The organism is Nocardia spumae, from assembly GCF_020733635.1.
Lineage (GTDB): Bacteria > Actinomycetota > Actinomycetes > Mycobacteriales > Mycobacteriaceae > Nocardia > Nocardia spumae.
In genome coordinates this window covers 2064263-2177708 of sequence record NZ_JAJFZL010000001.1, presented here as the reverse complement: position 1 = coordinate 2177708, position 113446 = coordinate 2064263, and the positions used below count along the sequence as shown (strand labels likewise).

The 113446-nt window shown below is 68.9% G+C and carries 108 protein-coding genes and 1 pseudogene (2 of these 109 cut by a window edge); 45 read left to right on the top strand and 64 right to left on the bottom strand.

Annotated elements, in window-relative coordinates; all coding sequences use genetic code 11:
* Positions 1-202 carry the 3' portion of an MFS transporter gene (locus LKD76_RS09315; protein ID WP_227980630.1) on the top strand. 1046 nt of this gene lie to the left of the window's left edge, so the window shows 202 of its 1248 coding nt (coding positions 1047-1248); its start codon lies off the left edge, out of view; its stop codon occupies positions 200-202.
* Here the strand turns inward: LKD76_RS09315 and LKD76_RS09310 are convergent.
* The 6 genes from LKD76_RS09310 to hemW all read right to left on the bottom strand — a co-directional run bounded on the left by LKD76_RS09310 (position 186) and on the right by hemW (position 5536).
* The gene (locus tag LKD76_RS09310; protein WP_227980629.1) at positions 186-926 is read right to left on the bottom strand and encodes a 16S rRNA (uracil(1498)-N(3))-methyltransferase; all 741 of its coding nucleotides are present in this window, start codon (positions 924-926) and stop codon (positions 186-188) included. The genes LKD76_RS09315 and LKD76_RS09310 overlap by 17 nt on opposite strands.
* Before the next feature lie 7 nt (positions 927-933).
* A complete protein-coding gene (gene dnaJ, locus LKD76_RS09305; RefSeq protein WP_227980628.1) occupies positions 934-2082 on the bottom strand; it encodes a molecular chaperone DnaJ in 1149 nt (382 codons plus the stop codon).
* A gap of 132 nt (positions 2083-2214) precedes the next feature.
* On the bottom strand, positions 2215-3246 hold the full coding sequence (hrcA, locus tag LKD76_RS09300) for a heat-inducible transcriptional repressor HrcA (RefSeq protein WP_227980627.1): 1032 nt from the start codon (positions 3244-3246) through the stop codon (positions 2215-2217).
* A gap of 206 nt (positions 3247-3452) precedes the next feature.
* Positions 3453-3896: a hypothetical protein gene (locus LKD76_RS09295; RefSeq protein ID WP_227980626.1), complete on the bottom strand. Its 444-nt coding sequence runs from the start codon at positions 3894-3896 to the stop codon at positions 3453-3455.
* A gap of 113 nt (positions 3897-4009) precedes the next feature.
* Positions 4010-4216, bottom strand: coding sequence for a hypothetical protein (locus LKD76_RS09290; protein ID WP_227980625.1), 207 nt, complete (start codon positions 4214-4216; stop codon positions 4010-4012).
* A 123-nt stretch (positions 4217-4339) separates the two neighbouring features.
* Positions 4340-5536, bottom strand: coding sequence for a radical SAM family heme chaperone HemW (gene hemW / locus LKD76_RS09285; RefSeq protein ID WP_227980624.1), 1197 nt, complete (start codon positions 5534-5536; stop codon positions 4340-4342).
* A gap of 274 nt (positions 5537-5810) precedes the next feature.
* On the opposite strand from hemW, the gene LKD76_RS32315 reads away from it, so the two are divergent.
* The 6 genes from LKD76_RS32315 to LKD76_RS09260 all read left to right on the top strand — a co-directional run bounded on the left by LKD76_RS32315 (position 5811) and on the right by LKD76_RS09260 (position 11680).
* Positions 5811-5903: an Ms4527A family Cys-rich leader peptide gene (locus tag LKD76_RS32315; RefSeq protein ID WP_368854180.1), complete on the top strand. Its 93-nt coding sequence runs from the start codon at positions 5811-5813 to the stop codon at positions 5901-5903.
* Between the two features lie 132 nt (positions 5904-6035).
* The gene (locus tag LKD76_RS09280) at positions 6036-7814 is read left to right on the top strand and encodes a nitrite/sulfite reductase (protein WP_227980623.1); all 1779 of its coding nucleotides are present in this window, start codon (positions 6036-6038) and stop codon (positions 7812-7814) included.
* A gap of 15 nt (positions 7815-7829) precedes the next feature.
* Entirely contained in the window at positions 7830-8555 is a 726-nt protein-coding gene (locus LKD76_RS09275) for a phosphoadenylyl-sulfate reductase (RefSeq protein ID WP_227980622.1), read from the top strand.
* Complete coding sequence (gene cysD, locus LKD76_RS09270) at positions 8552-9493, top strand: sulfate adenylyltransferase subunit CysD (protein WP_227980621.1); 942 nt, start codon at positions 8552-8554, stop codon at positions 9491-9493. Before LKD76_RS09275 ends, cysD begins: the two co-directional genes overlap by 4 nt.
* Positions 9493-10818 (top strand): sulfate adenylyltransferase subunit 1, encoded by a 1326-nt coding sequence (locus LKD76_RS09265; protein ID WP_227980620.1) that lies wholly within the window; start codon positions 9493-9495, stop codon positions 10816-10818. The genes cysD and LKD76_RS09265 overlap by 1 nt, the downstream gene beginning before the upstream one ends.
* A 1-nt stretch (position 10819) precedes the next feature.
* On the top strand, positions 10820-11680 hold the full coding sequence (locus tag LKD76_RS09260; protein WP_227980619.1) for a sirohydrochlorin chelatase: 861 nt from the start codon (positions 10820-10822) through the stop codon (positions 11678-11680).
* 18 nt (positions 11681-11698) lie between these two features.
* Here LKD76_RS09260 and LKD76_RS09255 read toward each other — a convergent pair whose 3' ends face one another.
* Positions 11699-12487, bottom strand: coding sequence for an HAD family hydrolase (locus tag LKD76_RS09255; RefSeq protein ID WP_227980618.1), 789 nt, complete (start codon positions 12485-12487; stop codon positions 11699-11701).
* Between the two features lie 184 nt (positions 12488-12671).
* Here LKD76_RS09255 and LKD76_RS09250 point away from each other — a divergent pair, with 184 nt between their 5' ends.
* Positions 12672-13433, top strand: coding sequence for an SDR family NAD(P)-dependent oxidoreductase (locus LKD76_RS09250; RefSeq protein WP_227980617.1), 762 nt, complete (start codon positions 12672-12674; stop codon positions 13431-13433).
* An 8-nt stretch (positions 13434-13441) separates the two neighbouring features.
* Here the strand turns inward: LKD76_RS09250 and LKD76_RS09245 are convergent, their stop codons facing one another.
* A complete protein-coding gene (locus LKD76_RS09245) occupies positions 13442-14374 on the bottom strand; it encodes a helix-turn-helix transcriptional regulator (RefSeq protein ID WP_227980616.1) in 933 nt (310 codons plus the stop codon).
* Between the two features lie 91 nt (positions 14375-14465).
* Here LKD76_RS09245 and LKD76_RS09240 point away from each other — a divergent pair, with 91 nt between their 5' ends.
* Positions 14466-14861: a VOC family protein gene (locus LKD76_RS09240; protein ID WP_227980615.1), complete on the top strand. Its 396-nt coding sequence runs from the start codon at positions 14466-14468 to the stop codon at positions 14859-14861.
* A 15-nt stretch (positions 14862-14876) separates the two neighbouring features.
* Here the strand turns inward: LKD76_RS09240 and LKD76_RS31805 are convergent, their stop codons facing one another.
* From LKD76_RS31805 to LKD76_RS09225, 3 genes are all read right to left on the bottom strand, one after another.
* Complete coding sequence (locus LKD76_RS31805) at positions 14877-17147, bottom strand: Hsp70 family protein (protein WP_255659828.1); 2271 nt, start codon at positions 17145-17147, stop codon at positions 14877-14879.
* A gap of 444 nt (positions 17148-17591) precedes the next feature.
* A complete protein-coding gene (locus LKD76_RS09230; RefSeq protein ID WP_227980614.1) occupies positions 17592-19172 on the bottom strand; it encodes an FAD-dependent oxidoreductase in 1581 nt (526 codons plus the stop codon).
* 14 nt (positions 19173-19186) lie between these two features.
* The gene (locus LKD76_RS09225) at positions 19187-20194 is read right to left on the bottom strand and encodes an AurF N-oxygenase family protein (protein ID WP_227985170.1); all 1008 of its coding nucleotides are present in this window, start codon (positions 20192-20194) and stop codon (positions 19187-19189) included.
* A gap of 283 nt (positions 20195-20477) precedes the next feature.
* Here LKD76_RS09225 and LKD76_RS09220 point away from each other — a divergent pair, with 283 nt between their 5' ends.
* Entirely contained in the window at positions 20478-21140 is a 663-nt protein-coding gene (locus LKD76_RS09220) for a GntR family transcriptional regulator (RefSeq protein WP_227980613.1), read from the top strand.
* The gene (locus LKD76_RS09215; RefSeq protein WP_227980612.1) at positions 21137-22399 is read left to right on the top strand and encodes an MFS transporter; all 1263 of its coding nucleotides are present in this window, start codon (positions 21137-21139) and stop codon (positions 22397-22399) included. Before LKD76_RS09220 ends, LKD76_RS09215 begins: the two co-directional genes overlap by 4 nt.
* A gap of 137 nt (positions 22400-22536) precedes the next feature.
* Here LKD76_RS09215 and LKD76_RS32135 read toward each other — a convergent pair whose 3' ends face one another.
* The 8 genes from LKD76_RS32135 to LKD76_RS09180 all read right to left on the bottom strand — a co-directional run bounded on the left by LKD76_RS32135 (position 22537) and on the right by LKD76_RS09180 (position 29218).
* Entirely contained in the window at positions 22537-23487 is a 951-nt protein-coding gene (locus tag LKD76_RS32135) for an Hsp70 family protein (RefSeq protein WP_227980611.1), read from the bottom strand.
* 787 nt (positions 23488-24274) lie between these two features.
* Positions 24275-25270: a sulfate/molybdate ABC transporter ATP-binding protein gene (locus LKD76_RS09205; protein WP_227980610.1), complete on the bottom strand. Its 996-nt coding sequence runs from the start codon at positions 25268-25270 to the stop codon at positions 24275-24277.
* Positions 25267-26076 (bottom strand): sulfate ABC transporter permease subunit CysW, encoded by an 810-nt coding sequence (gene cysW, locus LKD76_RS09200; protein WP_227980609.1) that lies wholly within the window; start codon positions 26074-26076, stop codon positions 25267-25269. Before cysW ends, LKD76_RS09205 begins: the two co-directional genes overlap by 4 nt.
* The gene (cysT, locus tag LKD76_RS09195) at positions 26073-26873 is read right to left on the bottom strand and encodes a sulfate ABC transporter permease subunit CysT (RefSeq protein ID WP_227985169.1); all 801 of its coding nucleotides are present in this window, start codon (positions 26871-26873) and stop codon (positions 26073-26075) included. Before cysT ends, cysW begins: the two co-directional genes overlap by 4 nt.
* A 138-nt stretch (positions 26874-27011) precedes the next feature.
* On the bottom strand, positions 27012-28067 hold the full coding sequence (locus LKD76_RS09190) for a sulfate ABC transporter substrate-binding protein (RefSeq protein ID WP_227980608.1): 1056 nt from the start codon (positions 28065-28067) through the stop codon (positions 27012-27014).
* Between the two features lie 193 nt (positions 28068-28260).
* The gene (locus LKD76_RS32310) at positions 28261-28353 is read right to left on the bottom strand and encodes an Ms4533A family Cys-rich leader peptide (RefSeq protein WP_339428967.1); all 93 of its coding nucleotides are present in this window, start codon (positions 28351-28353) and stop codon (positions 28261-28263) included.
* Between the two features lie 209 nt (positions 28354-28562).
* Positions 28563-28820, bottom strand: a complete 258-nt coding sequence (locus LKD76_RS09185; protein ID WP_227980607.1) for a hypothetical protein — start codon at positions 28818-28820, stop codon at positions 28563-28565.
* 113 nt (positions 28821-28933) lie between these two features.
* A complete protein-coding gene (locus tag LKD76_RS09180; RefSeq protein ID WP_227980606.1) occupies positions 28934-29218 on the bottom strand; it encodes a hypothetical protein in 285 nt (94 codons plus the stop codon).
* A gap of 86 nt (positions 29219-29304) precedes the next feature.
* Here LKD76_RS09180 and LKD76_RS09175 point away from each other — a divergent pair, with 86 nt between their 5' ends.
* Complete coding sequence (locus LKD76_RS09175) at positions 29305-31353, top strand: glycoside hydrolase family 15 protein (RefSeq protein WP_227980605.1); 2049 nt, start codon at positions 29305-29307, stop codon at positions 31351-31353.
* Positions 31354-31369: 16 nt separating this feature from the next.
* Here LKD76_RS09175 and LKD76_RS09170 read toward each other — a convergent pair whose 3' ends face one another.
* The 3 genes from LKD76_RS09170 to lepA all read right to left on the bottom strand — a co-directional run bounded on the left by LKD76_RS09170 (position 31370) and on the right by lepA (position 37801).
* The gene (locus LKD76_RS09170) at positions 31370-33154 is read right to left on the bottom strand and encodes a P-loop NTPase family protein (protein ID WP_227980604.1); all 1785 of its coding nucleotides are present in this window, start codon (positions 33152-33154) and stop codon (positions 31370-31372) included.
* Positions 33151-35703, bottom strand: a complete 2553-nt coding sequence (locus LKD76_RS09165; protein WP_227980603.1) for a hypothetical protein — start codon at positions 35701-35703, stop codon at positions 33151-33153. Before LKD76_RS09165 ends, LKD76_RS09170 begins: the two co-directional genes overlap by 4 nt.
* Positions 35704-35947: 244 nt before the next feature.
* Positions 35948-37801 (bottom strand): translation elongation factor 4, encoded by a 1854-nt coding sequence (lepA, locus tag LKD76_RS09160; RefSeq protein WP_227985168.1) that lies wholly within the window; start codon positions 37799-37801, stop codon positions 35948-35950.
* Positions 37802-38037: 236 nt separating this feature from the next.
* Here lepA and LKD76_RS09155 point away from each other — a divergent pair, with 236 nt between their 5' ends.
* Positions 38038-38604: a type II toxin-antitoxin system PemK/MazF family toxin gene (locus LKD76_RS09155; protein WP_227980602.1), complete on the top strand. Its 567-nt coding sequence runs from the start codon at positions 38038-38040 to the stop codon at positions 38602-38604.
* 31 nt (positions 38605-38635) lie between these two features.
* Here the strand turns inward: LKD76_RS09155 and LKD76_RS09150 are convergent, their stop codons facing one another.
* A complete protein-coding gene (locus LKD76_RS09150; protein WP_227980601.1) occupies positions 38636-39427 on the bottom strand; it encodes an aquaporin in 792 nt (263 codons plus the stop codon).
* Positions 39428-39764: 337 nt separating this feature from the next.
* Here LKD76_RS09150 and rpsT point away from each other — a divergent pair, with 337 nt between their 5' ends.
* On the top strand, positions 39765-40028 hold the full coding sequence (gene rpsT, locus LKD76_RS09145) for a 30S ribosomal protein S20 (RefSeq protein ID WP_227980600.1): 264 nt from the start codon (positions 39765-39767) through the stop codon (positions 40026-40028).
* Between the two features lie 161 nt (positions 40029-40189).
* The gene (locus tag LKD76_RS09140; RefSeq protein ID WP_227980599.1) at positions 40190-41209 is read left to right on the top strand and encodes a phosphatidylinositol-specific phospholipase C; all 1020 of its coding nucleotides are present in this window, start codon (positions 40190-40192) and stop codon (positions 41207-41209) included.
* 23 nt (positions 41210-41232) lie between these two features.
* Here LKD76_RS09140 and holA read toward each other — a convergent pair whose 3' ends face one another.
* From holA to LKD76_RS09080, 12 genes are all read right to left on the bottom strand, one after another.
* Entirely contained in the window at positions 41233-42204 is a 972-nt protein-coding gene (gene holA / locus LKD76_RS09135; protein WP_227980598.1) for a DNA polymerase III subunit delta, read from the bottom strand.
* Complete coding sequence (locus tag LKD76_RS09130; RefSeq protein ID WP_227980597.1) at positions 42201-43772, bottom strand: ComEC/Rec2 family competence protein; 1572 nt, start codon at positions 43770-43772, stop codon at positions 42201-42203. The genes holA and LKD76_RS09130 overlap by 4 nt, the downstream gene beginning before the upstream one ends.
* Before the next feature lie 89 nt (positions 43773-43861).
* The gene (locus LKD76_RS09125) at positions 43862-44905 is read right to left on the bottom strand and encodes a ComEA family DNA-binding protein (RefSeq protein WP_227980596.1); all 1044 of its coding nucleotides are present in this window, start codon (positions 44903-44905) and stop codon (positions 43862-43864) included.
* Between the two features lie 136 nt (positions 44906-45041).
* Positions 45042-45884: a DegV family protein gene (locus tag LKD76_RS09120; RefSeq protein ID WP_227980595.1), complete on the bottom strand. Its 843-nt coding sequence runs from the start codon at positions 45882-45884 to the stop codon at positions 45042-45044.
* Between the two features lie 17 nt (positions 45885-45901).
* The gene (gene octT / locus LKD76_RS09115; RefSeq protein WP_308188614.1) at positions 45902-46642 is read right to left on the bottom strand and encodes a diglucosylglycerate octanoyltransferase; all 741 of its coding nucleotides are present in this window, start codon (positions 46640-46642) and stop codon (positions 45902-45904) included.
* Between the two features lie 370 nt (positions 46643-47012).
* Positions 47013-47690, bottom strand: a complete 678-nt coding sequence (locus tag LKD76_RS09110) for a histidine phosphatase family protein (RefSeq protein ID WP_308188613.1) — start codon at positions 47688-47690, stop codon at positions 47013-47015.
* Positions 47691-47770: 80 nt separating this feature from the next.
* Positions 47771-48169, bottom strand: a complete 399-nt coding sequence (gene rsfS, locus LKD76_RS09105) for a ribosome silencing factor (RefSeq protein WP_227980593.1) — start codon at positions 48167-48169, stop codon at positions 47771-47773.
* Positions 48166-48807 (bottom strand): nicotinate-nucleotide adenylyltransferase, encoded by a 642-nt coding sequence (gene nadD / locus LKD76_RS09100; protein ID WP_227980592.1) that lies wholly within the window; start codon positions 48805-48807, stop codon positions 48166-48168. The genes rsfS and nadD overlap by 4 nt, the downstream gene beginning before the upstream one ends.
* A gap of 60 nt (positions 48808-48867) precedes the next feature.
* Entirely contained in the window at positions 48868-49620 is a 753-nt protein-coding gene (locus LKD76_RS09095; RefSeq protein ID WP_227980591.1) for a hypothetical protein, read from the bottom strand.
* 61 nt (positions 49621-49681) lie between these two features.
* Complete coding sequence (locus tag LKD76_RS09090) at positions 49682-51127, bottom strand: vWA domain-containing protein (protein ID WP_227985166.1); 1446 nt, start codon at positions 51125-51127, stop codon at positions 49682-49684.
* Between the two features lie 48 nt (positions 51128-51175).
* Positions 51176-52069, bottom strand: a complete 894-nt coding sequence (locus LKD76_RS09085) for an AAA family ATPase (RefSeq protein WP_227980590.1) — start codon at positions 52067-52069, stop codon at positions 51176-51178.
* A 177-nt stretch (positions 52070-52246) separates the two neighbouring features.
* A complete protein-coding gene (locus LKD76_RS09080) occupies positions 52247-53515 on the bottom strand; it encodes a glutamate-5-semialdehyde dehydrogenase (protein ID WP_227980589.1) in 1269 nt (422 codons plus the stop codon).
* A gap of 82 nt (positions 53516-53597) precedes the next feature.
* On the opposite strand from LKD76_RS09080, the gene LKD76_RS09075 reads away from it, so the two are divergent.
* The 3 genes from LKD76_RS09075 (at position 53598) to LKD76_RS09065 (ending at position 56673) form a co-directional block, all read left to right on the top strand.
* On the top strand, positions 53598-55169 hold the full coding sequence (locus LKD76_RS09075) for an MFS transporter (RefSeq protein WP_227980588.1): 1572 nt from the start codon (positions 53598-53600) through the stop codon (positions 55167-55169).
* Between the two features lie 111 nt (positions 55170-55280).
* Positions 55281-55760, top strand: coding sequence for an SRPBCC family protein (locus LKD76_RS09070; RefSeq protein ID WP_227980587.1), 480 nt, complete (start codon positions 55281-55283; stop codon positions 55758-55760).
* Between the two features lie 58 nt (positions 55761-55818).
* Entirely contained in the window at positions 55819-56673 is an 855-nt protein-coding gene (locus LKD76_RS09065) for a ribokinase (RefSeq protein ID WP_227980586.1), read from the top strand.
* 39 nt (positions 56674-56712) lie between these two features.
* Here the strand turns inward: LKD76_RS09065 and LKD76_RS09060 are convergent, their stop codons facing one another.
* Positions 56713-57297 carry a TetR/AcrR family transcriptional regulator gene (locus tag LKD76_RS09060; protein WP_227980585.1) on the bottom strand — a complete coding sequence of 195 codons (585 nt, stop codon included), beginning with the start codon at positions 57295-57297 and terminating at the stop codon, positions 56713-56715.
* Between the two features lie 134 nt (positions 57298-57431).
* Here LKD76_RS09060 and LKD76_RS09055 point away from each other — a divergent pair, with 134 nt between their 5' ends.
* On the top strand, positions 57432-59144 hold the full coding sequence (locus tag LKD76_RS09055; protein WP_227980584.1) for a nitroreductase family deazaflavin-dependent oxidoreductase: 1713 nt from the start codon (positions 57432-57434) through the stop codon (positions 59142-59144).
* Here LKD76_RS09055 and LKD76_RS09050 read toward each other — a convergent pair.
* From LKD76_RS09050 to LKD76_RS09030, 5 genes are all read right to left on the bottom strand, one after another.
* Positions 59141-60019, bottom strand: coding sequence for a VOC family protein (locus LKD76_RS09050; protein WP_227980583.1), 879 nt, complete (start codon positions 60017-60019; stop codon positions 59141-59143). The two genes, LKD76_RS09055 and LKD76_RS09050, sit on opposite strands and share 4 nt — an antisense overlap.
* Before the next feature lie 19 nt (positions 60020-60038).
* Positions 60039-61112 carry a ferredoxin--NADP reductase gene (locus LKD76_RS09045; RefSeq protein WP_227980582.1) on the bottom strand — a complete coding sequence of 358 codons (1074 nt, stop codon included), beginning with the start codon at positions 61110-61112 and terminating at the stop codon, positions 60039-60041.
* Positions 61109-61342 (bottom strand): hypothetical protein, encoded by a 234-nt coding sequence (locus LKD76_RS09040; protein WP_227980581.1) that lies wholly within the window; start codon positions 61340-61342, stop codon positions 61109-61111. Before LKD76_RS09040 ends, LKD76_RS09045 begins: the two co-directional genes overlap by 4 nt.
* 53 nt (positions 61343-61395) lie before the next feature.
* Positions 61396-62538: a 3-ketosteroid-9-alpha-monooxygenase, oxygenase component gene (locus tag LKD76_RS09035; RefSeq protein WP_227980580.1), complete on the bottom strand. Its 1143-nt coding sequence runs from the start codon at positions 62536-62538 to the stop codon at positions 61396-61398.
* Between the two features lie 215 nt (positions 62539-62753).
* On the bottom strand, positions 62754-63263 hold the full coding sequence (locus tag LKD76_RS09030) for a flavin reductase family protein (protein ID WP_372465775.1): 510 nt from the start codon (positions 63261-63263) through the stop codon (positions 62754-62756).
* A 227-nt stretch (positions 63264-63490) separates the two neighbouring features.
* Here LKD76_RS09030 and LKD76_RS09025 point away from each other — a divergent pair, with 227 nt between their 5' ends.
* Both LKD76_RS09025 and LKD76_RS09020 read left to right on the top strand, forming a co-directional pair.
* On the top strand, positions 63491-64372 hold the full coding sequence (locus LKD76_RS09025; protein ID WP_308188516.1) for an IclR family transcriptional regulator: 882 nt from the start codon (positions 63491-63493) through the stop codon (positions 64370-64372).
* Positions 64373-64410: 38 nt separating this feature from the next.
* Positions 64411-65037, top strand: coding sequence for a PadR family transcriptional regulator (locus LKD76_RS09020; protein WP_227980578.1), 627 nt, complete (start codon positions 64411-64413; stop codon positions 65035-65037).
* Positions 65038-65041: 4 nt separating this feature from the next.
* Here the strand turns inward: LKD76_RS09020 and LKD76_RS09015 are convergent, their stop codons facing one another.
* Positions 65042-65704 (bottom strand): class I SAM-dependent methyltransferase, encoded by a 663-nt coding sequence (locus tag LKD76_RS09015; protein ID WP_227980577.1) that lies wholly within the window; start codon positions 65702-65704, stop codon positions 65042-65044.
* A gap of 157 nt (positions 65705-65861) precedes the next feature.
* Here LKD76_RS09015 and LKD76_RS09010 point away from each other — a divergent pair, with 157 nt between their 5' ends.
* On the top strand, positions 65862-67106 hold the full coding sequence (locus LKD76_RS09010) for a bifunctional 3,4-dihydroxy-2-butanone-4-phosphate synthase/GTP cyclohydrolase II (RefSeq protein WP_227980576.1): 1245 nt from the start codon (positions 65862-65864) through the stop codon (positions 67104-67106).
* A gap of 26 nt (positions 67107-67132) precedes the next feature.
* On the opposite strand, the gene LKD76_RS09005 is transcribed toward LKD76_RS09010, so the two are convergent.
* Complete coding sequence (locus tag LKD76_RS09005; RefSeq protein ID WP_227980575.1) at positions 67133-67543, bottom strand: MmcQ/YjbR family DNA-binding protein; 411 nt, start codon at positions 67541-67543, stop codon at positions 67133-67135.
* Between the two features lie 9 nt (positions 67544-67552).
* A complete protein-coding gene (locus LKD76_RS09000; protein WP_227980574.1) occupies positions 67553-68464 on the bottom strand; it encodes a TIGR03564 family F420-dependent LLM class oxidoreductase in 912 nt (303 codons plus the stop codon).
* A 170-nt stretch (positions 68465-68634) separates the two neighbouring features.
* Here LKD76_RS09000 and LKD76_RS32045 point away from each other — a divergent pair, with 170 nt between their 5' ends.
* The gene (locus LKD76_RS32045; RefSeq protein ID WP_305082761.1) at positions 68635-70917 is read left to right on the top strand and encodes a LuxR C-terminal-related transcriptional regulator; all 2283 of its coding nucleotides are present in this window, start codon (positions 68635-68637) and stop codon (positions 70915-70917) included.
* A gap of 72 nt (positions 70918-70989) precedes the next feature.
* Here LKD76_RS32045 and LKD76_RS08985 read toward each other — a convergent pair whose 3' ends face one another.
* Together LKD76_RS08985 and hsaA are read right to left on the bottom strand one after the other, a co-directional pair.
* Positions 70990-71844 carry an alpha/beta fold hydrolase gene (locus LKD76_RS08985; protein WP_227980573.1) on the bottom strand — a complete coding sequence of 285 codons (855 nt, stop codon included), beginning with the start codon at positions 71842-71844 and terminating at the stop codon, positions 70990-70992.
* Positions 71844-73007, bottom strand: a complete 1164-nt coding sequence (gene hsaA, locus LKD76_RS08980) for a 3-hydroxy-9,10-secoandrosta-1,3,5(10)-triene-9,17-dione monooxygenase oxygenase subunit (RefSeq protein ID WP_227980572.1) — start codon at positions 73005-73007, stop codon at positions 71844-71846. The genes LKD76_RS08985 and hsaA overlap by 1 nt, the downstream gene beginning before the upstream one ends.
* Before the next feature lie 305 nt (positions 73008-73312).
* Between hsaA and LKD76_RS08975 the strand changes: the two genes are divergently transcribed.
* From LKD76_RS08975 to LKD76_RS08965, 3 genes are all read left to right on the top strand, one after another.
* Positions 73313-75727, top strand: coding sequence for a PEP-utilizing enzyme (locus LKD76_RS08975; RefSeq protein WP_227980571.1), 2415 nt, complete (start codon positions 73313-73315; stop codon positions 75725-75727).
* An 87-nt stretch (positions 75728-75814) separates the two neighbouring features.
* The gene (locus tag LKD76_RS08970) at positions 75815-76747 is read left to right on the top strand and encodes a tyrosine-protein phosphatase (RefSeq protein WP_227980570.1); all 933 of its coding nucleotides are present in this window, start codon (positions 75815-75817) and stop codon (positions 76745-76747) included.
* Positions 76748-76815: 68 nt separating this feature from the next.
* On the top strand, positions 76816-78291 hold the full coding sequence (locus LKD76_RS08965; RefSeq protein ID WP_227980569.1) for an FAD-dependent oxidoreductase: 1476 nt from the start codon (positions 76816-76818) through the stop codon (positions 78289-78291).
* 14 nt (positions 78292-78305) lie between these two features.
* Here LKD76_RS08965 and LKD76_RS08960 read toward each other — a convergent pair whose 3' ends face one another.
* Positions 78306-79319, bottom strand: a complete 1014-nt coding sequence (locus LKD76_RS08960) for a GlxA family transcriptional regulator (RefSeq protein ID WP_227980568.1) — start codon at positions 79317-79319, stop codon at positions 78306-78308.
* A gap of 71 nt (positions 79320-79390) precedes the next feature.
* Here LKD76_RS08960 and LKD76_RS08955 point away from each other — a divergent pair, with 71 nt between their 5' ends.
* The 3 genes from LKD76_RS08955 to LKD76_RS08945 all read left to right on the top strand — a co-directional run bounded on the left by LKD76_RS08955 (position 79391) and on the right by LKD76_RS08945 (position 82543).
* Entirely contained in the window at positions 79391-80785 is a 1395-nt protein-coding gene (locus LKD76_RS08955) for an MFS transporter (protein ID WP_227980567.1), read from the top strand.
* Positions 80786-80844: 59 nt separating this feature from the next.
* Positions 80845-81828 carry a GlxA family transcriptional regulator gene (locus LKD76_RS08950; RefSeq protein WP_227980566.1) on the top strand — a complete coding sequence of 328 codons (984 nt, stop codon included), beginning with the start codon at positions 80845-80847 and terminating at the stop codon, positions 81826-81828.
* A 109-nt stretch (positions 81829-81937) separates the two neighbouring features.
* Positions 81938-82543, top strand: a complete 606-nt coding sequence (locus LKD76_RS08945; RefSeq protein WP_227980565.1) for a cysteine hydrolase family protein — start codon at positions 81938-81940, stop codon at positions 82541-82543.
* 25 nt (positions 82544-82568) lie between these two features.
* Here the strand turns inward: LKD76_RS08945 and LKD76_RS08940 are convergent, their stop codons facing one another.
* A complete protein-coding gene (locus tag LKD76_RS08940) occupies positions 82569-83024 on the bottom strand; it encodes a thioredoxin family protein (RefSeq protein ID WP_308188515.1) in 456 nt (151 codons plus the stop codon).
* Positions 83025-83154: 130 nt separating this feature from the next.
* Here LKD76_RS08940 and LKD76_RS08935 point away from each other — a divergent pair, with 130 nt between their 5' ends.
* Complete coding sequence (locus tag LKD76_RS08935) at positions 83155-83340, top strand: hypothetical protein (protein WP_227980564.1); 186 nt, start codon at positions 83155-83157, stop codon at positions 83338-83340.
* A gap of 9 nt (positions 83341-83349) precedes the next feature.
* Here the strand turns inward: LKD76_RS08935 and LKD76_RS08930 are convergent, their stop codons facing one another.
* Complete coding sequence (locus LKD76_RS08930) at positions 83350-84132, bottom strand: tyrosine-protein phosphatase (RefSeq protein WP_227980563.1); 783 nt, start codon at positions 84130-84132, stop codon at positions 83350-83352.
* Entirely contained in the window at positions 84122-86251 is a 2130-nt protein-coding gene (locus tag LKD76_RS08925) for a pyruvate, phosphate dikinase (RefSeq protein ID WP_227980562.1), read from the bottom strand. The genes LKD76_RS08930 and LKD76_RS08925 overlap by 11 nt, the downstream gene beginning before the upstream one ends.
* Before the next feature lie 253 nt (positions 86252-86504).
* Between LKD76_RS08925 and LKD76_RS08920 the strand changes: the two genes are divergently transcribed.
* Positions 86505-88109: an AMP-binding protein gene (locus LKD76_RS08920; protein ID WP_227980561.1), complete on the top strand. Its 1605-nt coding sequence runs from the start codon at positions 86505-86507 to the stop codon at positions 88107-88109.
* A 51-nt stretch (positions 88110-88160) separates the two neighbouring features.
* Here LKD76_RS08920 and LKD76_RS08915 read toward each other — a convergent pair whose 3' ends face one another.
* Genes LKD76_RS08915 through kstD form a run of 3 tightly spaced genes read right to left on the bottom strand, consistent with a single transcriptional unit; the run spans position 88161 to position 91473 of the window.
* Entirely contained in the window at positions 88161-88982 is an 822-nt protein-coding gene (locus tag LKD76_RS08915; RefSeq protein ID WP_227980560.1) for an SDR family NAD(P)-dependent oxidoreductase, read from the bottom strand.
* A gap of 17 nt (positions 88983-88999) precedes the next feature.
* Complete coding sequence (locus tag LKD76_RS08910) at positions 89000-89731, bottom strand: glucose 1-dehydrogenase (protein WP_227980559.1); 732 nt, start codon at positions 89729-89731, stop codon at positions 89000-89002.
* Between the two features lie 2 nt (positions 89732-89733).
* The gene (gene kstD, locus LKD76_RS08905) at positions 89734-91473 is read right to left on the bottom strand and encodes a 3-oxosteroid 1-dehydrogenase (protein WP_227980558.1); all 1740 of its coding nucleotides are present in this window, start codon (positions 91471-91473) and stop codon (positions 89734-89736) included.
* A 161-nt stretch (positions 91474-91634) separates the two neighbouring features.
* Between kstD and LKD76_RS08900 the strand changes: the two genes are divergently transcribed.
* The 5 genes from LKD76_RS08900 (at position 91635) to LKD76_RS08880 (ending at position 96373) form a co-directional block, all read left to right on the top strand.
* On the top strand, positions 91635-92762 hold the full coding sequence (locus LKD76_RS08900; RefSeq protein WP_227980557.1) for an LLM class flavin-dependent oxidoreductase: 1128 nt from the start codon (positions 91635-91637) through the stop codon (positions 92760-92762).
* A 107-nt stretch (positions 92763-92869) separates the two neighbouring features.
* The gene (locus LKD76_RS08895; RefSeq protein ID WP_227980556.1) at positions 92870-93631 is read left to right on the top strand and encodes a glucose 1-dehydrogenase; all 762 of its coding nucleotides are present in this window, start codon (positions 92870-92872) and stop codon (positions 93629-93631) included.
* Between the two features lie 34 nt (positions 93632-93665).
* The gene (lipP1, locus tag LKD76_RS08890) at positions 93666-94619 is read left to right on the top strand and encodes a LipP1 family hormone-sensitive lipase (protein WP_227980555.1); all 954 of its coding nucleotides are present in this window, start codon (positions 93666-93668) and stop codon (positions 94617-94619) included.
* Positions 94616-94957 (top strand): VOC family protein, encoded by a 342-nt coding sequence (locus tag LKD76_RS08885; RefSeq protein WP_227980554.1) that lies wholly within the window; start codon positions 94616-94618, stop codon positions 94955-94957. Before lipP1 ends, LKD76_RS08885 begins: the two co-directional genes overlap by 4 nt.
* A gap of 195 nt (positions 94958-95152) precedes the next feature.
* Entirely contained in the window at positions 95153-96373 is a 1221-nt protein-coding gene (locus tag LKD76_RS08880) for an RtcB family protein (protein WP_227980553.1), read from the top strand.
* A gap of 63 nt (positions 96374-96436) precedes the next feature.
* On the opposite strand, the gene LKD76_RS08875 is transcribed toward LKD76_RS08880, so the two are convergent.
* Positions 96437-96916 (bottom strand): hypothetical protein, encoded by a 480-nt coding sequence (locus LKD76_RS08875; RefSeq protein ID WP_227980552.1) that lies wholly within the window; start codon positions 96914-96916, stop codon positions 96437-96439.
* A gap of 149 nt (positions 96917-97065) precedes the next feature.
* Here LKD76_RS08875 and LKD76_RS08870 point away from each other — a divergent pair, with 149 nt between their 5' ends.
* From LKD76_RS08870 to LKD76_RS08855, 4 genes and pseudogenes are all read left to right on the top strand, one after another.
* Positions 97066-97956, top strand: a complete 891-nt coding sequence (locus tag LKD76_RS08870; protein ID WP_227980551.1) for an alpha/beta fold hydrolase — start codon at positions 97066-97068, stop codon at positions 97954-97956.
* A gap of 133 nt (positions 97957-98089) precedes the next feature.
* Positions 98090-100190: pseudogene (locus tag LKD76_RS08865) on the top strand (DEAD/DEAH box helicase).
* Positions 100191-100357: 167 nt separating this feature from the next.
* On the top strand, positions 100358-101326 hold the full coding sequence (gene ligD, locus LKD76_RS08860) for a non-homologous end-joining DNA ligase (RefSeq protein ID WP_227980550.1): 969 nt from the start codon (positions 100358-100360) through the stop codon (positions 101324-101326).
* Between the two features lie 94 nt (positions 101327-101420).
* The gene (locus LKD76_RS08855) at positions 101421-102362 is read left to right on the top strand and encodes a D-isomer specific 2-hydroxyacid dehydrogenase family protein (RefSeq protein ID WP_227980549.1); all 942 of its coding nucleotides are present in this window, start codon (positions 101421-101423) and stop codon (positions 102360-102362) included.
* Positions 102363-102375: 13 nt separating this feature from the next.
* On the opposite strand, the gene LKD76_RS08850 is transcribed toward LKD76_RS08855, so the two are convergent.
* Positions 102376-102834: a nuclear transport factor 2 family protein gene (locus LKD76_RS08850; protein WP_227980548.1), complete on the bottom strand. Its 459-nt coding sequence runs from the start codon at positions 102832-102834 to the stop codon at positions 102376-102378.
* Positions 102835-102925: 91 nt separating this feature from the next.
* Between LKD76_RS08850 and LKD76_RS08845 the strand changes: the two genes are divergently transcribed.
* Positions 102926-103501, top strand: a complete 576-nt coding sequence (locus LKD76_RS08845) for a TetR/AcrR family transcriptional regulator (RefSeq protein ID WP_227980547.1) — start codon at positions 102926-102928, stop codon at positions 103499-103501.
* Positions 103502-103538: 37 nt separating this feature from the next.
* Here LKD76_RS08845 and LKD76_RS08840 read toward each other — a convergent pair whose 3' ends face one another.
* Positions 103539-104762, bottom strand: a complete 1224-nt coding sequence (locus LKD76_RS08840) for an alpha/beta hydrolase (protein ID WP_227980546.1) — start codon at positions 104760-104762, stop codon at positions 103539-103541.
* An 82-nt stretch (positions 104763-104844) separates the two neighbouring features.
* Here LKD76_RS08840 and LKD76_RS08835 point away from each other — a divergent pair, with 82 nt between their 5' ends.
* Positions 104845-105384 carry a helix-turn-helix domain-containing protein gene (locus tag LKD76_RS08835; RefSeq protein ID WP_227980545.1) on the top strand — a complete coding sequence of 180 codons (540 nt, stop codon included), beginning with the start codon at positions 104845-104847 and terminating at the stop codon, positions 105382-105384.
* Between the two features lie 122 nt (positions 105385-105506).
* Here the strand turns inward: LKD76_RS08835 and LKD76_RS08830 are convergent, their stop codons facing one another.
* The gene (locus LKD76_RS08830; RefSeq protein WP_227980544.1) at positions 105507-105875 is read right to left on the bottom strand and encodes a hypothetical protein; all 369 of its coding nucleotides are present in this window, start codon (positions 105873-105875) and stop codon (positions 105507-105509) included.
* A gap of 331 nt (positions 105876-106206) precedes the next feature.
* Between LKD76_RS08830 and LKD76_RS08825 the strand changes: the two genes are divergently transcribed.
* The 3 genes from LKD76_RS08825 (at position 106207) to LKD76_RS08815 (ending at position 108163) form a co-directional block, all read left to right on the top strand.
* Positions 106207-106731: a Scr1 family TA system antitoxin-like transcriptional regulator gene (locus tag LKD76_RS08825; RefSeq protein WP_227980543.1), complete on the top strand. Its 525-nt coding sequence runs from the start codon at positions 106207-106209 to the stop codon at positions 106729-106731.
* Positions 106728-106934 (top strand): DUF397 domain-containing protein, encoded by a 207-nt coding sequence (locus LKD76_RS08820; protein ID WP_227980542.1) that lies wholly within the window; start codon positions 106728-106730, stop codon positions 106932-106934. Before LKD76_RS08825 ends, LKD76_RS08820 begins: the two co-directional genes overlap by 4 nt.
* Positions 106935-107071: 137 nt before the next feature.
* Positions 107072-108163, top strand: a complete 1092-nt coding sequence (locus tag LKD76_RS08815) for a methyltransferase (RefSeq protein WP_227980541.1) — start codon at positions 107072-107074, stop codon at positions 108161-108163.
* Between the two features lie 77 nt (positions 108164-108240).
* On the opposite strand, the gene LKD76_RS08810 is transcribed toward LKD76_RS08815, so the two are convergent.
* The 7 genes from LKD76_RS08810 to LKD76_RS08780 form a co-directional block, all read right to left on the bottom strand.
* Positions 108241-108801: a DUF4254 domain-containing protein gene (locus LKD76_RS08810; protein ID WP_227980540.1), complete on the bottom strand. Its 561-nt coding sequence runs from the start codon at positions 108799-108801 to the stop codon at positions 108241-108243.
* 235 nt (positions 108802-109036) lie between these two features.
* Positions 109037-110053 carry a UbiA prenyltransferase family protein gene (locus tag LKD76_RS08805; protein ID WP_227980539.1) on the bottom strand — a complete coding sequence of 339 codons (1017 nt, stop codon included), beginning with the start codon at positions 110051-110053 and terminating at the stop codon, positions 109037-109039.
* Positions 110047-111006, bottom strand: coding sequence for a ScbA/BarX family gamma-butyrolactone biosynthesis protein (locus tag LKD76_RS08800; RefSeq protein WP_227980538.1), 960 nt, complete (start codon positions 111004-111006; stop codon positions 110047-110049). Before LKD76_RS08800 ends, LKD76_RS08805 begins: the two co-directional genes overlap by 7 nt.
* A complete protein-coding gene (locus tag LKD76_RS08795; RefSeq protein WP_227980537.1) occupies positions 111003-111905 on the bottom strand; it encodes a nucleoside-diphosphate kinase in 903 nt (300 codons plus the stop codon). The genes LKD76_RS08800 and LKD76_RS08795 overlap by 4 nt, the downstream gene beginning before the upstream one ends.
* Positions 111902-113002: an SDR family oxidoreductase gene (locus LKD76_RS08790; RefSeq protein ID WP_227980536.1), complete on the bottom strand. Its 1101-nt coding sequence runs from the start codon at positions 113000-113002 to the stop codon at positions 111902-111904. The genes LKD76_RS08795 and LKD76_RS08790 overlap by 4 nt, the downstream gene beginning before the upstream one ends.
* The gene (locus LKD76_RS08785; RefSeq protein ID WP_227980527.1) at positions 112999-113250 is read right to left on the bottom strand and encodes an acyl carrier protein; all 252 of its coding nucleotides are present in this window, start codon (positions 113248-113250) and stop codon (positions 112999-113001) included. Before LKD76_RS08785 ends, LKD76_RS08790 begins: the two co-directional genes overlap by 4 nt.
* Positions 113247-113446 carry the 3' end of an AMP-binding protein gene (locus tag LKD76_RS08780; RefSeq protein WP_227980526.1) on the bottom strand. 3166 nt of this gene lie beyond the right edge of the window, so the window shows 200 of its 3366 coding nt (coding positions 3167-3366); its start codon lies beyond the right edge, outside the window; the stop codon is at positions 113247-113249. Before LKD76_RS08780 ends, LKD76_RS08785 begins: the two co-directional genes overlap by 4 nt.

The window sequence follows — 113446 nt, the reverse complement described above, 5'->3', positions numbered from 1 at the left end:
GCTGTACCTGTTCGCGTACTACGTGGGCAGTTCGATCGTGGGCGCCCTCGCGGGGCTGGCCTACGGACAACACGGATGGGCCGGGCTGGCGGTATACGTGGGTGTGCTCATCATCGTCGCGGCCGGACTGGTCGCCAGCCTCGCGCGGCCCGCCACATCCGGCGCCGCACCGCGCGAGCGGCTCACTACCAGCGCGGAGTGAGTGCGCCCAGCGCGCCCAGCGCCACCGCCGCGGCGGTGGAGGTGCGCAGCACGGTCGGGCCGAGCAGCGCGATCCGCGCCCCGGCCGCCTCCAACGCCGTGAGTTCGCTGTCGTCCAATCCCCCCTCGGGACCGACGATCAGGACGATGCGCGCGGCCTCGTCGAACGGCAGGTCCACGAACCGGGACGCACCGGATTCGTGCAGGGCGACCGCGATCCCGTTGTCGGCCACGGTCTTTCGGACCGTATCCAGCACGTCCGCGGTGCGATGCAGCTCCGCCACCTCCGGGATGTACGGGCGGCGCGACTGGCGGGCCGCCGCACGAGCGGCCGCACGCCACTTGTCGGCGCCCTTGCGCGCCTTGGCTTCCCAATTCGAGACACAGCGCGCGGCCTGCCAGGGCACGATCCCATCGGCGCCGGCCTCGGTCGCCAGCTCCACCGCGAGTTCGGAGCGCTCCGATTTCGGCAATGCCTGCACCACCGTCACCGCGGGTGAGACCGGCGCCGCGAGTACCCGATCGAGCACCTTCAGCTCCAGGCGATCCCGGCCCGCGGCCACGACCTCGGATTCGGCGACCAGTCCCGCACCGTCGGACAGCGTGATCGGTTCCCCCACCCGGATGCGGCGCACGGTCGCGGCGTGCCGGCCCTCCGGACCGTCGAGCACCGCGATCTCGCCCACGGGCGGAATCTCGTCGAGATAGAAAACCGTTGCGGCCACGGTATTTTCAGCGACCGCTGAACGATGCCCGCAACCGGGCGAACAGCCCGCTGTTGTGTTCGGACTGCGCCGAGAGCACCTCGGTGTGCTCGCCACCCCGCATCGACTGGTACTTGCGCAGCAGGTCGACCTGCTTGCTGTCGAGTTTCGACGGAACCACGATGTCCAGATGCGCCACCAGATCACCGCGGGAACTGGACCGCAGCTTCGGCATACCGTGCGCCCGCAGCACCGATACCTCACCCGGCTGGGTGCCGGCGGGAATCGTCAACTCGGTCGGGCCGTCGAGAATGGTGTCGATGACCACCGTGGTGCCGAGTGCGGCGTCGACCATCGGCACCCGGATCGTGCAGTGCAGGTCGTCGCCGTCGCGGACGAAGGTGTCGTGCGGCTGTTCGACGATTTCGACGTACAGATCACCGGCCGGGCCGCCACCGGGCCCGATCTCGCCCTGTGCCGCCAGCCGCACCCGCATCCCGTTGGCCACACCGGCCGGAATCGGCGCGGCGATCTCCCGGCGCGCCCGCACCCGGCCGTCGCCACCGCACTTGCGGCACGGGTCGGGAATGGTCTCGCCGGTACCCCGGCAGGTCGGGCAGGGCCGCGAGGTCATCACCTGGCCGAGGAACGAACGCTGCACGGTCTGCACCTCACCGGCGCCGCCACAGGTCTCACAGCGCACCGGCTTGGAGTTGCCGTTGGTGCCCGAGCCCTGGCACAGATCACACAGGACCGCGGTGTCGACGGTGAGGTGTTTGGTGACACCGACCGCGCATTCGGCCAGCGACAGCCGCGTCCGCAACAGCGAGTCCGCGCCCGGCTGCACCCGCCCGCGCGGTTTGCGCGTGCTGGTGGCGTTCATCCCGCCGAAGAACGCCTCGAACACATCGCCCAGGCCGCCGAAGCCGGCGCCGGAGAAACCGCCGCCCGCGCCCGCCGACTCCATCGGGTCACCGCCCATGTCGACGATGCGCCGCTTCTCGGAGTCGGTGAGAACCTCGTAGGCGGTGGATACCTCGCGGAACCGCTCCTGCGCCTCCGGATCCGGGTTGACGTCGGGGTGCAGTTCCCGGGCCAGCTTGCGGTAGGCGCGCTTGATCTCCTGGTCGGACGCGTTACGCCCGACGCCGAGGATTCCGTAGTAGTCCCGTGCCACTTGAGTCTCTAGTCCTGTTCCGAATGGTTTCGTTCAGCATCCCTGCTCGCAGCCGATGCTGCCATGTTCACTGTGGCCGACCGGCTGGCTCTCGATTGCCGGCGGGCGAGGATCCCGGTCACCGGGCTGGGCTCATCGTTCCGCGAGCACCTCACCGATATAACGGGCGACCGCGGCGACCGAAGCGATCGTGCCGGGGTAGTCCATCCGGGTCGGGCCGACCACTCCCATACCGCCCAGCACCGTACCCGGCATACCGTACCCGGTGGATACCACCGAGGTTCCGCGCATCTGCTCGACCCTGGTCTCCTCCCCGATCTGCACCGTCACCATGCCGGGCTGCTGCGCGGCCGCCAACAGCTTCAGGACGATCACCTGCTCCTCGAGGGCCTCGAGGACGGCGCGCAGCGACCCGGGGAAACCGAAGTCGGCGGCATTGCGGGTGAGGTTGGCGGTACCGCCGAGCACCAGTCGTTCCTCGGGATGTTCGACGAGCGTTTCCACCAGCACGGTCGACACCCGCACCAGGACGTCGCGCAGCCGCGCCGGGGCCTGCTCGGGGAGTTCGGCCACGGAACTGGAGGCGGCGGCCAGTCGTTTGCCGTCCATCGCCTTGCCGAGCATGCCGCGCAGGGCGGCCAGATCCTCGTCGTCGATCACCGCGCCCAACTCGACGAGTCGCTGATCGACCCGGCCGGTGTCGGTGATCACGACCAGCAGCAGCCGGGCGGGATTGAGGGCCACGACCTCGAGGTGGCGGACGGTGGAGGCCGAGACGGTCGGATACTGCACCATCGCGACCTGCCGGGTCAGCTGCGCCAGCAGCCGCACTCCGCGCCGCAGGACATCGTCCAGATCGACGCCGCTTTCGAGGAATTCCATGATGGCGCGCCGCTCGGCATTCGACAGCGGCTTGACCTCGGAGATGTTGTCGACGAACTGCCGGTAGCCCTTATCGGTCGGGATGCGCCCGGAGCTGGTGTGCGGCTGGGTGATGTAGCCCTCGGCCTCGAGGACCGCCATATCGTTGCGTACGGTAGCGCTGGACACACCCAGGTTGTGCTTGTCGACGAGGGTTTTCGACCCGATCGGCTCCTTGGTCGCGATGTAATCCGCGACGATCGCACGCAGGACATCCAGTCGTCGCCTCTCGGTGCTCGACATCGGCCCCACCTCCTCGCTCGCCATCGGGTCCGCACAGCCGCATCCGGGCAGCGTCAACCACGCGGACTACCGGTTGATCCGGGTCCAGTTTAGTTCGTCGGAGTAGGAGTTCCCGCGTGTGAGGTCGCACAGTGTGCGCACGGGCGCCCTTACCCCTGGTAAGGCGGCCGCGGTGCGGCGATCCGGCTCATCCGGTGTGTTGTGGGTCAGCCGCCCGATCCGGTGCGCACCTTGGGCGCGTTCGGGTCGTAGGGCACCGCTTCGGAATAGCTGACCCCCACCGGTTCGGTCTCCAGCCACCTGGTGGGGAAGTCGTCCTCGTCGAAGGTGTTCTCATCCCGGAGAGGCGGACATTTCGCGCCCTCGACGTCCCGGGTCCGATGTGGCTCCACCACCACATTGAACGGAACTTCGAACAGCGACCGGCCACCGACGACCCGGCATTGCTGCCACGACTCGATCAGGTAGTAGCCATCCGTATCGTTGCGACAGCTCGTGCCGGAACACGACACGCCTGCCGGAAAGGGTCGTGCCTGTGCTTGCGGAGCGGGCCCCGCGAGGACCGCCACACCCACCACGCCGACCAGCCCGGCCGTCACGACGAGAGATTCGACCTTGCGCACGCGGTTCCCTTCGGCTGCCTTCGTCATCGAAGATCAGTATCGGGCCGCGACCCAGCACTTCCCCGGGATGGGCATGGCCGTGCGGGGAGCCCGCCCGGGACAGGGGGATCCGCCGTCCCCACGGTGACCGGCCTGCTCGGTCAGCTACCGGCGGCGGACTTCCCGTTCGCCGCGTCCAAACCCAGCATCGTCAGCAGGGAAACGCAGTCGGCGGCATCGGTCGAATGACTGGCGACCGTCCTCGCGGCCAGTGCGTTGCGGCGCTCGGTCTCGGCCTTCTCGGCAGCGCGAACTTCGGCGAATTCACCGTGATCGGCGACGGCGGTGATGGGATATGCCTGCGACATGGGTCTCCTCGGGTCGATCCGAACCCTACGCCATACCCCCGCCCGATGGGGCCGTGTCACGGATGCCGGCCGCCGGCGGCCGGCGCGGTGGAGATCGGCTACCGCGACGCCGGGGCTCCGGCCTCAGGACAGGAGTTCGCGCACCACGCCGTCGGCCAGCAGCCGGCCTCGGTCGGTGAGGACGAGGCGCTGATCGCGGACGAGCGCGAGCCCGTCGGCGACGATCCGCTCACATGCCCGCCGGCCCTCGTCGTCCAGTTCGGCGACCGGCAGTCCGGAGCGCAGGCGCACGCCCAGCATCACCCGCTCGGTGTACCGCTCCGCGGCGGTGAGTGCCTCCCAGCCCGCGGCCGGGAGTCCGCCGCGGGCGACGCGGTCGGCATAGCGTCCCGGATGTTTCACATTCCACCAGCGGACCCCGCCGATATGGCTGTGTGCGCCGGGTCCCGCACCGAGCCAGTCGCCGCCGTCCCAGTAACCGATATTGTGACGGCATCGCGCGGAATCCGTTGCGGCCCAGTTCGATACCTCGTACCAGCGAAGTCCCGCCCCGGACAGCCGCGCGTCGATACGCTCGTAGCGCGCGGCCAGTGTGTCCTCGTCGGGTGCGGGCAGTTCGCCACGCCGGACCTTGCGGGCCATGGCGGTGCCGTCCTCGACTATCAGCGAGTACGCCGAGACGTGGTCCACCCCGGCGGACAGGACGGCGTCGAGGCTGGCGTCCAGATCGGCGTCGGATTCACCGGGGGTGCCGTAGATCAGATCGAGGTTGATGTGGCCGAAGCCCGCGGCGCGGGCCTCGCGGGCAGCCGCGACCGCGCGGCCCGGGGTGTGCGTGCGGTCGAGGATGCGCAGGACGTGGGTGGCCGCCGACTGCATACCCAGCGAGACGCGGGTGTACCCGGCCGCACGAATGCGGTCGAAGAACTCGGGCGAGGTGGACTCCGGATTCGATTCGGTGGTCACCTCGGCGTCGGGCGCCAGCGTGAACTGCGCGCGGACCGCGTCGAGGACATCGGACAGACCCGCACCACCCAGCAGCGACGGGGTTCCGCCGCCGACGAAGACCGTCGACACCGGCGGTTGCGCACTGGGCAACGAGTCGAAAGTCGCCGCCGCCGCGGCCAATTCACCGCGCAATGCCTCGAGCCAGGACTGCGGCGAGGCCGAGCTGCCCAGTTCACCGGCGGTGTAGGTGTTGAAATCGCAGTATCCGCATCGCGTGGCGCAGAACGGCACGTGCACGTAGATCCCGAACGGACCGCCGCCGAAATCACGCAGCGTCGGCGTGTCGGTGGCTTCGGGAGCGGAGGCGGTCACCCCACCAGTGTGCCCGCCGCCCACCAGTGACGGCCGGCACACCACCCCCTCCGGGGCGCGATCACCGGCCCCGACGGCACCGGCGTTTCGATCGGCGGCGGCGACCTGTTTCCTGAACCAATGTCGAGGTGAAGCGGCTCACCACGGAAAGAATCCGGTCGGTCTATGACGCATCTCACAAAACAGGACGCTCGTCCAGGGAATTTCCCCCCTTTCTGCGGGAAATATCACCCACTGGTCGGAAAGACCCAGCTGACATGGCACAATATCTGGCATGACCGGACTTGGAGTACGACTCGTGGCGCGCCGCCATGTCGACTTCAAGCGTGTCTGCAGCGCCAGCTGTCTGCCGGATCGCCTCCGGTAGCTCGGCCTGCCACTCCCGGTTCTCGGCGTCCGTCGCGACGCCCATCGGCCCGATTCGCTGAATACCGAAGGCGCGAGCCAGCCCCCTCCCGCCTGCCGCAAGGCCTGATCCATCTTCTCCAGGAGCGACCCTATGACGTCGAGTACCGACGCCGGTCCCACCCCCGAGTCCGTTCGCGCCGAGCGTGAACGCCTGGCTCGTGAACGCCGCGCCCGGCCCCGCCCGGCGGCCACCGGCGCCCGGGAACGCACCGGTAAGCCGGTCCGCCGCAAGTCCGAGGGCCAGTGGGCACTCGGATACCGGGAGCCGTTGAACCCGAACGAGCAGAGCAAGAAGGACGACAACCCGCTCAACGTTCGCGCGCGCATCGAGAACATCTACGCCAAGGGCGGATTCGACTCGATCGACAAGAGCGATCTGCGCGGCCGCTTCCGCTGGTGGGGTCTCTACACCCAGCGCGAGCAGGGCTACGACGGCACCTGGACCGGTGACGAGAACATCGATCTGCTCGAGGCCAAGTACTTCATGATGCGCATCCGCTGCGACGGCGGCGCGCTGAATGTCGAGCAGGTGCGCACACTGGGACAGATCTCCACGGAGTTCGCGCGCGACACCGCCGACCTCTCGGACCGCGAAAACGTGCAGTACCACTGGATCGAGATCGAGAACGTCCCGGAGATCTGGCGGCGCATCGAGGCGGTCGGCCTGCAGACCACCGAGGCGTGCGGCGACTGCCCGCGCGTGGTGCTCGGTTCCCCGCTGGCCGGTGAGTCACCGAACGAGATCATCGACGGCACCTGGGCCGTCGAGGAGATCACCCGCCGCTACATCGGGAAGAAGGAGTACTCGAACCTTCCCCGCAAGTTCAAGACCGCGATCTCCGGCCAGCAGGATGTGGTGCACGAGATCAACGACGTGGCGTTCATCGGCGTCGAGCATCCCGAGCACGGGCCCGGTTTCGACCTGTGGGTCGGTGGCGGCCTGTCCACCAACCCGATGCTGGCCCAGCGGGTCGGCGCGTGGGTCCCGCTCGAGGAGGTGCCCGACGTCTGGGAGGCGGTCGTCTCGCTGTTCCGCGACTACGGCTACCGGCGGCTGCGCACCAAGGCCCGGTTGAAGTTCCTGATCAAGGACTGGGGTATCGAAAAGTTTCGGGAAGTCCTCGAAGAGAAGTACCTGCAGCGCAAGCTCATCGACGGCCCCGCTCCGGAAAAGCCCACCCGGCCCATCGACCACATCGGTGTGCAGAAGTTGCGCAACGGGCTCAACGCGGTCGGGTTCTCTCCCATCGCGGGGCGGGTCTCGGGAACGATTCTGACCAAGGTCGCCGACGCCGTGGAGCGTGTGGGCTCCGACCGGATCCGCTTCACCCCCTACCAGAAACTGATCGTGCTCGACGTCGCCGACGACAAGGTCGACGAGTTGATCGCCGAACTGGAACCGCTCGGCTTGCACGCCCGGCCTTCGGTGTGGCGTCGAAATCTGCTGGCCTGCAGTGGTATCGAATTCTGCAAGCTGTCGTTCGTGGAGACGCGCAAACGTTCGCAGGTACTGGCTCCCGAACTCGATCAGCGGCTGGCCGACATCAACGCGCAGCTCGATGTGCCGGTCACGATCAATATCAACGGGTGCCCCAATTCGTGCGGGCGCTCGCAGATCGCCGATATCGGGTTCAAGGGCCAGCTCGTCGACGACGGTCACGGGAATCAGGTCGAGGGCTTCCAGGTTCATCTGGGCGGCACCCTCGGCCTCGACGCCGCCTTCGGTCGCAAACTGCGCCAGCACAAGGTGACCAGCGACGAGCTCGGCGACTACATCGAGCGCGTCGTGCGCAACTTCGTGAAGAGCCGCGACGGGGGCGAGCGGTTCGCGCAGTGGGCTGTCCGCGCGGATGAAGCCGACCTTCGGTAACGGGAGATATCAGTTATGGCAACCACTGTGGACAAGCTGAGCGAATCCGAGCTGCGCAAAATCGCCGAAGACGGCGCGGCGCAGCTGGGTCCGGACGCCTCGGCCACCGAGCTGCTGCAATGGACCGAGGACACCTTCGGTACCAACTACATCGTCGCCTCGAATATGCAGGACGCGGTGCTGGTACAGCTGGCCGCGCAGGTCCGGGAGCAAGGGGATCCGCTGCCGGTCCTCTTCTTGGACACCGGCTACCACTTCGCCGAGACCATCGGCACGCGGGACGCGGTCGAGACGGTCTACGGCGTGAACATCGTGAACGTGCGGCCCGAACACACTGTCGCCGAACAGGATCAGCTGCTCGGCAAGGATCTGTTCGCCCGCGACGCGGGTGAATGCTGCCGCTTGCGCAAGGTGGTGCCGTTGAAGAATTCGCTGGCCCCCTACAACGCGTGGGTGACCGGCATCCGGCGCGTGGAGGCCCCCACCCGGGCCAACGCCCCCCTGATCTCCTTCGACGAGGGATTCGGGCTGGTGAAGATCAACCCGATCGCCGCCTGGTCCGACGACGAGATGGCCGCCTATATCGACCAGCACGGCATTCTCGTCAATCCCCTGGTGGAGGAGGGATATCCGTCCATCGGTTGCGCTCCGTGCACACGGAAGCCGGAACCGGGATCCGATCCGCGAAGCGGCCGCTGGGCCGGCCTCGCCAAGACCGAATGCGGGTTACACGCGTCATGACTTCCACGGTGACAGAAACAGAATTCAAGGCTCTCGCTTCGCTCGAAGGATTCGATACCCTCGCCGCCCTCGAGAGCGAAGCCATCCACATCTTCCGTGAGGTGGCAGGCGAGTTCGAGCGCCCGGTGGTCCTGTTCTCCGGTGGTAAGGACTCCACGGTTCTGCTGCATCTGGCCATCAAGGCCTTCTGGCCGGCGCCGCTGCCGTTCGGGCTGCTGCACGTGGACACCGGGCACAACCTGCCCGAGGTGCTGGCCTTCCGGGACAAGGTGGTCGAGAAGTACGGCCTGCGTTTGCATGTCGCCTCGGTTGAGGACTATCTCGCCGACGGCCGCCTGCAGGAGCGCCCGGACGGCATCCGCAATCCGCTGCAGACCGTTCCGCTGCTGGACGCCATCAACGAGAACCGTTTCGACGCGGTCTTCGGTGGTGGCCGTCGTGACGAGGAACGCTCCCGCGCCAAGGAGCGGATCTTCTCGCTGCGCGACGCGTTCGGACGCTGGGATCCCAAGCGGCAACGGCCGGAGCTGTGGAACCTCTACAACGGCCGCCACGCTCCCGGCGAGCATGTGCGCGTCTTCCCCATCTCCAACTGGACCGAGCTCGACATCTGGCGCTACATCGCCCGGGAGAACGTCGAACTGGCCACCATCTACTACGCCCACGAGCGCTCGGTCTACCAGCGCGACGGCATGTGGATGACCCCCGGTTCGTGGGGCGGTCCGCGCGAGGGCGAGGAACTGGTCGTCAAGTCGGTCCGCTACCGCACCGTCGGTGACGGATCCACCACCGGCGCAATTCTTTCCGATGCCGCGACCAACGACGACATCCTGGCCGAGGTCGCCGCGTCGCGACTGACCGAACGTGGTGCGACCCGTGGTGACGACCGCGTCTCCGAGGCCGCCATGGAAGACCGCAAGCGAGAGGGTTACTTCTGATGGGCGAGTGGAGCTCGCGGAACGAGCGGACGAGACAGCCCGATCTCCTCCGTCTCGCCACCGCCGGCAGTGTCGACGACGGCAAGTCCACACTGGTCGGACGTCTGCTCTACGACACGAAATCGGTACTGGCCGACCAGATCGACGCCGTCACCCGCGCGTCGGTCGACAAGGGTCTGGCCACACCGGATCTGTCGCTGCTGGTCGACGGTTTGCGCGCGGAGCGGGAGCAGGGCATCACCATCGATGTCGCCTACCGCTACTTCGCCACCCCCCAGCGGTCCTTCGTGCTCGCCGATACACCGGGGCATGTGCAGTACACCCGCAACACCGTCTCCGGCGCCTCGACCGCGCAGTTGGTGATCCTGCTCGTCGACGCGCGCAAGGGTGTCATCGAGCAGACCCGCCGCCATGCCGCGGTGATGGCCCTGCTGGGTGTGCCGAAGCTGGTGCTCGCGGTCAACAAGATCGATCTGGTGGACGACGCGGAAGCTGTCTTCACCCGGATCGTCACCGAATTCAATGAGCTGACCGCCAAACTCGGCTGGGCGGCCGAGGACATCGTCGAGATTCCGGTCTCGGCGCTGCACGGCGACAACATCGCCTCACGCTCGGACAACACGCCGTACTACGACGGGCCCTCGCTGATCGAGCACCTCGAATCGGTGCCGGTCGACGCCGACAGCACCGGCCGCCACCAGGTCGGACTGCGCTTCCCGGTGCAGTACGTGATCCGTCCGCGCACCGCCGAGTACCCGGACTACCGCGGATACGCGGGACAGGTCGCGGCCGGCGTGGTCGCCAAGGGTGACGAGGTCGTGGTGCTGCCGTCGGGCATTCGCACGACGGTCGAGCGCATCGATACCGCCGACGGTGAGCTGCCCGCCGCGCAGCCCGGCCGCAGTGTCACGCTGCTGCTCGCCGACGAGGTCGACATCTCGCGCGGCGACACCATCGTCGCGGCGGCCGACGCGCCGGAGCCGATCGACGCGTTCGACGCCACCGTGTGCTGGCTCGGCGACAAACCGCTGCGTCCCGGCGCGCGCCTGCTGCTCAAGCACGGCACCCGCACCACCCAGGCCATCGTCGGTGGATTGATCGAGCGGTTCGACGAGCAGAATCTGGCCGCCGACCCGAATCCGGAATCGCTGTCGCTCAACGATATCGGCCGTATCTCGGTCCGGGTCGCCGAGCCGATCGCGGCAGACGACTACCGGGTCAACCGCTACACCGGCAGCTTCCTGCTGATCGATCCCGCGGGCGGTAACACCCTGGCCGCCGGCCTGGTCGGTGACGTGCTGACCTCCGTCGAGGTCGGTAGCTGAGATGAGCTCGGCCGGTAGGGCTCTCGTGGGTGGTGAACGGCCGCTGCTGCCGTTCACCGGCCACGTCCCGCCCTCCGGCGCGACCGTCCCGGCGCGGGTGCGCCGCATCGCCGCGGACGCGACCCGCGGTCGCGGACCGGCGCTGATCGCCGTCGCGCACGGCAGTCGCGATCCCCGCTCGGCGGCGACCATGTCGGCGGTGGTCATCGATATCGCGCACCGTCGCCCGGATCTCGATGTGCGCCTGGCCTTCCTCGACCTCAACACCCCCTCGGTGGATCAGGTGATCGATGCCGTCGCCGCCGCGGGCCATACCGAAGCCGTGGTGGTTCCGCTGTTGCTGGGCAGCGCCTTTCACGCACGAGTCGATCTGCCGGGAATCCTCGCCGCGGCGCGCACCCGGCACCCGAGGCTCATCCTGACGCAGGCCGATGTCCTCGGCACGGACGACCGGCTGGTGGCGGCCCTGCGCGACCGGGTGCTGGGCACGGGCGCCGACATCGGTGACACCGGGCTGGGCGTCGCGGTCGCGGCCGTGGGGTCCTCGTCGGCGGCGGCCAACCGAGCTACCGCCGAGGTCGCCGCCCGACTGGCGGCCGGCACCTCCTGGCAGTCCACGATCTGCTTCGCCACCACGACACCGTCCCTTCCGCAGGCGGTGGCACAGCTGCGACGACGGGGCGCCGAACGGGTGACCGTCGCACCGTGGTTCCTGGCGCCGGGCCTGCTCACCGACCGGCTGGTCGCCGACGGCCCGCGGCTGACCCACGCCCCCACCATCGGCGGCCACCCGTTGCTGGGCGCGGTCGCACTGGAGCGCTATCGCGCCGCGAACGAGGTCACGGTCGAACTGTCCGCCTGACCGGTCGATCCCGCGGCGCTAGTTCCCGAACCAGCGTTCCAGGATCAGCGCGGCGCCGTCGTCGTCGACATCGGCCGTGGTCTCGTCGGCGATCTCGAGTACCGCGGGCACCGCATTACCCATGGCCACCGAATGTCCGGCCCAGGTGAGCATTTCGACATCGTTGTAGCCGTCACCGATGGCCAGGGTTTCCGCGACCGGGATATCGAGTGCGAGCCGAAGTTGTTCCAGGGCCCAGCCTTTGGATACCCCCGCTTTGGAGGCGACCAGCCACGGCTCGTCCTCACCGTGTACCCATCCGGCGCCGGGCAGGTCGAGTTGGCCCACGGCTTCGATCATTTCGTCGAGACTCCCGCCCGGCCACCATCCGTTGAGCCGGGTGGTCGGTTCCAGGCTCAGCGCCGCATCGTCGACGAAACGAAACTCCCCGAGCCGGAAACTGCCGGGATAGTAGCCGGTGGCCCAGGTGCCCACTCCGACCTTCTCCACCGACAGCACCATGTCGGGTAGCAGGGACCGCAGCCGCGCGACCGCCGGTTCCGGATCGAAGGTGTGCACCGCCAGTGGTTCCCAATTCGAAATATCCACGTGCACAGCACCGTTCGAGCACAGGGCCTGTCCTTCGCTCAGTCCCAGCTCCTCCATCACCAGCCGGGTCGCCAGCAGGGTGCGACCGGTCGTGATCACCACCTGCGCGCCCGCGTCGACCGCGGCGCGCACGGCCGCGCGCACCCGCGGGCTCATCGGCGCGCCGGCCTGCAGGATCGTCCCGTCAACATCCAGAGCAATCAGTCGAGGACTGTTCACCGAGTCATTGTCACCGATCATGCGTCCGCGCTTACATCGCGATCGGCGTTACCGGACGGTACGACCGGAGGAATGCATGACACGTCAATTAGACGTCCGGATTCCGCCAGCTTCACCCACTCCACCCGGCTTGACTGAGTACAGCGACGAAATCGCGTGACAGCCAACAGATATGGAGACAGCAATGGATACCCGGTTCGAGTCGAAGGTCGTCCTGATCACCGGCGCCACCAGCGGAGTCGGCGCCGCCGTCGCACGGCGGGTGGCGGCCGAGGGCGCCGCGGTGGTGCTGGGCGCGCGGGGCGAGGAGGCGGGCGATCGGATCGTCGCCGACATCCGCGCCGCCGGCGGTCGCGCCGTCTTCGTCCCGACCGATGTCACGGTGGCCGCGGATGTGGACCGGCTGACCGGCACCGCGGTCGAGGAATTCGGCAGACTCGACGCGGCGTTCAACAACGCCGGCGCCGTCAACGCCGCGGGAGCGGTGCAGGACATCGACGAAGCCGGCTGGCGAGCGGATCTGGAGCTGAACCTGACCGGGGTGTATTACGGTCTGCGCTACCAGATTCCGGCGCTGATCGCCTCCGGCGGTGGCGCGGTGCTCAACAACGCGTCCAATCTCGGCGTGGTGGGGATGGCCTCGGTCGCGCCGTACGTCGCCGCCAAGCACGGTGTCGTCGGCTTGACCCGCGCGGTCGCGCTGGAAACCGCCGACCAGGGGGTTCGAGTGAACGCACTGGTCTCGGGCGCGGTGGACACTCCCGCCTTCCGCTCTTCGATGGGCGCGACACCGGAGGGCGCGGCCGCCGTCGCCGCACTGCATCCACTCGGTCGCATCGCACAGGCCGACGAAATCGCCTCACTGTGCGCCTTCCTGCTGTCGCCGGAGGCGAGTTTCGTCACGGGCGCGGCAGTCGCGGTCGACGGCGGCTTCACCGCCCGGTAGCTCCCCCGTCAGCGATAGATCTCGGTCAGCTCGGCCGCCAGCGCCGCCAGCTCGCGTCGAATCGTCTCGGGGGCAACGACTTCGAGGCGATTGCCGAAACCGGCGAGCTGTTCGGCGACGGCGCGGGGCGTATGCGCTGTGACTCGGACCCGAATCCGCCCGCCGTCGACCGGCCCGTCCTCGGCACAGTGACGGCCGAGCCGATCGCGCAGGACCGGGACGATCTCCGCGTCGGCGTGCACGGTCGCCGACACCTCGGATCGGCGGTGTTCCAGCTGTTCGACTGTCTCCGCCCACACCCGCGCGAGGTCGAAGTCCTCCGGGACGACGACGGTACCCTCCTCGATGGTCACCTCGCTCATCCGGTCGATACGAAAGGTGCGCCGACCGCGATCGGTGCCGGCGATCAGGTACCAGACCGCGTCCTTGTCGACCACACCCCACGGCTCGACGACCCGGCCGCCGCCCGCCGCGCCGTAGCGGAATCGAACGGGACGCCGCCTGGTGACGGCCTGCCGCAACAGCCGGACCGGCGCCGGCTCGGATCGACGGCGCCGACCCCACCCCGCCGGATCGACCAGCGTCGCGGTCGATGCCGCCAGCGCTTCTACCCGGAAGGTTTCCGGCAACGCGCGCAACAGTTTACGAAGTGCCGAGCGGGTCGCCGGGGAACCCGAGGCAGCGGGACCGAGCAGCAGGAACAGCGCCTGCGCCTCGTCGGCGGTCATCCCGCTCAGATCGGTCCGCGCGCCGCCGACCAGCGCCCAGCCGCCACCCCGGCCGGGCTGGGGGTATACCGGGACACCGGCCGAGGACAGGGCCTCGAGGTCGCGCCGCGCGGTCGCCACGGACACCTCGAGTTCCGTGGCGATCTGCGCGGCGGTCACCCGGCCCCGGGTCTGCATCAGCAGCAGGGTGGCAATCAGACGATCGGCTCGCATGGAGAAATTCTCTCGCTGAAAGTACTCATTCGGTGAGCACTTTACCTCGCAGAATCGTTGTCGAAGCCCAACCCGGATCGAGGAGACAGCGATGCTGCGAGGAATGACCACCGTGTCCTATTACGCCGACGACCTGACCGCGGCGGCGCGCTGGTACAGCGAAATACTGGAGACCGAGCCATATTTCGAGGTGCCCGGCTATATCGAGTTCCGGATCGGCGACTATCAGCACGAACTCGGAATCATCGATCGCCGGTACGCCCCCGGCGGTCCGGCGTCGCCCGGCGGTGCGCTGCTGTACTGGCATGTCGACGACGTGCGGGAATCGCTCGCGCGACTGCTCGCACACGGCGCCACCGAGTATCAACCCGTCACCGAACGCGGCGAGGGTTTCGTGACCGCGTCGGCGGTCGATCCGTTCGGCAATATCGTCGGCGTCATGTCGAATCGGCACTACCTCGACGTGCTGGCGAACCGCCCGGCGTAGGTGACGCGACCCGACTCAATGGTGGCCGAAACCGCCGAAGCCGCCACCGAAACCGCCACCGTGGAACCCCCCACCGAGCCCCGGCGACGGCGCCGGTACACCGCCGTGGAATCCGCCGCCCGGAACGGTCCCGGTGCCGAGTCCACCCGGCCGGCCGGCGCCGCCGGGTGCGATACCACCCGGACGCGGAACCGCGGGTGCGCTGTTGCCGCCTCCGGGCCGGGTGCCGCCGAATCCGGGGCTCGGCTGCTGCACCCGGCCGCCGCCTGTCGCCGCGCCGGGATTGGCCCCGCCCGGTCCCGTGGCGGAATCGGGAGAGGTTGTGCCCGTGGATGAATGGGCGCCACCGGTATCGGCCGAGGGTGCGGTGCCGGTAGCGCCGCCCTGGTTCGTGGCACCACCGGAATCGGCGGGGTCGCCGGAATGCGCGCTGGTACCGGCGTGGGCTCCGCCGCTCTGGTTCGTGGACTCGCCGGACTGCGTGGCGCCGGCGCTCTCGGCGCCGGAGTCGTCGCCGGTCGATGCCGAGGTCCCTGACCCGGCCGAACTGGATGAGTCGTGACCGCCGGAGTCCGACGGGCCGCCCGGATCCGACCCGGCATTCGAGGCGCCCGAGTGCGCGTCGGCACCGCCGTCGGTGTCGCCGGGAGTTCCCGCCGAGTGCCCGGATCCGGCGTTGTCACCGGTGGAGGCGGTGCCGCCCGGCGCGGTGGTCTCCCCCCGTTGCGGGGCGGGCGATCCACCGGCGTCGGCCTCGGCGGTGGTCCCGCCGGGCACCGGGGCGTCGATCGGGGCGGGGTCCGGGGCCGGCGCGCTGCCGGGCACAGGACTCGGCGTGCCGGAATTCGGGGTGTCGCCGCTGTTCCCGCCGGGCGGATGCGACGACCCCTGATCCCCGGATCCGGGGTTGCTGGGCCAGATCGTGCCGGGCAGGGTGCGGGCCGCGGTTCCGGCCGCGAGCGCGGCGGCGGCACCCGATGTCGCGAAGGGCATCGGATTGGAGAACCGTGCCGGATCGGCATAGGTCGTGGCCCGGGGTGGCTCACACGGAGTCGCGGCGCCGTAGTCCCGCAGGACGTTGCCGGGATCGCCGGCCATCACCTTCGAAAGACTGTGCGCCGCACCGGCATATGCCCGTAGCGCCGACATCGACGGCCCCATCGGGTTGTCGGCGCGGGCGGCCAGTGCCGCGAATCCGGCGCCGAATCCGGGCACCTGCGGCGACTCGAGTCGTTCGCGTAACGAGTCCGCGGGCCCGGCGAGCGCGGGGCCGAATTCCATGATCGGACCGTCGGTTCCGAGCGGGCCGCCACCGATCATGGTCGCCGCCGACATGGCCAGCGCGGAGACCACCGCGGCGGAGGACACCACCGCCGCACCGCGGGCGTAGCGACCGACATTGCCGGTGCTCCGCGCGAATCGAGCCGAGGCGACCGCGGCGCCGGTGGCGACGGTGTGCGCCGGATCCGGTGAGACGATCACCGGCAATCCGAGTTCGGCCAGCACCTCCGCGACCTCGACCGGACGGGCGGCACCGCCGACCAGCAGCACCCGGTCGATATCGTCGATCCGCACCCGCGCGCGCCGCAGGCAATCACGCACGACACGAAGGGAATTGCGAATATGCCAGGCGCGCAGTCGCTTGGTGTCCTCGGCCGGAACCACCGTCGACACCGGCGCGGGCACATCGGGGGCCAGCGCTCGCGCATAGCGTGCCAGCAACGCGCCCAGCGGCCGGCCGCCGTAGGAGTTGGAGCGGATCGCCGAGCCGAGTACCCCGCGCTGGCTCCACTCGGTCTCGGTCCGGACCACCGCGACGTCCACACTGTTGGCGCCCAGATCGTAGACCAGCGTCGAGCCCGATTCGGAGACACCGTATTCGGCGTCGAGCCATTCGAGGGCGGCCACCGGCTCCGGCATCAGGACCACATCGAAGGCGCCGGACCGGTGCAGCGCGTACTGCAGCGCCGCGATCTGCCGCTCGGAATAGCAGGCCGGATAGGTGAGGACCGGTCCGGATTCCGGATCACTGGATCCGATCAGGCCGACGGCCACCGCGGCGACCAGGTCGGCCGACGACCACACCCGCCCGCCCAGCGATACCGGCTCCCGCGTCTGGGTGAGATCGGCGAAATCCGTTACCACCGGGGCGAATCGGGGAATCCCGCCGACCCGCGCCGCACCGGCGCGATCGAAGCTCAGCGAGGTACGACGCATCCGCACCGCCGGCCGGTCCCCGTCGGCGGCGGTAGCCGCCCATACGGAATTCACTGTGCCGATGCTCATGCCGAAGCCAACCCTCATTGCCATCCCGTCAACGCACCGAGACCACGGCCCCAGGCGGTTAACCCTTGCGGTCGCGGTCGTTTACCAAATAGCGCCCACAGGTTAGCTGGTCGGTCTCGATCACGGAAAGCGAATGGGTGGAAAAGCTTTCGTACGCACCGGTCAATCGATCAAAACAGCTGATAGACCAGCATTCAATTCAAGATCAGGGGATTGAATTCATCTACAACAGGGAAATAGCTGGCGAAACTGGCTACCTAACAGTAATTCTCGATGAAAACCGACCGTTGTTCTTTTCGATCGCGCCCTCGGCATTCCTGACACCGATTTACCGCACGACATTCCGAATGACTGGGCAGTTGCCCGACGATCGGCGGCCCAGGCGCCGCCAGACGACAGCCGCCCCGATCCACACGGAATCGGGGCGGCTGTCACACGGTCCGGTCAGACTCGGGCGAGCTTGCGCTTCCACCAGGACTGGGTGGTCGCACCACCGCGCACCGCATCGGGACGGCGGCGCTGCACCAGGCGATCGAAATCGGCGACGCCGTTCACCGGACGCGCCAGGCGACCGGCGTTGAAATCGTCGACCAGCTGTCGCACCGTCTGTTGCGCACAGGATTTGTTGGTCCCGATGAAACCGGTGGGACCACGCTTGATCCAGCCGGTCACATAGGTTCCGGGCACCACCGCCCCGGCCGCGGCCTCCAGTACCCGCCCATCGGCGTTGGGGATGACGCCCGCCCGCTCGTCGAACGGCACACCGGGCACGGCCACCCCGCGGTATCCGACCGAGGCGAGAACCAGAGCGGTGTCGAGGGTTTCGGTGTCCTCGGTGGCGACGGCCCTGGTGAGGCCGTTCTCATCGGCGACGAGTTCGTTACGCACGAGCTCGATTCCGGCCACCTTGTCCGCACCGGTCAGCGCGACCGGCGAGGACAGATAGCGGAAGACGATCCGCCGGCGCGCACCCACCGGACGGTCGGCCACCTCGCGCAGCAGCTTCAGTTTCTGCGCGACCTTCTGCGACATCTCCGGAGTCGGTTCCGGCACATCACCTTCGACGACGATATCGATATCGGAACCGAGCAGACCAACGAATTCCGGCACGGTGAACGCCGATTCGGCCGGGCCGCGCCGGCCGACGATCACGACTTCCTCGATCTTGCTGTGCCGCAGGGCGTCCAGCGCCACCGGCGAGATCTCGGTGCTGTCGAGCAGCTCGGGATCCATGGTGAGGATCCGGGCCACATCGAGGGCGACATTGCCGTTGCCGACGATCACCGCGCGCCGCTGCGACAGGTCGAAGGCGCGCTGCGCGAAATCGGGATGCCCGTTGTACCAGGCCACGAACTCCGTCGCGGACAGGCTGCCGGGCAGACCCTCGCCGGGGATGCCGAGCTTGCGGTCGGACGAGGCGCCGACCGCGTAGATCGCGGCGTGGAAGTGGTCGAGCAGTTCGGCGTGCGAAATATCCTCGCCCACGGCCAGATTCAGGTACGAACCGAATCCCGGCTGCGCGGAGATCACATCGAACAGCCGGCCGACCTGCCGGGTGCGGGTGTGATCGGGCGCCACACCGTGCCGGGCCAGCCCGTAGGGCACGGGCAACCGGTCGAAGACCGTCACCGTCACCCCGGGCTGGGTCAGCAGTTCGTCGGCGGCGTACATCGCCGACGGCCCCGAGCCCACGATCGCGACGCGCAGCGGCCCCCGGCCGGCCTCGACCTCGGCGGCGGGGACCGGCTTGGCCAGCAGGTCCCGCGGCCGGGCGTGCCGATAGAAATCGGCGTTGATCTCGATGAACGGCTTCTGCTCCTCGGTGAGTTTCTTCGAGGAGGTGATGGCGTCCACCGGGCAGGCGGTGGCGCAGGCGCCACAGTCCACGCATGCCGCCGGATCCACGTACAGCATCTCCGCGGTCAGGAAATCCGGTTCGTCGGGCGTCGGATGGATGCAGTTGACCGGGCACGCGTAGACGCAGGAGGCGTCGCTGCAGCACGACTGGGTGACTACATACGGCACTGTATGGCTACCCTTCAGGCGGCTTCGGTCTTGATGCGCAACGGCTCCGAGCGGTACCGGCTGGAGGGACCGTCGATGCGCAGCAGCTTCCAGACGTTCTTCGAGATCGGGTTCATCAGGCCCAGGTCCTTGGCGAGCGCGCGCACGTCGACGAAGTAGTCGGCGAAGGTCTTGCGCGCCTCCGTGGAGCCGTAGAACAGTTCCTTGCGCACCGAATCGGGGATGTCGAACTCCTCGAAGAAGGTCTTCGGCGGAGTCGCGATCGACCGGCCGAGGATCCACATCACCAATGGCATCGCCAGCGAGAGCACGAACTTGGCGCCCGCGTTCACCTCGGGCACATGCTTCTTGAGGTACTCGTGCGCGAAGGAGATGTGGCGAGCTTCCTCGGCCACGTGGATCGCCATCACGCCGCGCATGATCGGGTGCACGTCCTCACCGGAGCGCAGGATCTGCTTCTGAATGTGGTCGATCGGCTCCTCACCGGCCAGCACGGCCATGAAGAACAGATTCGGGAACCAGGAGGCGACCGGTGCGGCGGCGTACTTGAACTTGCGCACCAGCGGGCCCATACCCGGCACATCGATGCCGATCCGGTTGACCATCTCCTGGAACATCAGGGTGTGGTTGTGCTCCTCGATCATCTCGTGGGAGCAGTAGCGGAACTCGGGCGAGCCGTTAGGCAGGCCGAAGTTGTGCGTCACCATGCCGCTGATCAGGATGGACTCGAACTGCAGGCCGACCTTGGCGACATTGGCCTGGCGGTACTTGCCGATTCGGATCTGCTCGTCCTTCGGCAGCGCCTTGTACCAGGGGTGACGGCCGAGGGGGTCCGCCGATTCGGGCAGGATCCAGCGTTCCTCGCCGGCATCCGGGGCGAAGTCGGGATTGTCCCAGTCGATATCGGTGAAGGGATCGAAATGCTTGTTGACCGAGCCCTCGGACAGCAGAAGCAGCTTCTGGGCATATTCCATGGCCTCGGCGACCACAGGGTCTACTTCGGGCGTCGCGGCAACGGACATCGTCGTCACAGCCTCTCCATCTCGCATGGGTAACTGTTTCCCATAGTTACACCTATGAGGACGGAGGTCAACACACACCACCGGGCGCACGGGACACGATCGCGCAACCATCGCGGCGAACCATCGAAACCGCAGTTCACCGGGAACGAAAAAGGCATTACCGACACGTACTGTGCCGGGCGTCACAGCGGACGAACCGCCCACGCGCGGCACCCCCGCCGCAGCGCGAACGTGGCGGCACCCACATGGCAATTCATCCCATGTCCGGGCTAGGCTACAACTTGTGTCTAAGACGTATTCATCGGCCGAGCGCGCCTATCGCGAGATCAAGGAACGCATCCTGACCGGGACGCTGCCCGGCGGCGAGCTGATCAGCGAAGGAGAGATCGCCACCGATCTGGGCACGTCGCGCACCCCGGTCCGGGAGGCTTTCCTCCGGTTGGAGACCGAGGGCTGGATGCGGCTGTATCCCAAGCGCGGTGCGCTGGTGGTACCCATCCCCTCGCACGAAGCCGAACATGTGGCACATGCGCGATACGTCGTGGAGACGGCGGCGGTCCGCGCGGTCAGCGGCAGCGACCGTACCGGGTTGGTCGAAACCCTGCGCGCCTCCCTGACCCGCCAGCACGAACTGATCGCGCAGTTCACCGATTCCGACCCGCGAGTGCTGGCCCGGTTCGCCACCGAGGACACCGACTTCCATCGCGGCTATGTCGTCGCGGCCGGCAATCCGCTACTCACCGGCTTCTACGATTCGCTGCGCGAGCGGCAGCGGCGCATGAACAGCGTCGCGTTGCATCGCGCTCCGATGAATGTCGCCCGCATCGTCGACCAGCACGCACACCTCGCGGAACTGATCGCCGCCGGCGACACCGCGACCTTCGATACCGCGCTCGCCGACCATCTGTCCGGCGTGCACCAGCTGGAACTGAAAGGACTCCGATGAGCGCGCCCGCCGCCGTCGACATCCGACCCGGCACCGTCGGCGCCGATCCCCGGGTCTGGTGGGGCGTGGCCGCGGCGGTCTTCGCGATCGCCTGGGGCGGAAACGAATTCACACCGCTGCTGGTGATGTACAAGAACGACGGACTGCCGGTGACCACGGTCGATCTGCTGTTGTTCGAGTACGTGCTGGGTATCGTGCCCGCCCTGCTCATCGGCGGGCCGCTGTCGGACCGCTACGGCCGGCGCCGGCTGATGCGGCCCGCACCGCTGATCACCGCTGTCGGCTCGACCCTGCTGGCCTTCGGTTCCGGTGCGGTGCCGATGCTGTCGATCGGCCGGGTGCTGTGCGGCATCGGCTTGGGCCTGGCGATGGCGGTGGGCAGCAGCTGGATCAAGGAGTTGTCGCAGCCACCGTTCGGCCCCGAGTCGGCACTCGGAACCGGGGCCCGCCGCTCGGCGATGAGCCTGACCGGAGGCTTCGCCATCGGCGCCGGAGTCGCGGGGGTGCTGGCGCAGTGGGCTCCGTGGCCCGCGACCCTCGCCTACCTGATCAATGTCGCGCTGTGCCTGATGGCGGCGGCGTGGGTGGTGCGCGCGCCGGAAACCGTGGCGCCGCAACCGGTCCGGAAGCCGTTGCGTGCGGACCTGCGGATTCCGGCGGCCGGGCATCGGCGGTTCCGGAATGTCGCACTGCCGCTGGCACTGTGGTTGTTCACCTCCGCCGCCACGGCCTACGCGATCCTGCCGACACTGGCCGCCGATCAGATCGCCGGTACTCCGATCGCGTTCTCCGCCCTGGTCACGGTCATCACTCTCGGATGCGGATTCGTCATCCAGTCGGTGGCGCGGCGCATCGATCTGCCGGGCACCGCGCGGATCGCGGCGTTGTCGCTGACGCTCACCACGGCCGGGATGGCGGCGGCGGTGTACGCGGCGGCCACGCTGGCGCTGTGGGCGGTCATCGTGACCGCGGCGGTGCTCGGATTCGGATTCGGTATCGGGATGGTGGCCGGCCTGCAGGAGATCGAGCGGATCGCGCGGCCCGACGATCTCGCCGGGCTCACCGCCGTGTTCTATTCGGTCAGCTATCTCGGCTTCGGCTCACCCGCGCTGCTGTCGTTGCTACACAACGCGCTGCATCTCGGATATCCACTGATGTTCACCGCCGGTGCGATCATCGCGGTGGGATGTCTCGCGGTGGTGCTCGGCAACTATCGCGACCAGGACTTCGAATCCACCTCCGCGGGGGCGGCGGACTAGATGCGCCGGAGTGCCGTCCACACGGCACACCCCGACATGCGAGCGCTCCCGCCGGTGACATCACCGGCGGGAGCGCTCGCATCGGCACCCGCACACCCGGGCGGGCCGGGATCCGTGCCCGGGAGGTGCCGGCGAAATCAACGCTGGACGTGCACGAGCCCCGCGCCCATCGAATGCGCGCCACTCGCCTCGTCACCGACCACCGCGGTAGCCGCGAACAGCGCGCCGCCGGCCGCCACCGCGGCGGTGACCGCGACCCGGGACAGCCGGCGCCGCAACATCCGCGGCGGTGCCGACTGCTCCACCGAGTCGGCGCAGTGTTCGCTCTCCCGTGCCGCTTCGGCCGCGTTGCGAGCGAGAATGGCCGCCCCCTCGGCGATCGTGCGCTCCGGATCCGGCGCCACGATCACCGGCCGGGCGAGCGCCGAGGACAGCACCGAGGCCACCTCGGGCGGGCGCGCCGCCCCTCCGACGACCAGAACACAGTCGACATCGGCCATCGTGACATGGGCCCGGCCCAGGCATTCGTAGACCACATCGAGGGATTCGCGCACATGCGCGGTGCGCAGCGCGGTGATCACCGCATCGGACTCGGCCGAGGTTTCACCGCCGCGCCAATTGTCCTGGGTGGCCATCTTCGCGCCGAAGGCACGGCCGCCGAAGGAGCTGGAGCGCAAGGGTTCCCCGATCACCGGGCGGGACGGTGCGCCCGCGCCGATCCGGACCAGCGTGACCGTGAGTCCGGAACCACCCAGGTCGTAGACCAGCGCCAGTCCCGGCATCAGCGGACCGTGTGCCACCGACAACCACGCCGCGGCCGCGACCGGTTCGGCGACCAGCGCCGCGTGCGCCAAGCCCATCTCGTCCAGCGCCTCACGTAGATCCAGCACCCGGTCGCGGGAGTAGCTCACCGGATGTGTCACCGCCACAGCGGTTTCCGCAAAGGTGTCGTCGGTCGCGACCATGTGCGCGGAGACGTCCGCCACCACGGTACGCGCCACCGTCGCCACCAGATCCGCCGACGAGAGCGAGCGATGGCGCACTCGCGCGGTCCGGCCGCGCGCGGTCAGATCGGCGAAGTCGGTCACCGCGCGACCGTGTTTCGGGATCCGCCCGACCCGCGCGCTGCCGGTGCTGTCGAAAGTGAGTGTGGTGCGCCAGGTTCCCGGCGCGGTCTGGTGCTGAGACAGGGACTGCCTCGGTCTCGAGGCCCGTGCGCCCCGGCCGGCGGACGCCGCGCGACCACCGGATTCGCCGGACGCGTTGCGCTTGCGTCCGCGCGTGGTCCTACCGCTCTCAGGAGTATCGATGGCGCACACCGTGTTGACCGTGCCGATACTCACTCCGAGCCCAACCGTCATCACAATTCCCCTCGATCGACGAGCGTCCGTTTTCGCTGCCTGACCCGACCCGGGAATCAGGCAACCATTGTGCTGAGAACTTGCCAAGCACCGGACAACTGGTTGTCCGCCCAACCGCCGCACCATTCGCCGATCCCACGGATATCGCAGATTTACCGCTCACCTGCGGTAACAAATCAGGCAATACGCACGCGCAGCAGACATTTCGCGACACCGACCGACCGGTACCAATTTGCCAGCACCTGTCCAGATGTCCGGTCGCCGACACGGTCGACACTCCGGCATCCCTACCGCATCCGGCGAATCGCCCACTGCCCCACCGGGTCTGTCCCCACAGCGCCGATCGGCCGCGCGGCCGACGGCCGGGAACGGCGAGGGCAACGCCTGGACATCGAGGAACACAACGGCACGACGACCGCGCACCGGACTCGCCACCCGGCGGACGCGCGAAAACCGGCGCCGGGCCCGCCGATTCGGTGCCCGGCTCATCGAGGCCGGGCATCGGTACGGAATGTCAGGCGGCGGGCAACTCCGGGATGCGGGTCGCGCGCGCGAAGACCGTCTCCCCCTCGCCGAGCCGCAACGCTTCCGCGTCACCGCGGGTGACCTGTGCGGTGAACAGGTCACCGGTCGCGGCGTTGCGCAGTTCGAGCCGGACCTCGAAACCCAGGCGCACGATACGCTCGACGGTGGCACGAGTGACACCGGCCGACTCCGCGGTGCCCTCGTGTTCGGCGAGCGCCATACCGGGATTACGGCCGATCCGAATATCGTGCGGCCGCACCAGATGTCCGTTGAGCTTGGCCACCGCGCCGAGGAAGGACATGACGAATTCGTTGGCGGGGCGGTCGTAGACGTCCTCGGGAGTGCCGACCTGTTCGATGCGCCCGGCGTTCATCACGGCGATCCGGTCGGCGACGTCGAGCGCCTCCTCCTGATCGTGGGTCACGAGCACGGTGGTGACGTGCACCTCCTCGTGCAGTCGGCGCAACCAGGTCCGCAGATCCTGGCGCACCTTGGCGTCGAGGGCGCCGAAGGGTTCGTCGAGCAACAGCACCTGCGGGTCGACGGCGAGCGCGCGGGCCAGCGCCATGCGCTGACGCTGACCACCCGACAGCTGCGCCGGATACCGGTGCTGGAAACCGTCGAGGCCGACGATGCCGAGCAATTCGTCGACCCGCTTGCCGATTTCGCTCTTGGGACGCTTGCGGATCTTGAGTCCGAACGCCACGTTGTCGCGCACGGTCATATGTTTGAACGCCGCGTAGTGCTGGAATACGAACCCGATATCGCGCTTCTGCGGCGACACCCGGGTGACATCTCGCTCGGCGATCGTGACGATGCCCGAATCCAGCGACTCCAATCCGGCGATCGACCGCAGTAGCGTCGATTTCCCGGACCCCGACGGTCCGAGCAGGGCGGTCAGCTGCCCGTTGGGTATCTCCAGGCTGACGTTGTCGAGGGCGGCGAACGAACCGTAACGCTTGTTCGCGTCGGTGACGGTAATCATTTGGCAGTGCCCCGCTTGCGTTCGAGGAGTGTCATCAGGATGAGGGTTACCAGCGCCATTGCCATGAGCAAGGTGGCCGCGCAGTAGGCGCCGAAGGTGTTGTGGTCGTTGATGTAGCGACCGTGCACGAGCAACGTCAGCGTCTGCGAAACGCCCGGCAGGCCGGAGGAAACCATGATCACCGCGCCGAATTCGCCCAGGGCGCGGGCCACGGTCAGCACGACGCCGTAGGTCAGGCCCCAGCGGATGGCCGGCAGCGTGATGCGCCAGAACGTCTGCCACCGGTTGGCCCCCAGGGTGGCCGCGGCCTGTTCCTGATCGTCGCCGATCTCGTGCAGCACCGGCACCACCTCGCTCACCACGAACGGCAGGGTGACGAACAAGGTCGCGATGACCATACCGGGCAGGCCGAAGATCACCCGGAAGCCGAGAGTGTCCAGTCCGCCGAACCAGCCGCCGACACCCCACAGCATGATCAGCGATACGCCGACCACCACCGGTGAGACCGCGAAGGGCAGATCCACCACACCCTGGATCAGGGTGCGCCCGCGAAAGTTCCCGCGTACCAGGGCAATCGCCGTCGTGACGCCGAACACCACGTTGAGCGGGACCACGATGACCACGATCAGCAGCGACAGATTGAACGCCGAGATCGCGGCCGGCGTCGTGATCGCGTCGATGAAGGCGCCGATACCGTGCTCGAAGCTGCGCCACAGAATGATGACCAGCGGCGCCACCAGCAGGATGATCAGATACGCCAGCGCGATCACGCGCAACGAGATCCGGGACGGAGCGGACAGTTTCATCGGCTGGCCTGTTCCTTGCGGGCGGTGCGTTCGGCGAAGACGCGCAGGACGAGCAGGGTCGCGAAGGAGATCACCAGCAGCGCTACCGATACCGCCGCCGCGTTGACCGGGCGATCGACCTCGATCTGCTGCTGAATGTACTGCGACGCCACCTGGGTCTTGCGCGGGATGTTGCCGCCGATCAGTACCACCGATCCGTATTCACCGATGGCGCGGGCGAAGGCGAGACCGCCACCGGAGATGATCGCCGGTGCGAGCGACGGCAGCACGACCTTTCGGAAGATCGTCAGATTGTCGGCGCCCAGCGACGCCGCGGCCTGCTCGACCTCCTTGTCCGCTTCGATCAGCACCGGCTGCACCGAGCGGACCACGAACGGCAGCGTCACGAAGGCCAGCGCCACCACCAACCCGGGCTGGGTGGCGTTGAGATGGATACCGACCGGGCTCTGCGGTCCGTACAGCGACAGCAGCACGATGCTGGCCACGATCGTCGGCAGCGCGAACGGCAGGTCGATGAGCGAGTTGACGATGCTCTTGCCCGGGAAATCGTCACGCACCAGCACCCATGCCACCACGGTGCCCATCACGACGTTGACCACCGCGACCACGATCGACACCAGCACCGTGACCCGCAACGCGTCGATCGCGGCGGGCGCGGTCACCGCCTCCCAGAACCCGGACCAGCCGTCGTCGAACGCGTGAACTGCCAACGCGGCAAGCGGAAGCAACACGATGAGGCTGAGCCACAGCATCGTGATCGCGAACCCGAGCGAGCCGACCGATCCGGTCAGGCGCAGCCGCCACGCCGGCCCGGCGGACTGCTGCCGGGAAACGCCGGGACCAGTGGTCCCGGCGTCGGTACTACTGCCGATTTCGGCCTTCGTACTGCTGTCAGTCACAGTTACCCAGTATCCCGTGTGCTCCGAGTCACCGGCTCACTTGGTGGCTTTGTCGTAGAGCACCGCGACACTGCCGGTTTCGGGAGTGAACAAGCCCTTGTCCACGGCCTTCCAGCCACCCAGATCCGCGATGGTCCACAGCTTCTGCGGCTTCGGGAAGTCCTTGCTGTACTGCTCGGCGACCTGCGGATCCACCGGACGGAATCCCGCCGCGGCCCACGCCTGCTGGCCGGCCTGCGAGTACAGGAAGTCCTTGAACGCCACGGCCGTGGTGGGGTTCTTGGCGTTCTTCGTCACGGCCACCGGGTTCTCGATCTTGAAGGTGGTCGGCGGGATGACATGTTCGATCGGGTCACCGCTGCGCTCGGAGAAGATCGCCTCGTTCTCGTAGCTGAGCAGCACGTCACCGGTGCCCTGCAGGAAGGTCTCGGTCGCCTCCCGGCCGGACTTCGGCTGCACCTTGATGTGCTCTTTGGAGATCAGCTTGCCCAGGTAGTCTAGGCCCGCCTGCGGATTCTGCCCGCCGTTGCTCTCCGCGGCGTAGGGCGCCAGCAGATTCCACTTGGCCGAGCCGGAGCTGAACGGATTGGGCGTCACCACCTCGACACCGGGCTTCAGCAGGTCGCTCCAGTCGTGGATGCCCTTGGGGTTGCCCTTGCGGACGGCCAACACCACCACCGAGCCGAACGGCACGCCCTTGTTCGCGTCGGCATTCCAGTTCGCGTCGACCAGGCCCGCGTCCACCAGCCGGGTGATGTCGGGCTCGACCGAGAAGCTGACGACATCGGCCTGGGCGCCGTCCTTCACCTTGCGGGACTGGTCGCCGGACGCGCCGTAGGACTGCTGGATCTGCGCGCCCTTACCCGCCTCGGTCTTGTTGAACTCGGCGATCACCTTGTCGTAGCCGGGCTTGGCGACCGAGTAGGCGAACAGGGTCAGCTGACCGCCGCCGCCGGCGGTGCCGCCACCGGGTGTGTCGCTCGAACCACCGCTGCAGGCGGTCAGTCCCACGGCCGCGAGCGCGGCGAGCGCAACCGCGATCCGTCCTCGACGTGTCGAGAACCCGAATCTGCTGGACGATCTGCGAGACATGGAAGTGGCCTTTCCTGCCGCCCGCCACCGTCGCGTCATGCTGCCGGGGCGGAAGAAACTCTTGATTCTGCGGTAGACCTGCCCCGGCGATGTGCCGGACAGTGGCGCGACTGCGGCCCGAGCCGCGGGAAACGGAGACGCTGCGAAGAAGGTGCGCGCCGGTCCGATGGAAGGCGCAGCGTGTCCGAGTCGACTATCGACGACAGTAGATATCCGCGACCACGAGACAGCCGACCGCGATCAACGCCAATTCATGGCGGACCTGCGGAACAACGCTCGATGACACGGGCAGACTCTAACAGAGCACACCGAACCGTGCGAATCGGTCGAAGCGGCGGGATCGATACTCGGAACAGCCCCGCGACCGGCGGGAACCGGATCTGTTCGGCTCACCCCGCCACCGCCGAATACGCGATCGGGGCCCATACGGCCGTGGTGAAGACCACAGCCGCGCGGGCCCCGATGGACGCGACGAGCGCGGACGAGATGACGGATCTAGTCGTCCTCGGCGGCCTCGGGCGGAGCTTCGTAGAGGTCGAGCACCCACTCCTCGACCGCGGTCTCCTCGCCGTCCTCATCGGGCTCGTCGGGGCGTATCCGGTTCTGCAGCCGCACGCCCAGACCGAGCAATTGCGCGGCGCGCACCATCTCGATCGCCTCATCCGGCGTGGTGTAGTGGGTAGCGATCAGTCGGGGCCCGTCCTCGATCTCGAGCAGCTGCTCGAGATCAATGAATTCCTCATCGGTTGGCATGGCTGCACAGTACCTGCAAGCACGGACAGCGTCCGGTCAACGAGTCAGCAACCAGGCGACGACGACCAGGACGAGCAGGGCGACCAGCGCCAGTTGTACCCGTGAGCGGGGCATCAGACAGCTTTCTCGTGCATCGGACCGGAGGCGTGCATCCCGGCACCCGACAGCACCGGCTCGGGCGGCGGGGGCATATCGCCCGGCGCGGGGCCGATCTCGGACTCGGCCGCCCGATCCCGGCCGAGGATGCGCAGTATGGCCCGCAATCCACGGTCGAGCAGGTAGGCGATCAGGAAACTGACCGGAACCGCGCCGACGAGGACCACCGCGAACTGCGGAATGAACGGCAATCCGGCCACCCAGAGTTCGAAGCCGTCCCACCAGCCCGCGATGTGATGCACCACCCCAGCCTAATAGGTCGCCGTTCGTGGGCGGCAGAGCAGGTGTAGTACCGGCAATCGCGGCCGGAATCCACCATGATGGCCCTATGGCGTCCTACGACGAACCGATCACCGACGAATCCGTCATCGAAACGCTCGATGACATGTCGCCGCCGCGCGATGCCCTGGCCGACGTCACCGATGCCGAACTATCGGCCGACTTCCTGCCGATCTCGGCGGGTGCTGTCCACAAGTCGTCGTATCCGCCGATCGACGACTACGCGTTCCTGTCCGACTGTGAGACCTGCTGCCTGATCGCCCGCAACGGCGCGGTCGAGTGGATGTGCCTGCCGCGGCCGGATTCGCCGAGCGTGTTCGGCGCGATGCTCGATCGCAGTGCGGGCCACTTCCGGCTCGGCCCCTACGGCGTCAACGTGCCCGCGGCCCGGCGTTATCTGCCCGGCGGCATGATCGTGGAGACCACCTGGCAGACCGATACCGGCTGGATCATCGTCCGTGACGCGCTGGTGCTGGGTCCATGGCACAACAACGACAAGCGCAGCCGCACCCACCGTCGCACCCCCGGCGATTGGGATGCCGAGCACATCCTGTTGCGCACCGTGAAATGCGTCAACGGTGTGGTCGAGGTGGAGATGAGTTGTGAGCCGGCCTTCGACTACCACCGCGCACCCGCGCGCTGGGAGTACACCGGCAAGGTCTACGAACGCGCGACCGCCACCGCGAGCTGTGCGCACGGCGATCTGCCCTGCGGGGAGCTGGTTCTCACCACCGACATGCGACTGGGGATCGAAGGTCGCGAGGCGCGTGCCCGCACCCGCATGCAGGAAGGCGACGAAATCTTCGTCGCACTGTCGTGGTCGGAGTTGCCGGCGCCCACCACCTTCGCCGAAGCGGCGGAGCAGATGTGGCGGACCACCGAATGCTGGCGGCAGTGGATCACGCTGGGCAAATTTCCCGACCATCCGTGGCGGGGATATCTGCAGCGCAGCGCGCTCACCCTGAAGGGCCTGACCTACGCGCCCAGTGGCGCGCTGATGGCCGCCGCCACCACCTCACTGCCGGAAACCCCCGGCGGCGGACGGAATTGGGACTACCGCTACAGCTGGGTGCGCGACTCCACCTTCGCGCTGTGGGGCCTCTACACCCTGGGCCTCAACCGGGAGGCCGACGACTTCTTCGCCTTCCTGCACGATGTGGCCACCTCGGACAACGGTGAGGTCCAACCACTTCAGGTGCTCTACGGGATCGGCGGCGAACGCGATCTGGAAGAGTCCGAGCTGTCCCACCTGCACGGCTACGACGGCGCGCAGCCGGTGCGCATCGGCAACGACGCCTACGGACAACAGCAGCACGACATCTGGGGCACCATCCTGGATTCGGTGTACCTGCACGTGAAGTCGCGGCAGCAGGTCCCGGAGACGCTGTGGCCGATGCTGCAACGGCAGGTCGAGGCGGCCATCCAGAACTGGCGTGAACCCGATCGCGGGATCTGGGAGGTGCGCGGCGCGCCACGACATTTCACCTCGTCGAAGGTCATGTGCTGGGTCGCTCTGGACCGCGGCGCGAAATTGGCCGAGCTGCACGGCGAATCGGACTACGCCGAGGAATGGGCCGGGATCGCCGACGAGATCCACGCCGATATCCTCGAGCACGGGGTCAACGCCGACGGTGTCTTCACCCAGACCTACGGCGGCGACACCCTGGATGCCTCCCTGCTGCTGGTACCGCTGTTCCGGTTCCTGCCGCCCGACGATCCGCGGGTGCGGGCGACCGTCATGGCCATCGCGGCCGATCTGACCGAACACGGTCTGGTGCTGCGCTACCGCACCGACACCACCGACGACGGCCTGACCGGAACCGAGGGCACCTTCACCATCTGCTCGTTCTGGCTGGTCTCGGCTCTGGTGGAAATCGGTGAGGTGCGGCGGGCGCGGCATCTGCTCGAGCGGCTGCTCGGATATTCCAGCCCGCTCAAGCTCTACTCCGAGGAGATCGACCCCTACACCGGCCGTCATCTCGGCAACTTCCCACAGGCGTTCACCCATCTGGCACTGATCAACGCGGTGATGCACGTGATCCGCGCCGAACAGTCCGTCGGCGCCGGACAATTCCGGCCCGCGCATCCGGCGGGCTGACCACGCGGGTGGACGGCTACGGTTCGTCGGCGGTTTCGCGGATCTCGCGCAGCCGCACCATCGATCGCTCGATCGCGGTCAGGCGGCGGTCGCGGCTCTCCGGCGAATGGACCGCGGCGGCCTCCTCCGCTGCCCGCAGAGATTGATCCACCGAACGCAGGGTGTGATCGGCCAGATCGGTGAAGTGGTCGCGCAGCAGCCGCTGCACCGCGCGCAGCCGATGCCGGGATTCCTTGCCCACCTGGAAGATCACATCGTCCATCAGCCGGGCCACCGCGACCTTGGCCTCGGCCTGGCGACGGTCGCGGCGCAGCTTGCGGTCCTCCCACAGCGCGCTGATGCCGAGCAGGACCGCGGCGGCGCCCGAATACCAGTTCACCAAGGGCATTCTCAGCATGCTGGTGAGCATGCCGACCATCAGCAGACCACCGTAGGAGCCACGCATCACATTCAGCACCGGCTGCACGACACCGACTTTCGCGGTGCCCAGCGGTTCCAGCGATGCCACCGGCTCGAGCACATCGCCCGGATCCTCGAGGCGCAGATCCGGCAGCGGCACATCCCGGGCGTCGGCGGGGAAATTGGCGGTGACCTGTTCGGCCAGCTCCACCGCGCGATAGTGCGCGACGACGAAGTTCTCCTCCACCGCCTCGCAGATCTTCGAGTCCAGATCGGCGCCGAAGTCGTTCCAGTTGCGGGCCGGATCATGTCGGCCGATCTCGGATTCGGCATCACGCACCAGGCTGCGCAACCGGTGCCGCAGATCATGCTCGATATCGGCCATCAGCTCCGAACAGCCGTCGGCGAGGGCCACCTGCCAGTTGGCGGTGCGCTGGCGCAACTCGTCCGCCTCGGCCCGCGCGGTACGCAACTGGTCGGTGATCGCGTGGTAGCGCCGGGGATCACGCAGTGTCTCGGCCTCCGATCGCAGCGCCAGCCCGAGGTGATCGGTGATGGTGCGGATATCCCGCAGCGCCGCTTCCCTGGCGACGGCGTCGGCGCGGGCCAGCACATAGCCGCGCAGATGGTCGATCAGTTGCGGCACACCGGATTCGATATCGCGACGCTGATCGTCACCGGCGCGCAGGTGCAGATCGGCCGAGACCGGCGCGACCGCGAAACCGAGCCCGGCCTCGTCGAGCAGTTCACGGTTGCGCGCCTGCACCTGGGTCCAGTGCGCATAGCGGTCGATCTTGTTGAGCACACAGATCACCGTCGGGCAGACCTGGCGGATCCGCTGCAGCAGCGCGATCTGCTCGGGGGTGTACTCGGCGGCCGCGTCACAGACATAGAGCACCGCGTCCGCGGCGGCGATCAGCGACCAGGTCGTCGGGGCATCGGCCGGTGCGCCCGGTGCGTCCATCACGACGAAGCCCTCGGCCAGCAGCGGGCTGGGCTCGGTGAACTCGGCGCGGATCACACCCGAAGTACGCAGCGCCGGACCCGGATTCAACGGATCCACCGCCTGACGCTCGGTGCGGCCACCCGGCATCGAACGCACCAGCGTCGCACTCGGCTCCGGACCGTATTCGGCGATGACCGGCACGCTGATCGGACTGCCGGTCGCGCTGACCGTCGCCCCGACCAGGCCGTTGACCAGCGTGCTCATTCCGTTCTTGGGTTCGCCGACCACGACCAGGCGCACCCGCGGATCGGCCACCCGGGCCCGCGACATCGTCAGCCGCGCCGACAGATCGGCGCGGCCCGCGGCCCGCGTCAGCTCCTGGAGTTCATCGAGCTGCGCGAGCAGCGGCGCCATCGCATCGGGGTGCTTGGCACCGGCCGCCTCCAGCGCCGTCACAGCGGTAGATGGAAATCGAGGGCAGGATGAACCGCGGCGACGGGGTGGGTCACCGACTGGTGGAGGTCGACGACGGCGGTTTCGTGCAGGCCGCCGGACAACCCCGACGCGGCGACACTCGTCAGGCCGTGATCGGAATCCGGCCACAGCGAGGTGTCGTACGAATCTGTCACGTGCGCGGCGGGTTTCACGGGCACGTGCGCATTCGGGACGGGATCGATGGTGGTCGGCGGTTTGATCACGGTCGGCGGCTCCACAGGTGCGGTGTGTGACGGCATACCGGTGTCGCCGGGAACGGGGGCGACGGTGTGTTGCGCACTCGGCACGGTCGGCTGATGCGTCGGCACCGTCGGCTCGTGCGTGGGCACGGTCGGTTCCCGAGTCGGCAGGGTCTGGTCGTGGGTGGACGGGGTCGAATGCTGGGTCGGCACCGAATCCTGATCCGTCTCCGGCGGATTCGAACCGTGGGTCGGCATCGTCGGCTCGTCGACATCACTCGTGGCCGAGGTGTCCGTGCCGGACGGGGTACCCGGCGCGTGGGTCGCGGTGTGCCCGGGAGTCGTGGAATCGGCGTCCGTCGTTCCCGGCGTGGTCACCGAGCCTGAATCGGAATCCGAGGTGGTGGAGCCGGGGGTGCGGGTGGTGTGGGTGGAATCGGTATCGCGGGGCGCGGTCACGGTCGGGGTGACGGAGTCAGTGGAATCGTGGCCGCCGGGATGGCCGGGCCGCGTGGTCTCGAGGTCACCGGTGGCCGGGCCGATCGTCGAGTGCCCGCTGCTCGGCGTCGTGGGTGTCCGGCTCGCGTCGACGCCGTAGGTGGCGCCGGAGTGCGATGTCGTGGTCGGCGTATGGGTCGAGCTGTGCGTGGTCGAGGTCGCCGTGGACTCGTTTCCGGTGTGCCCCGGCGGGTTCGCCTCGGTTCCGACCGGTCGGGGCAGATCGTCGAACAGCGCCGGGACCGCCAGCGCGGGCGCGGTGAGCGGCGACGGCCCGGCGTGGGCGCTGATCACATTGGCGATCGGGTGGGTGGCGGCCTCGGGCTGAATCGTGGTCTGCAGCGGAGTGGCCGCGACCGGTTGCGCGAGCGCCGGCGCCGGGGTGGGCGCGGGGGCCGGCAGCGCCGGCGCGGCTACCACGGGCGCGTTCGAGACCGGCTGCGGCGCAGCCACATTCACCATCGGCGCGGGGGCCTGCGCGGGCGGCAATCCCGCGGGGGCCGCGGAATTCGCGATCGGGCCGGACTGCGGTGCGATCGCGGCGGCCTGGCCGGGCGCCGCGACGGCCTGAGTGCCGGCGCCGGCGACCGGATGGGGCGCATCCGACGCGGCGGCCGCACCGGCCGGGCCGATCACGGCCGCTTCGGCGCCGGCGTTCTGCCCGGATCCGGGCGCCACCGTGGACCCACCGATGTGGCCGGGCAGTCCGGGTTCGGCTGCTTGCGTGGTGGTTCCGGGGAGTGCGGCGCCGTTTCCGAACCATTGGCCGTAGTCGTCGAGTTGATGACCGACGTCACCGACGGTGACCGAGACCGTCGTATCGGTCGTGATCCAGACCCCGTCCAGGCCGATATGCGCGTCGAGTTTCGAGTCGACATCGACGAAGACGCCGAAACTGCCACCGTCACCGATGCCGTCGAACGGCCCGGCGTGGCTGCCGGACAACCCGTCACCCAAGTCGAGCCCGCCGGTGCCGGGCTCGCCGTGGCCGGGACCGCCCCATCCGAGACCGCCGGGCGCGAATCCGTTCATACCGGGCAGATGCAGCCCATTGGTGCCGGGCAGGCCGAGGCCGCTACCCGGCAGTGGCACGGCGGGATGTCCCGCGTCGGGCAACTCGAATCCGCCGAACCGGTGACCGCCGAATTCGTCACCACCGGGCCGGTCGAGCGCGCCCGCGACGTCGGATCGCTCCGATCCGGCGGAGCCGTGCGGCGCACTGGCGTGATGCAGGCCGGGTATCGAAAAGCCTTCTCCCCCACCGAATCCTTGACCGGAGAAACCGCCGGTGTACCCGCCGTCGCCGTAGGACGGCGAGGTGGCGCCGTAGGACGGCGAGGTGGCGCCGGCGCCGGGCACCGATCCGCCCATTCCCGGAACCCACTGACCGCCGTCGGCGAACGGTCCCCCGTTCGCATAGGGTCCACCGTCCGCGTACGGGCCTCCGTTCGCGAAGGGGCCCCCGTCCGCGAAGGGCACCTGGGGCGCCGGCGCCGCATCGGTGCCGTGCCAGTCGGGCACCGGCGGTGCCGGCGGAACGTTCGGCGTGGAGGTGCCGAGATCCGGGGGCACCGAATCGGGCGACGGATCCGGATAGGTGACAACAGGACTGGGCACGTCGGGATGCGGATCCGCGGTGGACCAACCGGCGATCTGGCTGTTGTGCGATTCGTTTCGCGGCGCGGGAGAGCCGTTGGAGGCGATCAGCGCACCGCCGGTGACGTACGCCCCGGCCCGAGCCACCCGCGCGACGCCGGTCGCGACACGATATGCGGCGTCGTTCGCATGATCGCCCGCGTCCGCATCATCGTCGTACGGCAGCTCACGCGTCATACATACTCCGCTCTCAGCGTTCGGCAGGCGAAACCGAACGGGGTGTTTCCGAATTCGAGTCTGTTTACACCATATTTCCGGAAAACTTGGCTGTCACATCCTTCAGGTTTCCTTCAGGTGGACAATGACCGGACACAGCCGTGCCGTCCCGGCCCGCCGTGAATCCTCGCGGGCCGGAAAGCCGGACCGCGACGGGCAGCGCAAGTCGGTCGGTTGTCCAGTTGTCCTCTCGGAACCTTCGAGACTACCGCTTCGACTTGTCCGCTGACGAATCGGTGGAGAGAGCGGCGACGAAGGCTTCCTGCGGTACATCGACCCGCCCGATCGTCTTCATTCGCTTCTTCCCCTCCTTCTGCTTCTCCAGCAGTTTGCGCTTACGGGAGATATCACCGCCGTAGCACTTGGCCAGCACATCCTTGCGGATCGCGCGAATATTCTCGCGCGCAATGACCTTCGACCCGATCGCGGCCTGAATCGGCACCTCGAACTGCTGCCGCGGAATGAGCTCGCGCAGTTTGGTGGTCATCTTGTGGCCGTAGGCCTGCGCGGCATCGCGATGCACGATGGCCGAGAAGGCGTCGACGGCCTCACCCTGCAGCAGGATATCGACCTTGACCAGGGCGGCCTCCTGCTCGCCGGCCTCCTCGTAGTCCAGCGAGGCATAGCCGCGAGTCCGCGATTTCAGCGAATCGAAGAAGTCGAAGATGATCTCCGCCATCGGCAGCGTGTACCGCATTTCGACGCGGGTCTCCGACAGATAGTCCATGCCCAGCAATTCACCGCGCCGCGACTGGCACAGTTCCATGATGGTGCCCACGAATTCACTCGGCGCGATGACCGTGCACTTCGTGATCGGCTCGAAGATCTGACGCGTTTTGCCCTCCGGCCAGAAGGACGGGTTGGTGACGATGTGCTCGGCGCCGTCCTCCATGACCACCCGGTAGATCACGTTCGGCGCGGTCGAGATCAGATCCAGATTGAATTCGCGCTGGAGCCGTTCGCGAGTGATCTCCATGTGCAGCAGACCGAGGAAGCCGCAGCGGAAGCCGAAACCCAGGGCGACCGAGGTTTCCGGCACATAGGTCAGCGCGGCGTCGTTGAGTTGCAGTTTGTCCAGCGCGTCCCGCAGATCCGGATAGTCCGAGCCGTCGACCGGATACAGACCCGAATACACCATCGGCCGCGGTTCGCGATAGCCCGTCAGCGCCTCGGACGCGCCCTCACGCGCGGTGGTGACGGTGTCACCGACCTTGGACTGACGCACATCCTTCACACCGGTGATGAGATAGCCCACCTCACCCACGCCCAGCCCCTGGGTGGATTTGGGCTCGGGCGAGACGATGCCGATCTCGAGCAGCTCGTGTGTCGCGCCGGTGGACATCATCTTGATCTTCTGGCGCGGGGTGAGCTTCCCGTCGACCACACGCACGTAGGTGACCACACCGCGATAGGTGTCGTAGACCGAGTCGAAGATCAGCGCGCGGGCGGGCGCATCGGCGTCACCGACCGGCGAGGGGATCTTCTCGATCACCTTGTTCAGCAGTTCCGGCACGCCGACGCCGGTCTTTCCGGAGACGCGCAGCACATCCTCGGGTTCACAGCCGACGATATGCGCCAGTTCGGCGGCGTAGCGGTCGGGATCGGCGGCCGGCAGATCGATCTTGTTGAGCACCGGAATGATCTCGAGATCCTTCTCCAGCGCCAGGTACAGATTCGCCAGCGTCTGCGCCTCGATGCCCTGCGCGGCGTCGACCAGCAGGATCGCGCCCTCACACGCCTCCAGCGCACGCGAGACCTCGTAGGTGAAGTCGACGTGTCCCGGTGTATCGATCAGATGCAGGACGTAGTCCTGCGATCCACCCGCGGTATCGACCTTCCACGGCAACCGCACGTTCTGCGCCTTGATCGTGATACCGCGCTCACGCTCGATATCCATCCGGTCCAGATACTGCGCACGCATCTGCCGTTCCTCGACCACCCCGGTCAGCTGCAGCATGCGGTCGGCCAGGGTGGACTTGCCGTGGTCGATATGCGCGATGATGCAGAAGTTCCGGATCCGCGAGGGATCGGTGAACGTCGTATCGGCAAACGTGCTGATGGGACACTCCTACCCGTGAACAAAGTCGATAAGTCGCCTTGCGGCAGTCTACGTGCGCATACCGCGTGGTCGCGCAGGCACCGGGGCCCGGTGACGGCGACCACGGCGCGGCAGCCGGGCCCGGCCGCGCGAATGTGAGTCACGGCATAGTCGATTCGCCCGCAGGACAAGCGAATCCGCCGTGGGCCGGATCCGGCCCGCGGGCCATCGGAGCCGTCCGCCGTTATGCTCCCGGCATGGCCAGCACATGGAGCTCTCTGGGCAAGCAGCTCGGGACCATCGCCAAGGAGCAGGGGCCCCGGATCGTCAGGAAGCAGGCGCCGAAACTCGTCGACCGGATGCAGCGGACATCGATGTGGGATCGCGCCGTCGGGCGCCGCAAGGGGTCGGTCACGGTGCGGCCGGCGGCCTCGGCTCCGGTGCCGACCGGGGAACGCGCCCGGCAGGTCGTGTACTGCCCGCAACTCGACGGTCGCGCCGATCCGGGCGAGGTCGTCTGGACCTGGGTCCCCTTCGAGGAAGACCCGGCCAACGGCAAGGACCGCCCGGTCCTGGTGGTGGGCCGGGATCACAAAACCCTGCTGGGACTGATGCTCTCATCGAATCCGGCCCGCGGCGCCGAGCACAACTGGGTCGGAATCGGTTCCGGCCCATGGGATTACGAGGGCCGTGACAGCTGGGTCCGGCTGGACCGGGTCCTCGACGTGCCCGAGGCGGGTATCCGGCGCGAAGGCGCGATCCTGCCACGTAAGACCTTCGATCGCATCGCGCACCGGCTGTGCGCGGAGTACCACTGGGGCTGAGCCGGGAACACGGGCGACCCGGCCCGCGGCGTCAGTCCTCGAGGCGCCGGGCCCGCCCGAACAGGGCGCTGTAGATCAGCGCGCCCAGCAGACCGCCGATCAGGGGAAAGACGACGAATACGCCGACCTGCTGTACCGCCCCGTCCTGATAGGGCGCGACCGCCAGGCTGCGCGCGGGGTTGACCGAGGTGTTGTCGATCGGGATCGAGATCAAGTGGATCACCGCCAGGGTGATGCCGATGCTCAAGCCCGCCATCCGCACATGCGAGATCCGGTCGGTGGAGGCCAGGACGACGAAGACCAGCAGCGCCGTCAGCACGACTTCGACGGTGATCGCCGCGGTCAGCCCGTATCCGTCCTGGGTGAACGTCGCCATCGGCCCCTGGACCTGCATCGTCGACGGGCTGTGCGCACCCCAGCCATTGGCGGCCAGACCATCCGTCGCCCGGTTGTAGGACGGCAGATCCTGCGCGATCGCGAAGATCACCGCGCCGGCGAGGAAACCGCCGATCAACTGGGCCACGATGTAGTAGGCCGCCACCAGCCACCGGATTCGCCCCATCGCCAGTTGCCCGATCGTCACCGCGGGATTGACATGGCAACCCGAAATCGGGCCGATCGCGTACACCAGCAGCAGCAGGCTGAAACCGAAGGCGAGCGCCACTCCGAGCGCACCCACTCTGGTTCCGGCGAAAACCGCGGTACCGGCGCCACCGAGCACCAGGACGAAGGTTCCTATCGCCTCGGCGACGAGCTTTCGAGCCAGCGGGACCTCCCGCTGCTCGACGACATCCTCGATCACTTCCTGAGCTGTGGGAGACATCCGCCACCTTCCCTTGTCGAGCTGCGCTTCGAGACCGGTACTACGGGGAAATCCGGGGAGAACAGGAAACAACCAGTACGGTCGTCCCAATGCGGACGTTACGTCAGTAGGTCGGGCCACACAACGACACCGCCTTCGTATGTCGCGAGGGAACGGCCGGCGATCCACGCCATGGCACCGCGCGGAGGCGGCGGAGTCGATTTCGTATCCCACCACCCCAACTGGTAACCTCGATCGTCGGCGCAGCGCTATCTGTTTTCGTGTAGTGCGCCCAGGAGACTTTTCAGCACATCGAAGAGCAGAACCAACTGACGAGAAGGAATCAGAGGAAACAGGCGTGGCCAACATCAAGTCCCAGATGAAGCGGATCCGCACCAACGAGGCGGCGCGGGTGCGCAACCAGTCGGTCAAGTCCGCGCTGCGCACCTCGGTCCGCAAGTTCCGCGAGGCCGCCGCGGCCGGCGAGAAGGACAAGGCCCTCGAGCTGATGCGCACCGCGAGCCGCAGCCTGGACAAGGCCGCCGCCAAGGGCGTCATCCACGCCAACCAGGCCGCCAACAAGAAGTCGGCGCTGTCGCTGGCTTACAACAAGCTGGGCTGACCCCCTCATCCGGTAATCACCGGATTCGCATCGCCGCCGTGGCAGAGGATCTGCATTGCAGATGACCACGGCGGCATTTGTCGTTTACGCTGATCCGGGTGTGGGGTGGGGAAATTCGTAGCAGTACGCCGGCGATCGCCGCGATCGCGACGCTGTGCGCGGTGACACTCACAGGGTGCGGCGGTTCGGTCACCTCCGCGCCGCGACCGGTCGCCGCGGCACAGCCGGTAGTGTCATCGGCCGCCGCGGCGCCGGATACCGAGGCCGCCACCATGCCTCGCGCCACGGTCACGGAGGCGGCGACCGGGCACCTCGACTCGGCACATCATCCGGACTGGATGGGCGCACTGCCCGACAACCTGCCGTTGAGCGCGATATCCATCCCGGGCACCCACGACACCCTGTCGATCCACGGGGGCAAGGCCGGACCCGCCGTGGTCACCCAGGAGCAATTCGACACCGGATGCCCCGACCCGGCGTGTGTGTCGGACCGGACGCTGAGCACTCAACTCGAGGCCGGCATCCGCGCCGTGGATATTCGCGTGCGACGCGACGAGTCGGGCGGCCTGGCCGTCCAGCACGGCGGTTTCTACCAGCAGGTGAGTCTCGACGATGTACTAGGGGTGATCGAGCAGTTCCTCGATCGGCATCCGCGAGAGACGGTCCTGATGCGGATCAAGGCCGAATGCACCAACGACGGCAGGGCATTTCAGTGCGAGGACGCCGGCCGGCAACCGCCCGATCCGGCCCTGGTCGACCGCTCGCTCAACGCCCGCCCCCGCGTGTGGCGCCCGGCGGCGGCCGGTCCCGTCGCCGTGCCGCGACTCGGTGAGGTACGCGGCACGGTCGTGGTGATGCGGGCCGACGGGGTGGATGAGCGCGGCCTGCCCCTCGATACCCAGGATCTGTGGGACGGACCGAGCCGCGAGGACAAGTGGGCCGCCATCGCCGCCCACGTGGATCGGGTGCCGGCGCTCGGTGGCCGCGCCCTGTCGGTGGACTTCCTGTCCGCGTCGGGAGTTCCCGATCCGACCGAATTCCCCGACCGCTACGCCGCCTACGAGAATCAGCACGCCCTGGACCTGCTGCGGTCCCGTCCGAACATCACTACCGGCGTACTGATGACGGATTTTCCCGGGCCCGCCCTGGTCGGCGAGATCATCGGGCACAACCGGCCCTGAACGCCCCGTGCCGCCGCGGTGCGTCAGCGCGCCGAATGCAGATCCAGGATGGCGGCCAAGGCGTGTTCGAGTGCGTAGTCGGTATCGGCCGCCCCGCCCTTGACATCGGCGTTCAACGCGGCCACCACCTGCAGCGCGGTGCCGATGGAGGCGGCGTTCCAGCCGCGGGCCTGCCCTTGCGCCTTCTTCACTTTCCACGGCGGCATACCCAGCTGGGACGCCATCGCGAACGGATCGCCGCGGCCGGCCGAGCCGACCCGGGCGATGGTGTGCACCGAGTCGGCGAGCGCATCGGCGAGTAGCACGGCGGGCACCCCGCGATCGGTGGCCCAGCGCAATGCCTCCATGGCCGCCGCGCGATCACCGGCGACGGCGAGGTCGGCCACCTCGAATCCGGTGACCTCGGCCCGGCCCGAGTAGTAGCGGCGCACCGCGGCGGTATCCACCTTGCCGCCGGTATCGGCGGCCAGCTGGGAACAGGCCGCGGCCAACTCCCGCAGATCCGATCCGATCGCCTCCAGCACGGCCTGGATCACATCGGCGGACGCGCGCACACCAGCCGAGCGGAACTCGTTGCGCACGAATTCGTTTCGCTCACCGGCCTTCGCGATCTTGGCGCAGTGGTGCACCTGCGCGCCCGCCTTCTGCAAGGCCGGCGCCATCGCCTTGGCGCGACCACCGCCCGAATGCAGAACCACGAGGACAACACCGTCGGGCAGGTCACCGGCGGCCGCGGTGATCAGTGCCACCGCATCCTTACCGGCTTCCGCCGCGGATTCGAGCACGATCACCCGATCCTCGGCGAACAGCGACGGACTCAGCAGTTCGGCCAGCTCCGCGGAGCTCGCATCGCCGGCCCGTAGCCGATCCACCGGAAGTGCGTCGGGATCCGCGGTCGAGGCCCGGGCCTGCGCGACGATCGAGGCGACGGCCCGTTCGATGAGCAGCTCCTCCTCACCGAGTACCAGATGCAAGGCGGCGGGATGGTCGGTCACGGCACGATCCTACGGGTGGGCGGGGACAGTTTCGCGCCCCCGCCACCGGACGCGCCCGGCGGTGCGGGACCCGCCCGGGAGGCCCGGCGCAGCCGGAGGTCGAGCAGGCCGAACACCAGGACGACCGCGCCGATGAGCGCGGTGGCCAGTACGGCACCGGTGACACCGGCGGGCAACGGCAATGACATCCCCAGCGCCGCAGCACGTTCGGCCACCGCCAGCAGCCACCGCATCGGAAGTTCGGCCGGTCGCAGCACCCATACCGCCGCGGGCTGCCATCCGCACGACAGTGCGGCGGCGGCGACACCGAGCAGGGTGATCGGGGCGACCACGGGTTCGACCAGGACATTCGCCACGATCGCCACCCCGCTCAGATGTCCGGTGAGAGCGGCGATGATCGGTGTGGTGACCGCGAACGCGGCCGCGGCCACCCCGAACGACTCGGCGATCAGCGCGGGCCAACCACGCCGTTCGAGCCATCGAGCCCAACTCGGCGCCAGCAGGATCAGTGCCCCTGTCGCCAGTACCGACAGCGCGAATCCGATATCGACCGCGAGCTGCGCAGCCAGGCCGACGAGCACGATCACCGCCGCGCACAGCGCCGGTAACGCCTGTTTGCGCCGACCGGTCAGGAGCGCCAGCACCGCGATCGATCCCATCACCGACGCGCGCAGCACCGAGGGGGACGGCCGCGCGAGCACGACGAAACCGATCAGGGCCACACCGGCGAGCAGCGCACTCCAGCGCGGGCCGAGGGTCAGCGCCCGGGTGGCCAGCAGCACCGCGGCCAATAGAATTGAGACGTTCGTACCGGATACCGCGGTCAGATGCGCCAGATCCACTGCCTGGAAATCCTCCCTGACATGATCGGGCAGCCGCGAGATATCGCCGTCGATGAGGCCCGGCAACACCCCGGCCGCATCCGGTGACAGCGCCAGTCGCGCGGTCTCGGAGAGATTCGTGCGCACCGTCGTCGCCGCGCGCTGCCACCACGACCGAGGCCCGACCGCACTCGGCGGTCCTTGTGCGCGCAGCACCGCGACCGTCAGATCGCGCCGCCACGGCCGGTCGAGCCGAGCCCGCATGCTCGCGTGCTGACCGGGCGCCAACTCCGACCAATTCCGTTCCGGCATGATCACCGTGACCGCCGCATTCGAACGCACCGTCGTTGTCCCGTAACGGAATTGGCGCACCGTGGCCCGCATGATCCACTGCCGGCCACCGAACGATCGTGTGGGCAGTGGTCTCGCATCACCGGCGATGACGTCCGCGGTCACCGCGCTACCGGCCGGAAGCTGCCGCAACGGATGGGTGCTCACCCGGTGCTCCTGCCAGGATGCCGCGAACGCGAAGCCGGTCGCGACGGCCAGCGTTGCCAGCACCGTCCAGGCGATGGACCGATGTGATGTCCCGACGATCCCTCGCAGCAGGCACCCACCGAGCACCACACCCGATATCGCCAGTGCCGAACCGAGAATCATCCCGATGCGCCACCCGGCCGACACCGCGGCGACGGTGACGATCCAGCACGCGAGGGCCGCGGGCAGCAATCGCGCATCCACCGGCATCGGTCCTTCGGGCGCGGAGCCGATGCCCTCCTCGGCCGTACCCTTTCCACCGCCGCGGACCGGGCGTGGACCGCGGGAGATCGGCCCGCTCACACCGTGACCCGGTCGCGCAGCCGGCTGAGTTTGGCGGGACCGATACCGGTGACCTCGGCGAGTTGGTCGATGGTGGTGAAGCGGCCGTGCTGAGTGCGCCAGGCGAGGATGGCGGCCGCGGTGGTGGGACCGACACCGGTGAGGGAGTCGAGGTCCTGCTCGGTCGCGGTATTGAGATTGACCTTCGGGGCCGGTGGTGGTGCGGCACCGCCGCCGCTCGCGGGGGTGTGTGGTCCGCTCGCGACGACCATGCTGCCCAGCCGTGGTCCGGCGGCCGGGATCTGGGCCCCGACCACGATCTGATCGCCGTCGGCCAGCCGTTGCGCCAGATTGAGGCCACCCAGATCGGCATCGTCGCGCGCGACCGCGCGGGACACCACATCGGCGACGCGCGCACCCGCCGCCACTCGCATCAACCCGGGATGTTCGACCAGGCCGATCACACTCACGATCAGATCGCCGCCACCCGGCGACACCGGAACCGACCGATCCGGCGGATCGGATCGCACGGCCAGGTCCGGACTCTCCGCAACCGGAGGCGTCGACGATTCGGCGGCCGCCCGCAACACGGGCAACGGGGCCACCGGCGCTGCCGAGTCGTCGCGGTGGACGGCCACCGCGGCGGCGAGCACCGCCGCCACCCCGACCCCGGCCAGTACCAGCGCGCCTCGCCGCCCCGGATCCAGCCGCACGCCGCGCCAGCGGTCGGGAACCAGGCGCTGCCAGATCGCCACCGACCCCACCGGCTCGCTCAGCCACTGCGGAATGCGCGGTTCCACCGGTTCGTCGTCGGAGGCGGTGCGGACAGGCGCCGCCGGAGCACCGTACCGCGGAGGCAGGCCACGACGGACCGCGGCACCGGGCGAGGCCGCGTCCCGGGCCGGATGAGCGGCAGCGCGCGCGGTCACCTCCTCGAGATCCCACGATCCCGCACGGGCGGGATCGCCGGGGCCGGGGTCCGCGTCCGCGAGGGAGCCCGGGCGGGGTGATACCTCGCCGCGCAGTTGTTGTAGCCGAGTCCGATCCTCATATCGCGCCATGGCGGTCACCGTATGCGGGCCGAGATGCCGGATTACGGTGCCGAACTGGGCATTCGCAATGTCTGGGGAGAACCCGGCGGGCTGTGCACAAGCACGGCCGGGACAGCGGAATTCGTCGGCCGGAGATGGTAATGGATCAGCCGCAGCCGCCGGGCACCACCAGCACCCCGACCGCGCCCGCTCCCACGTGCACGCCCAGCGTGGGACCGAACTCCGCGGTGACGAGCTCGCGAATGCCGGGGACGAGTTCGCCGAGCTGGGCGGCGATCGTCGCCGCGGCCGACGCCGCGCCGAGATGTTGCACCGCGATCGCCGCACCGTCGTCACCGGCCGCGTCGACCACGGCCGCAACGAGTTTCGCGAATGCCTTGGACCGGGTACGGGCCTTCTCGCGCAACTCCAACTTGCCGTCGACGATCTGCAGAATCGGTTTGGTCACCAGTTCGGTACCGAAGAACATCGCCGCGGTACTCAGCCGCCCGCCACGCCGCAGTTGTTCGGTCCGGTTGACCACGATGAAACTGCGGGCACGACCGGCGGCGGCGACAGCGGTGTCGTAGACGACGTCGAGTGCCGCGCCCGACCGCGCCCGGCGGGCCGCGGCGAGTACCGGGAGTCCGGTCCCCAGACCGGCACTCAGCGAGTCGACCAACCGCACCCGGTCCGCCGCGTCCATATCGCGCACGGCTTGGCGCCCGGCTTCCCAGGTCGCGGACAACTGCCGCGAAATATGCACCGCGACAACGCCGTCCCCGGCACTGAGCTCCAGGGCGCGCTCATAGGCGGCACGCAGCTCGCCCGGTGAGGCCGACGATGTCGTCACCGTCGACGCGCCGTAGTCGATATCACAGTCGTCGACGCCCTCGGCGATGGCGCGATCATCGACCAGCACATGCAGCGGCACCACTACGATGCCCAGCTCCGAGACCAGATCAGCGGGAACGCTCGCCGCCGAATCGGTCACCACGACAACGGCCATGCCTTATCCGGACCGGCTCATGCACCGGCCTCGACCGAACGCACCTCCGACAGCACCTTCACCATGGCCCGCGCGACCGCCGCGTGCCCTTCCCACCCCCAGTGGATACCGTCCGGGTTCGCCTCGCCCGAGAAGATGTCGTCGCGCACCGCCTCACCCAGATCGACCAGCGGCACACCGGATTCCGCGGACCATGCCCGCACCGCGCGCACCGCGGGTTCCCGGCCGGAGTGCACCCGCCCGTAGGCCTCGCAGTCGTGGACCGACGGCAGCACCGACACCACCGGCAGGTCCGGCCGCAGCTGCGCCAGCGCGTGCCGCGACTGTTCCAGATAGTCGACGGTCACATGCGGCGGAAGTGCTACCGGGCGGCCCAGTTTCGACAGCCGTGGTTGTAGCCACTGATATCCGTTGCGCACCTGACGGCGCAGCACCGGCGGCCGCAGATACCGGATCAGTTCCCGCAGGGCGGTGGGCAGCGGTGAGGGCAGGGTGTCCATCCCGCCGGTGGCCAGTACGACCGCACCCGCGCGCGGCACCGCGGCCCAGATCCTGGGGTCACCGATCAGCGCCCAGTAGGCGTCGCGGCAGGTCCAGCCGATCCGCGCCACCAATTCCACATCCCAATCCAGTTCCGTGGCAACCAGATTCGGCCAGATCCGCGGATGGTCGGCGGGCAGACCGCCCTTGGGCCCGAAATAGGACAGCGAATCGGCGATCACGACCAGTACCGGCCGTGTCGGCTCCTCGGATTCCACGGCATCGGCCGCACCGGGTCCGGCGGACGCGCTCGCGCCGCGGGCGCCGGTCCCGGACTCGCCGTCCTCGGCGGAATCCCTCTCGCCGTCCTCGGCGGAATCCCTCTCGCCGTCCTCGGCGGAATCCCTCAGGGCGGCCTCTTCGCTGTCGAGTTCCTCCTCGGCACGGTCCGGCGGACCGGTGGACCCACCGTCGCCGTCGGCATCACCCGTCCCGGACGGAGTATCGATGTCGGCCACCGGTTCGGCCGGTGCGCTCGGGCTGCCGAACAGCGCGTCCGGCAGCTGTCGGACCGGGCCTTCGGATGCCTTGCGCATCAAGTCGTCGGATACCTGCCGGACCGGTTCGTCCCGGTCGTCGGAGGAGGGTTCAGAGGACATCAGGAGCTACCTTCGCCGCCGCATTCCACACATCCAGCCGCCAACCCGGCTGCTCGATGCCCGGACCGTGGCTGCTGAGTTGCACCCAGCTGGTATTGGCCAGTCCGCCCAGGATCGGCCATTTGTGCTCGGGCAGCTCCAGCAGCGCGGCGGTCAGGGCCGCGATCAGCCCGCCGTGCGCGACCAGGATGATGGTACGGCCGGGCCAGTCCGCACGCTCGGCGAACAGCTCGCGAACCACCGGCAGCGCCCGGGCGCCCACCTCGAGTTTGCTCTCCCCGCCCGGCGGGGTCACCGTGGGATCGAGCCGCCACGCTTTGCGAGCACCCGGGTACTGGGCATCCACCTCGAGGTGGTCGAGCCCCTCCCAGTCGCCCAGGCTGGTCTCGCGCAGGCGCGGATCGAGCTCGACCTCGAGTCCGCTGTGTTCGGCCAGCGCCAGCGCGGTGTCGTAGGCACGCCGCAGATCCGAGGACACGATCGCGACCGCATCCTGGGAAACGAGCTCACGCGCAACGTCTTTGGCCTGCCGGCGGCCCAATTCGCTGAGTTCGGTGTCGATCTGGCCCTGCATGCGATCGGTGGCGTTCCACTCGGTCTGCCCGTGCCGCAACAGCAGCAGCCGCCGCACCCCCGGATACTTCGTCGCCCGCGAACCCGCCGTCACACCATCCCCCTCGTCCCTGATCACGTCGCCCGCGCCGGGCCCTTCGTGGTTACGCGCGCTGTCGCCTCCGGGCCTGTCGTTCACGCGGGGTCCCCGCTGCCGCTCGCGGGTGAGGGGGCGGCGAGCCCCGGAACCTCGACCTGCGGGCAGTCCTTCCACAACCGTTCCAGCGCATAGAAATTGCGCTCATCGCTGTGCTGGATGTGCACGACCACGTCGACGTAGTCCAGCAGCACCCAGCGACCTTCGCGCGTCCCCTCCCGGCGCACCGGTTTGTGCCCGGCGAGGCGCAGTTTCTCCTCGACGTTGTCGACGATCGCATTGACCTGGCGCTCGTTCGGCGCGGAGGCGATGACGAAGCAGTCGGTGATCACCAGCTGATCGGAGACGTCGAGGACGACCACATCGGTGGCCAGCTTCTCGTCGGCGGCCCGAGCGGCCACCTGCGACATCTCCACCGCCTGCGCTGACGCGGTCATACGCCCACCTTCCCGTTCCCTCCCGGCACGTACAGGTGCCGTTTCGATATGTACTGCACGACGCCGTCGGGAACCAGATACCACACCGGGCGCCCCTCGGCGGCACGGCGACGGCATTCGCTCGACGAGATCGCCAGGGCCGGGATCTCGATGACGGTGACCGCATCGGCCGGCTGATTTCGCAGATGCTCCGAGAGGTGGTCGACATTCAACTCGTACCCCGGACGGCTCACCCCGACGAACTTCGCCAGCTCGAACAGTTCCGCCCAATCCTGCCATGTCAGGATGCTGGCCAGCGCGTCCGCACCCGTGATGAAGTACAGATCCGCGTCCGGATGCTGATTCTGCAGGTCACGCAGGGTGTCTACGGTGTAGGTGGCCTTCTCGCGGTCGATATCGGCCCGGCTGACCGAGAACCGCGGATTCGACGCGGTGGCGATGACCGTCATCAGATATCGGTCCTCGGCCGCGGACACCTCCCGGGTGGCCTTCTGCCAGGGCTGACCGGTGGGTACGAAGATCACTTCATCGAGGTCGAACCGGTTCGCGACCTCACTGGCGGCAACCAGATGCCCGTGATGGATCGGATCGAAGGTCCCGCCCATCACGCCCAGTTTGCGCCGGCCTGTGTTTTGCACGAATGCCGAGCTTACTGGGCGAGGTCCGCGGCGGGCAGGGTTCGTCGCCGGAACCGGCGGCTACCGTCGTCGCGAGGTCGGCCGTTCACCGTCCCCGGGGCCGGTCCGTGGCGTGCGCATCCACTCCCGGACGGCGGCCTTCGGACGGCGGGCCAGCTGCCTGGATCGGTCCGCGGCGGCCGCGAGATCGGCGTGGAGTTCGGCCCACCGCGCGCGGCCGGCGAGGACGGCCGCACCCGCGTCGTAGGCCCGCGCCGCCGCCCGGTGCCGGCGTTCCTCGTGCAGGCAGCGACCCAGCAGTTCGTACAGCACGGCGAACTCCTCCGGCGGATACGGCAGCTCGTCGCAGCACAGGGCGCGGGCGAACAGCGCGGCCGCGACCCGATACCGCCCGCCGCGATAGTGCAGCCGGGCCGCGATCACGGTGTGGTGGGCGGCGTCGGCGGCGGAGATATCGGCCCAGCTGCCCGCCGCGGCCAGCGCCGCGGCGGCGAGATCGGCCTCGCGGCCGGGCTGCGCGGCGATGGCGGTGACCACCAGCGACCGCAGCCGCGCGATCTGGTCCGCGGACAACACCTCGGTGCCGATGGCCAGCACTCGCAGCAATGTCCGCTCCGCCGCGGCGGGGTCGCTGCCGAGTATCGCGGTCGCGCCCTCGATCAGTCTCCGTGCCGCGGCGCTCGGGCAATCACCGGGCGCCGGAACAGATCTCGGGGGTTCGGACCCCGGTACGGGCGGGGACGGCCGCGCCGCACGGGCGCTCGGCTGGTCGGCGGGGATTTCGGCCTCGAACTCCCCCGGTGGGCTCGGCACGCGCGAATGATCGGTCGCGGGCCTTACGAATCGCTTAACGGCCGCTGATCGACCGCCGGCCTCAGACCGGCAGCAGTCTGCTCACCACACCGGTGAGCTGACGCGCCGAACGGCATTCGTGCATCTCGACGACCTCGGCGTAGCGGTCGGCCGCCGAATCGCCGGTCCCCCACATCTTCTCCGCCTCCGGATTGAGCCAGTGCGCGTGCTTGGCCACCTCGACCAGTCCGCGCAGGGTGTCCAGTGCCGGATCGCGATAGTTGGTGCGGGCATCGCCGAGAATCAGCAGCGAGGTGCGGCTGGTGACCGCATCGGGCCAGTCCTGTGCGAAACCCCGCAGAGCCGCACCGTAATCGGAATGTCCCTCGAATCCGACGACCTTCGTTTCGGTGAAGATGCGCCGCGTGACCTGATCCAGCGGAGTGACCTGATCGAAGAGGTCGGTCACCTCGTCCGTGCGGTCCACGAACGCGAAGATCCGGACCCGGGAGAACTGTTCGCGCAGTGAATCCACCAGCAGCATGGTGAAACTGGAGAATCCGGCGACCGAACCGGAGATATCGCACAGCAACACCAGATCCGGGCGGCCCGGGCGCGGTTTGCGAGTCTCGAGGGTGATCGGCACTCCGCCGGTCGACATGGATTTGCGCAGCGTCTTGCGCAGGTCGATCTCCCCGCGCCGGGCATGGCGACGACGGGCGGCCAAGCGGGAGGCCAGCACGCGCGCCAGCCGCTGTGAGCTGCGCCGCAGCTCGGCCAGTTCGTTCTCCGAGATGCGCAGGAAGTCGGCGTCCTCGGCCTGACGTTGCACGCCGTAGGTGGCGACGCGGTCACGGCCCAGCCGCTCGGCGACCCGGCGGCGGGTCTCGGCCTCCACCGCGGCGCGAAACCCCTTCACCCGCTGCCGGGCGGCGCGGCGCGCGACCTCGTCGCCGAACTCCGAATTGTCCTGCCCGGCGGACAATCCCGCGAGGATCCTGCTGATCAGCACCTCGGGCTGCACATCCTTGAGCGTCTGATACGCCGAGAAGGACGGGCCGTTGGCCGACTGGTACTGCCCCATCTGCTCGACCATCTGCGCCGCCAGATTCTGCAGCTGCCGGGTCCGGTCGCCGGTGGGGTCGGCGGCCAGCATCTCCGCCAGCATCCGGCGCAGTTCGAACAGGTCGATCTCGCCGTCGTCGCGGCGCGGCAGTTCGACGTCCTGCGCACCCGCGCGCTCACCGAGCGCGGCCGGGAACCACAGTTCGAACAGGCCGTCGAAGGTGGCGCGCTGCGTGGGCCTGCGCAACAGCGCGCAGGCCAGCCCCTCGCGCAGCATCTCGCGATCCATCAGGTCGACCACGGTCAGGACCCTGCCCGCATCCACCGTCTCCGACGGGCCCACGGGAATTCCCCTGGCGCGCAGCGCCTCCACGAAGTCGACCACATGTCCGGACAGCCCGTGCGGTGCCGTTTCGCCGGGTTGCGGCGCGCCCTGTGCCTTCGGCGTGGGCCCACCCCGCAGCGCCGCGGAGACGAACGTGCGGGGGGTGCTGCGCTTACCGGTCACGACTCAGGCCAATTTCAGCTCGGCCAGAGCGCGCTGATGGTCGCTCTGATGTTTGAGCACCACGCCGAGGGTGCCCCGCACGGTCTTGTCGTCGAGGTCCTTCGCACCCAGGGCCAGCAGTGTGCGCGCCCAGTCGATGGACTCCGCGACCGACGGTAGCTTCTTGAGCTGCATCCCGCGCAGCACGTGCACCACCCGGACCAGCTGGGCGGCCACCGCCGGTTTCAGCTCCGGCACCCGGCTCGCGAGAATGCGGCGTTCGAGTTCCTCGTCCGGGAAGTCGATGTGCAGGTAGAGGCAGCGGCGCTTCAGCGCCTCGGACAGCTCGCGGGTCGCGTTGGAGGTGAGTACCACGAAGGGCAGGCGCGTCGCCGAGATGGTCCCGAGCTCCGGGACGGTGACCGCGAAATCGCTCAGCACCTCGAGCATCAAGCCCTCGATCTCGACGTCGGCCTTGTCCGCCTCGTCGATGAGCAGCACGGTCGGATCGGTGCGCCGGATCGCGGTGAGCAGCGGGCGTTGCAGCAGGAATTCCTCGCTGAACACATCGGCTTTCGTATCCGCCCAAGAGTTTTCGCTCCTGGAGTCGGGGGCGGTGGCGGATTGGATCCGCAGGATCTGTTTGGCGTGATTCCACTCGTACAGCGCACGGGCCTCATCGATGCCCTCGTAACACTGCAGGCGAACCAGTTCGGCGCCCGCGACCTGGGCGACGGCCCGCGACAGCTCCGTCTTACCGACACCGGCCGGCCCCTCGATCAGCAGCGGCTTCCCCAGCCGGTCGGCCAGGAATACCGAGGTGGCAGTGGCCTTGTCGGCCAGATATCCGGTCGTAGCCAGTCGATCGATCACCTCGTCGACCGACGTGAAGATCGGCTCATGCACCGTCGTCTGCACAGTTGCGGCCCTCCTCCGAACCGAGCACCCGGCTCGGCTCAACGAACAACAGCGCAGCCCACCGCAGGTATGCACCGTAAAGAACACCTGATCACGACGGTACACATAACCGGGCGGTCACCGGTACTCCGGTGCTGGGGACCCGGTGGCCCGGACGCGGACCACCGGCGGCGCCGATCAGCGCGGCCGGATCTGCCCGTCGCCCCAGACGATCCACTTGGTGGAGGTCAGCTCCGGCAGCGCCATCGGGCCGCGAGCGTGCAGTTTCTGGGTCGAGATGCCGATTTCGGCGCCGAATCCGAACTGCTCGCCATCGGTGAACGCGGTGGAGGCGTTGACCATCACCGCGGCGGCGTCCACCCGGGCGGTGAATTCGCGGGCCGCCCGCAAGTCGGCGGTCACGATGGCCTCGGTGTGACCGGTACCCCATTCGTTGATGTGGTCGACCGCGGCGTCGAGATCATCGACGACCTTGAGCGCGATATCCAGCGACAGGTATTCGTCGCCCCAGTCCTCGTCGGTGGCGGGGACCAGGCCCGGCAGGTCACCGTGCACGGTGACCTGCGCCTGTTCCAGCGCGGCGAGCAGCCGCGGTACCGCGGTATCGGCGATCGCCCGGTCGATGAGCACCGTCTCTGCGGTATTGCAGACACTGGGGCGGCGGGTCTTGGAGTTCAGCAGGATCGACTCCGCCATGTCCAGGTCGGCGCCCGCGTGCACGTACACGTGGCAGTTGCCGGTACCGGTTTCGATGGTCGGCACCTGCGCGTCGCGGACGACCGCGTTGATCAGCCCGGCGCCGCCGCGCGGGATCACCACATCCACCAGACCGCGGGCCTGGATCAGATGGGTGACGCTGGAACGGTCCGCACTGGGCAGCAACTGCACCGCATCGGCCGGAACGCCCTGTGCCACAAGGGCGGACCGCATGACCTCGACCAGCGCCGCGTTGGAGCGCGCCGCCGATGAGGAACCGCGCAGCAGGGCCGCGTTTCCCGACTTCAGCGCCAGGCCGAAGGCGTCGACGGTGACGTTCGGACGCGCCTCGTAGACCATGCCGACCACCCCGAGGGGTACCCGGACCTGCCGGATCTCGAGCCCGTTGGCGAGAGTCGAACCACGCAGCACCACACCCACCGGGTCCTGCAGTCCGGCGACCTGACGCAACCCGGAGGCGATACCGTCGATGCGCGCTTCGGTGAGGCGCAGCCGGTCCAGCAGCGAGGCCGCGGTACCGCCGGCCTCGGCCGTCGCGATGTCCTGCGCGTTGGCGGCCAGCACGGCGTCCTTCGCCGCGAGCAGGGCGTCGGCCGCGGCGTGCAGGGCCTCGTCCTTCTGCGCGGTCGTGAGCTGAGCCAGCGTCCGCGACGCCACCCGGGCCCGGCGCGCCGCGTCGTGCACCGCCGCGCGCACGGTATCCACTTCGCCGACAGTTCCAGCAGTCATGGTGAACAGCCTACTGACCGGGCCGCGGGCGACGCCGCCGGATAACCGTCGGACAGCACGGTCCGGCGGTTACCGTGTCCTCATGGTCGCCACCATCCGGTTGTCCTCGCCGTCGGGTCGCTGGGTACTGCTGGCCACGGTCCTGGGCTCCGGCATGGCGATGCTGGACGCGACCGTGGTCAATGTCGCGCTGCCGCGCATCGGCGACGAGTTCGGCGCGTCGATGGCCGGACTGCAGTGGACGGTCAACGCCTACACCCTCACCCTGGCGGGGCTGATTCTGCTCGGCGGATCGCTCGGTGACCGCTTCGGGCGGCGCCGGGTATTCGTGATCGGCGTGGTGTGGTTCGCGGTGGCGTCCGCGATATGCGGTGCGGCCCAGGATATTCCGATGCTCATCGCGGCCCGCGCCCTGCAGGGTGTGGGCGGTGCGCTGCTGACGCCCGGATCACTGGCGATCATTCAGGCGTCGTTCGCCGAATCCGATCGGCCCCGCGCGGTGGGCGCGTGGTCCGGACTCGGCGGCGTCGCCGGGGCGATCGGCCCTTTCGTCGGCGGGTGGCTGGTGGGCGCCGCGGGCTGGCGCTGGGTATTCCTGCTGAACATCCCGCTGGCCGCCGTCGTCGTCGCGGTGGCGGTACGCCATGTACCCGAGACCTACGGGACCGCACTCGACCGCACCGCAGACGGCCCCGGGCACCGCCGTCAGGGTTTCGACATCCTGGGCGCGGTCCTGGCCGCGGCCTGCCTGGCCGGCATCACCTATGCGCTGACCATGGCGCCCGAACCGGGCAGCCGCGTCGCGGTGGTGGTCACGGCCGTGGCCGGCATCGCCGCCGGTATCGCCTTCGTCGGGGTCGAACGCCGGCGCTCGGCGCCGCGCGACCCCGCGCATCCGTCGCGGCGTGACAGCCCGCCCCCGATGCTGCCGGTGGAGATCTTCGCCTCCCGGCAGTTCAGCGCGATCAACGCCGTCACCTTCGTCATGTACGGCGCGATGGGGGTGGTGTTCTTCCTGCTGGTCCTGACCTTGCAGGTGGTAGCGGGTTTCGGCCCGATGGCCGCGGGCACGGCGATGCTGCCCTCGACCGTGCTGATGCTGCTGTTCTCCGCGTCGTCCAGTGAACTGGCCCAGCGGATCGGCCCCCGGATCCCGATCACGGCCGGTGTGCTGCTGGCGGCCGGCGGCATGCTGCTGATGATCCGGATCGGGCCCGACGCCTCCTACCTCACCGATGTGCTGCCCGCCGCGCTGGTGTTCGGGCTCGGGCTGACCCTGGCCGTCGCGCCGCTCACCGCGACCGTGCTCGCGACCGCCGACGAACGTCACGCCGGCGTCGCGAGCGGTGTGAACAACGCCGTGGCCCGGGCCGCCGGACTGCTGGCGGTGGCCGCGATCCCGCCGCTGACCGGACTCACCGGCGCGGCCTACAACGACCCCGAACTCTTCGCCCGTGGCTTTCACACCGCGATGCTGATCTGTGCCGTAATCATGGTGGCCGCCGCCGTACTCACCTTCGTCACGGTCCGGGACAACGTTCTGCGCACCGCCACACCGGAGGCCGAGCCCCAGTGCCGGGTGAACTGCCCGGTTGCCGGTCCCCCACTGGAACCGGGCCGCATCCCGGACGCACCGCCCCGGACCGCGGGCTGATCGCGGGCCGCGACATCGCACCGAAAGGACGAAGAGACGACGAAGAGACACTGCCGCACCACGTTCGGGCCGCCGATTGTCGCCGTCCGCACGGAATGTTTCGATGAAGCCATGGCAGATACCGACGCAGCGCAGGGCACCGAATCCCGGACGGCCTCGGCCGAACGCGAGATCGCGGCGCCCGCGGCCCGCATCTTCGAATTGATCGCCGATCCCGCGCAGCAGCCGCGCTGGGACGGCAACGACAATCTGAGGCACGCGGCACCCGGGCAGCGGGTGCGCGCGGCCGACGCGGTCTTCCGGATGACGCTGTCCACCGGAGATGTCCGGGAGAACCGGGTGGTCGAGTTCGACGAGGGACGGCGGATCGCGTGGCTGCCCTCGGAAGTCGATCAGCAGCCGCCCGGCCATCTGTGGCGGTGGGAACTCGAACCGATCGATGCCGATCACACCCTGGTGCGGCACAGCTACGACTGGTCCCGGCTGACCGATGAGAACCGGCTGCCGCGTGCGCGCGCGACCACCTCGGAGAAACTGCTCGGATCCATCGATCGGCTGGCCGCGTTGGCGACCACAGCGGATCCGGACTGAGCCCGCTCCCCGGCGCGGTGCGCCCGCACCGCGCCGGGGAGCGGGTTACGGTGCGTGCATGGCACGGATCGTGGTGGTGGGCAGCATCAATATGGATCTGGTGACCCGCACGGCCCGGCGCCCCGCGCCCGGTGAGACCATCCTCGGCACCGCCTTCGATTCGGTGCCCGGCGGGAAGGGCGCCAATCAGGCGATCGCGGCGCGCCGGGCCGGTGCGCGCGTCGATTTCATCGGGGCGACCGGAACCGACGTCTTCGCCGGGGCGCTGCGGAAGGTGCTCGCCGACAACGAGATAGCGACGACCGGACTGCGGACGATCGAGGGGTCCAGCGGTATCGCCACCATCGTCGTCGACGAATCCGGTGAGAATTCGATCATCGTGGTCGGCGGCGCCAACGCGGCCCTCACCGAACTCACCGAAGCCGATCGATCGATCATCGCCGACGCCGATATCCTGCTGTGCCAGTTGGAGATTCCGGTCGATACCGTCATCGAGGCCGCCCGGCACGCCCGGGCACACGACACGCTGGTCCTGCTCAATCCCTCGCCCGCACGGCCGCTGCCGGACGAGCTCTGGGCGTCGGTGGATATCGCGGTGGTCAACGAGGGTGAGGCCGCACGCCTGGATTCCGAACTCGGCGCCGTCTCGCACGTACTGGTCACGCGCGGCGGCGCGGGCGCGAGCTACCGCGGTCCCGACGGCGAATTCACCCATCCCGGAGTTCCGGTCGAGGTGGTCGACACCACCGGCGCCGGTGACACCTTCACCGGCGCGCTCGCCGCGCACTGGCACGAGGGGCCCGACACCGCGCTGGCCTGGGCGTGCGCCGCGGGAGCGCTGGCCACGACCGCGTTCGGCGCGACCGCCGCCATCCCGGCCGCGGCCGAGATCGAGCGGGTGCTGCACAGCTGAGCGCGGCCGATCATCGGCGTGGTCGCGGCCGGGCGGGAGCTACGATTCGACCGGCCGCGGCTTCGCACCGGTATGGCGTGCGATCAGTTCCTGCATCTGGGCGCCGACCCGTTCCAGCGGCGCCATCGAGCGGGTGGCCAGCGACAGGATCACAGCCCCTTCCAGCGCCGCGACCACGGTGGTGGCCAGCGAGATCGCCAGGTCCGGTTCCACGTGCTCGGAGGTCAACCGTTCGACGAGGATGTCCTCCCATTCGGTGAAGGCCGCGCCCGCGGCGTCGGCCGCCTCCGGCGCTTCCGCGCGGCCCAGCGCCGCGGCCACGATCGGGCACCCCGCCGTGAACTCGCTGGTCGCGAGCTTCTCTCGCCAGATGGACGGAAAGAGTCCGACGCAGGTGGCCACGTCGGCGCCGGCGGTGATGCCGCGTAGCAGCGCACCGTAGGCGGCGCCGGCGGTCCGGGTCGCCTCGGCGATCAGCTCCGATTTACCGCCCGGGAAGTTCAGATACACCGAGCGCCGGGAGATGCCGCTGTGTTCGAGCAACTGGGCGATACCGGTTCCGGCGACTCCGTTGCTGCGCATCAGGTCCACGGCACTGTCGATGAGCCGGTCACGGGCTCCCATGAGGCGACCCCTTTCTCCGCACGTCCTGCACCGCCCAGCCTACCGTTGCCCTAAACCGATCGGTGTACTACGGTCCAACTATACCGATCGGTGTACTCAGGTGATCCGATCCCGCCATTCCGGAGGAACGATTCATGTCCGCATTGCACGACCCGCTGCCCCTGCCCTGCGGTCAGGTGCTGCCGAACCGGATCATGAAGTCGGCGCTCAGCGAGGGGCTCGGCACCGCCGCACACGCACCGGACGAGCGTTTGACGACACTGTTCCGCCGCTGGGGCGCCGGCGGGTACGGGCTGATCGTCACCGGCAATGTGATGGTGGACCACACCCAGCTCGGCGAACCAGGCAATGTGGTCATCACCGACGATCGCGATCTCGCGGCACTGACGCGATGGGCCAAGGCCGCCAAGGACGGCGGTACGCCGATCTGGATGCAGCTCAATCATCCCGGCCGCCAGGCGAATCCGCTGGCCACCGGGCAGCGGCCGGTGGCGCCGTCGGCGATCGCGTCGGGGGTGCCGGGCCTGCCGCAACCACGCGCACTGACCGAGCCGGAGATTCTCGATCTGATCGAACGGTTCGCCACCGCCGCGCGGATCGCGGAATCCGCCGGATTCGACGGCGTCCAGATCCACGGCGCGCACGGCTATCTGGTGTCGCAATTCCTCTCACCGCTGGCCAATCGACGCACCGACGACTGGGGCGGTGACGCGCCACGCCGGGCACGGTTCCTGTTCGAGATCGTCCGCGCCGTCCGCGCGGCGGTGCAGCCGGGATTCGCGGTGGCCGTGAAACTCAATTCGGCCGACTTCCAGCGCGGCGGATTCACCGAGGACGAATCCCGTTCGGTGGTGGCGGGTTTGGCAGGCGAAGCACTGGATCTGATCGAGATCAGCGGCGGCAGCTACGAATCCCCGGCGATGATGGGCCGGGCCCGGCATGCGGCCGCCAGCACCGTGGCCCGCGAGGCGTACTTCCTCGACTACGCCGAAACCGTGCGCCGGGTGGCGGCCGCCGTGCCGCTGGCGGTCACCGGCGGATTCCGCAGCCGGACCGCGATGTCGGGTGCGGTCGGCTCCGGCGCCTGCGATGTGATCGGGCTGGGACGGCCCACCACGGTGTATCCCGCCGCCGCGGCCGATCTGCTCACCGGCGGCGCGGACGTTCTGCGCCCGCCGCCGATCTCCCTCGGTCTGCGCGGGCGTCTCGCCCGCAGCGGCATGTTGCGCGCCGTCGACGGCGCGCTGGACCTACAGTGGCACACCGATCAACTGCATCGGCTCGGTGCCGGGCTCGATCCCGATCCGGCCCGCTCACCATGGTCGACGGCACTGAGCATGCTGCGACGCAACGGATTCGACGCCTTCCGCGCCCGGCGCGGCGCGACCGGCTCCGATCGCGGCTCGGCCAAATTCCGCCTCGAGCGCGCGGCCGGGCGCTACCTGGTCAATCCCACCTTCACCTATCTGGACCGGATCGGCGTGCGTACCACCTTCGCCACCGAACTGGAGACCATCGGCCGCAAATCCGGCCTGCCCCGGCGGGTTCCGGTGTCGGTGCTGTTCGACGACGACGGGGCGTGGATCATCTGCCAGCACGGCATGCGCTCGGGATGGGGTAACAATGTCCGGGCGAATCCGCGGGTTCGCCTGCGCCGCAACGGGGTGTGGCAGAGCGCGACGGCCGAACTGCGCCCCGACGACGATGTGGTGGCGCGGGCACGCGCCTTCGCGCCGCATCCACTGCTGGCACCGCTGACTGCCGCGGGTTTCGCGGCCCTGCAGACCGAGCCGGTCTCGGTGCGGGTCACCTTCACACCCGACCGAGTCCCGGCGGCGCGCGGCTAGCCGCGCGCCCAGTCGTGGCCCCAGTAGCTGTCGGCCGTCATCTCCTCGGCGACGTAGTCCTCGCCGACGAGCTTTCCCTCACAACCGAATTCGAGATCCCAGCCGCCGGGGGTGCGGACGTAGAACGAGATCATCTTGTCGTTGGTGTGGCGGCCCAGGGTCGAGGACAGGTGGTACCCCGCCCGGGTCACCCGGTCCAGGGCGCGCCCGACATCGTCGAGCGCGTCGACCTCGACCATCACGTGCACGATTCCCGGTCCGTCGCCGCGGCTGCCGGGAATCAGGGCGAGGCTGTGGTGGCGCGGGTTGACGCCCATGAACCGGATCCAGATCGGATGCTCGGGCGGGCCCACGCGAAACGACCCCCGCGAGGCGAAGTCCAGCACCTCGGTGTAGAACAGGCGCGCGGCCTCGATATCGGGCACCGGCAGCACCACATGTCCCAGGCCGAGATCACCGGTGACGAAGCGATTTCCGTACTTGCCGACCACCGGTCCGTGGTCGAGCAGCGGCCCGTGGAAGACCTCGACGGTGAATCCGGACGGGTCGGTGAAGGCGATCGCCTCCTCCACGTGGCGGGCGACCGACTCGGCCACGCTCAGCTCGGTCACCTCGACGCCCTGCTCCCGCAGCACGTCGCGCACCGCGGTGAGCGAGCGGCGATCGGCGACCTGCCAGCCCACGGCCAGCACCGCGTCCCGCTCTCCGGGAACCAGCTCGAGCCGATAGGTGTGCTCATCCATGCGCAGGTAGATCGAGTCCGGATTCGGCCCGGAGCCCTCGGCGAATCCGATGGTGTCGAAGGCGAAGGCTCGCCACGCCTCGACATCGGCGATCTGCGCCCGGACATATCCGAGCGAGCTGAACGCGGCCATGTGCTCTCCTTGAAACGGTTCAGGAATAGGTGATCGAGATGTCGTCGGTGACCGGGACCGCTTGGCAGGCCAGCACATAGCCCTCGGCCAGGTCGTCGTCTTCGAGGACCTCGTTGCGTCGCATCGATACCTCACCGGAGACAACCCGGCAGACGCAGGCACTGCACGCGCCCTCGCGGCACGAGTACGGCGCCTCGAGTCCCGCCGCCAGCAAGGTATCCAGCAGCACCTGCCGACGCGGCCAGGCCATGCGGTGTGTCGCGTCGTCGAGTTCGACCTCGACGGTGGCGCGATCGGTGGCCTCGGCGGGCTCGGTCCCGTCCGGTTCGTCCGCGGTCTCGAACGGATCGCCCGACAGCGAGACGAATTTCTCCAGATGTACCCGACCGCGATCGGCGCCGTGCACGCCCATCGCGGCGCTCACCGCCGTCATGAACGGGCCGGGCCCGCATACGAAGACCTCGCGGTCGGCCCACGGCCGGGCCAGTGCCGCCAATTGGTCCACACTCGGCAGGCCCTGGACCGATTCCAGCCAGTGCAGCACCTGCAGCCGATCCGGATGCGCCGCGGCCAGTTCCGCGAGCTCGGCGGCGAAGATGACCGAGGTCTCGTCCCGGTTGGCGTAGATCAGGGTGCAGTGCCCGCTGCCCTGGGCGAGTACCGATTTGAGAATCGAGAGCACCGGGGTGATGCCGCTGCCCCCGGCGAACAACAGCAGATCCAGGTCCAGCGATGCCGGGGTGAACAGTCCGGCCGGCGGCAGCACCTGCAGCGTGGAGCCGGCGGTGGCGTTGTCACACAACCAGTTCGACCCGTAGCCGTCGACGGTGCGCTTGACCGTCACCTTGAGTGTGCCGCCTTCGTGCGGCGCACTCGACAGCGAATAGCACCGGCTCACCGACCCGGTCAGCGCACTGGGAATCCGCAGGGTGAGGAACTGGCCGGGGCGGTAGCCGAAGCGCTCGGCGTGGCCGGCCTCGGGCTCCAGTTCCAGGGAGATCGCGTCAGGGGTCTCCCGCACGACGCGCACGATCCGGACCTGGGCGGCACCGGTGGCCGCGCCCGGCCGCAACTCGGCCGCGGCCGCGGTCATCGGCCGGCCTCCGGGGCCGGGGTGGTCCGGGCGAGGGTCCGGCCGCGGGTCCGTACATCCACCTCGCGAGTGCTGACGCCCAGCTCGCCGGACCGTACCGCCGCATCGATGCTGTCGCGCATCGCCGAGCAGGTGTGCACGGCCGCCGCGCCACCGGACAGTTCGGCGCACCGCGCGAGCGCCGCGCGATTCCACTGCACACTCGTATGCTGCGCGCTGAACTTCTCCACCAGCACGCACGTCCCGCAGGACCGGCACGAAATCTGTTCCATAGCAGCGGCTCTCAGCCTGCCACGGACTGCTCGGCGCGCTTGGCCAGATTGTCTGCGACCTCGGCCTCCCAGGCGGTCACCGCGCGCGTGGTGTCGACCTCGAATTCGAAGCGGTCGGTCATCTCCTCGGAGATGTCGGCGACATCGGTGTAGAACTGCTCGTACCAGCGGCGCAGCTGATAGACCGGGCCGTCCTCCTCGCACAGCAGCGGATTGTTGATGCGCGACTTGCGCTTCCAGATCGCGGCGTCCTGCTCGAAGCCGCGGCCGAGACCACCGACGAACGCCGCGGCGATCTGCTCGGCTCGCTCCGGCGAAACCCCCTGCGGCCGTTTGGCGATGGCGCCGTACTGCAACAGGAAGCGGTTCTCGGTGATCGGATAGTGGCAGTTGATCAGATAGCCCTCGACCGACAGTCCGGCACTCTCGCTGCGCAGGTAGTCGATCATGTAGGACGGGCCGTAGTAGGAGGCCTCCGAGTGCAGGGTGTTCTTGCCGCCCAGCGCTTTCGCGGTCTCACCCATCATGTCCTCGCGCGAGATCGAGGTCATGTACTGGCTGGCGACGTGACCTTCGAAGACGTTCTTGAAGAAGGTCGGGAAGCCGTAGTGCACATAGAAGAAGTGCGCCATGTCCACGACGTTGTCGACCACCTCGCGGCAGTTGGCCTCGACGACCATGGAATTCCAGGTCCAGTCGGTCCACTCGTCGTCGAAGGCGGCATCCAGGTGCGGGATGACGATATCGGCGGGCGGCCGCTTACCCTCCGGATCGTTCCAGACGAACAGTTGCTTGTTCTCCTCCAGCGTCGGCCATGCCTTGGTGCGCGCCAGCGGCGGAACGCGGCGCGCATAGGGGATCCCGGTGCACTTGCCCTTGCCGTTCCAGCGCCAGTCGTGGAAGGGACAGGCCAGCGAATCGCCCTTGATCGTGCCGTCGGCCAGGTTGCCGCCCATATGCGGGCAGTAGGCGTTGAGGACGTTGAGGGTGCCGTCCTCGCCGGCGAACACCACCAGCTCGGTGCCGAAGGCGGCCACCGTGTGCGGCTTGCCGTCGCGGAAGGAGTCCGCCAGACCCAGGCAGTGCCAGCCGCGGGCGAACCGGGTGGGCGGCGCGCCCGCGTCGATGATCCGCACTTCGCTGTCGCTGTTCATGATTCCTCCGTCTCGATTGCCCGTTCGCCTCGATTGCCTGGCGTCGAACCACGGCCCGGGTGATGTTTCGATGCTCGCTACCCGCGCTCACCTCCGGCATGCGTAGTCCCACTGGCCGGGAGGTCGTCACCGCCCAGCGGGCGCCTGAATTCCGGCCCGGCGCGATCGGGTAAGCACGCCCGGCGCGAGGCCGCCGGTGCGGGCGGGCGCTGGCGTCAGTGGCCGTGCAGTCGTTCGAACGCGGCGCGATAGAACAGCAGCGGTGGCTGTTCGGAGTGTTCGCTGAGCGCGGTCACCCGGGCGATCACGATGGTGTGGTCACCGCCGTCGATCTCACGATCGAGTTCGCACTCGATGGTCGCCAGCGCACCGGTCAGCCGCGGCGCGCCGTTGCCGGAGACCACCCAGTCCACACTCGCGAATTTGTCGGTTCCGCTGCGCGCCAGCGCCCGGCAGATATCGGCCTGGTCGTGCGCCAGGATGTTGACGCAGAACCGCCCGACCTCGCGGATGCGCGGCCATGAGGTCGAGGTCCGCGCGGGGAAGAACGCGATCGCGGGTGGATCGAGGGACAGCGAGGAGAACGACTGGCAGCTGAAGCCGACCGGCTGGTCCCCCGCCAGTGCGGTGATCACCGTGACACCGGTGCAGAACCTGCTCAGCACGGATTTGAAGGTCGCTTCCGGGATCGTCGGGTCGATCTGAACTGCCGGCTCCACGGCCACTCCTTATTTCGAACAGATATATAGCTGCCAGCCATGACAGCAGGTCGGGCCGAGCACGGGTCAACAGGCAAACCCGGTCAGCGGGAAAGATTTCGGTAGTACCTACGTAGTTCCACCGATTCGCGAGGGGCGCCCCAGCAGTCACTGTGACAGGTAACACAACGTTCGAAACCACACATGCCTAGTCGAAATACTTCTAGACTGCATATGAGCCAACGGAGGTACATATGACCGTCACCGTGCTGCCGTCCGCGGAACGCACCACCCCCGCCGCGCATCACGCGTCGGACGCCGCGGCTCATCGAGCCACCGGTTCGATCGGGTCGCATCGCGTATCCGAGGCACCGCGTGCCGGATCGATCCCGGTGTCGATGATCGAGCGGATGACGCTGATCCTCGACGCCTTCGACGCCGCGACGCCGACGCTGACGCTGCTCGAACTCGTCGAGCGGACCGGACTGCCGCGGTCCACCGTCCACCGCATCCTCGACCAGATGATCCGGCTGCGCTGGCTGGCGCATTCGGCCGGCGGCTACCGCCTCGGCATGCGCACGCTCGAGCTGGGCGGCCTCACCGCCGACCACAACGAGATCCGGGACGCGGTGAGCCCACTCCTGCACGAGCTGTCCCAGCGCACCGGCATGGTGGGCCATCTGGCGGTGCTCGACGGCCGCGAGGTGGTGTATTTGGACAAGGCCGGCGGCCGGTTCGCCGCGGCCCTGCCGACCCGCCTCGGCGGCCGGATGCCCGCGCACGCAACGGCTCTCGGCAAGGCGATGCTGTCGGCCCTCGAACCCGCCATCGCCGAGGCCGCGTTCCGCGCCCGGTTGCCCCGCCTGACCCCGCGCACCCTCTGCGAACCCGATGCCCTGCATCGCGAACTCGGGCAGATCCGGCTGCGGCAGGGTGTGGCCATCGACCGCGAGGAGGCCATGGCCGGCATCGCGTGCGTGGCGGCGCCCCTGCGGGGACGGGGCGCGCCGCCGGCGGCGCTGTCGCTGTCCGGCCGGGCCGATGCGATGAGTTACGACCGCCTCGCCCGCGTCGTCCTCGAGGTCGTGCACGAGGCCGGACGGGCGCTGCTGCCTCACCGTGCCCGCTGGCGCTGATTTCGGATCCTCATATGACTGGGCGGTATAGTTCGGCGATGACATCTGGCACCGACCTGCCGACCACCTCGTGGGCCGTACTCGGGATGCTCTCGCACGCGGACGAATTATCCGGCTACGACCTCAAGAAGTGGGCGGACTGGAGCCTGCAGTTCTTCTACTGGAGTCCGTCGTTCAGCCAGATCTACGCCGAACTGAAACGCCTGGAGAAGCACGGCTACGTCACCTCGCGCACGGTGACCTCCGAGGACGGCATTCGCGGCAAGCGCATGTACGCGATCACACCGACCGGTCGAGATGCCGTGGCGCACTGGGTCAATCACTCACCGGTGGAGGCGCCGGTGCTCAAACACAGTGTGCTGCTGCGGGCCTGGCTCGGACATCTGGCCGAGCCCGACCGGCTGCGCGAGATACTCACCGCCCACATCGATTACGCCGAGAAGATGCGCCGCCGCGCCGCGGCCGACGCCGAAGGCTCCGACGCCAACCCCGACTGGGCCTTCCCGAGCGCGGTCCTGCGCTGGTGCATTCGCCACTACGAGGCCGAACGCCAGCTGGCCGAGGATCTGCTGACCGATCTGGAGGCGTTGAACAAGCGCGGCCGGCTGCCGCGCCATCGCGACTCCCCCCTGGCGCCGCCGAAATCGAAGCCCCGATCCCGATAGTCGCTCACATCCGCCGGATGCGAGCCAGCCAGGCGACCGTATCGACGATACCCTCCGCGGACACGTCGAGTCCGGCCACATTACCGGCCACCACCTCCGTCACCCGGCCCAGGTAGTGCGACGGCCGCAGCTGCTCCAATTCCCATCCCGCGCCGAATGATTCGCGAATGAGTCCGTCACCGATGCGAGGCCCGAGACCCGGTTCGGCATCCGACAGCGCCAGCACGTGGACCAGACCGCCGGGCTTGCACAGCGCGTGCAGCGCGCGCACGTAGCTCGCGCGGCGCTCGGGATCCTCGCCGAAGACGTGGAACAGCGCGCTGTCGACGATGGTGTCGAAGACGCCGAGTTCGCCCGCCGCGGCCGGATCGTCGCCGAGCCGCACCGCGTCTGCCACCCGGAATCGCGCGCCGGGCACGCCCTTGGCCGCGGCATTGCGACGCGCGTACTCGACCGCGCTCGGCGACAGGTCGATACCCGTGACGTCGTAGCCCAGCGCCGTCAGCGCGATGGTGTGCTCCCCGGCGCCGGCGCCGATATCGAGCACCCGACCCCGGATGAGCCCCTCGCGTTCCAGCTCGACGATCGCCGGCTGTGGCTCACCGATCACCCAGGGTGCGGTGTCGTTGTCGTAGACGGTGTTCCAGAACTCTGCGGCCTGTGTCATGCCATCAGCGTGCATCCTCAACCCCACTCGAGGTCAAGGGGTCGCGACGCGGTACCGGATGCCCCGCATTCCGGCGAACCCAGAATCTCACTGAGCGGAACCCTTCCTAGCGAAGAGCCTTTCGGAATATTTCTATTAGGCATACAGGAGGTGCACGATGACCGGTGAACTCGATTCCATCCAGGACGCACTCGACGCGCTGGCCGCCGGCCGGCCCGTGGTGGTGGTCGACGACGAGGACCGCGAGAACGAGGGCGACCTGGTCCTGGCCGCGGAGTTCGCGACCCCGGAGACCATCGCGTTCCTGGTCCGCCACACCAGTGGCGTGCTGTGCGTGCCGATGCCCGGCCCGGAACTCGACCGGCTGGCGCTGCCGCCGATGACCGCGGTCAACGAGGACCCCAAGGGCACCGCCTACACCGTATCGGTGGATGCCGCCGCCGGAATCACCACGGGTATCTCGGCGGCCGACCGCGCGCACACCATGCGCGTGCTGGCCGATCCGCGCACCGTGGCGGCGGATCTGACCCGGCCCGGTCACGTCTTCCCGCTGCGGGCCCATCCGCGCGGGGTGCTCGGGCGCGCCGGCCACACCGAGGCGACCGTCGACCTGTTGCGCGCGGCCGGGCTGCGTCCGGCCGGAGTGATCGCGGAAGTGGTCGACGACGACGGATCGATGGCACGGCTGCCGCGGTTGCTGACCTTCGCGCGGACCCACGAACTGCCCATCGTGTCCATCGCCGACCTCATCGAGTACCGCAAGCGCGGCGAGGACACCGTCACCCGGCTGGCGCAGACCCGGCTGCCCACGCGCTACGGCGACTTCCAGGTCTTCGGTTACCGCGACGCCGAGTCCGGCACGGAGCCGCCGGTCGAACACCTCGCACTGGTCTTCGGCGATCCCGCCGGCACCGACGTGCTGGCGCGCCTGCATTCGGAATGCCTGACCGGTGACGCCTTCGGCTCCCTGCGCTGCGACTGCGGCGAGCAGCTCGACGCCGCCCTGCGCGCGGTCGCCGCCGAGGGCCGCGGCGTCGTGGTCTATCTGCGCGGGCAGGAAGGGCGCGGGATCGGACTGCTGAACAAACTGCGCGCCTACGAACTGCAGGACGCCGGGGCCGACACCGTCGACGCGAATCTGCGCCTCGGCCTTCCGATCGACGCCCGCCGCTACGGCGCCGGGGCACAGATCCTCACCGATCTGGGGGTGGAGTCGGTGCGGCTGCTGTCCAACAACCCCGACAAGCAGGCCGGGCTGCAAGCGCACGGTATCGCCGTCACCCGGCGGATTCCGCTGCAGACCGATCCGACCGAGCACAACGTCCGCTATCTGCGCACCAAGCGGGAACGCATGCGCCACCAGCTCGGCGGCCTCGACGCGGTATCCGTCGCGGCGAACTGAGTCATGGTGTGCCGCACCGGATTCCGTCAGAGCCGATGGTCGGCCAGCCACCGCCGGGCGCGCGTCGGTGAGGCGCGGCACAGCCACCCGTCCTGGACGACCTCGCCCAGTTCCTCGATATCGAGCGTCCCGACGTGGGCGCCGCGCAGCAGTACCGACAGATGCCCGTCGAAATGACCCGTGGTGAAGAACGGCGACTCCGGATCCTGCACCAGCGCAAGCTTGTCCGACTGCGACGGCACCCAGAAGATGATCACGTCCGGGTACCGCTCCCCGGTGCCGGGGTCGACCGCGTCGCGGCTCGGGGTGCGGAAATAGACGAACGACTTGCGCCCGACCTGATAGATCGGATTGCCCAGCGATCCGTGCTCGACGGTGACGTGCGGCATGGCCAGGGCCAGCCGCCCCACATCCTCGACCCGCGCCCGGCGCGCCATCGGCGATCCTCAGTCCGCCAGCTGGGTCAGCAGTGCGCGGGTACGCGCACCGGCCTGCCCGCCGACGAACGGGGCGGCCACGAATTCGGTGGCGCCCGCGGCGAACACCCGCTGGATCCGCCCGGCGACCTCTTCCTCGGTGCCGATGATCGCCAGATCCGCCGGCCCCTCGGCACCCTCGCGATCCATCATCGCCCGATACGAGGGCAGCGACCCGTAGGCCGCGAAGACGGTGGCGGCCTTCTCCCGCCCCCTGTCCACCTCGTCGGTCACCAGCACGGGCAGTGCGCAGACCACGCGCGGTGCCGGACGGCCCGCCTCGGCCGCCGCGGCGGTGATCGTGGGCGCGATGTGGTCGGCGATGGTCACCGGTCCGGTCATCCACAGCACGGTGCCGTCCGTGCGGCGCGCGGCCAGCTTCAGCATCTGGGTGCCCAGGGCGGCCACCAGCACCGGAATGCGACCGGTCTCGCCAGCGGTCAGGCCCAGGTTCGCGGTCAGGGTCTCACCGCTGTAGGACACCGGCTCACCGTCGAGCAGCGGCCCGAGGATCGACAGGTACTCCTTCATGTGCCGAGCCGGGCGGCCGAAGTCGTAACCGAACATGTTCTCGATGACGATCTGATGCGACAGGCCGATGCCCAGCGTGAGCCGGCCCGGGCCGATCGCGAGGGCGGTGGTGGCGGCCTGCTGAGCCAGGGCGCCGGGATGACGCGGATAGGTCGGCACCACGGCGGTACCCAGTTCGATGTTCGGAACCTTGCTCCCGGCGACGGCGAGCGCGGTCAGCGCGTCGAGGCCGAAGATATGCGACAGCCACGCCGATTCGAATCCTTCGTCGGCGACCTGCTGCAGTTCATCGGTAAGGCGCGCGAGCGCATCCGGTCCGGACTGTTCGCTGAGCATGATGCCGATCCGCACGGTGAGCCTCCTGGATACGACGGGAATCCGATGCCGCGGCCCGGGTGGACCGCCGCGGGAATATCTGTACGCCGATCCAGACTATTCCCGCTCACCCGGGCGGGGAACGGACGGGCCGGACATCGTCGATGTGGTCCGCGCACGACCCGATCAGGATAGGGTTGGCGATCATGGCGCGGCGTGTCACCGGGAATCTTCCCGCCGAGGTCACCAGTTTCGTCGGCCGCCGCGACGAACTGGCCACCGCGAGAAGATTGCTGCCCTCGACCCGGGTGCTGACCCTGCTCGGACCTGGCGGGGTCGGGAAGACACGGCTGTCGCGACAGGTCGGGGCGGCGATGGCCCGTGCCTTCCCCGACGGCGTGTGGCTGGTCGAATTGGCCGACGTCCACGATCCCGAACTGGTCACCCTCAGCGTGGCCGAGGCGTTGAACGTGCGCGACGACACCACCACACCGTTGCGCCGGCTCACCGAGTTCCTCGCCGGCAAACGGCTGCTGCTGATCCTGGACAACTGCGAACATCTCATCGGCGCGTGCGCGGATCTGGTCGCTCACCTCGTCGCCGCCACCTCCGAGGTGCGGGTGCTGGCCACCAGCCGCGAGGTGTTGGGCATACCGGGCGAGCAGGTGATGCCGATCCCGCCGCTGCCGGTCGCCGACGACGACAGCGATGCGATGCGGCTGCTGGTGGAGCGCGCCACCGCGGCCAATCCGGACTTCGTCGCCGACCGCGCCGATCGCGAGACCCTCGCCGCGATCTGCCATCGCCTCGACGGGATTCCGCTGGCACTGGAGCTGGCGGCGCTGCGGTTTCGCATGTTCACCCCCGAGCAGATTCGCGATCGCCTCGACGACACCATGGAGTTGCTCAGCGCCGGCCCACGTACCGCGCCCCAGCGCCAGCAGACCATCGAGGGTGCGATCCGGTGGAGTTACGAACTGTGCACCCCCGCCGAACAGCAGCTGTGGCAACAGTTGTCGGTTTTCGCCGGTGGCTTCGATATCGAGGCCGCCGAAGCGGTGTGCCTACTGCCGCCCGCGCCGCAAGGGTTGCTCGAAGCGCTCGCGGGCCTGGTGGACAAATCGGTGCTGCGGCTGCGCTACGACTCCGCGGCGCCACGCTATTCGATGCTGGAGCCGATCCGTCAGTTCGGCCACGACCGGCTCGTCGAAGAGGGTGAGGAACGCCGCGTGCGAGCCCGCCACCGCGACCATTACCGCGGTCTCGCCCTGCGCGGGCAGAGCGCCTACTGGAGTGCCGACGATCTGGACTGGTTCCGCGAACTGGACCGCGAACACGCCAATCTTCGTTCGGCCCTGCAGTTCTCACTGACCGACGCACCGCAGCTGGCGATGGAGACCGCCACCGTGCTGCGCCCGTTCTGGGAGCATTACCGATTCCTGTCCGAGGGCTACCGATGGCTCACGGACGCGCTGGCCCGCAATCCGGACCCGACCTGGGAACGAGCGCGGGCGCTGTCGTCGGCATCGTCGCTGGCGGCGCTGCTGTCCGATCGCGAGTCGGCGGCCGAGCTGGCCGGTGAATGCGTCACTCTGGCAACCGATCTGGGCGCGAGCGATATTCTCGCCGAAGCCGAACTCGATGCCGCGCTGATCGCCTTCAACGACGCCGATACCGCCGAAGCGCTGCGCTTGGCCGAGGACGCGGTGCGCCTGGCCGCCGCCCACGACCACCACGCCACCGAAATGGACAGTCTGGCGTTCGGTTTCGTCTGCGCGACGCTGCTCGAAGAACCACGGGCCACGACCATCGCCCAGGATTTCCAGGCACTCACCCGGCGGTACGGCCCGCATCTGCTCGGCGGGCTCGCCCTGTGGACACTCGGGATCGACAGCTGGCGCCTCGGCGATCAGGACGCCGCCGACGACTATCTCGGGCGCGCGGTCGAGGAATTCGCGCTGTTCGACCGATGTGTCTGGCTGGCATCGGCATTCGACGGTTTGGCCTGGTCGGCCGCGGCCCGCGGCGAGATGGAGCGGGCGGCCCGGCTGATGGGCGCGGCGGAAACCCTGCAGCGCAGCACCGTCCGGCTGGCCCACACCATCACCAGCGCGGTCGGCGAGAAGGTCGGCGAACAGGTGCGCAACACCCTGGGCGACAACGATTTCCGCGCCGCCTACGAAGCCGGCGCCGCCATGACGCTGCCGGCCGCGATCGATTTCGCCCTCGGCCGCACCGCCGACGAGCCACCGGCCGCGCCGGCCGGCCCGCCCGCCGCACCCGCCGCTACCGAGGCGCTGTCGCCGCTGACGCGCCGGGAGAAGGATGTCGCCCGCCTGGTCGCGGCCGGGCACAGCAACAAGCGCATCGCGGCCGATCTGGTGATCTCGGTGCGCACGGCGGAAACCCACGTCGAGCACATCCTGACCAAACTCGGCTTCACCTCACGCACCCAGATCGCGGGCTGGGTTCGCGATCACGGCCTGTAGACGCCGCGGGCCGCCGCACCCGGATCGGATACGGCGGCCCGCGTCAGCCGAAGCGAAACCCTCAGTGCCGGTTCACAGCCCGTGCCGCAGGAAGTCGACGACCGCTCGTTCGAAGGCATCCTTGCGCTCGACCTGCACCCAGTGCCCGCAGCGGGAGAAGATTCGCAGATCGGCCCGCGGCAGCTGCCGGGCGGGCAGCAGCGCACCCTCCACCGGCGTCACCCGATCGTCGCGGCCCCACAGCATCAGCACCTCGTGCCCGATCCCCCGCAACCGGGCCCACAGCGGGACCGGATCGGCGAAGGCCGGGTTGTAGAAGGTGGCGTAGGCGTCGGCGAGGGCCTTGGTCTGGCGCGGATCCGAGGCCGCGGCCGTGCGGGCCGCGATCAACTCCTCGGTGAGCACCGACTGGTCGAAAACCATCGTCTTCAACCAGTCGACGGCACGTTCGGCCGTGGGATCGGCATTGAAGTCCAGCAGCCGGCGAATTCCCTCCGACGGTTCCGGGCCCAGGATGTTGACACCCACGCCGCCGGGAGCCATCAACACCAGCCGATCCGCGCGATCAGGGTGTTCGACGGCCAGCAGGGTCGCCACCGCACCGCCCATCGAATTGCCGAGCAGATGCGCCTTCTCGAGCCCGAGCTCGTCCAGCAGGCCCAGCACGGCATCGACGGCGATGCGCAGATAGTTGCGGTCGTAGACCTCCGGCCGCTCGCTCGCCCCGAAACCGGGCTGATCGAGGACCAGACAGCGGAAATGCGGGGCGAGCGCGTCCAGATTGGCGCCGAAGTTGGCCCAGCCCGACACACCGGCGCCCGAACCGTGCAACATCACCAGCGGCGCACCCGAGCCCGCTTCGTGATAGCGCAGCTCGAGCCCTCCGACGGTGACCCGTTTCGTGGTGTTGTCGGCGGTGAAACCCATCAGACCATCCGCTCCGATACCTCGACGCCCATTTCGCCCTGACCGTACATGGCCAGCGCCCGCTCCACGTCGTTGATCACGTGCGCGTTGCCGGCGTGCGCGTCGCGCCAGTTGCGTTCGATCACATTGGGTTTGCGGATCGAATGACCGCCGGAGTTCTCGAACAGCAGGTCGATCGCGTAGATGGCGCGTTCGGTGCCGCGCACCTGGTCGCGGCGGGTCCGCAACCGCAGCTCGTACGGAATCTCCTCGCCCGCTTCGGCGAAGCGCAGCTGCTCGCCGATATTGCGTTCCTGCTGCAGGATCGCGGCATCGATCTCCGAGGCCGCCCGCGCGATGCGCACCTGCGCGAACGGATCCTCGGCCACCTTCTGCCCGCCGTAGGACAGCCTGACCCGCTCCCGCTGCCGCCGCAGATGCGCCTCGTAGGCGCCCTGCGCGGCGCCGATGATGGGCGCGGTGATGGTGTTGGAGAACACGCTCGCGAACGAGATCCGGTACAGCGGTGCGGTGTTCACGGCCTGACCCGGTCCGACCAGCGCGGATTGATCCGCTGCGCTGTAGACGCGATGCGAGGGGATGAACGCCTTCTCGACGATGACATCGTTGCTGCCCGTACCCGACAGACCCGAGACGTGCCAGACGTCCTCGATGCGGTAGTCGGTGCGCGGGACCAGAACGGTCAGATAGTCCGCTCCCCCTTGGTCGTTCGGCACGATCGCGCCCAGGAACGCCCACGAGGCGTGATCGCAGCCGGAGGAGAAACTCCACCGCCCGCTCATCTCGTATCCGCCGTCCACCGGAGTCAACTTGCCGGTCGGCGCGTAGGACGAGGAGACCAGCGTGTCGGGATCGGAACCCCAGACATCGTCCTGCGCACGGGGATCGAACAGAGCCAGCTGCCACGGATGCGCGCCCAGCACCGACGCCACCCACGCGGTCGACGGGCACACCGTCGCGATCGAGCGGATCACCTCGTAGAACGCGGTCGGCGAATCCTCCGCCCCGCCGTAGCGACTCGGTTGCAGCATCCGGAACACCCCGGCCGCGGTGAGCTCACGGATCGTCTCCTCCGGAACTCGCCGCTGCTGTTCGGCCGTCACCGCTCGTTCCCCGATCGCCGGGAGCAGATCCCGCACCCGGTCGAGCACCTTGTTCGTCATAGCCGGTGTTCCTCCTGCATCTCCGCTGCCGCGCACCACTGCGCGGGCCCCACGCTGGGCGATAACCCGACGCTACGACCGGGTGCGGCGCAGCAGGCGGAACAGTCCCGATCATCGGAATCGGCAGGACGAGGCCTTGCCGACCCAGCCGGGGCGAAGCGTGGGCCGGATACCGGCCCGTTTTCCACTCATCGGGTCGCGAGGTCCGGTGACCGAGACTGCGGGCTGGGGTGTGAGCGCGGACTCGTCATGGTGTGTGAACGGCGTCACGTTCATGGGGTGGCGCCGGTGAGGAGGAAGAGTCGATGCGGGTTCTGATCACCGGAATCACCACACCGAGCGGCCGGGCGGTGGCACGCATGCTGCTGGCCGCGGGGCACGAGGTCGTCGGGCTGGACCGGAGTCGGCACCGGTATGTGGATCCGCGGATCGAGGTGCGGATCGCCGACCTCGGTAGCGCCGGCGCCTATCGCGAGGCCGTCGCCGGCGCCTCGGTGGTGCTGGCGCTGTCGGACACCCCCGTCGCGGCGGCCGCCGCGGCCGCGCACGAGGCCGGTGCCCGGCTGATCGTCGCGGTCCCGGCGGATCGCGAGGCGTCGGCGCGCCGGGCACTGGCGGCCGCGGGCGACCGATCGCTGCTGGTCCGCACGGCTCCGGTGGCGAGCCGGCGTACCGAAGCGGGCAGCCGCGCGGTGCTGCGGACGCTGCTCGGCGCGGGTGGCGCGCAGCGGATCTCACTGGTGCACACCGACGATGTGGAGCGCTTCCTGGTGCTGGCCGCGCTGTCGGAGCGCACGGGATCGGTCGATCTCGTCGCACCCGGTGAGGTATCCGGCGGACAGGCGCGAGCGGCCCTGCGCGCGGCGGGAGTCCGGCTGCCGCGGTTGCGGAGTCCGCGCGCGGGTCGTCCGCCTCACCTCGAATCGACCGCGTCCCTCGATGATTGGGATTTCGAATACGGCTGGAATACCGCCGAGGTCGTCGACGATATCGCGCGGGGCCTGATCGGGCGCAGCCCGCACGGCGACGGCTTCCGGGCGCGCCGGGGCGCGATTCCGTTGACCGACTACGTGATTCCGTCCCGGGCGCAGACCTCCGACGGCCACCCGCTCGAGGTCGCCGCTCCCGACGGCCTCGAGGGCGAATTCGACGACCGCGTCGATCCGCGCATCCCGGTGCACACCGCGACCAACACCTCCGAGGCGCTGCCGGGCCCGATGAGCCCGCTCACCATCGATCTGCAGGCGGGGGCGATCCGGCTGGCGAATGCCGCGATGGGCCATATGATCGCGCTCGAGGGCATCGCGCTCGAACACTGGACCAGCCGGGTGACCTCGGTACTGGGCCACCACATCTTCATCAATGCCTCGATCGGCGTGCTGGCCGCGGACAATATGCCGGGCTGGGACGAGGACAGCATCCGCCGCGACGTATACGGCGCGATCCCGCCCGAGGTTCCGCTGCAGCCCAAGGGCCGGCCGCCGATGCCGACCGGGCTGGGCAGTGCGCTGGGCACCGGAAAGGCGACCGGACGGGTCCTCGCGACCGCTCTTCGGTTCCGCGACACCGCCGAAACCATCAACGCCGCCTCGCATCGAGAGGCGTTGACCCGCGACGAGATTCGCAAACTGTCCGATGCGCAACTACATGCGCGCGCCCTGCTGTGGCGGGATCGGCTGAACCAGTCGTGGGCGGCGGCCTCGATCGGCGTCATGCTGGTCGGCGCGGCCACCGCCATGCACGCGCGCGGCGACGGCGCGGCCGACGTCCCGATCGATGTGAACCGGCTCGAATCGGCGCGGCCGATGCTGGCGGTCGAACGCCTGGCCGCGATCTGCCGTGCGGATCCGCGGCTGCACGAGGCGGCGCGCGCCGGGGATGTGCCCCTGGCCCGTGAACGCTCCGCCCGCTTCGCCGCGGCGCTCGATCACGAACTGGCGACGGTGGGCCATCGCGGCCCGGGCGAATGCGAATTCCTCAATCCCACCTTCGGCGACCGGCCCGAGCTGCTGGTCACCGCGGCCGCGCGCGCCGCGGAACTGCCCGCGCCGCACCGCGATCCGGTGCCCGAGCCCGGCTCCCGGACCGCGCGGATGGCGGTGGGCGCCACCGTATCCCGGGAACGAGTGCGTGATGCGGTGGTGCGCTACACCAACTGCCTGCGCATGGCCGCACGCGAACTGGCCGCCCGGCTGGTGGAGCGGCGTCGACTCGACAATATCGACGACGCGTGGTTCTGCACTCTCGACGAATTGCTGTGGGCACCTGTCGATCTGAAGGATCGGGTCGCGCGCCGCCGGGCGGAGCGAGTGCGACTGCAGGATGTGCGGATGCCCGATCTGGTGGTCGGCCGATGGGAACCGGAACCCGTCTCGGGCGCCCTCGCCGTCGGTGCGAGCCTGACCGGCACCGGCGTGAGCCCCGGTGTCGTGGAGGGGATCGTCAAGCGGGTGCTGAGTTCCGACGACGATATCGAGCCGGGCGACATCCTGGTCGCGTCGGTCACCGACACCGGACATACCGCGATGTTCGCCTACGCCGCCGCCGTGGTCACCGATATCGGTGGCTCGGCCTCCCATGCCGCAATCGTGGCCCGCGAGTTCGGAATTCCGTGCGTGGTGGACACCAAGACCGCCAGCACCGGCCTGTCCGACGGCCAGCGGATCCGGGTGGACGGTGCCGCCGGCACGGTCACCCTGCTCGCCGACGCCGACCACTGACACCGACCCGATCGCACGCCGCGCTATCCGGTGGCGGCGTGCCGCGTGCCCGCCGACCGGCGGGTCTCGAGGAAAGGAACACCATCCGTGCCGATTTCGCATGTCCTGAAGGGGTCGGTGGCCGGACTGGCCGCTGCCCTGATCGCCGTACTACCCGTCGCGACCACACCCGCCCTCGCCGCGCCACCGCTGGTGCACACCGCGCCGGAGATCGCGAATCAGCAACAGTCGCTGAGTATTTCGGCGCCCAACGCCCGTGATATCGGCGGCTATCCGACCCAGCACGGCGGCGGTAAGATCCGCTACGGCGTGGTGTACCGCTCCGACGCGCTCAACCGGCTGACACCCGCCGATCAGCAGAAGCTCCAATCGCTGCAGGTCGGCACGATCATCGATTTCCGCAGCCCGAACGAGATGAAGGCCTCCCCGGATCAGCTGCCGCCGGCGATTCCCTACAGCGCACAGTCGATCTGGGATCCGAACAACGATTTCTATCTGATGGTGTCGAGCACCATCGCCGGCGGTCCGCAGGTGCAGCAGGACACACTGGGCAACGGTAAGGCGGCGCAGATCATGCGCGACTACTACCGCTGGCTGGTGACCGACGACAATGCCCGCGCCCAGTTCGCCGCGACGGTGAAGGACATCGCGAACTCACCGAACGCGGTGCTCTACCACTGCACGTCCGGTAAGGACCGCACCGGCTGGATGACCGCGATCCTGATGTCGGCGCTGGACGTCCCGAAGGGCCAGATCTACAAGGACTACCTGGCCTCCAACGACTACCTGGCCGCGAGCAACAAGGCGCAGATGGATGCGCTGGTACAGCGTGGACTGGTCACCGATCCGTCGCTGTTCGAGCCGATCCTCGGCGTGCAGGCCGATTATCTGGACGCCTCCTTCGATCAGGTGCGCCGGTCGTACGGCTCCTTCGACCGGTTTCTGTCCGACGGTCTGGGCGTCGACTCCGCGACGGTCGACGCGCTGAAGGCCAAATTGCTGGACAAGCCCGGTCGATGACCCGCAGCGCCCGCGCCGCGCAACCCACCGCGGTTGCGCGGCGCGGGCGTCGACGAAAGGCAGGAGATATGCCCGTACACCATTCGGTGACACCACGCCCGGCGAGCGAGATCGCCCACTACGACATCGACACCGATGTGCTGGTGGTCGGATACGGCTGTGCCGGAGCGGCGGCCGCCTTCGAGGCAGCCACCGCCGGTGCGCGGGTCCTGGTCCTCGACCGCGCGGGCGGGCCGGGCGGGTCCTCGGCGATGTCGGGCGGTGAGATCTATCTGGGCGGCGGCACGCCGATCCAGCGGGCCTGCGGCTTCGACGACACCCCGGAGGACATGGCGGCCTACCTGGGCGCCGCCCTCGGTCCCGGCGCCGACGAGGCGAAGATCGCCGACTACTGCGAGCACAGCGTCGAACATTTCCACTGGCTGGTCGCGCGGGGAGTGCCGTTCAAGCCGTCGCTGTGGGACGCGCCGGCCTGGGTGCCCCCGACCGACGACGGGTTGATGTGGCTGGGCGAGAACAGCTGGCCGTTCACCGAGATCGCCCGGCCGGCACCGCGTGGACATCGCCCCACCGCCAACGATTTCGGCGGCCGGCTGCTGATGGACTGCCTGGCCTCGGCCGCGGAGTCGGCCGGAATCACCACCCTGTTCGATACCGCCGCCACCACCGTGATCCGCGCCGACGACGGCACCGTCGTCGGCGTGGTGGCGCGCCGGTACGGCCGCGAAGTCACCATCCGCGCCCGTCGCGGCTGTGTCCTGACCACCGGCGGATTCGTCGACAACGACGATATGCTCGCCGCGCACGCACCCGCCCTGCTCGGTCACACCAAGGTCAGCGCGGGAACCGATGACGGCAGCGGTATCCGGATGGCGCAGGCCGCCGGGGCCGCGGTCCGGCACATGGCCACCGGCCAGGTCGGTATCTCACTGGTGCCCGGATTGGCCGCACGCGGAATCCTGGTGAACGACAAGGGCTTTCGCTTCGTCAACGAGGACACCTATCCGGGCCGCATCGGTCAGGCGGCGCTGTTCACCCAGGGGATGCGGGTATGGGTGGTCCTCGACGAGGAGGCGTTCGAGGCGGTCCCCGAAGCCGAGCGCTGGGGGGTGCGTCCCACCCACGTCGCCGAGACCGCCGGCGAACTGGGCGAGCTGATGGATCTGCCGCCGGGCGCTCTCACCGCGACGGTGACCCGCTACAACGAATTCGCCTCCGCCGGAGCGGATCCCGATCAGCACAAGAGTCCGCGCTGGCTGCGGCCGTTACGCGCGCCGCTGGCCGCGATCGATGTCCGGGCCGGTATGCGCCCACCGTCCGAGAGCGGTGACCGGCGCGGCACCGGCGCCTCGGTCTTCACCCTCGGCGGCCTGCACACCGACCACGACGGCCGCGTACTCGATCTCGACGGTGCGCCCATCCCCGGATTGTTCGCCGCGGGCCGCGCGGCGGTGAACCTGCACGGACAGGGCTACATCAGCGGAACCTCGCTCGGCGACGGGACCTTCTTCGGAAGACGCGCGGGCTCGGCCGCGGCCCGGTAGCCACCCGGGCGGCGTCAGGACGGGGTGTCGACCACGACCTCGTGGCGGTTGCCGCGGTGCGAGCGCCGGTACTCACTCGGTGAGACACCCACCTCCCGGCCGAAGTGCGCACGCAGATTCGCCGCACTTCCCAATCCGCACCGCCGCGCCACCGCATCGATGCCGAAATCGGTGGCCTCGAGCAGTTCCCGGGCGCGATCGATGCGCTGGGTCAGCAGCCAGCGCAGCGGTGAGGTGCCCAGTTCGGCGTGGAAGCGGCGGGCGAGGGTGCGCTCACCGAGTCCGCTGTGCTTGGCCAGATCACCGATCGTCAGAACCGAGTCGAGCCGGGCGAGCGCCCACTGCAGGGTGGCCGCCAGCCCCGGATCGGCCGCGTCGACCGGGACCGGCGCGCGCAGATACTGCGCCTGTCCACCGGCGCGGTGTGGCGGCACCACCAGTCCCCGCGCGGTGGCGTTGGCCACCGCGGCGCCGAGGTCCTTGCGGATCAGGTGAATACACAGATCCATACCGGCCATCGTGCCCGCGCTGGTCAGGATCTGCCCATCGTCGATGTAGAGCACGCCGGGGTCGAGCCGCAGGTGCGGATAGCGTTCCAGCAGCGCCGGGACGTGTTTCCAGTGGGTCGTCATCGGCCTGCCGTCGAGCAGTCCCGCTTCGGCGAGAACGAATGCGCCCGAACACAATGCCGCGATGCGCGCTCCCGCGGCATAGGCCGCGCGCACGGCTTCGACCAGTTCCGCGGGCGCGGGCGCGCGCACGTCCGGCACCGCGGGCACGATCACGGTGTCGGCGGCGATCAGATCGTCGTAGTCGTAGTCGGTCAGTGTCACGAACGGATCCCGCAGCGTGGCGTGGCGGGTGCCACGCGGACCGCACATCCGCAGCCGATACCAGCGATCCGGGTCGATCCCGAGCGGCGGTTCGGCGAACACCTGATAGGGGATGGCGACCTCGAACACCGGCTGCCCGGGTGTCACCGCCACGGCGACGGTTCCGGACTGTGCGTGTGCCCCTTCAGCAGCCATGTCCAAAATCTAGCGCATAGTGGCATATTCGCCACTCGAATTCCCTGTTCGGTGACTGAATAGTTTCAATCATGATGATTACGGACACTCTCCGGTCGGCGGATCCCGCCTCACTGTTCGAATCTCCGCGGCGCTGGCGAGTCCTCGCGGTGGCGAGCGTCGCGCAGTACCTCGCGATCCTCGATCTGTTCGCGGTGACGGTCGCCTTTCCGACCCTGCGGCATTCGTTCCCGGGCGCCGCCGCGAGTTCGGTGTCCTGGGTGCTCAACGCCTACACCATCGTGATGGCGGCCTTGCTGGTCCCGGCCGGGCGACTGTCCGACGACACCGGTCGCCGCCGCGGATTCCTGGTCGGCACAGCGCTTTTCGGTATCGCGTCGATCGGCTGCGCACTGGCTCCGACACTGTCCTTCCTGATCGCGGCCCGGGTCCTGCAGGCCGTCGCCGCGGCACTGCTGGTGCCCACCGGGCTGGGGCTGGTACTGCCGTGTTTCGATCCCCGCGAACACGCGACCGTGATGGGGATCTGGACGGCGATCGCCGCCGCGGGCGCCAGTAGCGGACCGGTGATCGGCGGACTCCTGCTCGGATTCGGCTGGCAGTGGATCTTCTGGTTGAACGTCCCGATCACCGTCGCGGCCGTCGGGTTCGGATTGCGGGTGCTGCCGGATATCCGGGCCCGGGTGCGGCGCCGGCTCGATCTCCTCGGCGCCGCCCTGATGCTCGGCGCCACCGCGGCACTGACCACCGTCTTCGTCCAGGCCGCGGCCTGGGGTTACGGGTCGGCGCCGACGCTGGCGGCACTGGGCGCGGCGTTCGGACTGGCGGCCGCGTTCACCTACCACGTCCGCCACCATCCGGATCCGGTGGTGAGCCCGGTGGTGTTGCGCCACCGGATGTTTCGCATCGCGACACTCGGGGTGTTCTGCTACTACCTGGCCTTCGCGGCGCTGCTGCTGTCGGGCACGCTGTATCTCACCGGGCAATGGCATTATCCCGAACTGCGAGCCAGCCTGGGCATCGCGCCCATCCCGATCAGCTGTCTGCTGGTGTCGCCGCTGTCGGGTCGCGTCGTCGCCCGTATCGGAGCCCGCGCGTCGGCCACGCTGGGCGGCCTCACCATCGCCGCCGGTGCGGGGTGGTGGCTCGCGCTGGCCGGGACCAGCACGTCCTACGCGGTGATGTTCCTGCCGGGCGCGGTCCTGGCCGGAGTCAGCACCGCCCTGCTGCAGCCGCCGCTGTTCGGCGCCTCCGCGCTCCTGCCGCCGGATCAGCTGTCGCTGGGGTCGGGCACCTCGATGATGGCGCGCCAGACCAGCTCCGCCCTCGGCGTCGCCGTCCTGACCGCGATCTTCGCGCGCACCACCACCGCCGATCTCGCCGATTTCCGGCTCGGCTGGCTGTACATGGTTGCCATGGGGATGCTCGCGGCGGGCGCCGGATGGGCGTTCCGCACCCGCGCATGACCGGATCCGGCAGTTATCCGTCGTTGCGGTCACGGCCGGGTAACCCACAGGATGGGGGAATGTCATCGAAGCATCGTGTGGTCATCGCGGCCTTTCCGGACGTGGATCTGCTCGACGTCACCGGGCCGGCGGAGGTGTTCGCGCTGGCCAATCGGGAGAGCGGGGGCACCGCCGGCTACGAGGTGCTGCTGGCCGGACCGGATCACGGGGCGGTCCGCACCTCGGCGGGCGTGCGAGTACTGACCGATCTCGCGTTCTCCGATATCGATACGGCCATCGACACTCTGATCGTGCCGGGAGCGGTGGATCCCTCCCCGGACGGACCGGTTGCCCGGGTCGACGACGAGGTGGTGCGCTGGCTGCGCGAGATCGCGCCGCGCACCGGCCGGATCGCATCGGTCTGTGTGGGGGCGCATCTGCTGGCGGCCGCCGGATTGCTGGACGGGAAGACGGCCACCACGCACTGGTCGACCGCCGGGCAACTGGCCACCGACCATCCGCGGGTCACAGTGGATCCGGATCCGATCTTCGTGCGCTCGGGACGGGTCTGGACGGGCGCCGGTATCAGCGCCTGCCTGGATCTGGCGATGGCCCTGGTCGCCGAGGACCGCGGTGAGGAGTTGGCCCTGTCGGTGGCCCGCCAGCTCGTCGTCTACCTGCGCCGGCAGGGTGGCCAGAGCCAGTTCAGTGTGCCGTTGAGCCGACCGGCTCCGGCCCGCCGCGATATCGACGAACTACGGACCTACATCGCCGAGAATCTCGACGCCGATTTGTCCGCCGCCGCGCTGGCGGCCCGAATGTGCCTGAGCGAGAGGCATTTCGCGCGCGTATTCCGGCAGGAGATGGGTCTCACAGTGGCCACCTATGTGGAGGCCGCCCGCGTCGAGGCCGCCCGTCGCCTGCTCGAAACCAGCGATCTGCCCTTGCCGCGGATCGCACACGGTGCCGGACTGGGCTCGGTCGAGACATTGCATCGGGCCTTCCTGCGGCGCCTGGGCACCGGCCCCGGCGCCTATCGCCGGCGGTTCCGCACCACGGCCTGATCGTGCGCGCCCCGGCCTGATATCCGGACGACCACCGAGCCCGGCACCCTGCCGGGCCCGGCGCTTCGTCCTGCCCGAAAACACTGCCCCCCAAGGAAAGAAGGCACTCATGTCCGCTGTCTCCACCCCCCTGCGCCAGGTCTCCGGCCTCGACGACGGGCTCCCCCGGCTGGCCGACGCCACTGTCGTGATGATCGATTTCCAGAACACCTACCGGGAGGGCGTGATGGCGCTCCCCAACGCCGATGCGGCCCTTGTCGCCGGTGCCCGGCTGCTGAGCGCGGCCCGCGAGCTGGGGCGCCCGATCGTGCACATCGTCAACGACGCCGGGCCGGGCACGCCCTACGACATCCGGGCCGAGATCGGCGCGATCATCGCCGATGTCGCCCCCGAAGCCGGAGAACCGGTGGTGGTCAAGAACTTTCCCGACGCGTTCCACGAGACCGACCTGCACGACACGCTGCGAAGCGCCGGGGCCGGACCGGATCTGGTGCTGGCCGGATTCATGACCCATCTGTGCGTCGCGTTCACCGCCCAGGGCGCGTTCAATCGGGGCTACCGGCCTACGGTGGTCGCCGAGGCCTGTGCCACCCGCGCCCTGGCCGCACCCGATCGGACACCACTGCCGGCGGATGTACTGCACACCGCCGCCCTGACCACCGTCGGCGATCTGTTCGGCTTGATCTGTCCCACCGTCGCGGACCTGCTCGATTGAACGAACGGACCGATGACCGGCGCGGTCATCGAGAACGCAGGCCCGGCCAGCCGTAGTCGCCGGGCCCGGCGGCGAGTCCCGCGCGGGCGGGGACGGGGGCCGGATGCGCCGGGGCCTGGGCCGGATTGCGCACACCGAGCTCTCGGCGCACCTCGTCCATATCCAGCCAGCGGACCTGCTGGACCACGTCCTCGAGCTGGGCGGCGGTCCGGAAGCCCGGGTCGGAGTAGACCAGCAGCCCCTCACGGAAGGCGAGCAGCGTCGGCAGGCTGGCGATCTGGGCGGCGGCGGTCAGTGCCGGCTCCGCCTCGGTGTCGACGGTGGCGTGCACGATCTCGCGATGCAGGGCCGCGGATTCGGCGTAGATCGGCGCGAAGCGGGTGCACCAGCCGCACCAGGACGCCCAGAAGTCGACGAGCACGATCGCATGGGTCGACACCACGGTGTCGAAGGTCTGCCGGGTCAGCGGCTGGGTCGACATACTTACCTCCCGATGGCGGCTCGATCTCGAATTCTTCCATGGATCGCCGGCCCCGGCAGGGCCGGCGATTCGCGGAACGAGGCCGCGGGCAGGGCTGTCGGATTTCGCCCTGATCGGGTACTTTTCGATTATGGGTATGGGAGACCACCCCCAGCGCACACCGTTCTACGGGGTGGTGTTGTTGCTGGCCGTCCTGCTCTTGGGGCTGGGGGTGCACAACCTGGCGAATGTCGCGCTGCAGGTACTCGCCTACATCGCACTGTTCGCGATAGCCGCGGTGGCGTTCGTGATGACCTTCCGCGACTATTCCAGGTGATGCCCGCCGTTACTCGGCGACCAGCGCGGCCCGCAACATCGCCAGTTGCGCGCCGGTGAGCCCGTGTTCGAGCAGCCAGCGGGCGGCACCACCGTGGTCGCGACGCAGCGCGCCGAGGAAGTTCAGCATCACCGCCGGGTCGACGGCCAGAATCCCGGTGTCGGCCGGCGGCAGGCCCGTGTAGGAGCCCAGGGCGTCGAGCCGGTTGCGGACGCGCGCCATGCGCTCGTTGGTCAGCACGTAGTCCGCGGCGATCACCTCCGGCGCCACTCCCACCGCGTCCAGCAGCACCGCCGCCAGGACTCCGGTGCGGTCCTTGCCCGCCGCGCAGTGGAAGACCACGGCCTGCCGATCGGGATCGGCGACCAGCCGCACCGCGGCCACGATCTCGGCCGGGCTGCCCGCCAGCAGCGCGCCGTACAGGGCGGCCAGATCCACCCGCGACTTGTCCGGTACCAGATCCCTGGCCGCCAAGGAGGATTGCGGCGACTTGCGTACCGGCAGGTTGACCTTGTCGATCGTGGTATCGGCGAGCAGACCGTACCCCTCCCGCTCGACCTCGTCGGGCAGCCGCAGATCGATCAGCGTACGCAGCCCGAGCGTGCCCAGCAGCAGCGCCAGATCCGCCTCGGTGGCCTGCTGCAGGGTGCTCGACCGCAGTGCCACCCCGAAACGCGTGGCGCCGCCACCGGTTACCGGAAGTCCGCCCAGGTCGCGCATGTTGTCGATCTCGGCGAAATCGACCCAGCGCCGGGCCGCGGCGGCCGAGGTGGTGATCGGATTATTCGGCACGACCGGCCGCCGCCTCGTCGGCACGGCTCAGTCCGCACAGGCCGATCAGATCTTCGTGCAGTTCGAACCACACCGTGTGATAGCTGTCCATGATCGGGCGCGCCACCCAGGTGTGATCGCCGCCGCCGATCCGCTCGACGGCCAGATCGAGCCGGTCGCGGTATCGGGCCAGCCGCGGGGCGATCCAGCCCAGACGCCCGGCCAGCGGGCGTACCCGCCGATGCAGGTCGGTGAGCCGATCCAGCACCGCCGCATCGTATTCGGCGTCGCCGTGATCGTTGGGGGTGGCCGCATCCTTCATCTGCCAGGCGGTCACGATGTCCTTGAGTTCGGCGTTGACCACGCAGAAATCCGCGTAGGCCGCGGTCATCGCCGTGGCATCGACCGTCGCGCGCTCGGCGGTCAGCAGCGTGTCCAGTCGTTGCCGCCCGTCGGGAGTGAGCCGCAGCCCCGCGGGGGTGTCGGCGCACAGGCCACCGGAAATCAGATCCGCGCACCGGGCGGCGATCTCGGCGACGTCACCGCCCAGACTGGCGGCGACCGCATCGCTGCGCACCCGGCCCTTGACACCGATGAGGCGAACGAGCTCGAGATCGCTCACCGCGCGGGTAACCGTCTGCGCCCAGGCATCTTCCGGCTCGGTGTCCGCGGATCGGGCCAGCTCCTCGGGTGTCACACCGGCCCAGGCGGCCAGTCTGCGCACATCGTCGAGTGCGGCGGGATCGACCGCACCCCCGGCCACTTCACCGTCCCACACCACCGCGGCGCCACCGTCCACGGTGACCCGGCGCCCGGCCAGGGCCGCGACCACACCGGGACCGCAGCCGACGACACAGGGCCGGCCCAGTTCGCGGCTCACCAGCGCGGCGTGCGAGGTGGCGCCACCGGATTCGGTGACCACCGCGCGGGCGGCGATCATGCCGGGCAGATCGTCGGGGCTGGTGGTGGGCCGCACCAGGATGACGTCCTCACCCGCCTGCGCCCGCGCCTCGGCCTCGTCGGGGTCGGTGACCACCAGACCGAAAGCCACGCCGGGACAGGCGGATTCGCCTCGGGCGAGAGCCTGTCCCGCATCGGCGGCAGTGCTCGCCGGGCGCAGGACGACCCGGATCTGCTCGGCGCTGACCCGCTGCACGGCCTCCTCGGCGGAGATCAGCTCTTCGGCCACCATCGCGACCGCGGCCCGTACCGCCGCCCGCGCCGAACGTTTCGCCGGACGCGACTGCAGCAGCCACAAGGTTTCCGATTCCACCGTGAACTCGATGTCCTGAATATCGCGGCCATCGCGTTCGAGCAGGTCCGCGGCCTCGATCAGGCGCCGGTGCAGCTCCGGCTGGGTGGCGGCGAGATCGGCCAGCGGTCGCGGCGTGGTTCGGCCGGACACCACATCCTCGCCCTGTCCGCCCACCAGCCATTCGCCGTAGGCCGGGCCGTCGCCGGTATTGGGATTGCGGCTGAACAGCACGCCCGTGCCCGAGGCGTCGTCCAGATTTCCGAAGACCATCGCCTGGACGGTGACCGCGGTGCCGAGATCGTCGGCGACGCCGCGGTTGCGCCGATAGGCCTTGGCGCGCTGGGAGTCCCAGGATCCGAACACGGCGGTGATGGCACCGCGCAACTGCTCCCACGGATCGACCGGAACCACACCGTCGGCGACACCGAGCACGGTCTCGCGGTACTGCTCCCGGAATCGCCGATGGGTGTCTGCGGCGTAACCGGCGTTTCCGGTCACGGCGGCCAGCGCCTGCTCCACACCGTCGTTGATGCCGAGGTTGAGGACGGTGTCCATCATGCCGGGCATACTCACCGCGGCGCCCGATCGGACCGAGACCAGCAGCGGCGCTCGCGTCGACCCGAAGGTGCGCCCGGTCCCGTGCTCGAGCGTCGCGATACCGTCACGGACGGCCCGCCAGATCTCGTCGGCGATCGCGCCCCGTGCGGTGAAATCACGCCACGCGTCGGTGGTCAGCACGAATGCCGGCGGTACCGGCAGCCCGAGCCCGCGCATGTGATTGATACTCCAGGCCTTGCCACCGATCCGTTCCCGCGACAGCGGGCAGTTGCCGTCCAGTCCGACGACGGTCTCGGATCGGTGGGCCAGCTCCGCACCCGCGGTCATGTCACTCCTTCGGTCCATCCATCGGGGCATCGAACCCCCTGCCGCCCCGGTCATCCTTCGAGAGTGCCGCCCGAGGGGTGCTCGCCAGTAGCCGACGTCCCGCTCAGCGGATAACTCCCCGGCGACCGGACCGGCGGTCCACTGACCGGGACCGATGCCGCGAATCGGCCGGCCCCGGCCCCGGCCTGCGGCAGGATGGTCCGTGAGCGGCGCGCGACCGGCGCGGTTCCCACGACGATGTGCTCGGGCGGCGATGGCGGACAGACAGACCACGCGGAATCCGCGGACGACCGTGGTTCCCGCGACGATTCCGGCGCTGCTGGCCGAGATGTCGCGCCGCTACGGATCGACCGTGGCGATCGTCGAGCCGAACATCCGGCTGACCTATGCCGAACTGCACGCGGCCGCCCGAGAGGTGACCCGCGCCGCGATCGCGACCGGGATCGAGCCCGGCGATCGGGTCGCGCTCTGGGCGCCGAACAGCGCGCACTGGATAACGACCGCTCTCGGCATGCTGGGTGCGGGCGCGACCCTCGTTCCCCTCGGCACCCGCCTGCGCGGTGCGGAGGCCGCGGCGATCTTGCGGCGCGCCCGCTGCCGGATGCTGTTCACGGTGCGCGGATTCCTGGATACCGACTACCCGCTGATGCTCAGCGAGCAAGGGCCGCTCCCCGATCTGCGTCATACCGTGCTGCTGCCGGCGACCGCGCCGAGTGAGCACGGCGCCGGACCGCGGGCGCCGCTGCTCGACTGGGCACGCTTTCGCGCCGCGGCCCGTTCGGTCTCCCGCGCCGAGGCCGAAGTACGCACGGCCACAGTCGATCCCGACGACATCTGCGACGTCCTGTTCACCTCGGGCACCACCGGCGCGCCCAAGGGGGTGCTCAGTACGCACCGCCGGACCCTGAGCGTGCTGGACCGTTGGGCGGATGCGGTCACGCTGCGCCACGGCGATCGCTGTCTACTGGTCAATCCGTTCTCGCATACCTTCGGCTACAAGGCGGGCATCGTGGCCTGCCTGCTGCGCGCGGCCACCATGGTGCCGCTGGCGATATTCGAGGCGGAGTCGGCGGCGAAGGTGCTGATCCGGGAGCGGATCACCGTACTCGCCGGCCCGCCCACGGTTTTCACCGATCTCCTGCGGGTCGGGGCCAGGTTCCCGGCGCTGCGGCTGGCGGGCACCGGTGGCGCCGCCATTCCCGAGTCGCTGGTCGGGCGCATCCGCACCGAACTCGGAGCCGCCGAGGTGTTCACCGCCTACGGCCTCACCGAATCCATCGGCGTGGTCACGGTCTGCGCACCGGGCGAACCCACCGAGCGCACCGCCCGCACGGTCGGTAAGTCGTTGCCGGGCAGTGAGATTCGCATCGTCGATGCCGAAGGCCGGGTGGTCCCGTCCGGAACCTCCGGTGAGATCGTGGTGCGGGGGCCGAATGTGATGTGCGGATATCTCGACGATCCGGCGGCCACCGCACACGCCGTCGATTCCGCCGGATGGCTGCACACCGGCGATGTCGGATCGCTGGATCCCGAGGGCTACCTGCGCATCACCGACCGGTTGAAGAACATGTTCATCGCCGGCGGCTTCAACGTGTATCCGGCCGAGGTCGAGCAGGCCCTGCTGGAGTACCCCGGTATCGCCGAGGCGGCCGTGATCGGCATCCCGGACGACCGGCTCGGCGAGGTCGGCGCCGCGTTCGTCGTCGTGCACGACCCCGCGGCATTCGATCCCGGCGCGCTCCTCGCGTGGTGCCGGACCCGGCTCGCCGGCTACAAGGTGCCACGGGTCGTGCGCGTACTGGATCGGTTGCCCCGCAACACCACCGGCAAGGTGCGCAGGCGCGATCTGCCGCTGTGATCCGAGGCGCAGGGCCCGCTCGCGATCCGGCGAGCGGGCTGGTGCGCGCGGTTACTTCGCGACTTCGTTGCGCATCTGCGCGGTGAGGATCTTCTGGTAGCCCGATCCGAAGACGCGCGGCAGCAGGTCGATCACGCGGGCGTCGGTGCCGATCAGCACCTTGGCCCGATCCTTGCGGATACCGTCCACGATCGCCCGGGCCGCCTTCTCCGGACTGGTCTTGGCCAGGCTGTCGAAGTTGGCGGCCAGCGCGTCGCGGTCACGGCCGGCGCCCGCACGCGCCTTCCACGCGATCTCGGTCCGGATCATGCCGGGATGCACACAGCTCACCGCCACCTTGTGACCGGCGATCTTCATCTCCTGCCGCAAGGCGTCGGTGAAGCCGCGAATCGCGAATTTGGTGGCGTTGTAGGCGCCCTGGGTGGGGCAGGCGGCGAGGCCGAACATGCTCGACACATTGACCACCGCACCGTCACCGGAGGCGATCACATGGGGCAGAAAGGCTTTCGTCCCGTAGGCTACGCCCCAGAAGTTGATGTTCACGATCCATTCGAAATCATCCCAGCTGACCTCTTCGGTGCTGGCGGTCAACGACACCCCGGCATTGTTGACGATCGCGTTGACGCCGCCGAAGTCACCGGCCACCTGATCGGCGTGTGCGTAGACGGCGTCACGATCGGTGACGTCGAGCCGGTAGGCGCGCGCATGAGCGCCCCGCTTCTCACACAGCGCCGCGGTCTCGGACACATTGTCGATATTTCGACCGGACAGTGCCAGCCGGGCGCCGTGCCCGGCCAGTTCCAGCGCCAGGGCCCGGCCGATGCCGGCGCCGGCGCCGGTGATGACGACGGTCTTACCTGCGAAACTCTTCACGGCGAATATCCTTCGATTCAGTGGGAGGTGAAGCCGCCGTCGGCGACGAATTCCGAACCGGTGCTGTAACCGGATTCGTCGGAGATGAGGAACAGCACCAGATTCGCCAATTCCTCGGGGGTGCCGGCCCGCGCCAGCGGCTGATCGTGGAACATCGAGTTCGACCGCGCCGAATCGGCGGTCATCTCCGTGATCACCACGCCGGGGTGCACCGAGTTGACCCGAATTCCCATGGGCCCGAACTCCTGTGCCGCGGTCTTCGTCATCCCGCGCACCGCCCACTTGGAGGCCGTGTAACCGAGAATGTTGGAGAAGCCGATGATGCCGCCGACCGAGGAGATGTTCACGATCGACCCGTGACCGGCGCGCCGCATCGAACCCACGACGGATTTCATGCCGAGGAATACCCCGACCTGATTCACGTCGATCACCTTGCGGAAGTCGGCCTCGGCCAACTGCTCGATCGGGTCGACGTGCACGATGCCGGCGTTGTTCACCAGTCCCGCGACCGGACCGAAAGCCGATTCCGCCTGTGTCACCACCTCGTTCCACGACGATTCGTCGGTGACATCGTGGGCCACGAACCGTGCCGAGGATCCCAGCCGGGCGGCGGTCTGCGCGCCTTCGTCGGCCAGGACATCGGTGATCACCACGGACGCGCCCTCGGAGATCAGCCGCGCGGCGAACGCCGCACCCATCCCCCGCGCACCCCCGGTGACGATGACCGTCTTTCCGTCGACCCTGCCCATGGCTATTCCTTCCCCGCGATGGCGGATGTGGTGCGTGACTTCGCCGTGCGCTTCGGCGCGGCGCCGGCCGCCTGCGGCTGGGCGTGGTCCGCGAGATGGTTGGCGGCGATGAAGCCGAACACCATCGCCGGGCCGATGGTCGCGCCGGCGCCGGCGTAGTCGTTACCCATGACCGAGGCCGAATTATTGCCCGCCGCATACAATCCCGCGATCGGCCGGTCGCCGTCGTCGAGTACCCGCGCGAATTCGTCCGTGCACAGACCGCCCTTGGTGCCCAGATCGCCCGGCACCATCTCCACCGCGTAGTAGGGCCCGTTGTCCAGCGGCGCCAGGCACGGATTCGGTGCCACGGTCGGATCGCCGTAATACCGGTCGTAGGCGGAGTCGCCGCGTCCGAAGTCCTCGTCTCGGCCGGTGCGCGCGAAGCCGTTGAATCGCGCGACGGTATCGGTCAGCGCCGGCGCGGGAACACCGATCTTGTTCGCCAGCTGCTCGAGCGTATCGGCCTGGGTGATGATCCCGGCGTCGAGATACTTCTGCGGAATCGGCCGCTTCGGGAAATTGCCCAGGAACAGGTACCGGTCACGGAAGGTCTGATCCATGATGAAGTAGGCCGGAATGTGGTCCACACCGGATACATGCTGCTCGTACATGGTGTGTACGACGTTCACATAAGGCGCGGATTCGTTGACGAACCGCCGCCCCGCGTGGTTGACCATGATCCCGCCCGGCTGCGCCCGCTCGGCCAGGCAGAAGAACGGCGGGCCGTCCGGATTGCGGACCGACGGGCCCCACCACGCGTCGTCCATGAGATCGACCGCGCCACCGGCCTTCTGGCCCGCCACGATGCCCTCGCCGACGTTCTCGGTGGCGCCGACGGTCCATTCGGTCGACTGCGGACCGGACAGATACTGACGGCGCATGTCGAGGTTGTGTTCGAAGCCGCCCGCGGCCAGCACGACACCGCGGCGCGCCCTGATCAGCACCGGCGCGCCCTGATGTTCGGCGCGCACGCCGACCACGACACCCGCCTCGGTCACCACCTCGGTCAGCGGGGTGTTCATCCAGACCGGCACGCTCGCGTCGCGCAGCGACAGCCACAGCCGCGCGGCCAGCGCTTTGCCCAGGCTCAGCGGCAGGCGGCCGCGGAGTTTGTTGGCCACCGCCTGCGCGCCGACCTTCATCGCCGTGCGCTTACCGGCCCAGGTCCGGGCGATCATGTTCAGATCGTGGAAATCGCTGACGGTGAACGCGATTCCCTTCGGACCCGACATGGTCGGCTGATTGATCTTGTGCAGATCGCCGCCGAGCAGTCGCCCGTCGATCGGCGCCGGTTCGATACTGCGGCCCTGGGCCAGACCACCGGGGAATTCCGGATGGTAGTCGGAGTAGCCGCGGTCGTAGACGAAGTCCCAGTACCGGCTGCGGGCGCCGATGTAGCGCATCATCTCGGGCCCGTGGTCCAGGAAGGCACGCTGCTTGGCCTCGGGAACCCGTTCGCCCACAACCGCTTTCAGATAGGTGCGGGCCAGCTCCGGGCTGTCGGGCACGCCCGCGGCCTGGAGCACCGGATTGTTGGGGATCCAGATGCCGCCGCCGGAGCGGGCCGTGGACCCGCCGAAGTTGCGGCTCTTCTCGATCAGCGTCACCGACAGCCCGCGATAGGCGGCCGTCAGGGCAGCGGTCATACCGGCGGCGCCGGAGCCGACGACCACCACGTCGAATTCGAATTCCTGTGTCATGCGGCGTTCTTTCCGTCCTTCCCCATCGTTGCGATCGACGCTATGGCGGTACGGCCGATGCGACACCGCACGGTCCCGGCCAGCGGGACTTCGGGCTGACCAGGACGGGTCCGGGACGGACTATTTCTACTAGGCATAGGACGAGATGACGGGAGTGCCGGATGAAGTTCTCGATGATCTTCGAGGCCCAGATGACCGACCCCACGGCCGAACACGAGGCACAGGTGCTGCGGGACTGCGTCGAGCAGGCGGTACTGGCCGACGAGATGGGCTTCGATACGGTCTGGGCCGTCGAACACCACGGGCTGAAGTGGTACGCGCACATGAGCGCCCCGGAGATCTTCCTGACCTGGGTGGCGGCCAAGACCCAGCGCATCCGCATCGGCCACGGCGTGGTCTGCATGCCGTTCAACTTCAACCATCCGGTCCGCGCGGCCGAGCGGGCCGCGATGCTCGACGTCCTGTCGGGCGGCCGCCTGAACCTGGGCGCCGGCCGCGGCGCGACCCCGGTCGAGACCTCGATGTGCGGCGTCGACCCGGAACGGACCTATGCCGAGGTCGAGGAGTCGCTGCGGATGATCGGCACGGCGTGGCAGGATCCGGACGGCGAATTCGAGTACCACGGCGAGCTGCTCGATATCGATCCGCATGCGCTGCTGCCGCGGCCGGTGCAGCGCCCGCATCCGCCACTGTTCATGGCATGCACCAAGAAGGACACGTTGAAGCTGGCCGCCGACTACGGAATCGGCGCTCTGGTACTGGGTTTCGCGGGTGTGGCGGAGATCGCGGAGCTGCGGCGCACCTACGACGAGGCGATCGCGGCCCGCACCGGCGAGCGTTTCGTCTCGACGGTGACCAACGACCATTTCGCCGCCCTGTGCCCGACCATCGTCCTGGACGATCGAGACCGGGCCCAGCAGATCGGCGCCCGGGGCCAGCGCTTCTTCGCCCAGTCCATCAAGCACTACTACGGGGCCGGGCCCGTGCCGGACGAGGCGGTCGATCCCACCGTGGACGAGGTGGCACGGATCAAGGAGGCCGCCGATGAGCACGTCGCCTACCTGCACGAGGCCAAGATCCCGGTGAAATCCGGTTCGACCTCGGTGTTCAACGCCGATCACGCGTACGGCAGCCCGGAGGACGCGATCGCCTACGTCGAGCGGCTGCGCGATGCCGGCGCCGACGAGATCCTGTGCCTGATCCAGATGGGCACCGTGCCCCAGGAGGCATGCCTCGAGACCATCCGGCACTGGGGCGAGAAGGTCATTCCGCATTTCCGGAACCAGTAGCAGGACAACCACTTCACCGACGCCGATCCCGCCCATCGAGATCGGCACTGGCCGAGTACGCCCGTGCGGCACAGGATCTCGGCACACTCACAGGACGGAGATGTCGAATGGTCGATCTCAGCAACAAAGTCGCGCTCGTCACCGGCGCGGCGCGCGGACAGGGTGCGGCCGAAGCGCGACTGTTCGTCGCCGCGGGCGCGCGGGTAGTGCTCACCGACGTGCTGGAGACCGAAGGTAAGCAGTTGGCGGCCGAGCTCGGTCCGGCGGCGCGCTTCGTGCGCCACGACGTGACCTCGGCCGACGACTGGAACGCCGCGGTCACGGTCGCCGTATCGGAGTTCGGCGCACTGAACGTGCTGGTCAACAATGCCGCGATCTATACCGCCAAACCGCTCACCGAGACCACACCCGAGGAATTGGAGACGATTCTGCGGGTCAACCTGGTGGGCGCGTTCCGCGGGATCCGGTCGGTCGTGGGTTCCATGTCGGAAGCGGGCGGATCGATCGTCAACATCTCCTCACAGGCCGGACTCGAGGGGCTGATGGGCCACTCCGCCTACGGCGCCTCCAAATGGGGGTTGCGCGGCCTGACCAAGACCGCAGCACTCGAGCTGGGCCCCCGCGGAATTCGCGTGAACTCGGTCCATCCGGGGCCGATCGCCACCCCGATGGTGCCGTACCTCACCACCGGTCCCGGCAGCTTCCCGACCCTGCCGCTGCAGCGGACCGGCACCCCGGAGGAGGTCGCCGAACTGGTCGCCTTCCTCGCTTCGGACGCCTCGGCCTATGTCACCGGCGCGGAGATCACTGTCGACGGCGGCCTGGCCGCGGGCAAGTTCATGCCCCCGGAGCTCCAGGACGGACTGTGAGCGACCCGCGCGCCCTCGCGATACCGGAGACGTTATGACGATGTCACCGCACACCCGCGCGGTCGTCGACGCGGCGACCGCGGCCTTCCCGAGACTCGGCACCGAGGTGGTCGACGCCACCGAGGCCCGGCGGCAGCTCGCCTCCCGTCCGGCGGCCGCGGTGGAGCCGATTCCGGTTGCCGCCGTGGTCGATTCGTTCGCTCCCGGTGCGGACGGCGAGCAGATCCCGGTGCGGATCTACACCCCGCGGGACACCACCGGCCCGCTGCCGGTGGTGCTCTTCTGCCACGGTGGCGGGTTCGTGATCTGCAGTGTGGACAGCCACGACCAGTTCTGCCGGTCGATGGCGAACGGCGCCGGCGCCCTCGTCGTCTCGGTCGAGTACCGGCGGGCTCCCGAGCATCGGTTCCCCGCCGCCGCCGAGGACGCCTACGCGGTGCTGTGCTGGATCGCGGCCACCGCGCAGCGGTTCGGTGCCGACCCGGCGCGGATCGCGGTCGCCGGCGACAGCGCGGGCGGCAATCTGGCCACGGTCACGGCGTTGCTGGCACGCGACCGGGGTGGGCCCGCCGTCGCGGCCCAGGTCCTCATGTACCCCATGCTCGACCCGACGCGTTCGAGCGCGTCCTATCGCGACAACGCGCAGGGCTATTTCGTCACCGACGACCATCTGCGCTGGTACTGGGAGCAGTATCTGGGCGGATCCGGTAGCACCGACCCCTATGCCGCACCGCTGCTGGCCGATCCCGCGGGACTGCCGCCCGCCCATATCGCGACCGCGGAGTTCGATCCGCTGCGCGACGAGGGCGAGGCGTACGGGCGACGGCTCACCGCGGCCGGAGTCGAGGTCGAGGTGCACCGCTACGACGGGATGTTCCACGGCTTCATGACCATGGGCGAGGTGCTGCCCGAGACCGGGATCGCGACCGAGCGCGCGTTCGCGGCGTTGCGGCGGGCATTCGCCGCTCCGCGGGGATCACGACGATGACGGTGCTGCGCGTCGGCCCCGCGTATCCGGCGGACAACCTCTCGGCCGCGGTCGCATTGCTCACCGCGCTGGTCGGTGAGCCGACGGTCGCCGACGGCGATCGCTGGGCCCAGTTCGATGTCGGCGGCGTGCGAATCATGCTCGCCGGCACCGACCGAGCCGACGAGACGCCCTTCCTGGCGGTGAAGGTCGACGACCTCGACGCGACTCTGAACGATCTGCGGCACAAGGGATTCGAGGTCGCAGACCCGGCCCTCGGTCCCCACGAGCGCCGATCCGTGGTCCGTCCCGCCGGTGAAAGCTCTTGGCACATAGCTGTTTACGAGCCGATCGGCTGACTCGGCGGCACATCCGCGAGCGCGACCGCCGCCGGACGGCCGTGGTCGCCCGCCCGTGGAATCTGTCCGGCTTTCGGACACCGCCGAGCCCCGAGCCGACAGTTGCCGGGCGTGGCCGGCCCGGAAATCCGGATGCGCATTCTCGCCGCGATCCCTACCGTGAACAGGAGAGTCGTTCACGAAAGGATCACGATCATGTTTCCCGTCGAGCTGCGCGGAGCGAAGGCGCAGACGCTCATGTGGGCCCACGAGCACGAGGTCGAGCAGGCCGCGCTGCAGCAGTTGCGTACCATCGCGCAACTGGAATGGGTCTACGGCGTCCGCGTCATGCCCGATGTGCACCTCGGCAAGGGCGCCACGGTCGGATCCGTCATCGCCATGAAGGATGCGGTGGCTCCCGCCGCGGTCGGTGTCGATATCGGCTGCGGGATGGAGGCGGTCAAGACCTCGCTGACCGCGTCCGATCTGCCCGACGACCTGCGTTCGCTGCGTTCGCGCATCGAGGCGGCGGTTCCGGTCGGCTTCTCCGCGCACGATGCGGCCGTCGACGTCACCCGGCTCGAGCCCACCGTCACGGGCGCGCGCTCGACGGCCGGGCGTCGTGGCGGCTGGTCCACGTTCTGGAACCGGTTCACCGACCTGGATCCGGCGGTGCAGAAGCGAGAGTCCAAGGCGCACAAGCAGATGGGCACCCTCGGCGGTGGTAACCACTTCATCGAGGTCTGCCTGGACACCGAGGACAACGTGTGGATTCTGCTGCACTCGGGAAGCCGCAACATCGGCAAGGAGCTCGCGGAGCGGCATATCGCCGTGGCGCGGCGGCTGCCGCAGAACCAGGATCTGCCCGATCGCGATCTGGCGGTATTCCTCTCCGGCACACCGCAAATGGAGGCCTACCGGCACGACCTGACCTGGGCACAGGAGTACGCCGCCCGTAACCGGGCGGTCATGCTCTCCCTGGTGTGCGCGACGGTCCGCGAGGAATTCGACTCGCTGCCGGTACTTTTCGACGATCCGATCTCCTGCCACCACAACTACGTGGCGGAGGAGATCATCGACGGCATGCCGATGCTGGTGACCCGCAAGGGTGCGGTCCGCGCGGGCGAGGGCGATCTCGCACTGATCCCCGGCTCGATGGGCACGCGCTCATATGTCGTGCGCGGCAAGGGAAATCTGGTCTCGTTCCAGTCCGCATCGCACGGAGCCGGGCGCCGGATGAGCCGCAACGCCGCCAAGCGGCAGTTCACCGTCGCCGACCTGATCGCCCAGACCGACGGTGTCGAATCCCGCAAGGACGCCGGGGTGATCGACGAGATCCCCGCGGCCTACAAGGACATCGACACGGTGATCTCGGCCCAGCGGGACCTGGTCGACGTCGTCGCCACGCTGCGACAGGTGCTGTGCGTCAAGGGCTGAGCGGCGGCACCGACGTCGGCCGTTGCGCCCGTACCGATCCCGGCGGGGGCGCGGCGGCCGGCGTCACTTGCGCAGTACACCCACCAACCCGGCTCCCAGCAGCATCATTCCGGAGATCAGCGCGAACCCGTAGGTCACCCAGCTGTGCAGGGCCACCTGCATCGACGAGTCGGTGAACGGGAGGTCGCTGATCAGCCGGAAGGTGTCGTCCGGGAACAGGATGTGCAGGATGCCGGGAAAGATCCCCCAGACCAGACTGGCCACGATGGTGCCGATCGGAGAGAAGGCCGCCATCGCCGCGACCAGGAGCAACAGGAACGAACCCCCCACGATCTCCAGCGCGGCCGTCCAGCGATCGGTGACCGCGCCGACGATCACCCAATACCGGATGTCTGCTCCACCCTTGGCGGCGAACGCGATTCCGATCGGCGTCACGATCACCCCGAACAGCACCCCCGACAGAGTCCTGCTGGTGACCGCGCGACTCTGGAACTGCGAGCCCGGCGGAGCCCAGCCCGCAGGTGATTCGAACTTCTTCGCCATCGCCCCGTTCCTCCTGCATTCCCGCGCATGTCGGTGGACCTCGTAGCCTGTGCGCATTCATTGTCGGTCCTCGCGCGGGAAAATTCCCGATGCCGTGCGGAAAACGTTCGCTGCGTGACCGTCCCGGTAACCGCTGGTTACCATCGGGTATGACTTCAGCTCACCCGGCGGCCGAACCGCCCGAAATTCCCGGCGTCCGCCGCAGTTTCGTCCAGGCGCGCGGGGTGCGTTTCCACGTCACCGAGGCCGGGGTGCCCGACGGCCGGCCGGTGCTGTTGCTGCACGGCTGGCCGCAGCATCACTACACCTACCGCCATCTGCTCGCCGACCCACCGGCCGGGCTGCGCCTGATCGTGCCGGATCTGCCAGGCTACGGATGGTCCGGACCGCCGCCGCATCGCTGGGCCAAGGAGGAGGTCGCCTCCGACCTGCTGGCCCTGCTCGACGAGCTCGGACTGCGCCGCGTGCTGCTGGCCGGCCACGACTGGGGCGGCTTCGTCGGATTTCTGATGGTGCTGCGGGAGCCCGCCCGCTTCGAGGGGTATCTGCCCCTCAACATCGCCCACCCGTGGATCTCGGCGCGCACCTTCGCACCGCACGCCTGGCGATTCCTGATGTATCAGCCCCTGGTGGCGACCTTCGGGGTGCCGCTGCAACGCCACACCCCGTTCATCGATCGGCTGCTGCGACTGGGCGTGACCAACCGCGACGCCTTCACCCCGGAGATCATCCGCACCTACAGCGACCGATTCCGCGAGCCGGTGCCCGCCCGCGCCGCCACCGACACCTACCGCACCTTCCTGCTGAAGGAACTGCCGGCGGCGGGCCGGCATCCGGAGCGGCGCCGGGCGACGGTTCCGATTCGAGCGCTGTTCGGCACCGGCGACGCCGCCATTCACCGTTCCCTGGCCGCCGCCGAAACGGCCCGCGCCGACGACTACACCGTCGAATACGTCAGCGGCTGCGGACATTTCATTCCCGAGGAACGTCCCGACCTGGTGCGCGATCGACTGCTGGCACTCGCCGCCGAGACCGGCTAGCGGCGGCCGCCGCCACGCTCCGGGGTGAGGCCGGACCGGGCGCTGCGAACGCCGGCCGATTCCGGCACCGGATCCCCGGACGGGGTGCGGCTATCGGACCGGCGCTGGCCCGGTGTCGGAGGGCTCGGGCACGATGGAGGCCGTGACTACCGAGCTACGCGAATCCGCCGAGGAACTGCTGCGTGAGCTGGCCGGTCCCGAGGCGCGGTTGCGCGAGGATCAGTGGACGGCCATCGAGGCACTCGTGGTGCGCCGGCGGCGGGCCCTCGTCGTCCAGCGCACGGGCTGGGGCAAATCGGCGGTGTACTTCATCGCCGCACGGTTGCTGCGTTCCCAGGGGCGCGGCCCGACGGTGATCGTGTCACCGCTGCTGGCATTGATGCGCAACCAGGTCGCCGCCGCCCGCCGCGCCGGTGTGGTCGCCGAGACCATCAACTCCGGCAACGTCACCGACTGGGACGAGATCCATGCGCGCGTCGCCGCCGGCGAGGTCGACGTGCTGCTCGTCAGCCCGGAACGGCTGAACAATCCCGATTTCCGCGATTCGGTCCTGCCCAAACTGGCCGCCGACGCGGGGCTGGTGGTGGTCGACGAGGCGCACTGCATCTCCGATTGGGGCCACGATTTCCGGCCCGACTACCGGCGCATCCGCACTCTCATCGCCGACCTCGGCGAGGACATCCCGGTCCTGGCCACCACCGCGACCGCCCGATGTCGCCACCCAGATCGGCACCGACACGCTGGTCCTGCGCGGCACCCTCGACCGCGAATCACTGCATCTGTCCGTTGTGCGAATACCCGACGCCGTCGCGCGCACCACCTGGCTGAGCCGGCAGCTCGCTCAGCTGCCCGGTTCCGGCATCATCTACTCACTCACCGTGGCGGCCGCCCACGATCTCGCCGATGTGCTCGCCGACCACGGATACCGGGTCGCGGCCTACACCGGTCGCACCGATCCCGGCGAGCGCGAGACGCTCGAGCAGGCATTGCTGGACAACGAGGTGAAGGCGCTGGTCGCGACGTCGGCACTCGGCATGGGCTTCGACAAACCCGATCTGGGCTTCGTCGTCCATATCGGCGCGCCCTCCTCCCCTATCGCCTACTACCAGCAGGTCGGCCGCGCCGGACGCGGACTCGGGCGAGCGGCCACCGACGATGCCGCGCTCGCGCGCGCGGAGGTCGTCCTGCTGCCCGGGCCCGAGGATCGGCAGATCTGGAACTACTTCGCGTCCGTGGCCTTTCCGCGTGAGCACGTGGTGCGGTCGGTGCTCGCCGCGCTGGACTACGAGCGGCCGATGTCGACGGTCGCGTTGGAGCCGCTGGTCGAGCTCAGCCGCTCCCGGCTGGAGATGGTGCTCAAGGTGCTCGATGTGGACGGCGCCGTGCGGCGGGTGCGTGGCGGCTGGCTGGCCACCGGTGCGCCGTGGACCTACGACACCGAACGCTACGAACGCCTGGACCAGGCCCGCGAGGCCGAACAGCGGGCCATGCTCGAATATCAGAGCACCGCGGAATGCCGGATGAACTTCCTGCGCCGTCAGCTCGACGATCCCGGTCTCACCGCCGACGCGCCCGGCTGCGGCCGCTGCGACAACTGCACCGGGCACCGATTCGATGTGTCGGTCGAGGCCGACGAGGTCGCCGCGATCCGCGCGCGGCTGGACCGTCCCGGTATCGATCTCGCACCCCGCAAACAATGGCCCACCGGTCTGTCGAAACTGGGAATTCCGCTGTCCGGCAAGATTTCCGATGGTCCCGAGGTGGGCCGGGTGCTGGGCCGCCTCAGCGATCTCGGCTGGGGGCAGCGACTCCGCACCCTGCTCGACGAGCCCGACGGCCCGGCGCCCGGCAACATCGTCGACGCATGCATCGCCGTCCTGCGCGAATGGGATTGGCCCCAGCGCCCGGGCGCGGTCATGGCCGTCCAATCGGCCACCCATCCGCGGCTCGCCGCCGATCTGGCCGCCCGCCTCGCCACCATCGGACGTCTCACCGACCTCGGGGTTCTGCATACCCGCCCCGACCGCCCGCCGGTATCGGCCGCCAATTCCGCCCACCGTGTCGCGGCCCTGTTCGATTCCTGGGAGGTCCCGGACCTCACCGGCTTGGACACTCCGGTCCTGCTGGTCGACACCCACACCGATACCGGCTGGACCCTGACCCTCGCCGCGCGCACCCTCCGCCTGGCCGGCGCCCCCGCGGTCCTGCCTCTGGCCCTGGCAACCCCGACCTGAGATCGACCTTCGGCGCAGCCGAATCGGACCACGATCACTGGCGGACCATCGCCGGGAGCACGATCGAACCCCCGGATCCCCGAGCCGAACGTGTCCGAGCCGGTTCGCACGGGCCGAAAACCCGCCGCAACGAAGCGGAGGCCACAGATACGGCTATCGTCGATCCGGTGACCAGTAAGTCGACGCCGGCGGTCGAGTTGACGGTCGGCGAGCACACGGTGCGCATATCGAATCCGGATCGGGTGTATTTCCCCGATATCGGAGCGACCAAGCTGGATCTGGTGCAGTACTACCTGAGCGTCGGCGACGGGATCGTCAACGCGCTGCGGGACCGGCCGTGCATGCTGCACCGGTTCCCGAAGGGGCTGCCCGGCGGCAAGGTGCATCAGAAGCGGCTGCCGGCCGGTGCGCCGGACTGGATTCCCACGGTGCGAGTGCACTTTCCGCGCTACAACCGCCATGCCGACGAGTTGTGTGTGTCCGAGCTGGCGGATGTGATCTGGGCGGTCCAGATGTCGACGGTGGAGTTCCATCCCTGGAATTCGCGCCGTGCCGATACCGAAAAGCCCGACGAGTGGCGCATCGATCTCGATCCGATGCCGGAATGCCCGTGGTCGCGCGTGCAGCGGGTCGCCGAGGTCGCCCACGAGGTGCTCGACGAGCTGGGCGCGGTGGGGTGGCCCAAGACCTCCGGCGGTCACGGCCTGCATATCTATGTCCGGATCGCGCCCGAACACGGTTTCCAGCAGGTCCGGCGAGCGGCGCTGGCGTTCGCCCGTGAGGTGGAGCGGCGGGCCCCCGACGATGTGACCACCACGTGGTGGCGCCGTGACCGCGATCCGCGGATGTTGTTCGTCGACTACAACCAGAATGCCCGCGACCACACCATCGCCGCGGCCTATTCGGTTCGGGGTGTCGCGATCGCCACCGTTTCCACGCCGGTGCGCTGGGACGAGATTCCCGATATCGAGCCGAACGACTTCACGATCGGCACCGTCCCCGCGCGCTACGGCGAACTGGGCGATCTGCACGCGGGTATCGACGATGCGGTCTTCGACCTGAACACGCTGTTGGAGTGGGCCGATCGCGACCGGGTCGAGGTGGATCTGGACGAGGCGCCCGAAGGCGAGCAATGATCCGCGATCGGACCACGCCGGAGCGAAACCCTTCCGTTCGGGTGCAATCCGCGCAAGATTGGCGGGCACGGCCGAATTCAGAGGAGTACACAGCATGACGAGCCCAGCCGATCCCGTTCGCATCGCGCTTGCCCCCGTTCCCAGCGATCCGCTGCTGCGGGCGATCAGCGAGGCCGGAGCGCAGATCGCGGAACTGGACACCGCGCGAGCCGTGATATGGGACGGCGGCCCGGCCGAGTTCCCCGCGAAGCTGCCCGAATCGGTGGAATGGGTGCAGTTGTTCTCCGCCGGGGTGGAGGAGTTCTTCGCGGCCGGGATCTTCGAACGCCATCCGGAGGTGGTATTCACCTCGGCCGCAGGAGCTTTCGCCAGGAGCGTGGCCGAGCACACGGTGGCGCTGCTCCTCGCCGGTGTGCGGTATCTTCCCGAGCAGGTGCGTGCCCGCGGCTGGCGCCAGCACGAGTTCTTCCCGCGTATCGGCACTCTGCGCGGCGCGACGGTGGCCGTGGTGGGCGCCGGCGGCATCGGCCGCGAGGTCATCTCGCTGCTGGAGCCGTTCGGCGCCGATATCATCGCGGTGAACCGTTCCGGCACACCGATTTCCGCCCCCCATGTCGTGGAAACCGTTCCGGCTCGGCGGCTGCCGGAGATCTGGTCACGTACCGATCATGTGGTGGTGGCGGCGCCGGCGACTCCGGACACCCGTCACCTGGTGGGGAAGAGTGAACTGGCGCAATTGAAACCGCATTCCTGGGTGATCAACGTGGCGCGTGGATCGCTGATCGATACCGATGCGCTGGTCGTCGCACTCGAGGAAGGCACGATCGGCGGCGCCGGCCTGGATGTCACCGATCCCGAGCCGCTGCCCGACGGCCATCCGCTCTGGGATGTGCCGAATGCGATCATCACCCCGCACGATTCCAACCCGCCGCGGCTGCGCACCGCGGCCTTCGCCGACCATGTGCGCGCGAATGTCGCGCGCTTCGTCGCCGGTCGTGAACTGATCGCGCGCATCGATCCCGCTGCCGGTTACTGACCTCGATCCCGGGCTACCACAGCGGGATATCGACGCCGTGCTCCTCGACCGGGCGCGGGCCGAAGATCCGCCGTTCGGTCTCGGCGATCGCCACATCGTTGATGCTCGCTTCCCGGCGCGACATCAGACCCGTATCGGTGAACTCCCACAGCTCGTTGCCGTAGCTGCGCCACCGGCCGTCGCTGTCGTGCCATTCGTATTGGAAGCGCACCGCCATCCGGTTACCGCGAAAGCCCCACAGACTCTTGCGCAACGCGTAGTCCTGTTCGCGTTCCCACTTGGCGGTCAGGAAGTCCACGATCTCCTCGCGACCCCGGACGAAGGTATCGCGGTTGCGCCAGATCGAATCGGGGGTGTAGGCCGATGCCACCCGCTGCGGGTCACGGGTATTCCAGGCATCCTCGGCGGCCTGCACCTTGACGGCCGCGGATTCCGGTGTGAACGGTGGGAAGGGCGGGCGAGATTCGGACATCGGGCACTCCTGTCTCCGAGTGGAGAACGATCGTTCTCAACACTGCGATACAGTAGGGAACGCACGTTCTCGATGTCAAGGAGACGATCCGATGCCTGCCGCACTCACCCCCGAGCGCAAGGCCGCCGACCGCGAGGCGCTGCTGGACGCGGTCGAGGAGCTGGTGTACGCCAACGGCGTGCGCGCCGTGGGCATGGATCGCATTCGTGAGCTGTCCGGCCTGTCGCTCAAGCAGATCTACGCCCTGTTCCCGACGAAGGAAGATCTCGTCGTCGCCATGCTCCGCCGCCGCGATCGCCGCTGGCTGGGTGAGCTGACCGACCACGTCGAACAGGTCTCCGACCCCACCGGCCGGGTTCTCGCGATCTTCGACTGGCTTCGCGAATTCTTCGCCGCACCGGGGTTCCGGGGGTGCGCGTGGATCAATATCCACGGTGAGCTCGGCGCCGAATCCCCCGCCGTCCTCGACGAGGTGCGCGCACACAAGGCCGCCTTCCGCACCGCGATCACCACATGGGTGGCCGCGACCGGCACGGACGCCGCCGAGGCGATCTACCTCCTCGCCGAGGGCGCGCTCGTCACCGCGGGTATCACCGGCGATGCCGATACGGCGTCGAGAGCCAAAGCGGCTGCCGCGCTGATTCTTACGCGCCACCCGTCGCACTGATACGGACCGAGCCCCGCCTTCGTGGCGAGCCCGCGCACTACCTACCGCGCGAGAGCCACTCGGCGATATCGGCGACGACCGTTCCGTCGACATGGCCGGGCGCCTGGTATTCCGCCGGCGTGGACCTGCCGGTTCCCGCGACGAACATATGGTTGACGGCCTCGTAGACGCGAATATCCACATCGGCCCGATCGCCGAGGCCCTCCCGCCATCCGGAGAGATCGTCGGCGACGGTGACCTGATAGTCGCGCCCGCCCTGCAGGATGAGCATGGGCTTGTGCGCCGCGACGGCGGTCGCAACCGGGTCGTACGCACGCAGATCCAGCCAGACGCGGGCCGGCAGTCCCAGCGGCAGCTCATCGGCCGGAGTGGATTCGGGCAGATCCGGATCCTCGACCCGCGCGGCCTGCGCGAGCAGCTCCTCCGGATCGGGTAGCCATGCCCGGGCCGATTCGGGAGCGACGGACATCAGATAGCGGCCGACCCGTACCGCGGCACGCTGCATGGGCTGCGTGTCGGCGGCCAGCAGGACCAGGCCCGCGACCCCGGGCTCGGCGACGGCCACACGCGGTGCGTATCTCCCGCCCATACTGTGCCCGAGCACGAAGACCCGGGCCGGATCGACATCGTCACGCTCGCGCAACCGCCGGACCGCCGCGACCGCGGGCGGCACATAGTCGGCGGTCGGCGCAATCCCGGCCGCGCCCCGGTAGCTGGGTTTGTCGAAACGGAGCACGACAACACCGGCAGCGGCCAGGCCCCACGCGATATCCTTCATCGGCTTGTTCGGACCGGTGGTGCCGTCACGATCGAAAGGCCCTCCGCCGCTGAGCAATACCACCGCCGGATGCGGCCCGGCGCCGCGCGGAACGCACAGGGCGCCCGGGACCGAGTCCGAGGCGTGGCCGAGACAAACCTCCTCTTCGTCGAAGAACTCCGTCTTCGCGTAATCCGGCGGCAACCACGCCGGCGCCGCACGCGCTATGCGCAGGCCGGTGACCCGACCGTCCTCGAGCGACATCAGGACCTGCGCCGCGCCCTTCGCGGACCGCACCCGGACCACCACCGCCTCGGAATCGGTGTCGGTCGCCTCGATCGCCGCATCCGGCCCGATCTCGCTTTCCCAGGCGGCGGCCAGCTTGTCGGCGGATATCAGCGAGCGCAACGACGGTCCGAATCGCTCACGGGCGTCATGGAACCGGCCCGCGCACATCATCTCGACGACGGCCGCGCCCACCGAGGACGCTTCGGTTCGGTTCATCGGATCTTCCCTCCGTGCCGCATATCCACCACCCCATCATTCTCAACTTTGAGAAAGGTAGCAAGAGTGAGAGCATTTGCCAATGGGACCGATCGAACTGCTGGCACATCCGGTCCGCCTGCGGATCGTGCACGCGATGTCAGGTGGTCACACGCTGACCACCGCGCAGCTGTGCGCACGACTACCCGATGTCTCGAAGGCCACCGTGTACCGCCATGTCGATCTGCTGGCCGGCGGCGGCGTTCTCGAGGTCACCGAGGAGCGCCGCGTGCGCGGTGCGGTGGAGCGTCACTACCGGCTGCGTCGAGAGCGCGCCGTCATCGATGCCGAATCCGTCGCGGCGGCGACCCGGGACGACCATCGTGCCGTCTTCACGACCGCGATGACCACACTGCTGGCCGAGTTCGACACCTATCTCGACAGCGAGAACGCCGATCCCGCAAGCGATTCGGTCGGCTACCGGCAACACGCGCTCTGGCTGAGCCCGGCCGAGTTGTCCGGCCTGATCGCCGAGTTGCGCGCGGCGATCGCCCCCCGCCTGCGCAACGAACCGACCGGAGAACGGTCGCACTACCTGCTGAGCCCCATTCTGTTTCCGATCGGGCGGCCGAACGACCACTAGCCCGGTGGCGGGGTCACACCGGCGATGGGCAGTCTTCGCAGACCTGCCCCGATCTCGCGCGACAGGTCGGCGTAGCGAGTGTGAGTTCGGCCAGCCGCGTCCACAGATGGTGCCGCAGCGGCTCACTCGCGGCGCGCGACATCGATCACCGAGCCCACCCACGGTCGAAATGAATTGGGCGGGAGTACGTTCCACATTCGATACACCAGGTCGACATCTATCGGCGCGGGCAGGGCGACCTCGCTGCCGGCGGGTGCGAGCGAGATGTGGACGCGGAACAGCTCGGCGTGCAGGACCGGGTCCGCGCGATCGGAGCCATCCGGATTGGCCAGGAAGGTCCAGCGACGCGCGCGCGGGTGGGCGATGATCGGGCCGTGACAGCCGAATATGTCACGTAGTAAGGGCTTCACCCGGAAGCCGAGATCGCTCGGCATCGTGACGGCGGCGACCGGCCCGGCGATCAGATAGATCCGCTGATTCTCGAATGTCAACCGCGCTTTCAGACCACATACTCCGCGGTAATAGTCGGCGCGGGATTCTGGCGTGTCGCCAGGCGGCACGGTAGCGTCCGTACCAGCGGGATAGCGCATCGGGACCTCAACTCGCATAGGGGTTCTGGGACGAGGGCACAGGCGAATCACCCGGAGGGCGCCAGGTGTTGCGCCGCATCGAGTGCGTCATCAGAAAACACCGAGAACATTGGTCCGGCAACAATTTTCCACGCGAATTCGCGAGAAAATATGCGTCGTTCGAGTTCTCGCGAAAAACCTGTTCGAGAAAAAACGCCGATATTCAAACACGCCTGTCAGGAGGCCGCGGCCGATGACCCGCCTGTCCACCGATTCGAATGTCGCCCGTCGCATGCTCGGCCTCACCCTGGAAGCCATGCGCGAGCAGCGCGCCATCTCCCGGGAGGCCGCCGCGGACGCCATCGGCGTGGCCCGCTCCACCCTGTGGAAGATCGAGACCGGGCAGACGGCGCGGCTCAATCCCGTTCTGATGAACCATCTTTGCGACCTGTGCGGAGCCGGTCCCAAACAGACCCAGGTCGTCCTGGAACTGGTGAAGGAGACCAACGCGCGCGGCTGGTGGCAGGCATTCGCGGAAGATGCGATTCCGAAGGAGTTCGGCCTGTTCGTGAGTCTGGAATTTCCGCTACACCCGAAGGTGGCACTAACGATTCCCCCGGTCGTCTATGTACAGGGCTTTCTGGGGGACTTGTACCTCGAGCAAGCCGACGAGATACGGCAGTATCGTGAAGTGTGTGCGGCGCTCGAACAGCTCGCCCTGGATGAGGTCGACAGCCGTGCGCTCATACTGGAGATTGCAAAGGAGTATCACGCGTGACGGTTGATCTGTCCCAAGCGCGGTGGTTCAAGAGCACCCGTAGCTCCGGATCCAAGGACTGTGTCGAGGTCGCCTTCCTCGATCAGGGTTTCGTCGGAGTACGCGACAGCAAGAATCCCACCGGCCCCGCGCTGATCTTCACCCGTGGCGAGTGGGATGCCTTCACCAGCACGGTATCGAGTGGGATCTCGAACCACCCCTGAGGTAGTACAGACCTCCATCGAGGGAGAGCCGACCACCGCACCAGGATGCATCCGGACCCGCGATTCCTCGCCGTCGCCTCCCTCGTGGCACGTAGGCTCGGCTCTGTCCACAGCCCCGGACCGGAGGGAGTACCCGGTTGCCGACCCTGCCGAAATCACCCCCGCTCCCCCTTGTTCGCGCCGTCGAAACGGTCCGATACGCGCTGAGCGAGGCGTATCGGCGACTGGCGCCGGGGCCCCTGTCGCTCATGGAATTGCTGGCGGCGGGGTGGTTGACGCAGGCCATTCATGCGGCCGCGGCGCTGGGGATCGCCGATGAGCTGGCGCGCGGGCCGCTGCCCGGCTCGGAGCTGGCGCGGCGGGTCGAGGCGGACGAGGATGCGCTGCGACGGCTGCTGCGGTTGCTGATCAGCCATGGGATCTTCACTCAGCGGCGCGACGGCCGGTACGCGCTCACCGCGCCGGCGCGGGCACTGTGCCGGGACTCACCCGCTTCCCTGCGCGATGCCGCGCTGTTCTTCGGCTCCGCGACCCACCGGGCGCATTGGACGCATGTGGTGGACGCGGTGCGCACCGGCGATCCGGTGGGCCAGCAACTCGACGGCGCACCGTTCTTCGAATACGTCCGCACCGACCGGCAATTCGGCGATCTGTTCGATCGCGCCATGACCAGCATCGGCTCGATGACCACCGAATCGCTGTTCGCCGCCTACGATTTCGGCCGGTTCACCAGCATCGTCGATATCGGTGGCGGACAGGGGGCGATGCTCACCGAGATCCTGACCCGGGCCCCGCACAGCCGCGGCGTCCTGTTCGACCTGCCGGATGTGGCGGCCACCGCGGCCGAACGGTTCGCCGCGGCCGGGCTCGACGGCCGGGTCGAGGTCGCACCGGGTTCGTTCTTCGACACGGTGCCCGAGGGTGGCGATGCCTACCTGCTCAAACATATCGTCCACGACTGGCCCGACGCCCGCGCCGGGCAGATCCTGCGCACGGTGCGCGCCGCGATGCGGCCGTCGGCACGACTGGTGATCGTGGAAATCGTCTTGCCGCAGGGCAATCGGCCCCATCCCGGCAAGTACATCGATCTGGAGATGCTGATCAACAGCGGTGGCCGCGAGCGGACCGCGGCGGATTACCGGAAACTGCTGGCGGACAGCGGTTTCGCCATCACCCGGATCGTCGATACGGTCTCGCCGGAATCGGTGATCGAGGCCCGCCCGGTATGAGCGAACAAGGCCCGCAGGCGACAGTTTGCCCGACCACGCGTGGCTCCGCTCATGCCGACGAGGACACGATACGAGTCTCAACGCCGTCCGTTCCAGCGGCGGGGACGACGCCGGGCGCCGAAGTTCTGTTCGACCAGGCCCGTCCAGTCGTCGGCCATGAAACCCACCATCGACCAGGCCACCCGCACCCGCTCGTCCCGGGGATCGCCGAGAGTCCGCAGCAGTACGGTCGCGCGCACCTGGGCGGCGGCGAGCCCGTCGACGGCGGCGCCCAGGGAACGGGCATGGGCCGGGGCGGCGGTGCGGGGGCTGGCCCAGTGGTCGATGGCGACGACGAGTTCCCGTCGACGGCAATCGATTTCCGCGGCCCGCATCGGCGACGATCGGCGCATCAGGTGGAGCTCGGCCAGTTCGCGGGCACTTCTGGTCACCGGATGGTCGTCGGGCTGATCGCCGATATGCCCGCAGCAGGCGGCGAGCACTTCCTGACAATCGGGCATATCGCGAGGGATACCGGCCGCCGTGTCCGGGGCGCCCGTCCCCACGGCGCCCCGGTCCACCTCGGCGGCGCAGTGGCCGCGTAGCCCGCCCGGACCCGTTCGCGCGGCGCCGCCGTCAGGCTGCGGTGCGGCGAACATCGGATACCTCCGGGAGGGTCGTGGATGCACCCGACGCCACGAACGAGACACCGGACCGCGAGCCCGGTGCGGCAAGGGCAAACCGCACCGGATCCGGCGCACCGCACGATGCGAAGGGGGCAATCCTGCGGCGCCGGGTGCTGAGTTCCAGCGTGCGCGTTCCCGGCGGCCCGGTCACTGCCCTTTCAGTGGCCTTCCGGTGCCCCTCGGCGCACCGCTGTACCCATTGCGGGGACTATCGCCAGGTCAGCGCCTGCACGATGAGTACGAGATACAACACCAGTACGAATACCACAGCGGGAACCACCGGGTATTCCCGGGTCGTCGAATCCGGCGCCGCCACAGCGTCTGTCACCACCGGCGCGTCGTTCGGTGCGACCGGCGTGCCCGGCGGCCGCGGCTCGGACAGCGCGGCCGCACCCGATCTCACCCGCAGGAACGACCACGCCCCGGCGACCGTAACAGCCAGCAGCGGCAGCGGTATCCACATCAGCGACGTCCACGGCATGGGATGCTCCCCGGGCCGCACGAGCAGCAGATCCACCCCGACCGCGACCGTCGCGAAGGACCCGATCGCGACGGCACTGCCGAAGCCGCCCAGCACATTCGAGTAGTACGACTGCCCCGGCCGGGGAGCGCGGACGGTCTTGCGGGCGAACTCGAAATGTAGGAAGGCGCCCGCGAAGATGAGCGCCACCGCCGCTGTGCCCCACCCCGATCGCACCTGACCGGTATCGACGGCCGAGCGCACGATGTAGGCGATGATCCACAACTGCACCGGATAGGTCACGACCAGATTCAGCAGCAGGTTCTCGCGCACCGGCGCCGAGACCGCCTCCAACGCCCACAGCGCCAGTCCGTAGGCCATCGCGGCCACCACCAACACCGCCGACCACCATGACAGCAGCAGCGACGCCACCGTCAGGGCGACCGCGACGACACCGATCGCCACCCACAGTTCGCCCGCCCCGATCGCCCCGGTGACCAGCGGGCGGTCCGGATTGTGCACCCGGTCGTAGTCGAGGTCCTTGATCTCGTCGACCATGCGCAGATACAGCAGCAGCACCGCGACCACGACGATACGCAGCGCCGTCGCCCACCCCGGCCGCCACGGCGCCTCCGGATGCGAGACGACGGCGGCCGTGCCCTCCACCGCGGCCACGAACATCACCGCGTACAGCAGATGATGGGTTTCGTAGCGCACCACCGTGAACCGCGCGAGGCGGCGTACGGAGGTGAGATCGCTCAGCATTCCGCCTCGTCGGTCTCGTACCGCAGACCGATCCGCGCCGCCACCGCGCCGCACTGCACGATCTCGCAATCGATCTGTCCCGGAACCGAATTCGAGATCCGCGCGACACCTTCGGTGCGACGATCCAATTCCACGAATCGCTCGAACGAGCTGGAAACGCCGATCAGCCGGCGCGGCGGGGCCGGCGATATCGCGGTGGCGGTCTGCCGAGCGGCCTCGAGCAGCAGACTGCCCGGCACGTGATCGACCGGATGATCGAACAGGATCGGATGGCCGGTATCGATCACCAGATCCGCCGTCAGCTCCGCCTCCGCGATGCGAACCGGCCCGACGACGACGTTGCGACGATCTCCCCGCCCGACCGCCGGCGGCTCGGCCCGCTCGCCCACCGGCATCGGATCGCCGATCTCGCCCAGCCCCATACTGTCGCGGAATCCGGCGCGCATCGCCGTCCAGCGCGCGGGCGGGACCCAGGTGAACGAACCGTCGACGATCATCAGCGGTTCGTCGCCGCATTCGATCTCCAGCACCATGTCGACCCCGTGCAGCACCTCCCCGCGGCGGTGGCGACGCGAGATCTGCACCGACATGACCAGATCCGCCGGCGCCGATCCGATCCGCCAGCCGTCACCGGCGGCGACCGCGCCGTTGAAGGTGCGCACGATGAAGCCGAAATCCTGTGGTACGCCGAGATATTCGTGTGTCAGGGCGATCGCCGCCTGACGGGCTGCTTCCATCACCAGCATCGGATCGTGTTCGGCGTCCCACGGCGGCCGGTGATCGCCGTAGAACGCGTGCATCCGGGGCAGCTGGGCGCCGACGACGAAATCGTCGGTGCCGACCCGCTGCAGCGAGGTAACGAACACTTCCGCGACCGCACACCGGTGAGCGAGATGACGGGAGATGGTGTGCACATGGCTCGCGGTATCGACGGCCGTGGCGTCGGTGGTCATGGTCGTGCCTCCAACCAGTCGTGTGCGGATACGGGGGGCAGGGTCTGCTGTCGTCCGCCGTTGCGCATGGGAAGTACCAGGGAGCCGAGAACTACGGCCGACCACGCATCGATGCCACGCCCGGTGGCCCAGGCGCGCCGCAGCAGTGCCGCGCAGTGGTCATCGTCATCCGGGTCGAAATCGTCCGGCACCTCGCCGATTTCGGCGACGAGCCGCCGCGTCGCGGCCGCCCGGCCGAAATCGCGGGCCGGGGTGCGGGCGTAGAGTTCGGCCGCGTGGGCCGCGGCCTCAGCACCGCGGTCGGTGTCGGCGGCGATCTCGCGCAGGATCCGCTCGCGTGTCCCGGCGTCGAAGTAGATCGAGAATTCGCGCAGGACATCGGCCGGGTCGTCGGGCGAATGCACCAAATTCAGCAGGTAGCTGTATCGGCCCAGGAGATAACGCAACTCGCCCGGTTGCCGTTTGGCGGGATCGGTCGGCCCCTTGGCGGCGGTGAGCCGCACCGAGGTCGGTAGCGGCGCGTCGTCGGCCGAGACGACGAGCACCAGAGCGTCGGAGATCTCGATCAGCAGATCGGCGAGCCGTCGCCGCTCCGGTGAGGCGATATTCCAGGCGAAATACCACAGTGCGCGCACCAGATGCCGGTCGACCGGACATACTCTGGCGGCCACTACCCGGAAACCGTTGTCCCGCAGCCAACGCAGTGTGGGCTCCACCGCACGTGCGACTATCGCGTCCGGCTTCAGCAATAGCAGGCTGTACCGCCGGGCGAAGTCCGCGGCCTCGATTCCCGCGGCGCCGAGTTGATCGACCGTCTCCTGTACATAGGTGTCGTCGACGTATCGTGCTGCCTTGTCGGGGAGCGGAGTCGACTCCGCCAGCAACTCCGCCATGTTCATCGGTGTCCTCCCGCACCGGTATCGGCCCGGCTCGCGAATCCGGCGAGCACCTCGGTCACCGAGGGCAGCGGCTCGCCGAGATATCCGCTCTCCACACAGTAGTCGAGCAGTTTTCGCAGGTAGTGCTTCCCGCTCGCCGGGCACTCGCGGCCGAGCAGCGCCCGGGTGGCGGTGGTGTCGAAGACCGGCCGGCGCGCGAAATAGCTCGTGTAGAGCGATCCGATGCGCTGGAAGTACTCCCGTTCCAGCGGTTCGAGATCGGCCGCCTCGAAGGAGACCTCCGGGACGAAGGTCGCGACGTGGAACGACGGATACTCGGCGAAGACGTCCGAGATCTCCCGCAGCGACAGCGCGTCGGCGCCGACCGCGTGGAAGGTTCCGCCGGCCGCGGCGTCGAAATCGGTGACCGCCGCGGTGATCACGTCAGCGACGAAGTCCACCGGCGCGGCGGCGATCGTGGCATCGTAGCGACCGGGCAGCGAGCGCAGTTTGCCCTCGACGATCAGCTTCACCACGGTGTAGAGATTCTTGTATTCACGAATCACACCCGTATCGGCCGCACCGGTGACGATGCCGGGCCGCACGATCGCCCAGCGCAGCCCCGGCGTGCTGCGCACCACCCGCTCGGCGCGAAACTTGCTGTCCTCGTATCCGTTTCCGAAGGCTTGGCCGACATCCAGTTCGGATTCGGCGATCACACCGGCGCGCATACCGCAGACATAGGCGGTACTCACGTGCACCAGTGGGACATCCCAGCGCCGGGCCAGTTCGACGGCGTGCGCGGTGCCGCGGACGTTCAGTTCCTCGTAGTCGGTGGTCGTGGCGTCGAAAGCGGTGGTCGCGGCCGAATGCACGATCATGCCGACGCGCGCGCCGAGTTCGGTCACGGTCTCGGTCGCCAGCCCCAGCCCGGCCAGCCGGATATCCCCGCGCACGGTCTCCACGCCCTCGAGGTCGGTGCCGTCGTTGCGCACGATCCGCCCGTTGGTGTGCAGCACCGCGACCACCGGACGCCCGGCCGCGGTCAGCCGCGCGACCACCTCTGCCCCGACCAGCCCGCCCGCGCCGGTGACCAGCACCGTATCTCGCTCGCTCACCACCGCACCGCCTCGACCAGGGCCACCACATCCGCGATGCGCCGCACGCCCGCCAACTGTTCGGGCCGGTACCGCGGTAGCTCGAAGGCGCGCTCGAGGACCAGTGTCAGCTCCATCAGGCGCAGCGAGTCGAAGGCCAGATCCTCGATCAGTCGCATCTCGTCGGTCGGCTCCGCCGGAGCGGCGGGTGCCATCGCGACGACCAGTGACCGGACCTGCTGGGCCACCGGGCTGTCCACGTTCGTCATCGGTGTCCTCCGTCGCGCTGATGGGGTTGATGCCCGCCCGAACCGAGCAGATCTCTGGCCTCGTCGAGGGGCAGTTCGGTGTCGAGGTACACGGCCGGACGCAGCCAGTCGTAGCTGATATCGAGTGTGCGCCGCCACTGCTCCCGCGAGTCGAAGGATGCGGGGAACTGTGTGCCACCGGCGATTTCACGCACCG

Excerpts from the sequence above, each read along its gene's own strand:
- hrcA (WP_227980627.1), bottom strand. The coding sequence starts at position 3,246 with ATGTCGAGCACCGAGAGGCGACGACTGGATGTCCTGCGTGCGATCGTC.
- LKD76_RS09295 (WP_227980626.1), bottom strand. The coding sequence starts at position 3,896 with ATGACGAAGGCAGCCGAAGGGAACCGCGTGCGCAAGGTCGAATCTCTC.
- LKD76_RS09290 (WP_227980625.1), bottom strand. The coding sequence starts at position 4,216 with ATGTCGCAGGCATATCCCATCACCGCCGTCGCCGATCACGGTGAATTC.
- LKD76_RS32315 (WP_368854180.1), top strand. The coding sequence starts at position 5,811 with ATGACCGGACTTGGAGTACGACTCGTGGCGCGCCGCCATGTCGACTTC.
- LKD76_RS09280 (WP_227980623.1), top strand. The coding sequence starts at position 6,036 with ATGACGTCGAGTACCGACGCCGGTCCCACCCCCGAGTCCGTTCGCGCC.
- LKD76_RS09275 (WP_227980622.1), top strand. The coding sequence starts at position 7,830 with ATGGCAACCACTGTGGACAAGCTGAGCGAATCCGAGCTGCGCAAAATC.
- cysD (WP_227980621.1), top strand. The coding sequence starts at position 8,552 with ATGACTTCCACGGTGACAGAAACAGAATTCAAGGCTCTCGCTTCGCTC.
- LKD76_RS09265 (WP_227980620.1), top strand. The coding sequence starts at position 9,493 with ATGGGCGAGTGGAGCTCGCGGAACGAGCGGACGAGACAGCCCGATCTC.
- LKD76_RS09260 (WP_227980619.1), top strand. The coding sequence starts at position 10,820 with ATGAGCTCGGCCGGTAGGGCTCTCGTGGGTGGTGAACGGCCGCTGCTG.
- LKD76_RS09250 (WP_227980617.1), top strand. The coding sequence starts at position 12,672 with ATGGATACCCGGTTCGAGTCGAAGGTCGTCCTGATCACCGGCGCCACC.
- LKD76_RS09245 (WP_227980616.1), bottom strand. The coding sequence starts at position 14,374 with ATGCGAGCCGATCGTCTGATTGCCACCCTGCTGCTGATGCAGACCCGG.
- LKD76_RS09240 (WP_227980615.1), top strand. The coding sequence starts at position 14,466 with ATGCTGCGAGGAATGACCACCGTGTCCTATTACGCCGACGACCTGACC.
- LKD76_RS31805 (WP_255659828.1), bottom strand. The coding sequence starts at position 17,147 with ATGAGCATCGGCACAGTGAATTCCGTATGGGCGGCTACCGCCGCCGAC.
- LKD76_RS09225 (WP_227985170.1), bottom strand. The coding sequence starts at position 20,194 with ATGTCCGTTGCCGCGACGCCCGAAGTAGACCCTGTGGTCGCCGAGGCC.
- LKD76_RS09215 (WP_227980612.1), top strand. The coding sequence starts at position 21,137 with ATGAGCGCGCCCGCCGCCGTCGACATCCGACCCGGCACCGTCGGCGCC.
- LKD76_RS09205 (WP_227980610.1), bottom strand. The coding sequence starts at position 25,270 with ATGATTACCGTCACCGACGCGAACAAGCGTTACGGTTCGTTCGCCGCC.
- cysW (WP_227980609.1), bottom strand. The coding sequence starts at position 26,076 with ATGAAACTGTCCGCTCCGTCCCGGATCTCGTTGCGCGTGATCGCGCTG.
- LKD76_RS09190 (WP_227980608.1), bottom strand. The coding sequence starts at position 28,067 with ATGTCTCGCAGATCGTCCAGCAGATTCGGGTTCTCGACACGTCGAGGA.
- LKD76_RS09185 (WP_227980607.1), bottom strand. The coding sequence starts at position 28,820 with ATGCCAACCGATGAGGAATTCATTGATCTCGAGCAGCTGCTCGAGATC.
- LKD76_RS09175 (WP_227980605.1), top strand. The coding sequence starts at position 29,305 with ATGGCGTCCTACGACGAACCGATCACCGACGAATCCGTCATCGAAACG.
- LKD76_RS09165 (WP_227980603.1), bottom strand. The coding sequence starts at position 35,703 with ATGACGCGTGAGCTGCCGTACGACGATGATGCGGACGCGGGCGATCAT.
- LKD76_RS09155 (WP_227980602.1), top strand. The coding sequence starts at position 38,038 with ATGGCCAGCACATGGAGCTCTCTGGGCAAGCAGCTCGGGACCATCGCC.
- LKD76_RS09150 (WP_227980601.1), bottom strand. The coding sequence starts at position 39,427 with ATGTCTCCCACAGCTCAGGAAGTGATCGAGGATGTCGTCGAGCAGCGG.
- LKD76_RS09130 (WP_227980597.1), bottom strand. The coding sequence starts at position 43,772 with ATGCCGGTGGATGCGCGATTGCTGCCCGCGGCCCTCGCGTGCTGGATC.
- LKD76_RS09125 (WP_227980596.1), bottom strand. The coding sequence starts at position 44,905 with ATGGCGCGATATGAGGATCGGACTCGGCTACAACAACTGCGCGGCGAG.
- LKD76_RS09120 (WP_227980595.1), bottom strand. The coding sequence starts at position 45,884 with ATGGCCGTTGTCGTGGTGACCGATTCGGCGGCGAGCGTTCCCGCTGAT.
- rsfS (WP_227980593.1), bottom strand. The coding sequence starts at position 48,169 with ATGACCGCGTCAGCGCAGGCGGTGGAGATGTCGCAGGTGGCCGCTCGG.
- LKD76_RS09080 (WP_227980589.1), bottom strand. The coding sequence starts at position 53,515 with ATGACTGCTGGAACTGTCGGCGAAGTGGATACCGTGCGCGCGGCGGTG.
- LKD76_RS09075 (WP_227980588.1), top strand. The coding sequence starts at position 53,598 with ATGGTCGCCACCATCCGGTTGTCCTCGCCGTCGGGTCGCTGGGTACTG.
- LKD76_RS09070 (WP_227980587.1), top strand. The coding sequence starts at position 55,281 with ATGGCAGATACCGACGCAGCGCAGGGCACCGAATCCCGGACGGCCTCG.
- LKD76_RS09065 (WP_227980586.1), top strand. The coding sequence starts at position 55,819 with ATGGCACGGATCGTGGTGGTGGGCAGCATCAATATGGATCTGGTGACC.
- LKD76_RS09060 (WP_227980585.1), bottom strand. The coding sequence starts at position 57,297 with ATGGGAGCCCGTGACCGGCTCATCGACAGTGCCGTGGACCTGATGCGC.
- LKD76_RS09055 (WP_227980584.1), top strand. The coding sequence starts at position 57,432 with ATGTCCGCATTGCACGACCCGCTGCCCCTGCCCTGCGGTCAGGTGCTG.
- LKD76_RS09050 (WP_227980583.1), bottom strand. The coding sequence starts at position 60,019 with ATGGCCGCGTTCAGCTCGCTCGGATATGTCCGGGCGCAGATCGCCGAT.
- LKD76_RS09045 (WP_227980582.1), bottom strand. The coding sequence starts at position 61,112 with ATGACCGCGGCCGCGGCCGAGTTGCGGCCGGGCGCGGCCACCGGTGCC.
- LKD76_RS09035 (WP_227980580.1), bottom strand. The coding sequence starts at position 62,538 with ATGAACAGCGACAGCGAAGTGCGGATCATCGACGCGGGCGCGCCGCCC.
- LKD76_RS09025 (WP_308188516.1), top strand. The coding sequence starts at position 63,491 with ATGACCGTCACCGTGCTGCCGTCCGCGGAACGCACCACCCCCGCCGCG.
- LKD76_RS09020 (WP_227980578.1), top strand. The coding sequence starts at position 64,411 with ATGACATCTGGCACCGACCTGCCGACCACCTCGTGGGCCGTACTCGGG.
- LKD76_RS09015 (WP_227980577.1), bottom strand. The coding sequence starts at position 65,704 with ATGACACAGGCCGCAGAGTTCTGGAACACCGTCTACGACAACGACACC.
- LKD76_RS09010 (WP_227980576.1), top strand. The coding sequence starts at position 65,862 with ATGACCGGTGAACTCGATTCCATCCAGGACGCACTCGACGCGCTGGCC.
- LKD76_RS09005 (WP_227980575.1), bottom strand. The coding sequence starts at position 67,543 with ATGGCGCGCCGGGCGCGGGTCGAGGATGTGGGGCGGCTGGCCCTGGCC.
- LKD76_RS32045 (WP_305082761.1), top strand. The coding sequence starts at position 68,635 with ATGGCGCGGCGTGTCACCGGGAATCTTCCCGCCGAGGTCACCAGTTTC.
- LKD76_RS08985 (WP_227980573.1), bottom strand. The coding sequence starts at position 71,844 with ATGGGTTTCACCGCCGACAACACCACGAAACGGGTCACCGTCGGAGGG.
- hsaA (WP_227980572.1), bottom strand. The coding sequence starts at position 73,007 with ATGACGAACAAGGTGCTCGACCGGGTGCGGGATCTGCTCCCGGCGATC.
- LKD76_RS08975 (WP_227980571.1), top strand. The coding sequence starts at position 73,313 with ATGCGGGTTCTGATCACCGGAATCACCACACCGAGCGGCCGGGCGGTG.
- LKD76_RS08965 (WP_227980569.1), top strand. The coding sequence starts at position 76,816 with ATGCCCGTACACCATTCGGTGACACCACGCCCGGCGAGCGAGATCGCC.
- LKD76_RS08960 (WP_227980568.1), bottom strand. The coding sequence starts at position 79,319 with ATGGCTGCTGAAGGGGCACACGCACAGTCCGGAACCGTCGCCGTGGCG.
- LKD76_RS08955 (WP_227980567.1), top strand. The coding sequence starts at position 79,391 with ATGATGATTACGGACACTCTCCGGTCGGCGGATCCCGCCTCACTGTTC.
- LKD76_RS08950 (WP_227980566.1), top strand. The coding sequence starts at position 80,845 with ATGTCATCGAAGCATCGTGTGGTCATCGCGGCCTTTCCGGACGTGGAT.
- LKD76_RS08945 (WP_227980565.1), top strand. The coding sequence starts at position 81,938 with ATGTCCGCTGTCTCCACCCCCCTGCGCCAGGTCTCCGGCCTCGACGAC.
- LKD76_RS08940 (WP_308188515.1), bottom strand. The coding sequence starts at position 83,024 with ATGTCGACCCAGCCGCTGACCCGGCAGACCTTCGACACCGTGGTGTCG.
- LKD76_RS08935 (WP_227980564.1), top strand. The coding sequence starts at position 83,155 with ATGGGTATGGGAGACCACCCCCAGCGCACACCGTTCTACGGGGTGGTG.
- LKD76_RS08925 (WP_227980562.1), bottom strand. The coding sequence starts at position 86,251 with ATGACCGCGGGTGCGGAGCTGGCCCACCGATCCGAGACCGTCGTCGGA.
- LKD76_RS08920 (WP_227980561.1), top strand. The coding sequence starts at position 86,505 with ATGGCGGACAGACAGACCACGCGGAATCCGCGGACGACCGTGGTTCCC.
- LKD76_RS08910 (WP_227980559.1), bottom strand. The coding sequence starts at position 89,731 with ATGGGCAGGGTCGACGGAAAGACGGTCATCGTCACCGGGGGTGCGCGG.
- kstD (WP_227980558.1), bottom strand. The coding sequence starts at position 91,473 with ATGACACAGGAATTCGAATTCGACGTGGTGGTCGTCGGCTCCGGCGCC.
- LKD76_RS08900 (WP_227980557.1), top strand. The coding sequence starts at position 91,635 with ATGAAGTTCTCGATGATCTTCGAGGCCCAGATGACCGACCCCACGGCC.
- LKD76_RS08895 (WP_227980556.1), top strand. The coding sequence starts at position 92,870 with ATGGTCGATCTCAGCAACAAAGTCGCGCTCGTCACCGGCGCGGCGCGC.
- lipP1 (WP_227980555.1), top strand. The coding sequence starts at position 93,666 with ATGACGATGTCACCGCACACCCGCGCGGTCGTCGACGCGGCGACCGCG.
- LKD76_RS08885 (WP_227980554.1), top strand. The coding sequence starts at position 94,616 with ATGACGGTGCTGCGCGTCGGCCCCGCGTATCCGGCGGACAACCTCTCG.
- LKD76_RS08880 (WP_227980553.1), top strand. The coding sequence starts at position 95,153 with ATGTTTCCCGTCGAGCTGCGCGGAGCGAAGGCGCAGACGCTCATGTGG.
- LKD76_RS08875 (WP_227980552.1), bottom strand. The coding sequence starts at position 96,916 with ATGGCGAAGAAGTTCGAATCACCTGCGGGCTGGGCTCCGCCGGGCTCG.
- LKD76_RS08870 (WP_227980551.1), top strand. The coding sequence starts at position 97,066 with ATGACTTCAGCTCACCCGGCGGCCGAACCGCCCGAAATTCCCGGCGTC.
- LKD76_RS08855 (WP_227980549.1), top strand. The coding sequence starts at position 101,421 with ATGACGAGCCCAGCCGATCCCGTTCGCATCGCGCTTGCCCCCGTTCCC.
- LKD76_RS08850 (WP_227980548.1), bottom strand. The coding sequence starts at position 102,834 with ATGTCCGAATCTCGCCCGCCCTTCCCACCGTTCACACCGGAATCCGCG.
- LKD76_RS08845 (WP_227980547.1), top strand. The coding sequence starts at position 102,926 with ATGCCTGCCGCACTCACCCCCGAGCGCAAGGCCGCCGACCGCGAGGCG.
- LKD76_RS08840 (WP_227980546.1), bottom strand. The coding sequence starts at position 104,762 with ATGAACCGAACCGAAGCGTCCTCGGTGGGCGCGGCCGTCGTCGAGATG.
- LKD76_RS08835 (WP_227980545.1), top strand. The coding sequence starts at position 104,845 with ATGGGACCGATCGAACTGCTGGCACATCCGGTCCGCCTGCGGATCGTG.
- LKD76_RS08825 (WP_227980543.1), top strand. The coding sequence starts at position 106,207 with ATGACCCGCCTGTCCACCGATTCGAATGTCGCCCGTCGCATGCTCGGC.
- LKD76_RS08810 (WP_227980540.1), bottom strand. The coding sequence starts at position 108,801 with ATGTTCGCCGCACCGCAGCCTGACGGCGGCGCCGCGCGAACGGGTCCG.
- LKD76_RS08805 (WP_227980539.1), bottom strand. The coding sequence starts at position 110,053 with ATGCTGAGCGATCTCACCTCCGTACGCCGCCTCGCGCGGTTCACGGTG.
- LKD76_RS08800 (WP_227980538.1), bottom strand. The coding sequence starts at position 111,006 with ATGACCACCGACGCCACGGCCGTCGATACCGCGAGCCATGTGCACACC.
- LKD76_RS08795 (WP_227980537.1), bottom strand. The coding sequence starts at position 111,905 with ATGAACATGGCGGAGTTGCTGGCGGAGTCGACTCCGCTCCCCGACAAG.
- LKD76_RS08785 (WP_227980527.1), bottom strand. The coding sequence starts at position 113,250 with ATGACGAACGTGGACAGCCCGGTGGCCCAGCAGGTCCGGTCACTGGTC.